Source organism: Aquirufa sp. A-Brett2-W8 (assembly GCF_054558755.1).
This window is the reverse complement of sequence record NZ_JBPXKS010000008.1, coordinates 115,344-208,171: the sequence shown is the minus strand read 5'-3', so window position 1 is coordinate 208,171 and position 92,828 is coordinate 115,344. Positions and strand designations below refer to the sequence as shown.

The window sequence follows — 92,828 nt, the reverse complement described above, 5'->3', positions numbered from 1 at the left end:
CAAAGAAGATTGAACTATGAGAAAATAAAAACAGCCAAAGATTGCACAGAAAAAAAAGAAATTATACATTCACAAAAACACGAAACACTTCTTTAGGAAAAGTCCACTTTAGTTTGACGACGTACAACGCCAGCAAACAATCTAACGAATACTTCGTCCTAGAAGAACTCCTAAAAGGGAAAGAATTCGATTTACCAGAAGGCCAAGAATTCACTGACAAAGACGGCGCCATCAGAAGCAGCGCGCGAATCAAGTGGTTCAACCCCATCCATAATAGAAACTTCCACCGCGATGTATTCCTGGGGATAGGAGAAGAATTCGGTGACCTACCCGTATCAGAAGAGCTAAAAGTTGAACTACATTCCTACGACTCTGAGATCTCCGTTTTCTTCGGCCACTACTGGCTAAAAGGCTAGCCGGATGACCCTCATTCTAAATCCATCTGCCTAGACTATAGCGTTGCTAAAGACGGGCATTTAGTGGGGTATAAAGTGGATGAGAAAGAGTTTGTGGTGGTTTAAAACTCTTCAAGAACCTCCATTGAATCTTGGCAAGCTAATGCTGATTCCTTTTCCAGCTGCGTCTTCAACAATCGCCTTTTATGCACCCGATTGTAAATACTGACAGCTTCATTGATATACCTATTTCTAGCCACCTTTAGCGCACCTGTGATTTCTTCGGCCTCGTTGAAGATTTCGTCGTCTAGTTTTAATGATAATGTTTTCATGAAGCTAAGGTATATTATATATATGCTTTGCAAGAAAATAGTTTGACAAATAGGTTCAATCTTTTTTCATTGACCTCAGTTGGCGAGCTGAATCACCACCTTTAGGCTCAACCAAAATAAACACAATGAAAAAATCACTTTTCACCATCGCATTAATGACTGTTTCTATCTTAGGATTCTCACAGTCACCCATCCCCTCACCCTGTAGCGATTCGCTTTACGTAGTATTGAAATCAAAAACCATCAGTCAAATGACTGACCGCGAATTCTCCTACTTCAACCAAAAAGAGAAAGACTGCTCCGAGTTCAGAAAAGCCCAAATGCAAGAGGAAGTAAAGGTCGAAACCTTGAAAATCACCAAGAAAACCATGAACAACTACTGGACCATCGCAGCGATAGGCGTGGCTTTATCATTGATTCCACTATTATTACTTTAAGGGATAAATTCCCTTTTCTCAACTTCCTGCGATGCTTATTGCGATTATAATAACTCCGGGAGTTGATTCGATTCTTAAATGCCCTTTTAGAAGAGCTCACTCCCATTCTGGCGTGGGCTTTTCTTCTTTGGCCTGTTTGAGTGGTACTTGATCTCGCATAGGAGGATTTTCTCGTTTTCTTCGAGTAATCGATGGGTTTAAGATCGCAGGCAAAGAGAAAAGTGGCGATCAGCAAGAGTGGTAGAATATTTTTAAAATAAGCGATGGTTAGCTCCGATTTTGGCCCTATTATTTCTCCCGATTGCGTCTTTTTATGCGTGTAATTATATGATTCAAACGTGTCTAATAAATGCCACCTACCCTTCCGAAACTCTAGTGTAAATTCCGGATAATACTCATCATCGTAGGCCTCGCCATCTTCATCGTAGTCTATCGTTGGATTCAAAAACAGTTCTAAGTAATCCCCCTCCACCGGCTTATAGTAAAAATCAAACACATTCACCGAATTCAACCTACGCTGAAGACTTCGTTCCGAAATCGTGGTGTATGGATCTGGAATGCTGAACTCCCCCATTATTTCGTTCTTCTCCCTGCTCTGTAGCTGGCGATGCAATACCCAATGCGGTTTCGATCGATCCACAGCGGATTCGCAGGTACATAAATGGAAGGGGCCATTAATGTCGCACATGGGTTAAAGCATTTTTCGAAATGTAGCAAAATGAAAACAAGGAAGCAATCTCCTGACCTTATTTGGCAAGTATATTGAATTTACCTCCCGAATGTAAAATAATCAATATGAACAGATATGTAAATTATTACTAAAACCATACACTTAAGGCAAATGATTAACCTTAAAGCGACTTCACTTAACTTTTAAATAATATAGTTTAGTGGATGGCTGTATAATTTTGTAATTCTTTAAAACTTAAAATAATTTCAAAATGTTAAAAAACCTATGTAGTAAAACACGAAACTTAGTAAGTCTCCTCGTATTAGGAGTATTATTCATGTTAGCGTCTAATCAATCATTTGGCCAAGGTACAGACGCCACCATTTATGGTAAAATTAGTGACGAAAAAGGGGACGCTATTCCCGGAGTCACAGTAAGAATTAAAAATGAGTCCACTGGATTTCAGTCGGGTACAGTTTCCAATGTGAAAGGAGAATATCAATTACAACAATTACCATTAGGCAAACCCTATTCGGTTACCATCTCTTTTGTAGGCTATCAGACCTTGAAGTTTTCAGATTATTCTGTAAACCAAGGAGACAAAGTACGAATCGATGGAAAATTGGTACCCAGCAACACTCAATTATCTGAGGTAGTAGTAAGTGCAAATTCATTTGTAAACAAGGAAACAGCCCGTGCTGGTGCGGCGATTGCCGTAACATCATTGCAGATGAAGCAATTACCTATGGAGGGAAGAAACTTTACTGCACTAACAGCGCTTTCCCCACTTCAGGGCAAAAACGGAAGTTTTGGAGGACAGCGTATTTCATCCACAAACGTAACCATGGATGGAGTAAATGCTAGAAACATGTACACGAACGGAGCCGTAGGAAATGGTCCATACACCATCTCGCAAGAGGCTATTCGCGAGTATCAAGTGTCTACTAATAACTATGATGTAACGCAAGGCAGAATGGGTGGAGGATCACTAAATGCTGTGACAAAAAATGGTACTAATACCATGGAAGGAAGTGCCTTCTTTTTCCAACGGGCTAGTAGCGCATTTTTGTTAGGTAACAAACTTTTTCCAATGAATAGTGAATACAATTCAAATGGAACTCCAAGAACAACCAACATTGACCAAAAGCAACTAGGATTTTCATTAGGAGGAGCAATTATTAAAGACAAGCTACATTATTTCATCGCTTATGATCGTCAAACCGAAACCATTCCACTTCAGATTGCACCCGTATTTGATGCTACTCAAGAACAAAGATTTGGAATTACGAAGGCAAATTTAGATCAATTAATTTCCATTGCCCGTGAAAAATATGGGATGAAAAATACATCTCAATATGGTGATTTTTCTCGTGAAACAGAGGCTAATGCACTTTTCATGCGTTTAGATTGGCAAATAAATGAAAAAAATAAATTGACTTTTAGAAACAATTTAACAACCTGGTTTGCCCCAAATTCACAGAGTGATAATTCTAACATCAACTTATTAGAAAGTAATATTGGATTCAAGACCCTTGAAAATTCGGCCTTATTGTCTTTGAGATCTGATTTAGCACCTAATTTAACGAACGAATTGAAGTTTCAATTTCAAACCGTTAATCGTAATTACATTGTCAATTCAGATTTACCTGAAGGAAATATACCAAGAGCTATCATTACCGTCAGTTCAGTTATTCCTACGCTCACAAATCCAAATGCCACACAGACTAAAACAGTTCAGTTTGGTGGCCAGCGTTATGGAACAGAATATGCGAATGACGTAACGATGCATTTAGCTAATACCTCTTACCTACGAAAAGGTAATTTAAATTTTAAATTTGGAACAGATAATATGCTGACTTTTCTAGATTCTAAAATTGTAAATGAAATGAACGGTCGCTTTTTCTTTTCATCTTTAAGTGACTTTGCTAACTTAAAAGCAAGTAGATACGCAAGAGAGGTTCCTCTAACTAATCCAGCCGTTCAGCAATCACTTTTAGATTTCTCGGCATTTGCACAAGTTGATTTTGAACCATTCAAAAACGTGACTGCTATGGCGGGTTTACGTTATGATGCGACTATCTTCTTTAAGCAAGGTGATGCTAATGCGACAACAGAATCCAAATTAGGTATTGCAACTAATAATAAAATGGCAGATTTTAACAACTTCCAACCGCGTTTGCAGTTGATATGGGATGTGAAGGGCCGTCAAAAAGATATCATTAAGTTTGGAGGAGGAGTCTTTTCTGCTCAGCCTGTATCCTACCTTCAGTTGAATAACATTCAAAACAGTGGTAGCATCGTAGGGTCGATTGATGTTTCAGGTGCTTTAGTTCCTACACCTAATTTTGTTTCTTATCGAAATGACCCCACAACCACACCAGGCATTCCTAAAGGAACTCCTTATGTGTCTACCATTAACGCTGTTAACAAAAACTTCGAAGTACCTTCGGTGTATAAGTTAAACTTCTCTTATAATCGATTCTTTAATGAGCGTTTTCGTGCAGGAGTAAATTTATTGTATTCAAAAACGGTAAACAACTACGCCTACTATGACCGAAACATTGTAGATCAGCCATATTTTACGTTAAGCAATGAGGCTAATCGTGGTGTGTATGTACCTGCTAATACCATACCAACTAACGGAGCTACCGATTGGACTAAAGGAAAAAAATCGACTGATTTAGGCCGTGTACTTGAATTGCAATCTACAGGTGTTTTAGATCAAGTAGCTGTCGTATTAGACGCTAGCATGAAAATAGGAACGGATGGATATTTTACAATAAGCTATACAAAAAATGATACAAAAGATAACAGTTCATTTAACTGTTGTGTCGCTAATACTTCTACTTTCAGACCAGTAGTAGATGATCCCCGCGATCAAACTGTAGCTTATTCAGACGATCAGTTCTCTGATAAATTAGTTATTTCATCCGCTTCTCCTACCTTCAAAGGCTTCCAATTAGGCGCTATTTTGAATGGAGTTGGTGGCACTAGATACTCCTTTTTAGTAGGTGGTAATAAAAGTATCAATGGTGACTTCAACCTAACGAATGATTTGGCTTATGTATTTGATCCTAATGGGGCTAATGTGCCTGCTGCAGTTAAAACAGCTATGCAAGGTTTATTAGATAATCCAGACGTGACCGAAAGCGTAAAAACATATATCAAAGATAATATCGGAAAAGTTGCTGCCCGTAATGGAGGTGTAAATCCGTTTTATTATACGGTAGACGTTCGTTTGACTAAGGATATCCGCTTCTTTAAAAAGCATAATATGAGCTTATCCGCTGACGTTTTTAACTTCATGAATATGTTAGACAAAAACGAAGGTGTCAGCTATAACCATGGAAATATAAACCTGGTTTCTATGACTGGTTTTGACCAAAAGACGATGAATTATAATTATAATGTAGAGGCAGCGGCTGGTCGGAAATTGAACTCTGCGGGAGGAACACCATGGAGAATTCAGTTTGGACTTCGCTATTCATTTTAATTAAATTAGCTCTTTAAGTTAATTAAAAAACCACCTCGTATGAGGTGGTTTTTTAATTTTAGGCTAGTAGTAGCAAAATGGGATGGACGAGAGAACTTTCTGATTAAAATGAAAACAGGGAAACAATCCCCCGACCTTATATGACACACTAATCCGTCATAATTAGAATTTTTTATCCTCTATAAAAGGGTCGTCCGGACAAAGTTTTTCGGATTGGTATTTCAATGCAGTTTCTTCGCATTGCTTTCTCAATTGTGCAAGTATTTTTGCATACTTAGGCACGGCTGCAAGATTATATTTCTCGAGTGGATCTTTCTTTATATCATATAATTCTTCAGGCGCTTTAATCAGTCTGTAACGAAAGTATTTCCAGCGTTCTGTTCTAATCCCTTCACTAGAAGGAATATCTGGAATTTTCCAAAGATGTTCCACTAAAATAGCCTTCCTATTTGATTGTATGTTTCCCTTTTTTAGAAATGGCACTAAACTTATTCCTTGATAATTTTTAGGAGCTTCTACACCTGCTAAATCAACTATTGTTTTAGTGATATCGATATTTAAAACCATCTTATCAATTGCTGCATGTTTGCTTAATCTTGGGTCGTAAATAATTAATGGAATTCGAATTGACATATCATACATCAGCCATTTATCGGCTAATTGCCTATCACCTAAAAAATAGCCATTATCGCCCATCACAATTATTATTGTGTTGTCCTCTACCCCTTTTTCCTTCAATTGTTTACGGATAAACCCGATTTCATCATCAATTTCAGTAATCATGCGATAGTATCCCTTTACCATCTCTTGGTATTTTTCTGGTGTGTCAAATCTCCATTTCCACCTTACCCTATTAAAGCCATTTTGTACCTCTGATGGTAAGTTGTTAAAATATTTTTTATCCCCTAAAACAGGAGTCGGAATCGTACTATTTTTGTACAGAGAATCAGATTTTTCTTGCCAATAATATTGTTCCTTAGATGGGTCATGACCATGTGGTGCGCTAAAATAAATCGAAAGACAGAAAGGCTTATTTGATGGAGCATTCTTTATAAATTCTTGTGCCTGTTGGCCAGAAAAACGAGTTAAATGAACGGTATCATCTCCCAGCTTCTTGTAAAAATATCCCCGCCTATCTGCACTTGCGCCACGATCATAAAAATCACTTTGATCAAAATACTGATTGGGATTATCTAGAATCACTCCCAACTTTCCATAAAAACCCACATGATAGCCATTATCCTTTAATAGTTTAGGATACATGATTTCTGCATAGGCTTGTTTTAATTTAGGTTTTTGGAAAGTATACCCATGAGTGCGTTCATATAAACCTGTTAATATGGAAGCACGACTTGCCGCACAAATAGGTGTTGTTGAGAATGCATTTTTAAAATAACTACCTGAATTAGCTAATGCATTCATCTGAGGCGTTTGAATAATAGCATTACCAGCAACGCCAAGCGCATCCCAACGCTGATCATCAGTTAGTATGAAAATAATATTGGGCTTTTTGTTTTGGCCAAATAGCAAAACAGGAAATAAAAATAAATATACCATAACGGCATACCGACTTTTAAATCTATTTAAAGAAAATTTCATACTATTAAGTTTAATCTTTCAATTTAATCATTTTGAAACTATATTTGAAAATACATATGAAAACTAACCTGCACTTGTATTTTCGAGGACTGATAGGATTATTCCTCCTCCTGCTTGCTCAGTTGCAATCAGAAGCCCGTTTCTTAGTCTATCAGACGACGGATTCGAGTTCGTTCAAGCAATTCAAAGGATCGATTTTGGACAGTAAAACAAGGAATGAACTAGTCTATGCGAGTATCACCGTTTCCGGAACCTCCATCTCCACCATTAGCAATAGCGAGGGAAAATTCTCCATTAAAATCCCAAACGAAAAGGAGAATTCAAGCCTTATTATTTCATTTTTGGGATATAATAATAAAGTTGTTTCCATCAGTGAATTAAAGCCCGAAAAAAATGTGTTGTATTTAGAACCTAGCAACACGATACTTAAAGAAGTGGTGGTCAATGAGACGGATGCAAAAAATATCTTTTCCGGGGTACTGGCTAATCGATTAGAAAATTATGGAGATGACCCCATTCAAATGACTGGTTTTTATCGTGAAACCATTCGAAAACGGCGCACCTATGTCTCCCTTTCTGAATCCCTCCTTAGTATTCAAAAGCAGCCCTTTATAGGAGGTTCGCCAGACCAAATTAGTCTTTTTAAGGGTAGAAAAAATACGGATTACACGAAATTAGATACCGTAAATTTCAAACTACAAGGAGGTCCTTTTTCCGCCTTATTCATTGATTTAGTTAAATATCCCAGTTATATATTTTCAGATGATGCATCCGAATTATATGATTTTAATTTAGAGGATAATACCCAAATAAATGATAACCAAGTCTTAGTTTTAGCTTTCAAACAAAAACCCACAATAGACAGCCCTCTTTACTACGGGAAACTGTATATCGATGCGAAAAGTCTTGCTGTCATCAGCGCATCTTTCTCCCTAAATATAGAAGATAAAGTCAAGGCAGGACTTAAATTTACGCGGAAAAAACCTTTTGGACTTGATGTATATCCTACAGAAGTCCGCTATCAAATCAACTACCGACAACAGAATGGTAAATGGATATATGCCTATTCTCGTGCGGATTTGACGTTTAAATTGAATTGGGCTAAAAAAATATTCAACACCAGCTACACCACCTCGATTGAACTAGCCGTCACTGATTGGAAAACACAGGACATCCCAGAGGTTCAAAATACGCAGAAATTAACCTCCAATGTAATTATGTCAGATAAAGTGGCTAGTTTAGCTGACCCGGATTTTTGGGGAAAATACAATATCATAGAACCAGAGAAATCCATAGAGGCTGCTATCCGAAAAATTCAAAGAAAAGCTATAAATGAATAAATGCAATTCTGGGTTCCTATGCTGCATTATGCTTATAACAGGGTCACTTAACCAAAAGGCTCAAGAAAAGGTGACTAATCCTTCCTCACCCATAGAGGTTAAATCCCTAACAGGAAAAATTTGGATGGATCGTAATTTAGGCGCAACTCAAGTAGCCCAATCAAGTAGTGATAAGGCTTCCTATGGTTATTTATTCCAATGGGGACGATCATCAGACGGCCACCAGAAAAGGTCATCCTTTACTACTAAAAAACTCGCTAAATCGGCTATTGCAGAAAACGATAAGTTTATTGAATCAACTAAATTTCCCACCGACTGGTTGAAAAGCCAAAATGCTGATCTTTGGCAGGGAGCGACAGGGATCAACAATCCATGTCCGACTGGCTTTAGATTACCTACGGCTTCAGAATTTGAGGAGGAAATTGCTACTTGGAAAACCAAAAATGCCAGCGGCGCTTTTTTATCACCACTCAAATTACCGTCAACAGGTTACCGATCGAATAGTGATGGAAAAGTAACGGATAGTGGCTATAATGGTGATTACTGGACGAGCACAACTACTAATTCCTATTCAAATGGCCTCTATTTTGATGAGAATAGTGCGGCCACTGATGCAGGTGGACGCGGCGTAGGGGTTGCGGTTCGGTGTATAAAAAATTAATCGGTCCTTCCGCTTACAGGCGTATCAATTTATTGATAATAGGATTTCTGACTTGCAGATTAATAGGAGAAGACGGATCGTGTAATAAATTTAATTTATTTCAAAACTAATTCATAATTAAATAGTTATGTGATAATACTAAAACAAAAAAGAAATGAAATTAAAATCAATCGCATTAACATTAGTCGCTTTAGTCGGCTTGAGCTTTGCATCAAACGCTCAAAAAACAGTTGTAGATATTGCTGTAGGATCAGCAGATCATACTACGTTAGTTGCAGCCGTAAAAGCAGCAGGTTTAGTAGAGACGTTACAGAGTGCAGGTCCATTTACGGTTTTTGCTCCTGTAAATGCAGCATTTGCTAAATTACCAGCAGGTACTGTTGATTATTTATTAAAGTCAGAGAACAAGGCGACATTAGCTAAAGTTCTTACTTACCACGTCATTGCTGGTACATTCGATGCTGCAACGGTAGTGAAAGCTATTACTGCTGCAAACGGTTCTTTATCATTGAAAACAGTTAGTGGAGGTTCAATAACAGCTTCGTTAAAAAACGGAAAAGTTATATTAACTGACGAAAAAGGTGGTACAGCTACGGTTGTTGCTACTGATTTAAAGGCAGGTAACGGAATTATTCACGTGATTGATACAGTTGTGCTTCCTAAATAAGATTAAGGTTAATTTATTTTTAAAGCCACAGAATTTCTGTGGCTTTAATTTTATTATATCAGTTTAAAACTAAAAAACTCGTCATGTTTAAAAACTTTAAAGCCTCAGAAATTCTTATCATCGTTTTAGTCATAATTGTCATTTTTGTTAGTGAATACCTTTTTCTGGTAGTCGGAGACAAGGACAAAGCCATTTTCATTGGTTTATGGCCGCCCACAATTCTCGGTTTATTAAATTTTATCAACTCTAAATTGAAGAAATAATGGATATGGATATCATTTTACTTACCGCAGTTATATCGACTTTATTTATCGTATTTATTATAGCGGTATACAGAGAATTCTCTGTCATGGAGAGTGAGACCTATGTTTTCCAAAAAGAATCGGGTCCTAGAGCCGGTTTAGTCAATTTCGTAGGAAATTTTGCAGCAAACAAATCCCTGACTAAGGATGAGAAAAAAGTAATCTATAAAGCCATGCACCGCAACATTGCAGACATGGAATCTGATGGCGTTTATTTTGATAATTCGCTGAAGGAAATTGTACAAGATCAGATGGAAGTTTTGGGGAAAGAGGAGCAAAAACCTGTGGCAAAAGCCAAGAAAACAGCCTCAAATTAAAATATAAGACCGTTTATAACATACTAGATTTCAAAAAACCACTATTTTATGTTATCATTTTTAGCTACATATGACCAACTATTCGATCGCCTAGTAAGCCCTAAGCGAATTCGAATTGTGGAGCTTGTTATATTAAGGCTCGCATTACTGGCGTTTGTTCTCCATTTAGGTATCATATTTTTAGCAAACAACTTCCACTATTTCAAAGACTTCCAGCATAGTTACCTGAAGGCAATCTACACGCCTTTCAGTTTTATACTTTTTTATGAGGTTTTGTTATTAGTCATCATAATTCCAAAATCGATTTCAGAATTTATTGGCAAGCAATTCGAGGTAATCACGCTAATTACCTTGCGAAGCTTTTTTCATGACATAGCAGATTTAGATTTTGGCAAAGCGCTATCCATCCAAGATGTGCATTTGCTAAGTCTCGTATATGATTTAATTGCCTCCTTAGTGATGCTGGCGGCTACAATGTTATACTATAAACTTTACAAAAATTCGCAACGTTCTGATGCGATTAATGACATTCAACAGTTTGTGGCCATCAAGAAAATTATGTCCTTTTTGATGATGATTATTTTATTTGTCTTAAGCTTTTCAAGTTTATCCATTTGGATACAGGAAGTAGTGGCAGCTATGCAATCAAATCACAAATACCCTAATCCCAATACCATCTTCTACAGCGAGTTTTTCACCGTCATGATTTTCATTGATGTGTTTTTACTTATCGTTTCCTTTATGTATCATTTTTCATTTAATTTGATATTCAGAAACGCAAGTTTTATTATCACGACCATCTTGCTTCGGATGTCACTGACAGCCGAAAAACCGGTAAATTATTTTTTGATTTTTGTTGGTTTTGCCTTCTCTATTTTGGCTTACTACTTAATCAACAATCGAAAAAATTCGCCGACTTAGATTTCTGAATTCAGGCGAAAAATCTACTTAACAGTCAGCGTCGTTCCGACAATTTCAACGACTAATTTAGTAAGGCCCCTCGTGGCTGGCCCAGAAATCAAAGCACCATCAGAGCTAAAGGTAGACCCGTGTGCTAAACACAAGAATGATAAATTAGTACTAAGGTACTCTACCGTCGCACCAGCATGAGGACAAACGGAGGACACGGCTAAAAAGCTTAAGGCCGTATTTCCTGTTGCTATTCGAATCAAAATGATCCCATTTTTAGCAATAAACTCATTAACACCCCGCAATTCCGAGTCTAAATTAACCTTAAACGCATTACTCACAGGATTTGAATTATTTCCTCCTGATGGCGTATTAGGTGTGGGTGCCTCGTTACTCGAACAAGCTGCGGCTAAACACGAAACACATACAGCGGCTAAACCACCCGAGACGGTATTTAAAAATTGCTTTCTTTTCATTTCATCTGTTTTTTTAAGTAAACAAAACGAATGAAAATTTGTTTGAAAAATGCCATTAAATCGTAAAATTAAAATAAAATGAGACTGTTCCATTTCGATCCAATAAAACTGAATTAATTTAAAAATCGAGTTCGCTTAAAAAAGAGGCCCCTATTGCTAGGGGCAAGTGCAGGAATATAAGGTTCTAAAGCTGAAGATAATTTTACTTTTATAGCTTCTCCTCCAGAAAAAAACAGATAGATATTATTACAAAATTTCTTATTTTTAGTTTTTCCAAAATATCATAATTTGAGTGCCTCTAAAACCCCTATTAAATACACTTATGAAAAATAATCGTAGAAAATTCATCCAACAAGTTGCCCTAGGTGCCGCGGGAATCAGCTTAGGAAATATCCACAACGCTTTTAGTGCGAAAAGTTATTCCCGAATTGTGGGGGCAAACGACCGCTTGAATATTGCTTTAATGGGCTGTGGCCGTCGGGTAAGCGCCTATTATGCCGCATTAAAGGATAAAAATAATAATGTAGATGTGGCTTATATCTGCGATGTAATGAAAAAGCAACGCGAAAAAGTGGGCCGTGATTTGCAAGGGAAAGTGACTGGAAAGGCTACTTTGGTAAATGATATCCATGATGTTTGGAATGACCAAAGTGTCGATGCCATCTTCAATGCAACTCCGGATCATTGGCATGCGCCAGGTACTTGGATGGCCATGCAAGCAGGCAAGCACGTATACATCGAAAAACCATGTAGCCAAAATCCACGCGAAGGGGAATTACTCGTGGCCTTCCAAAAAAAATACGGCAAAGTAGTACAAATGGGAAACCAACAACGCTCTGCTAAAGAATCCCAAGAAATCATTGCTGAAATTCATAATGGAGCCATCGGCGAAGTGTATAAAGCACTCGCTTTCTATTCGAATGAACGTGGCGAGGTGCCCATCGAAAAAAAGGCACCTATCCCAGAGGGATTAGATTGGAACTTATGGCAAGGTCCAGCACCGCATCGCGAATACACCTCAGAAACATGGGATTATAATTGGCACTGGTATGGTTGGCATTGGGGAGCAGCTGAAACGGGTAATAATGCAACGCATGAATTAGACGTAGCTCGTTGGGCATTACAAGTAAAATACCCAGAAAAGGTAGAAGTAGAAGCGGCGAAACGTCATTTCAAAAATGACGGCTGGACCATGTACGACACCATGGACGCAACTTTCCGTTTCCCTGACAATAAAATTATCCAATGGGACGGTAAAAGCCGTACTGGCTACAAAACCTACGGAAGCGATCGCGGAACCATTATTTATGGAAGCGAAGGTACCGTTTTTGTAAATAGAGACGGATACACGCTTTTTGACCGCAAAGGAAAGAAAATAAAAGATAGCAAATCATCTGGTTCAGAAGCAGGGAATACCCTAGGGGGTGGTGGAGACATGACGGATACGCATGTGGCTAATTTCTTCAACGTCATTCGAGGCAAAGAAGCGAAATTAAATTCACCCATCGAAGAAGGCGCCATCAGCCAAATGATGTGCCACTATGCCAATATTTCGTATCGCATCGGGAAATCATTCCAAGTGAACCCGACCGACGGCCATATTTTGGATAAGGATGGCATGAAGCTTTGGGGTAGAGAATACGAAAAAGGCTGGGAGCCGAAATTGTAAATAAATAAAGGCCCCTGTTTCTAGGGGCCTTTCTATCCTTTTTTCTTAATTTATTTAATAACTGGAGCCGGTAAAGCATCCATCTTGCGCAAAAATTCCCGCAGGATTCGGTTGTATTCTTTGGGATTATCCTGCATCGTGCTGTGAGCAGCTTGAGGAATGAGTTGGAATTTTGCACCCGGAATTAGACTCGTAAAGTAGCGCACGCTAGATGGCCTTGCTTCATCGAATTCGCCTGCAGTAAGGAGCGTGGGCAACTTAATCTGAGTCAATTCCTTTAAGCGATCGTAATTCAATAAATTTCCAGTGGCTGTAAATTCACTTGGCCCCCACATAAACGTGTATACGTTTTCCCCGAAGTACTTTGCCGCAGTATCCTTCTGAGATTTGCTTTTCTCACTACGTCTGACATAGGCTTTATAATATACTTTCATAGCCTCCTGATAGGCTTCATTCGTGAAATTATGCTGTTTTTCACTCTCCTTTATGGAGGTTTGAATCGCTTTAGGTAGGGTAGCAATTAAGGTATCGGCATCATCTGTCCAAATTTTGGTACTAAATAAAGGACTAGAAAAAATCAATGCCTGAATGCCTTTAGGATATTTTAAATAATAATCTAGTCCCAGCATCGTTCCCCAGGAGTGCCCATACAAATAAAATTGGTCTAGTTTAAGAGCTTTTCTTACTTGTTCGAGTTGCTCCACATTCTTCTCAATAGTCATGAGAGTCGTGTCCGTAATGCGAGTCGAGCGACCACAGCCTAATTGATCAATGAAAATGACGGGACGCTCATCACTTAATTCCTTTAATGGATCTAAATAAAAACTAGATGATCCCGGTCCACCATGCAATAAAAGAACAGGAGTTCTATCGCCTTCTCCATGAATTCTATACCAAATCTTCCCTCCTTCTACCTCAATAAAACCCTCCTTTGGCTGGGAAGATGTGCTGCAAGCATGCAAGAAAAAAAACAGGATTGATCCAATGAAAAGCGATAGGGCAACAACTTTATTATTCTCCATAGCCAGGTTTAGTTTTCGAACCAAAAGTTAAGCTATTATTAATTGAAATAAAAAAAGCCCCTATTTCTAGAGGCTTTTTTTATACTGAATAACTAATTTATTCTTTACGCGGTTTAACAAACCCATCGCAATAAACAACTTTTCCATTTTCAAATCTGAAGGCATCAAACCATAAAAGTTTTTGAATGCTACCATCTGGCAATTCCGCATCTGCTTGATCCCAAATATTTACCCATTGGTGACCGTTTTCACCAACGGTTGGGATAATCCCAATTATTTTAAAATTCTTGATATTAATGGCTGAAAAATTCTTTTTCATAAAATCAATTATAGCCGCTTTTCCTTTTAAAACGGATCCGTCTTCATTATTAAAAACAGCGGTATCAGAAATAGCTTCTTCCAGCTTTTTAAAGTCCTTTGCAAATATGGCTTGATGGAGTTGCTCCGCTAGTAATACATTTTTTTGATCCTCTATCTTAAAGTTATCCGTATAAGTGGGTTTGTAAATGTGTTCAACAGCAGTGGCTGTTTCTTCTTTTTTTGCTTCTGAGCAAGCGAATAACGCCGCTGAAGCTAGAATTGATAATAATAACTTTTTCATGATAGTATAATTTAGTTTAGAATATATTTATAACAAATATAAATATCTTTTTGAAACTAAAAATAAATATCAATAGTAATTTACTTTACTCCTTCCATTCAATCGGAATGACTACTTCGTTTTTTCTGCTCCAAAATTGATAGGGAGCATTATAGCCTAAAAAGGTGTATTCTCCAGCCACTTTTATTCCTTTTTCTTGAATTAACTGCAGTAATTGATCACGCTTTTCCTTTATTTTTTCATCATCCGCATATCCTCCAAAACTAATAGCTGCCACATATTGCGGGCTAGATTTCACGATATGAACTCCGGAATCATTGGGCTTAGGCAAATCAGATTCTTGGTATTTTTCAGGCATTACAAAACTCATGGTAGATCCTTTATCAGTCATTTCCATTCGAACAGGCGCCGTCATGGCAATGCTCTGCTTCTGTTCATTACCTCCAAAAATATAGCCGGCTAATTTCCTGAACCCACTACTGGCCACTGACTTGTAATCTGTTCCTTGACTATAAATTTTGGCAAATGTCGCAGACGGATAAAAACGAATTTCAAATTGAGATTCCGAGAGAACTAGTCTGTATTTTTGGTTTTCCGTTTCGAGACTACTACTCACCACTTTATAGGAAAGTATCAGTAGAAATAAAAAGCCAATGCCCGCAACGATGTAAAATGATTTCATGAAAATATAAGTTTAGCATATATAAAATCTAAACTAGTGAAACTTTGCAATAGTTCAGAAACATGAAAACTTATTTCATTTTTAACCGTATTTCACTTACTTTAATTGTTGATAATAAGCTATACCTCTCCTATGAAAACATTAGTAATTGCCGCGCTTTGTAGTTTAGCATTCCTATCAGATGCCAAGCCAAAAAAAGAAAAATGGATTCCATTATTTAATGGCAAAAATCTGAAAAACTGGACAGTCAAAATTCACCACCATGAAGTAGGCGATAATTTTGGAAAAACCTTTCGAGCAGAAGACGGGATGATCAAAGTGCGCTATGATCAATATGATCATTTCAATGAGCGCTACGGACATTTGTATTTCGACAAACCTTTTTCTAATTATATCCTTCGATTGCAATATCGCTTTACGGGACTTTGGCGAAATGATGCACCCATTTATACAGAGAGAAACTCCGGTGTGATGTTTCATTCTCAAGACCCGCATACCCTACTTAAAGAACAAGATTGGCCCATCTCAGTTGAAATGCAATTCTTAGGTGTTTTAGCCGATGGTAAACCAAGACCCACCGGAAACATGTGCTCACCAGGAACGGACGTCGTATATCAAGGCAGAATCGATCCCCGTCATTGCATCAATTCAAGCTCGAAAACGTATGAAAATGAACAATGGATTACGGTGGAATTAATCGTTCGTGGGGATTCCTTAGTAACGCATAAAATCAATGGAGAAACGGTTTTGGAATATACCCAACCCCAAATAGGAGGTGGCGTAGCCAATCGCTATAACCCCTCCCTGAAAATCGATGGCAAATTATTAAAAAGTGGATTCATTGCGCTTCAAAGCGAAGGTCAAGAAATCGATTTTAGGACTATTGAGCTGCTGGATTTATCGAAAGAATGATAAAATATTCTACTTTAAAAAATAATTAAGAGTTTGGTTTACCTCTTTTGAGGAAGTGCACTCAATAGAATTTTGACAAAACCATCCATCGATTTATCCTCTATCCACCTGACCACTGCCACTAAATCGTTTTCTTGATCCACATAAATAGCATTAGTTCCATTTCCCAAATGCGCAAAAGCGGTGGCTGGAGCTGATGGATACAGCTTATTGTCTGTATTAAGGTAGTAATTCATGAAACCATAGCCCGTGTTAGCCGGTGTAGGTGTCATAGACTTACGAATCCAGTCTTCTGATAAAATTTGCTTGCCATTCCAGTTCCCTTTTCGCAAAGTCAACAAGCCAAACCTTCCCATATCATAGGTATTGATAAACATACCTCCCCCAAAATGTCCTCCCCCACTTACCGATTGAATCATCTTACCATCTACTATAATCCACGCATTTTTATAGCCCGCCCAAACCCAGGTATTGGACGCTCCTATGGGATTCATGATGTTTTCTCTCAATACTTCAGGTAAGGGTTTACGCCAAACTAAAGTCGCCGCTAAGGTTAATGCATTCACCCGCGTATCATTGTATTTAAAAACAGAACCCGGTTCGAATCTTTTCCGAGTCGTCCATTCCGCGGATTTATCCGATGGGCGATCAGCCCAGTCCGGCTTACCCCATAACACCCCTTCCCAATCACTGGTTTGTCTCAAAAGATGATCCCAACTAATCTTACGGTTGTGCTCGGTTTCGAACGGATAAATAAAGGACGTTTTAGTTAGCGGATTTTCGTTTGCAAGCACCTCTGCGGTGGCTACCTCAACAGGCGGCAAATAAGTGTAAACTTTATCATCCAACGAACTAATTAATCCTTTTTCGTAGGCGAGACCAACTACTGAAGAAACAAAACTCTTAGTCACACTATGCGTCATCTCAACAGATGAAGGATTCCCCCACTCCGCAATGATATAGCCTTTATAAATAATAATTCCGGCTGCAGGACCTCGATCTGCCATAGGCCCGATGGGATCAGAGAATGGCTCCTTCCCAAATTGCATCGCCTGCGAAAGCCACAAGTTTTTAGGTTGTGTTGTTTCATGGGCTTTGGCAAAATCCACTGCCTCCTTCACTTTATTCGTATCTATGTTGAAAAAAGCGGGGGACTTATGTTCCCAGTTTTTTGCTGAAGGATAATAGATTGCTTTCTGAGATACGGCACTAAAAGCGACTAGTAATAATAAAAGCGATAGGTATTTATTCATAGGACTTACTGGTGCATGTTATACAGAAGCGTCTGAATTTTAAATTCATTGCCCGATTTAACGAATAAAAATACGTCCACCCCTTTGTGTGAGAATTTTCCATTGAGATAAAATTCGTAGGGAACCCAAGCGGTCGCAATTTCGTGATCAATTAGAATTGGTCCCCAGGAAAGTACGCGTTCATCCATATCGCCTTGTTTTCTGGACAAAACACTTTGGACAAATTTCGAAATGGGTACTTCTCGTACGATAGTACCTTCCGGTCTAAGCTGACTCACATTCAAAAGCGCATTAGTTGTAAAACAGGACTTTAGGGCCACTGTGTCCACTGCCTTCATCGCAGAAAAAGTTTTTAAAATGACTGCTTTGATTTGATCTTCGTCCTTGGTTGGATTTTGGCCAAATAAAAAGAGGGGACTCAATAATAGAATTATTACACCTTTCATATTTTAAATAGTTTGTCTAAATAGGTAGCTAACGCGTGATCTTTCTCCGTCACCTGATTTCCCGAATCGTGAGTACAAAGCGTTACCGTTATTCGATTATAAGTATTCGTCCAAGTAGGGTGGTGATCCGATTGAGAAATAAAGGGAGCGGCACTTTGCATGAAAAACATGGCCTCTTCGAATGTCTTAAATTCGAAGGTTTTGATAAGGGTATTATTTTCTTCTTTCCAGTTATTCATTTTATTCAAATTTTAAACAGACAAGTTCTTGCCTTTACGATTGAAAACATAGTCAATTTTTAGAACGCTATTTTTTTAGTTGGATCAATTCTCAGCCAAAGCAAACCGCCACAAATAACAACAACGCCAATGATACGAACCGGGATATCCCAGCTGCCCGTTGCCGTTAAAATATAACCAAAAGCAATCGACATAATGGTTGACCCTAATTGGCCAGCCATCCCCATGGCCCCAGCCACAGCACCTGAATTTTGTCCACCGATATCTGCTGATGTTGCCCAAGAAACCGGCAAGGTAAAGTCCTTAAATGCTAGACCAAAAGCTAAAATTACGATGGACACCATCGGGTCTGTGATATAAGTAGAAGTCAGCATGCAGCATCCTGACATCACTAATCCAAACATTCCCACCGAACGTCGACCCCATTTCAAGCCCTTTTTACGTGCAATGAAATCGGATAAAAAGCCGCCACTGAAACAACCGATAGTACCTAAAATAAAGGGCAAGGATGCCAGGAATGCGATATGTGCATCATCCACCCCTTTGCCATTTTTTAAATATTTAGGCATCCAGGAAAGATAAAAATAGGCCCCATAAAGTAGGCAATGGTACATGCTCATTAATGCCCAAACATTAGGCGTTTTAATGATCTTCAAAAATACCTGAAGATTGTTTTGGGGACTTTTTACTTCGCGACCTAATTCAATATGCGCTAATTCTGATTCTTTAATACCAGGCATGTCCTTAGGTTCATTTTGGAACCATAAAACCCAAAAAATAGCCCAAATAATTCCCACTACTCCAAAAATATAAAACACATAACGCCATCCCCAAATAGACATGATATAAATCGAAAAGAATGGCGCTAAGGCAGCACCGATGCGGCTAGCTATCCAAATAAAAGACTGGGCTCGACCCGCTTCCTGCTTCGGAAACCACCTCGCAACAACGATCGTTGCGTTAGGATACGCTCCAGCTTCCCCTAATCCGAATAAAAATCGGATGATAAATAACATGGTAAATGAATAGGAGAATCCCGTCAGAATAGTGAAAACTGACCAAGAAAGTACGATTCTAAATAGCACAGATTTAGGCCCTTTAAAATCCCCCCAAAGACCCACGGGTATCTCAAAAATTCCGTAGGCAAAGGCGAAGGAACCCATGATCCAGCCAAATTCTTTTTCACTTAAATGAAGGTCCTGAGTTATTTGACTTCCCGTAATCGAAATGGAAGTTCTATCTAAATAGGTAATGATGGAAAACAAAGCTAATACGAACAATACCCAAAATCTTTTTTGCATTATTCATTACTATTTTTGCAATAATACAATAAATAATTTTAAAAATACAACGTTCGACTAATCCTCCTTCTTCACTATCGGATAGACAAATGCTGCCCGTGTAGGTCCAGGAAATGGCACATGACTTCCTTTCAATCCATGCCATAAGACTAAATTAAAGGCCACATCATTATTCGTATCTTCTTTGTCAAAATTAAATAACTCTGATCTGCGTTGCCACTCGTTGCGCGCCACATTTCTACCTCCTAAATCTATCTTAGGAATGATGGCTTTGAAATCAATCGGTCTTGCAACTGAATCAAAACTGCGCCACATCGGCATAGCAGCGGCATCATATTGCGACATTGGATTTAATCCCAAAATCAATTCCATCGTCCGCAACATCGAACTGGTTGTGTATGCGGTGTGATCTACGTAATTACGTTTCACAAATCCACCAGCCACATAAGCGGTGCTGCGATGGGCATCCACGTGATCCGCCCCGTTTTGGGCATCGTCCTCAATCATAAACACCACCGATTCATTCCATATCGGACTATTTGCCAACGTTTCAATTAATTGTCCCACGGCTAAATCATTATCAGCTACGTGTGCATAGGGTGTAGGTCTACCTAAACGCAAGCCTTCCGTATGGTCATTTCCTAGGCGTATGGAATTAAATTGCGGAACCCGATTTTCCTTCACCATCTCCTGAAATTCCGTTTTCCAAATACGTAAACGCGTCGTATCCATAATCGCTAAACTATAACTCGGAAATGTCGGGTGAAAATGTTTATCTAATACCGAAATTGCTGGTTTATTTCCGGTCATAAATTCGCCATAAGTCCGGTAGCTCACCCCATAACGATTACATAAATCCCAAATATATCCGCTCTTATTCATCACGGCATTCTTTTCAGGCTCCCCATAAATTCCGCCGCCTTTTCCACCATAGCTCGTAGGCCAGTTTTTCTCCATAAAATCCGTAGCATAGGCTCCCATAGACCAATGATGACCATCTGCACTCACCTCAGCATCCACATAAAAATTATCTAGCAACACAAATTTCTCCGAAATAGCGTGTTGATTTGGTGTATATTTTCTGCCAAATAATAACAAAGTAGTATCTCCATTTCCGGTTTTTATATCTGATAAAACCTGGTCGTATGTTCTATTTTCCTTAATCACATAAAACACATATTTGATGGGGGATTTTTGGCCTACCTTCATCGGAATAGGAAAACCCGGTGCGTCTTTATCTGCTAATTCCGCCTTCGCTGGATTGTAGGACGCATTGCTATAAACAGCTTTAGAATACCCAGCCATATCCACTGCACTAGGCGAAGGAATAATACTCATCGTCCCTTTGAACAAAGAACCGATGTATTGCACTTCTTTAGGCGCATTCATATCGCCCTGGTGCAAATTCACTTCCTCCCCATTTTTTATAGGACGAGGGCCAAAGGGGTTCGCATAGGACGTATTTCCCTTCCCATTCGTCACCCAAATCTTATCCGCAATAAATTTCACATTGGTAGGAAACCAACCCACTGGTATAAAACCCATCGGCCTGCTTGATCCCGTTACCGAAATATCATAAACAGCTAAGCAATTGTTATCCGCATTCGCCACATACAATCTTTTCTTCAAAGGGTCAATCGCTAATCCATTAGTAGTCGATCCAGAAGGTGAATTCGGATACAAGGCCACATCTAATGTTTCGATCACTTTTTTCGTAATTAGATTGACCACTGACACCGAATTGTCATTCGCATTACATACATATAAGAGTTTGCCGTTTGTTGAAAGCAACATCTCATTCGGGTTATCCCCTACTTTTACGGGCGATTTCCAAGTAGCATTTTCTACATCAAACACCAATACCTGATCGCAACCCCAGCATGAAATATATAATTCTTTTGCATCTGGACTCAAAACACTCATATATGCTTCTGCATCTAAACCTAATTGCTTATCGATTTTCTGGGTTTTAGCATCGATAATATATAGCGACCGATTGTCGCGAGTTACTACGTATATTTTTTGGCGTTTCTGGTCAAAGGTAATTCCAGCCGGGCCCACCCGATTAGGCCAAACTGCACCCAACACAATTTCATCTTTTTTAACTAATTTATTTGCCTTGATTTCATAGCGCACCACCTTATTATCATGGCCACCCGCTGCATATAAAAATTGATCGTCTGGACTGAAAGCAAGTCCGTACCAGGCTTTGGGAATAATTACGGTATCAATCAATTTTTCAGTTTTCACATCAACTAACATGATGCTGTGCGCACTTACCCCATTATTCGTTACCGCCACATACTTTTTATTATGGCTTACCGCCATATTTAAGGGCAAATCTCCTAAAGAAAAAGACTTCCCCGCTGGGCTTAATTTCCAGCCATTAGGCAGAGAAACCACAGGGGACATTTTCTGAGCTGAAACGTAGAAAAACGTTCCCAGAACCAAGCCGAGCACATAAATAAATCGCATAATTATAGGTTTTTTAAATGACCAAATTACGCATTTTCGTCATTCCGCAGATAAACTAATGATTAAATTTAGGTAAATCGGAGTTTTATTTATGCCTAAACCAGCAGTCGATGCGGTCATTTTCATAGGCTTTAAAAAGCGTATTAACGGGGGCTCCGTGGCGTAAATTTGCATTGAATCGTGTTCTGGCCAGGTAGTTGAATGCACCCATATCTCCTGTATACGCCGTTTTATTACTGTGATTATAGGTTTCATGCAAGGCGCATAATTGCTGCAAAAAGTCCATAAAAAGCGGAAATGCGCCGCCAAAAACACCGCAGTTTAAAAGTGCTTCAGAAGCAAACCGTTCCTCATAAGCAGCATAATCAGGAATTTGTGCTCTTAAATGCTCTGCATGAGCTAGCATCCACTCATTGTTAAGCGTTTTAGGCTCATCCCCGCAGAAAAGTGAGCCAGGATTCGAGGTAAAAAGAGGATGAATGAAGGGATTTTGCGCCAACGTCACATCTGACACATCCGTCACAAAAACGCCCTGAACCTGCATCATCTCAGCTAGATAATCACGGTACACGAAATAGCGGAAAACATTCGGATTAAAAGCTTGATTATAGTCAATTCGAACGAAGGAAATGTGCTCATTTTCATAGAGCGCACAAGTTTCATCCGAAAAATTATTATGAAAAATGACACCTTTCAAGTTCGAAGCAGTCACTGATTCCGCCCATTCCCGAACGAATTCGTAGGAATCATCCGCCAAAGTCATGTTCCGATTCACATCATACACACCCGTAATGTGGCAAGCTAAAACAAGATGTTGCATGATTAATTAGCGTTCAACAGAAGTTCTTGCTTCAATAAGGCGCAGGTGCTGTTCGGATTATTGCGGTAGTAAATGTAGGATCTTTGGAATACCTTCTTCGTTTTAAACAAAGTTTCAGCACGTTCATAAAAGGCAGAATCAGCAGAGAATCCCCCCTTGAAGTCGATGCTTTTGAACACTTTTTGATGGCCAAATAAGGTCCCAAAAAGCACCGCATCATCCAAATGAATCGGCTTACTTAAATCATTTTTATCAGGAACATAATAATCTTCCACCGTATCCACCACCGTTTCCGCAGTGGAACAAATCAGATCCACATGTTCAATCTCCTGTAAACAAGTGCTCAAATGATAGGGTTTGTACTCGTCATCACTATCTAAAATGGTGATAAATTCCCCCACACTAATTAATACTCCCCGATTAATGGATTCCGCTTGGCCGCGGTTACTATGGCGAATGTAGATGATTTTTTCTTCGTGCGCCTCCACATATTCTAGCAAGGCTTTGCGGTCATTTCCCTTACTTCCATCGTCGATGATGATCAGTTCGAAATCCTGAAAATCTTGCTGTAAAACAGAATCAATGGCTCTTTTGGTTAATTGAAAGTCCGTATTATAGACGGCCATCAACACCGATATTTTTACTTTTTTAGGCATGATCTGCTAATAAGTTCCACCAAAATAGGCTTTAACGGAGGCAAATGTAGTCAAATATTACTATGTTTAAGAAAAAAAACGATGAACAAACTATTACTAATTGCCCTATCGATTTTTACCCTTTCTTCCTGCATGAAAAGCGGAGAAACGGTGTCTAACTACTTCTCCTATCCTGACAGCCTAGAAGCTGGTGGGGTGAAAATGATTCCTATTCAAACGTCTGCTGGCACTTTTAAGGTATGGACGAAGCGTTTTGGGAATAACCCTAAGATCAAAATCCTTTTATTACATGGTGGTCCAGCGATGACTCACGAATATATGGAATGTTTTGAGACGTTTTTCCAAAGAGAGGGCTTCGAATTCTATGAATACGACCAGCTGGGCTCCTATTACAGTGATCAACCGACGGATTCTACCTTATGGAGAACGGAACGATTTGTGGAAGAGGTGGAGCAAGTGCGCAAGGCAATCGGTGCAGATTCGTCTAATTTTTACATTGTAGGAAATTCATGGGGCGGCATTTTAGGCATGGAATATGCGCTGAAATATCAAAAGAATATGAAGGGTCTTTTAGTTTCTAATATGGTGGCAAGTGCACCAGAATATGGAAAATATGCGGAGGAAGTATTAGCACAGCAAATGGATCCGACGATTTTAGCTGAGGTTAGAGCGATTGAGACAAAAAAGGACTTCGGAAATCCACGTTACATGGAATTGCTTATTCCTAATTTCTACCACGAACATATTTGCCGTCTAAAAGAGTGGCCAGATGCCATAAATCGCTCCTTTAAACATGGAAACAGCTCCATTTATGTCCGAATGCAAGGACCGAGTGAATTTGGAATTAGTGGACTTTTGGAAAAATGGGATATCAAAAATCGCTTAAAAGAAATCACGGTTCCTACCCTGATGATCGGGGCGAAATTCGACACAATGGATCCGAAAGCGATGGAAGAACAGAGCAAATTAATTCAAAAGGGTTCCTACTTATACTGCCCGAATGGCATGTGGGATGACCAGAAAGTTTACATGAACGGCGTAATTTCCTTCATTAAGAAGGTGAATGGAGAGTAAAATAACTTCCTATGAAACTACTTGTCCTGTTACTCGGCCTTACGACTATTGTTAATGCCCAAAATTCAACCTCGCTGAAAGATGCGGTAACCTTCCCATTAGGCGCCTCTGTCAATCCTCGATTGCTTTCTGAAAATGAAGCTTACAGCAACATTGCGAAAAATGAATTAACCGGACTCACAGCCGAAAATCACATGAAAATGATGTTGATTCATCCGGCAGCGGATCGTTTTGATTTCGGGAAAGGAGATGAAATTGTTGCTTTTGCAGCGGCGACAGGCAAACGAATGCATGGGCACACTTTGGTTTGGCATAATCAGGTTCCACAATGGATGAAGGATTTTCAAGGGGATCAAAAAGCCTGGGAAGACCTATTAAAAAATCACATTCAAACGGTTATCACCCATTACAAGGGTAAAATAGCCGGATGGGATGTCGTGAACGAGTCCTTTTTAGATGATGGTAGTTTACGTCCTTCTCTTTGGGCAGATCATATTCCAGATTACATCGCTAAAAGCTTTCAATGGGCCCATGAAGCTGATCCTACTGCGGTTCTTTTCTACAATGATTACGGCCAGGATGGCCATCCTAAAAAGATGCAGGCCATTCTTAACCTTGTGGCTGATCTAAAAAGTCGTCAAATTCCCATTCACGGATTAGGATTACAGATGCACATCAATGTGGATTCAAAGCGCACAGAAATCGAGAACGTAATCGCACAATCAGTTCAAACAGGACTAGCCGTCCATTTTTCAGAGCTAGACGTTGCGGTTAATCCGAAGAATAATCCTGAATTCGTATATGATGAGAAAGCCTCAGCCGCTCAAATGGAACTATTCAAATTGCTTTTCAAAACCTACCAATCCATTCCGGCTAAGCAGCAGTATGGCATTACGTTTTGGAACATCTCCGATAAAGATTCCTGGTTGCGCGGTTATTTCAAGAGACCTAAAGAATTCCCCCTTTTATTTGACGATAATTATAATAAAAAACCAGCCTATTCCGAGATTATAAAACTTTTAAATAAGCTAAACTAAGCGGCACCTGAGCTTTTGAATTCAAATTTTCGTCCTCTAAGTAATAATACTTGATGGAGCCTTTTCTCGCCTGCTTCAGGATAGCTTTAACGGCAATTTGACCCGTTCCTAAAGGCACATCATTTTCTGGCGAAGTCTTCACATCGAGGCCAACCGGTATGCCCTTTTTTAAATCCTTTACATGCATCAGTTTAAATCTCGAAGGATATTTCTTTAGATAGGCTAGTGGATCTTGCCCAAATTGATGCACCCAAAGGATGTCTAATTCAAAGGAAACATAATCCGGGTTTGTGTTTTGGATCAAATAATCATATAATGTTCCTTTCTCATAGGGAGTGAAATCATAGCCATGGTTATGGTAACTAAATTCAATGCCATTTTCCTTTAGTTTTTGGCCTACTCGATTAAAATCTTTCACTGCGACATCTGCCTGCTGAACAGTAAATTCTCCTTTATGCGGAATCATTCCCACTCGCACAAACTCAGCTCCTAGGATTTTTGCATCCTGAATAACCGCATCTGTTTTATTCGTCAAAGCATCGTAATAAACGCCATAACTCGTACAAACCATCCCACGAGCATCTAATAAAGCTCTCATTTCGGTTGCCGTTTTACCGAACAGATTTGAAAACTCGATATTGCGAATGCCCATCTCTTTAATGTAATCCAACGTCCCCGGCACATCCTTACTGAAATCATTTCTGAACGTAAATGAAACCACACCTGGGGTATCTTTGAGGGCTTTGCTGAATCGCTGCTGTGCGAAAATGGCTTGCGAAAGCAGAAGGAAGAATAGTAAACTACATTTTTTCATATTTTGCATAGGTTTATATCATTAAATCTACTAAAATACATTGGATTAAAAATAGGTAACAAAATGAAAAATAAATTACGATGGCTTTTACAAGCCGCTGGAGGCTTGATTCTAACGGGTAGTGGACTTTCCCTAGCCATCGACGCAGGCATAACAAAATTCCAAGGTGGGGACTGGTTTTACTACGGAACCGGAGCTTTGATCGTATTTCAAGCGGGCTTGTGTCTCTTGATAGACTCAACAAGACATAAATAAAATTTGAAAATAATAACAATAACAAAAATCATTGGTTTATTTAGTAGAATTATTTATTTCCATAATTCTATTGATGCTTACTACAAAGATTTACGACATAGCGATTATAGGTGCAGGAGCATCAGGATTACAGCTTCTATATGAAATTGTTCAAGCTGACCCCACTAATGAGAAGCAGATTTTACTCCTAGATTCTGGAGATCGTTCGACAAAAAGTTGGTGCTTTTGGGAAGGTGGAAAAAATCAATGTTTCCCTTTTTTAGTCGAAAAGTCTTGGGAATCCATGACCTATAGAACCAGTTCGGGGGAAACAATAAAATCGAAAATCCATCCACTGCACTATAAATACATTTCTTCAGAGCGATTTTTTACCTATTTTTTTACCGAATTCATTCCAGCAAATCCAAATATTACGTTAGTAAATAACTGGGTTCAAGAAATACAAGAAGGCGACGATTTACACTCTGTTATTTGTAATGATGGCTCCTCTTTTTATACCAATCGGGTAGCCGATTCTAGACCCTTAAAATCCGAGGACTCCTCCTTAATTTACCAACATTTTAGCGGAAAATTTATTGAGTTTGAACAGCCCATTTTAGACGAATCATCCATGACCTTAATGGATTTCAGCTTACCTGTTTCTACAAATGAAATGGCTGTATTCCACTATATTTTGCCATTTAGTCAGACCAAAGCTTTAATTGAAACGACTGTGTTTACAAAATTAGCCTATGACAAGGAGGCCTATGAGCGTATTTGGCAAAATTATATGGAGACTAATTACAGCTCCCAGAAATATAAAGTTCTTGCTGATGAGACTGGGACCATTCCCATGGGCGTTACTACTCAAAAAAGAGACGGGCGTGTTTTCACCATTGGTACAGCGGCTGGAAATATGAAAGCTTCTACAGGATATGCTTTTACCAGAATGCATGAGGATGCTACCTATCGAGCACAAAATCTTACTAAAAAAACGCCGAGCAGATTTCGTTTTTATGACAAAATGCTCTTAAAAATCATGCAAAATGAAATGAATAAAATACCTGCCGTAATGGATAGGCTATTTAGTCAAGTTCAAACGCCCAAGATTCTTCGCTTTTTAGACGATAAAAGTTCGTTGTATGATGATATAAAATTGCTTTCTAAATTAGATATTCCTCTTTTCATTAAGCACTTGTTTATATGAAAAACTATATAGGAGCTATCTTCACTTTCCTTTATTTAGGTGCCTACTTAATGGTAGGGCCTTGGTCGAGTACGATTGATCTGTATATAAGTGGCATTCTACTTCTTCTGACCGGAATACCCCATGGAGCTGGGGATCATCTAATCGCAAAAAAAATTGCTGATCGCCTTCACCTTTCCTTCCATTTAAAGCCTTTTATTATTTATTATGCGGGTATTATGGCTGCTTATGCAGTTCTATGGTATGTTTCTCCTCTGATTGCCTTCATTATTTTCATTGGAATTAGCGTCTTTCACTTCGGGGATATGGAAGATTTGGCGGCGGTGCAACCCAAGGAAACGCTATTAAATTTAGCTAGAACCATTTCCTTAGGCTCAGGCATCTTATCGTTTATACTTTTTAGTCATTGGAATGAAGTAGTTGAAATTATAAACCAAATGAAGGTTCCTATTCCCTCAAATATACCGTCCTACTTTATTTATTTTAGTCTGATTTTATTGATTTTAGGCTTTCAAAAGAAAAATTCTGCCTATTTTTTTAATACTTTTCTCACTTTAGTAGCGGGTTATTTTTTACCCTTAATCCCTGCCTTTATTTGCTATTTTTCTTGCTGCCATGCTATTTATAGTTTTATAGGTTTGAAAAATCACTTAGAAACCTCCTTCTTAAATTTATATAAAAAATTAGCCCCATTTTCAATAGGAGCGGTTTTTATGTGTTTGATTTATCTATTTTTGACAAGCAGCACATTACAGGTATATCCCATTTTTATATTCTTGTCCTTGTTAACGCTGCCACATTTTTTACTCATGCATAAATTAATTAAACGACCTAATTAAAATTTTATAACAATTTTTACTTTTTTTTAAATTTTTTTGTAATATTGAAACATTATTTCACACTTTATGTTTACCTTTTTAAACACTTAACTCTTTAACATTTATGGAAACATTAAACATTTTACTAGACGGCTCACTTGCTGCCGGAGATTACATCGGGTTCACCTTCTTTACAGGGTACATGTCGATGCTTGCTGCTTCTATCTTCTTCATCGTAGAAAGAGGTACAGTTAATGACAAGTGGAAAACATCATTATTGATTTCCGCATTGATTACATTTATTGCTGCAGTGCATTATTTCTACATGCGCGGTGTATGGTTAGAGACACACGAGTCTCCAACACAATTCCGTTACATTGACTGGACATTAACTGTGCCATTAATGTGTATCGAGTACTTCTTAATCTTAAAGCCAGCAGGCGCTAAAACAGGAATGTTAACTCGTTTACTATTCGGTTCTATCGTTATGTTAGTTGCTGGTTACATCGGAGAAGCAGTAGCTCCTGAGCAGAACATCATGTGGGGAATTATCTCTACGTTAGGATGGGGTCTAATCATTTATGAAATCTACATGGGTGAGGCTTCTAAATTAGCTGCGTCTTCTACGAGCGAAGCAGTAAAGTCTGGTTACAACGTTATGCGTTGGTTCACATTAGTAGGTTGGGCAATCTATCCAATCGGCTACATGATGTTACCAGGTAACTTATTATCAGGATTCTCTGGTAATATCGACTTAGCATACAATATTGCAGATGCGATAAACAAAATTGGTTTTGGCCTTGTTGTTTATACAATTGCGAAAAGTGCTACAGCTGCAGAATTAGCAAAATAATTTTTATTTCCAAAAGGAAGGGGATGGTCAACGATCATCCCCTTTTTTTATGCCCAAAATTTAGCTAGTTTAGTGACAAGCTAATCTTTTAACATGAATAAATACCTTTGGATTTGTTTGACTTTCGTAGGGTTGGAGTTGCAGGGCCAACAAATCACTTTCGATACGAAAAAAAAAATCCAAACGATGCACAGTTTTGGCGCCTCGGACTGCTGGTCGATGGCCATGATTGGAAAATACTACCCAGAGAGCAAAAAAAAGCAAATTGCCGAATGGCTATTCAGTCTTGAATCAGACCCACAAGGAAACCCAAAAGGCATCGGGCTATCCATGTGGCGATTTAATATTGGGGCAGGCAGTACTGAACAAGGTAAAGAAAGCAAGATTTCAAATGAATGGAGACATGCTGAAAGTTTTTTGACTAACGATAGTTACGACTGGGAGAAACAAAAAGGCCAACAATATTTTTTAGAAGCTGCTAAGCAATACCAAGTGCCCTACACGCTAGGATTTTTAAATTCCTCACCCGTCCAAATGACTAAAAATGGGCTGGCCATCGGCAGTGGTCGTTTAGGTGAATGGAATTTTGACACAACTAAAATAGATGCTTGGACGAATTTCTTAACCCATGTTTCCAATCATTTTCAATTCACCTATTTAAGCCCATTCAACGAGCCACAATGGGATTGGGGGCCTGGGAAATCTGGCCAGGCATCACAGGAAGGTACACCCATCAATAATTCAGATCTAGCTGTGGCCACTAGGAAACTGGCTCAGGATTTCCTTCGGACGAATACGAAAACGCGGATTGTGATTCCAGAAGCAGGACAACTCAATTATTTATATGATACTAAAAGCAATCGGCCGGGTCAAGATGGACAGATTGACAACTTCTTTAACGCTGAATCAGTTAATTATTTGGGCAATCTTTCGGCCGTAGAGCGGGTTATCAGTGGCCATAGCTACTTTACCACCTCTCCTGCAAGCAAATTAACCTCGACCAGACAAGAATTAAATAAAAAAGCAAAGGCTGCAAATATCGACTTTTGGCAATCTGAATATTGCATTTTAGGTGATAATGCGGGAGAAATAACCGGAAATGGAGTGGACCTAGGCATGAAAACAGCCTTATATGTAGCGAAAGTCATTCATTCGGATATTAATGATGGCAATGCCACATCGTGGAGCTGGTGGCTAGCCGTTAGCGCCAACGATTTCAAAGATGGGCTGATTTATACCTTTAATGGTTTAAATAAAGGTGAAAATGATAACAACAAATACGATGCAGATCTGTATGATTCGAAAACGCTTTGGGCACTAGGAAATTATGCTCGATTTGTTAGACCCGGCATGAAGCGAATCGAAGCGAGTATTCAACAGCCCGATTGCTTAATCACTGGATTTGCAGATAATCAATCGACTGTATTTGTGCTCATTAATTCCGGCAATGCATTTGAACTTCCGATTGGAGGCAAACAAGAAATTAAAACCTACACCACTTCAGACACGCAAAATTTAAGCTACCTTTCCGTTCGAAATGAACGCATCAAAATTCCAGGATCTTCGATAATGACCATCGTATTTGATTCAAAATACGGGATAGCATTTTAGGGTATTTTATGTTTATTTGTTGTAATTAATTAAACCTATCATCCATGAAAAAAATACTCTTATTTCTCTCGCTGATCGCTTTTAGCAGCTATGCAAAACCCACGGGCACCTATAAAATTGTCGTAGAAGGCTTCGACTGGAGTGCGGGGGTGAACAAAGTCATTTTATCACTAAACGACACCACCTCTAAAGTGAATGCGGCAGAATTTACCGTTTATGCCAGCCGTAAATTGAGCACAGGTCCTATCGCAGACCAAGATAACAAGCGAGAAATTGTAACAGCCTACGTTTCGGATGAAAAAGGTGCGCGTGTTCGTACCGGCAAAAACATTACCCTGGTTTTATCGGTAGGACCTCAATTGCCTATTAGCTCCCCTTTTCAATACCTAAGAAGTAAAGGAAATGTTTGGGTGGATTATTCCTTAACCATCGTACATCCTAAAACGGGATATGTATGGGATACGTCAACGGGCAAAATTATGCCTTTAATTGATCAATTTGACTTAACTGGCAAATACACCTATAGTGATAAATTGACGATGTCCTACGCGACGTTTACACCCAAAGTAAAGAAGGACAAAGCACCTTTAATCATCTGGCTACACGGCGGTGGTGAAGGTGGGACGGACCCTACGGTCCCTCTTTTGGGAAATAAAGCCGCAAACTACGCCGCCGAAGGTATCCAATCGATTTTCGAAGGTGCCTATGTCTTAACACCGCAATGCCCAGGCGCCTGGATGCAAAATGCACAAGGAGTGGGAACACAAGGAAAAGATAACGACATCTATAATGAAGGTTTAATGGCCTTAATTAAGGACTATGTCAAAGCAAATCCAGAAATCGACCCGAGCCGAATTTATGTAGGAGGTTGCTCGAATGGAGGCTATATGGCCTTGAAATTAATCTTCTTATATCCAGATTATTTTGCAGCAGGCTACATTAGTGCTTTGGCCTATAAATCAGAATACATCCCCGATAGCGATATTCAAAAGATAAAAAATGTACCTATTTGGTTTGTTCACTCTAAAGATGACCGAACTACCATACCTGACATTACAGTGGTACCCGTATTTGACCGTCTACGTAAAGCGGGTGCTAAAAATGTACACTTCACTTATTACGATCACGTGAATGATATCACGAATTTCTATGGAGGTAAAAGTTTCGAATACAATGGCCACTGGTCGTGGGTTTATCTTCATGAAAACCTACCCAGAACGGACTTAGATGGTTCACTAGTTCGATTGAACGGAAAGCCGGTTACCATCATGGAATGGATGGCAGCTCAGAAAAAAAGCAAATAAACTAATCTACATATGAAATTCACAAAACATTTAGTTATCCTTATTAGCCTCCTATTCGTAGGCGAAATCAGTGCGCAAGCACCTAAAATCGTTGCCGGCATTAATGTCGATCGCGTTAAACGATTAGAAAAATTTGTTCAATCCGAGATGGACAAAGGGAACATTCCTGGAGCTGTGACGATGATCATTCATAATGGCCAGGTGGTGCATCAGGGAGCTTTGGGATACAAAAACGTATCGACAAAAACACCCATGACGACGGACGATTTATTCTATATCCAGTCCATGACGAAACCCATCATCACTACAGCATTTATGATGTTATACGAAGAAGGGTATTTTAAATTAAACGATCCGGTTTCGAAATTTTTACCTGAGTTTAAAAATTTACGCGTCGCGCGAAGCATCAATGATGACGCTAACGCACCCACAGATTCCCTAAAGTCGGAAATCACCATCACCCAATTATTAAGTCATAGTGGGGGATTAACGCATGGTTTAAACCCAAACCCCGTTCAGATTAGATTCAGAAATGGCTATTTCAAACCAGGTATAAAAACAATTCAAGAGCGCGTAGCTAATATGACAAAATTCCCTTTAGTGGCTCAACCAGGAACTGAATGGAACTATAGCGCTGGCCCTGATGTACTTTGTGCCTTAATCGAAAAATTCACCGGAATGAATGCGAATGAATTTTTGAAGGCTAGAATTTTTGATCCTTTGGAAATGAGGCATACGGGTTATAATGTACCTAAAGAGGAGCAATCTAAGATTGTGGCTTTGCACACAAAGGGTAAAAATGGAACGATTTCCGTTGCTGCCTATCAGCCACCATTTGAAAATGTAACGGTTTGGAGTGGGGTGAATGGTTTATTCTCTTCAGTCGCAGATTATGCCACATTTTGCCAAATGATGCTGGCCGGCGGAACTTATAAAGGGAAGCAATATCTAAGCCGCAAAACAGTGGAATTAATGAACTCCAATCACACGGGTAACTTATACCCAGAATTGCCTGGAACGGGATGGGGTCTTGGTTTCGCCGTTGTCACCGATGGTCCAGCAACGAAAACGCCTGCCTCTAAAGGTTTATTCTTTTGGGGAGGAGCGAACAACACACACTTCTTTATTGATCCAAAAGAAAAGCTAATCGCCTTATTTATGACTCAGGAGAGTAATTTCACCTGGGAATACCACAATAGTCTACGCCAAATGGTCTACCAGACTGTGGCAGATTAACATAGGCATTAAAATAGAAAAGCCGGGCATCGCGACCCGGCTTTTTTTATGGTGCATTATTTATGGGGCTTTGTTTATGGGGCTGGAAATCCTGATTTTGCCAAATCCCGAAACAGCTTTTCTACCTGACTAATACCTGCGGCATCATTGATATCGAAATAACGGTAGGTCTCCAAATCCGTTTTGTGAATCGCATTTTCCTGAATGGCTCCTTGTGATTTATAGGCAGAAATCACCCAGTCTGCGACAATTTTATAACTCAATTTATCATTTTCTTTAAATCGAAACGCGCGATTCAACGTGAAGGTAGGTGCTCCCGATTTAATTTTAGTTTCTGGAAAACCGGCTAACTCTGTGAAATCAAGTGGCTTCGAACTTAAGGTCATGGGGCTACCTGCAATGATAATGGGTTTCTTAGGACCTTTAAATCGCTTTACTGCTCTTAATCCCATTAAAACAGCGGTTTTATGATGTCCATGCTGACCCGCATGTGGAAGCATAGTAATGACAAAATCGTATCCCTGATCTTTAAGTAAATTATCCATTCGACTTTCGACATAAGGAATATTCCAGTTTTTGCCCGAAATATAAGGAGTAGGATCCGTCGTATACCAATCATCTGGTTGCTCCATAAAATAGATATTACGCATCCCCATGATTTTAGCGGCGTCTAGGATTTCCTGCTTACGAATTAGAGGCAGGTGGTTTCTAGCCGTAACAGAATCCGTCAGATTTAATTTATAATACATGGCTCCTAACTGAGAATCAGCGAAACCGCCTCCCCCATCTGTCATCACTGCCATATCAACAGTTCCCTTTAATTCCTGTGTGATTTTAAATACGGTCACCGAGAATCCTGTTTCGTCATCCGGGTGTGCAGTCACGACTAATACCTTAGGGCCCTGAGCCTGCATTTGAAAAAATTCGACGCATAAAAAGCTGAAAATGAACGCTTTAATTAAAATATTTTTCATAGTATAGAGGTTTATATTCTGACAATAATAGAAAAAATTATGCATTCGGCAAATTGTCTTATTTTTGTGCATGAGTAAAACGCATTTTATTAAGGACAGTGACATCGAATGGGAAATCATCGATGAATCGTGCAAGCGAAAAGTAATGGCCCATAATGACGGCCTTATGATCGTTAAAGTGCATTTCAAAAAAGGTGGTATTGGAGCGATTCACAGACATATTCATTCCCAAGGTTCGTATGTAGAAAGCGGAGTCTTTGAGGTGATGATAGGCGATGAAAAAAAAATCTTACAACAAGGTGACGTTTTCTTTATTCCTCCTTCTATTGATCACGGCGTTATTGCCTTAGAAGAAGGCATTTTAGTGGATTCGTTCAATCCTATGCGCGCAGATTTTATCATATGAGAATCATCGTAATCGGTGGCGGAGCCGCTGGATTTTTTGCTGCTATATCTGCCAAAGAGCATAATCCCGAGGCCGAAGTTACCATCCTGGAGAAAACCTCCAAGTTTTTAGGGAAGGTGAAAATATCCGGAGGCGGTCGTTGCAATGTGACTAACGCTACGTTTAATTCACGGATTTTGTCAGAGAGCTACCCCCGTGGGGAGAAATTTCTACGTAAGGCTTTTGAAGTCTTTAATGCTTCTTCCATGGTCGAATGGCTAGAGAGTAGAGGCGTAGCCTTAAAAACCTACCATGACAATTGCATCTTTCCGCTCTCGAATGATTCACAAACTATCATCGATTGTTTTCTCTCTGAAGCTAGACGTTTGCATATTATTCTGCATTTAAGTCAATCGGTGGATGAGATTAAGCCCACAGCGAAAGGCTTCCGCATCCATTGTCGCGATACGGAATACGACGCAGACCGAGTGATTGTAACAACAGGTGGTCAACCTAAGATGTCTGGATTGCTTTGGCTAGAAGAGGTAGGACATCAAATCATTCCACCAGTCCCTTCTTTATTCACCTTTAATATGCCAAAGGAACCGATTCGGGACTTAATGGGCATCGTGGTAGAGAAAGCACGTGTACGAATAGAGGGCCAAAAACTCATCGGCCAAGGACCTCTTTTAGTCACACATTGGGGTATGAGCGGACCAGCGATTTTGCAATTATCAGCCTGGGGAGCCCGGATTTTGGCAGAAAAAGAATACCGTTGTGCCATCCTGGTAAATTGGTTAGACGATATGAAAGAAGACGAATTACGCGGGCAAATTAGCCTAACGATAAAGGAGCATGGGGGAAAGATGGTGGTGAATTTGAACCCTTTTGCGATGCCGAATCGGCTTTGGGCTTACTTACTAGAGAAAAACGAAATCAAGACCAGCCTCCGCTGGAATGAATTAGGCGGAAAAGCACTCAATAAACTCATTAACACCTTGATTAACGACCGCTATGTGGTAGAAGGAAAAACAACCTTTAAAGAGGAATTTGTCACGGCTGGAGGGGTTAATCTTCAAGATATCAACGTCCAAACTATGGAAAGCAAAAAATGTCCAGGACTATTTTTCGCTGGGGAGGTAATGGATATCGATGGTATTACAGGAGGTTTTAACTTCCAATCGGCTTGGACAACTGGGTTCATTGCCGGTAAAAGTGCTAGTTCGCCAGCATCTCCCGAATAATCTTCAAGTGATGTTCCGTGTGAATAAACAAAAACGGAATGGCCTCCTTCTTTTTCAAATCCCCAAAAAACGGATGTGTAAAATAATGACCGGCTCCCACTTGTTCTAATTCATCTAATCGTTGACCACAAAGTGCAATATGAGCGTGCAATGTCTCCTGAGTAATTTCTCCTGGTGTAACTAATTTGGGTGCCCCCACTTTTCCCCTAGGAATAACTCCACGCCATAAAACAACATATTTCAAAGGCTTGAATTGCCAGGTATACTTGGCAGGATCTGAGCGTTTAACTCCCTCAATAACAGAGCTTATAACTAACAAATCATGTTCGATTTGCCAGCCCACGGTAGAGGCTGAAATCGCATCATTCCTGACTTCAAGTTGCGGAATGTAGCTTTCTAATTCGTCTAATTGCTTACGTAACTTTTGCATAGGGCAATTTACTAATTTTCTCTGTTTTATAATATCCGGAAATGCCTAGGGATGTTAAGATTTTAGCTTTGGCCAAATCCAAAAAGCCATCCTCCTCCTGGATTTCCGCCGGAATGTACGCTGCTTGCAAAGATCCAATCACCAGAAAGGTTCCATTCAATTCGATGGGCATCACCTGCTCAAATTTCAGCACATACTGTACGGGAGATTCCGCCACGAATGGCGCTTTCCATCCTTCGCGATATTCCTCTGTTAGACCTGTCATCTCGAATTCCGAAACCCCTTCTGGATACTTCGCACTGGTTTGATGCGCTTGATTGCACATCGATTCCGTCACCAAATTTACCGTGTAAAAACCCGTTTCTTGGATATTTTGCAAGGTATGTGGCGCTGCTTCTAATGGCCGATTAATGAAACCAATCAATGCCGGATCAGCTCCTAAATGAATAATATTACTAAATATGGCTAGGTTTGAAATGCCTTTCCCGTTCACCGTTCCGATGAGAGACAAACTCTTAAAACCACTGAGAGTATTGATAAAATTCGCGCGTGTAAAGCGATCCCAAGATTGAATTTCAGCAATTGAATACGTTGATTTCATAAGTTTTAAACCTGATTTTAGTCATTATTGTTTCAAACGTGATGAATGTCACCTTTGTGCCATTGGCGAAGAGGTACATTTAATGAAATTAAAAAGATAGCCATGAAAACACAAACGATTTTTGTTGAAAACATCAAGTGTGCAGGATGTATGACCAGCATTAAGCATGCTTTATTAAAAATTAAGGGTATTGCAAAAGTAGAGATTAATCAAGACGAGGAAAAGATCAGCCTACTGGGTAATAAGTATGAGTTAAGCGAGGTCATTGATTCGTTAAATCGGATGGGATATCCACAAAAAGGAGACAATACCTTATTCAAACAGGCGAAGTCCTATGTTAGCTGTGCGATAGGAAAAATGAGCTGAAAATAAATAGGCCCTTCTCACGAAGGGCCAATTTTATTATCGAGCGATTAAGCTGTAGAGCTCCGCATCTTGCTGCGGTTTCACTTCGCAGGTAGTATTAAAGTGCATCGTAGCTGTATTTGCCGTATCGAACGTAGGCCAAGCTGGGAGTCCTTTGTGACCAGGGTTACCCGTTTTAGCAAAGTTAATCCAGGAGGAGCTCATCCGATCCGCTAAGACATAAGCCTCTTTTCCGCCTCCTGTCATTTCCTCGCAACGCGCGATGTTATTGAAACAGAAAGGTAGTTCCATGCAATGGAAAGCTTTGTATTTACCATCCATCACGGGCGATTGCCATGTCATTAAGTACATGTAAACCGGAGCCGCTTTCAAGGCAGATTTCTCTTTCGCCTGAACCACTGCACCTGGACGGAACATCACATCCACATCCATTAAATCAGATGGCTTCGTATCATTCGGGTAGGCTTTCTTTACCGCCGCTTTGAAGGCCTCCGCCTTCTCGCCATAGGTTCTTTTGATATACGCATCCACTTGTTCCGCCGTCGCATCAGACATTCCTGTCATGATCGAAGGCATGAATTCGTTCTTCCCCGTCCCGATTAACAAAGGAACGTCTTTTGACAATTCGAATGCCTCCTTAGAAAATAATTGGTAAGGCAATAGGTCGCCGTCCACAGACGGACCCCAGCTGAGGCCAAAACCAACGACTGGTTTTCCTGCTGCTTTCATTTGGGCAGCGATGGTTGCTAAGGCTTTCTTTCCCGCGTTTGCTAAAACTGGGTATGGGATCGATTGTAAGCTATCTACTTTAGCAGCTGGGATATTCAATGCTTTCAAGACTTCGACAGTGATGCTTTGAGTCGTTGCTTTGTCTAACATGTTTGCGCGGAAAGAGCCACTTTGGTTGATCGCTTTGCTAAATAAACCTTTCGCTGAAGGCATCGCCATCAAAGTATTTACCTTCGCACCACCACCGGATTGACCGAAGACGGTAACGTTTTTCACATCACCTCCGAAAGAGCCGATGTTTTCCTTTACCCATTCCAAAGCTGCACGCATATCCAATACGCTATTATTTGCCGAGTATTTATACTTATCGCCGTAAGCCGATAAATCTAAATAACCCGTGATGTTCAAGCGGTGTGAGATGGAAACAACAACAACGTCGCCTTTTTTGGCCAAATTCTCCCCATCATACGAGGGCAATTCCACGGATGAGCCTGAAGTAAATCCACCACCGTGAATCCAAAACATAACCGGACGCTTCTTGCCATCATTGATGCCAGGCGTCCACACGTTAATACGCATGCAATCCTCATTCGTAAAACCCCAGTTGTGGTTGAATACGAATTCTGATTCGTCTTGAATCTGCGTTGTTTCGTCAATTAAAGGCGAAACGGGGCCATAAGACATAGAAGAACGAACGCCTGCCCAAGGTTTTGGCTTGTGTGGCGCCTCGAAGCGAGCTGCTTCCGCGTAAGGAATTCCCTTATAGGTATAAATGCCGCTGTGGACATATCCACGTACTTTACCAGCATCCGTCGCGACAATAGCCACGTCTTTACCGGTGGTAATTTGTGCTTTCAAGCCTATGGAGGCAAGAATCAGTGCACAGGCAAATGTCAATTTTTTCATCGGTCTAGTTTTTATACTGTTTATCTAAGAACTCATAACGTGCGTCATCCGTAGCCTTGATTGCTTTAGATTCTACATCAATCACCATCAAACCTGGTTCCTTATCTTGTGGAGCTGCTGATGGCCAGTTTGCCAAAGTTCCTCCGTTCGGATTTCCCGTCTTAATGAAGTTCGCGAAATAAGTGAACATCGTTTTGGAAACCGTATAATCATCTGCTGAGAAAGCGTAATCCTTAATCAAGTGCAAGTTGCCCATGCAATATTCGATCTCACAAGCGTGAGGTGCTCCTACGGCTGGACGAGGCTTAGGGGCATTTGGATTCGCTTTTACGGTTCCTCCGGCTAAACCAGATGTTACTGATTTATCTACTAGAGGAGCTCTGTGGCGAGCATATAAATAACGGTAAACGGGTTGATTCGAATTCTTGCGATGTAAATCAAACCATTTCCAAGTACTGTAGGAGATAAAACGATCTGCCGCTAAAGCCGTAGCCGAACGCTCGATCACATCTTCTGAACCCGATGGATATAATTTCAAGACCGTTTCTTGATCAGCTGGATAGACTTCCTTCACCTTCGCTACATAGTTTTCCTCCGTATACGATTTTCCTTGCATAAAGGCCGATCCTGGCATTTCAGCTGAGTTCCAACCTAATAGAAGCGGAACCATGGATTGTTGTTTCGCATTGAATAATTCAGGTAAGGTTTTTGGCAAGAAATAGCCATCCACCACCGTAGAGAAACTCATCGTACGCGTCTCTTGAGCAATCTCAAATAATTCGCGAGAAGACATGGCACGTAAATCTTTCAAGGATTTAGCTCCTGCCTTTTCTGCAAAAGCTACGCCCGTTTTCTCGGCTTGTGCTAAAGGTACAGGGGACATGGTCGGATTAATTCCAGCACCACTTTCTCCGATCGCTCCGGCGATTAAGCCCTTTGATAGAGGTGAAGCCATTTGGACAGATACCGAAGCAGAACCTGCTGATTCCCCTGCGATGGTCACTTTAGAGGCGTCCCCTCCGAAGGCAGCGATATTCTTTTTCACCCATTGCAAGGCTAAATTTTGGTCTAAATAACCATAATTTCCTGACGCTTTATATGATGCCTCCGCTGATAATTCAGGATGCGAGAAGAAACCGAAAAGGCCTAAACGGTAATTCACCGTTAAGACTACGATGCCTTGCTTAGACATGGCTTCTCCATCATAACGTGGCTCGGACGCATCCCCTGCAAATAATCCGCCGCCATAGAAGTAAACTAAGACCGGCAAGTTTTTCGTATTACGCTTCGCTGGTGACCAAATATTTAGATATAAACAGTCTTCGCTCAATCCCGCAGAACGAGATCCCATATCACCGAAAACAATCGCCTGAATAGGACGCGGTCCAAAGGCTTTCGTTTTCTTCACTCCAGACCAAGGTTCAGCTGGAACGGGTGCCTTCCAACGCAAATCCCCTACCGGTGGCTTAGCGAATGGAACACCAAAATAGGTTTGAATTCCGGTTTGGGTATTATAATCGCCCTCGATGATTCCTGACTCGATTTTCGCCTGAACGGCCATCTTAAAATCAGTTTGAGCAAATGCGCTAGACGCAATAAAGCCTAGCAGGCAAGTAAGTTGCCAGATTCTTTTCATGTTAAAGTTTTTAAATAGGTTTATTGTCAATAATTGATACAATAATAAAACATTCTATTGGGAAGTCCTATTTCAATTCTCCTTAATGAGAAGTCGAGATTTCAGCTCCCCCGTTTTTTCGTTAACGCACTGAAGTATATAGAGGCCAGATTTCAATGATTGTGTTTCCAGTTCTATTTCATTTTCCATTTTCGTGACCTGATTTATTCGTCCCAGCATATCGCTTATTCGAATTGCATGAGAACCAGGTGCTTCAATTCTCAATTTTTCCCTAAATGGGTTAGGATAAACCTTTAAAGCACTATACTCCTCCACCCCTAACGGAATGTCCTCTACGAGTTCAGCCACTTTAATAGAATTGATTTGAATAGAACCAGTGGTTAACCCGAGATCAAAAGTCAAGCGAGCATTCGCATCGAAGGGCTCATTCATGGTGAAGACAAAGGTGAATTCCTTTTCTACACTTTCTAAAGTCAACGAATTATAGGAACTATAGGCATTATATGGCGCAGAGGCGCGACCCATATAGGCTGTAATGTTATTGGGTTTATCGGCCAAAATCTTCATCGTCACCAGGTATCGTTTTCGATAGGTAAGCGGAAACCCCGATCGCGCTAATTGGATATGCCAGCCCGTTCCTGTGACGCTATTCCTATTCACTTTAATACCCGCACCTTCCGCATTCATTACGGCAGTTGCACCTGAATTCAGGTTCAAATTCCAGCCAGCGATTCCTGATAAATCGTACAGGCTTTTCGTAGGAAGTACTTTAGCGGCAGGCATCGGATTTTTAAGCAGCGCATCTACTAAAGCCGTTTTATAGGTATTTGTCATAGGATTATAAATGCCAAAACCCGCCGAAAACTCCCAATACGCCCAACTCAAACCTTGCGATTCAAACCAACGCGCTAAAAAATTCGTCCATTGAGCCCTACTCTCCATATCTGCCTTTTCATACGCCCCAAACTCCCCCACGTGCAAAGGCATATTTTTATCTTTCGCCCATTTAATCGCATAAGCAAAATCCGCGATGATTTGTTCCCGCTCCCAAGTCAAATTCTCCCATTTCGTACCCAAGTACTTATCTTTATTTCCTGCCCAATCTGCTCCTTGGTGGGTAAAATTAAAGGGGTCATAATAATGAACGCTTAAGATTAAATTAGGGTCATTCGGAAGCACTAAATCCTTCACGCCAGCCAGACCACCGTACGAAGCAGTTCCCACTAGCACCTTTCTAGTCGGATTTGTCTTTCTAATTTCTGCCAAAGCCTCCGCAAAATACCCATTCCAAAGAGCTGGAGTCAGTGCATCATGCGGCTCATTTAATACTTCAAACAATAAGTGATCATCATAGCCCTTAAAGTAGGTGGCTATCTGCGTCCATTGGCTCAGAAAACGAGGCTTCACCGCCCCCGGATTCACAAAGATCTCGTCATGGTGATGCATGTTAATGATCACATACATGTTCTTAGAAATAGCCAAATCGACCACTGATTTAACCCGAGCTAAAAAGGCTGGATTCACCGTGTAGGGCGCAGTAAGCTGGGTTCGCTCTGCCACATCCCAGCGAATAGGCATTCGAATGTGCTTAAAACCTTGCTCAGCGATTTTGGAAATATACTCTTCCTTAAACGGATTCCCCCAGGCTGTTTCACTGGGTGCCTCGAACATATTACCTAAGTTAATTCCTCTGCCTAGATCCTGTGCTGGCAAATAGAAACTACATAAAAGTACTACTAGGAGTTTCTTCATTTACTGTACAAATCCCAAAATAGACGAGGCTACCTTTCCAGGCACCTCCTCCATAGGCACGTGGCCCACGTTTTTATAAACCTCGGCTTTACTACCTTGGATATCCTTCAAGAAATTCTCCACGTTATTTACCCCAATAACGTTATCGTGGTCACCCCACAAAATTAAGGTAGGTGTTTTGATTTCTTTAATTCTTTCAAGTTTGCCACCTTTAAAGGACCCTTTGAAAATTTGAAGAGCTACTTCTCTATTCCCCTCCCGAATAGCAACGTCGTGAAAACGTTCCACTTGCGCATCCGTCACACGAGCTTGATCAAAATAAATTGTTTCAAGGCTCTTGCGCACTAAAGCTTTTGGTGTGGCATACAATAGTAAATTATTAATCACTGGAGTCGAGGCAAGCATAAATCCAAGTGAACCACTCTCCCCTTTCTTCGGATAAGCAGCGGCATCAATCAAGATCATTTTAGCTAGGCGAGATGGATTATGTAGCGCATAATTCCAAGAGATCGCACCGCCCATTGAATTCCCCGCTAAAATGAATCGCTTAATTTTTAGCCGAGTAGCAAAGGAATCAATGAACTTCGAATAATAGGGGAAGTTATACTGGTTCTCTGGAGACGGTCCAGTTAAGGCAAAACCTGGTAAATCAAGACTAATCACACGTCTATGGGGCTTCAATGCGATAACCACACTATCCCACGTATTCAAAGACGACGACATCCCGTGCAATAAAATCAAGGGCAAGGTATCTGTTGCGACACCCTCATCCCGGTAATGCACCTTCATGCCTAGAATGGGCATGAATTTCGAATCTTGGTTAGCATACAAGGGAATTAACTCTCCTACCGGTCTGTCTTTTTCACAAACTAAAACTAAAAGGATAACAATAAGGGCGATAAAGCCCCCTAAAATCTTAGCGATTGTTTTCATATAATTGATTAAATACTACTTTAAATGTACTGTGTGTTTGGCCTCTAAAGGTAACTTCTGGGCCGTAAACGAATAAATTCCCCTTGCCTACTTTTGCTTGGAAAGCAGCTACGCCATCTTGCAAATAAGCCTGGCCAAAAGCCCAACCACTGCGCAAAGTCTTCTCTGTGGCAAACCAAGCAAGTGGCGTCAGCACACCGTGCGAAATAGACTCAGGTGATAATTTAAATACCGGGCTAGCTGCAAAGATGACATCTGCTTTAGGCGCCATTCCCCAGTTCGCTGGCATACTTTGATCCACCGTCACTTGCATTACACTACCTGGAATGTAGAATTTCTCCCCCGGCAAGTTACGTTCTTTTCCTGCCACCATCTCTACTAAAGCATTCTTTACTGGTAAATTTAGGTGATAAGCCAAATTCGCACTCGAACCAATCGTGATAACATCTCCACCCTCTTCTAAGAAAGCACGTAACGCAGGAACCGATTTTGCGACCGTAATTTTACCCATCGTTTCGTGGAATTCCGCTGGAATATCTGCCTCTACCGGCTCTTTCTCATCCCACTCATTAGCCGGCTCAGGTCGTAAGCCAGGAATGGCTCCTTTGACAAAAATCAAGACATCAAATTTTGAACGCAAGCCCCCTTTATCGATCTCTTTCGCATATACTAACTTAAAGTCAAAGTGATGCTGTTCTAAAATCCAACGCAACCAACCTGAAGGCATCGATCCACCATACGTGTCCCAAAGACCCACTCTTTTCGTTCCCACTTTAGCCGATACCGTTACAGGTAAACTAGCTAGTGCCTGCGTTTTCACCGATGCTTTCGCTAGAATTTCCGCTGCAACCACACTGTGCTTCACATAAAAAGCCGACGCATTTTTCGACACTTCTACCCCCGCCTTTAATAGGTCATTCAATAAAGTAAATGACGCATTATCTGAAGTGGAGAAAGAATAATAAGCTCCTGTTGCAAACACCGGTTTAGGCTTTTGTAATTCGCCGTAAGGAACTGTTTCGAAAGGTCCATTTACGTCTTCCAAAATCCGATCGAACTGGATGCCCATCGTATAAGCAGGCGTCCAGCCAGCGGCATCATAAGGACGAACCGGAGGTCCTCCTGGGTATTGAAAGTCATTCGGGTGATCTTGTGGTTCGAACATATCGATTACGTGCGGACGGAAAGCTTGATTTGTTTTGACGATATAAGATCCAGCTGGATAGCCTTTCCCATTCACCTCGAACGCTTTCGATGCATTCTCCACGCGAATTCCACTCTTAATCAAGATGTTGATAAAGGCGATAGCAGAAGTTGTTTGATCAGCCGTAATAATGTAGGCACGAGCATCCCGAGTTTTCGGATTTTTATAGACCAAAGCGAACAAGCTATCCGATTTGTTCCGGTAATTTCCTCCAGAAACCTCCGCTAGTTTCTCCACTTTATTAGGCGACATTGTCCAGTAATCTTGCGAACCTAAGTCAATCGATTTCTTACCCATTTTGTAGATGTTCATTAACACCTCTTCCCGGTAGCGCGTCGCGTAATTTAAGACCGCATAATTCAAGGAAAGCGAGTAATCGATCGAGTTCTTGAAGAACCATTTCCGAGGTGTGATCGGGAATGGCGTGGCTGAATTAGGAATCAAACGGCTCGGAACTAAAGGTATATTATCCGGTGTCGGATCTCCGATGATTTCTGTCAATAAACCAATGATATTGTGGTAATAGGCCGTGGTACGTAAGCCACCATTCCACCAAGTCGAATAGACCGAACCTGATTTCATCGTATAACCCGGCTTACCTTCTGCGTTCAAGCGAGAGCTCATCGCCGCACCTAAGGCATCGATTCCAGTGATTAATAAAGGATCATAGACGTAATTAAAAGGGTCACGGTACGGAGGGCCGGCCACGACCGTTCCTGCTGGACCTGTTTGGTGGTGATTGTAGAGGATTTGAGGCATCCACTCGGTGTATTGCTGGCGAGCCATATTCGTAGACTCGCTCATATTCATCATGTAGAAATCGCGATTATTGTCGTGACCAATGTATTTTTCGTATAAACGTGGCAAATTATCTGTGGAGCGTTTCAGCGTATCTGCCTTGCGCATATACCAGTTCGAAACAAGTTCTTGCCCATCCGGATTCGCGTGCACGAAAAGGATGATGGTGTTTTGGAGAATACGTTTTGTTTCTTCGTCGGTTCTCGTTGTGAATTGGTAAATCGATTCGATCCATTGATGTATTCCCACCGTTTCTGTGGCGTGCAAACCGCCGTCGATCCAGACGATGGCTTTTCCTTCTTTAGCCAAAGTCTTAGCCTCCAGCTCACTCAAGCCTTCCGCCCGCGCCAAACGCTGCGAAATAGCCTTGTATTTTGCCAAATTCTTAATATTCGCCGGATCCGACACGATGACCATGTACTGGTTTCGGCCTTCTTCCGTCAGTCCGATCGACTGCAATTTCACGCGATTAGAAGACGCTGCCACCTTCTTTAGGTAGGCTTCCGTCTGAGTGAACGTCGCTAAATGGTAATTATCGCCTATGTTAAACCCAAAATGCGATTTAGGACTAGGCACCTGCGCGCTTAAGTTAAACGACGCGAATAATAAAATGAGTAAGATTTTTTTCATAGTTGAATCAGGTAAGCTTTAAAGATAGAAATATAGAAATTAATTTTTAGCTTCGTAGCTGAAAATTTACTGAACTATGTATAAAAAAATATCCTTTATTGGCCTGATTGCGATGGCCGCACTAAGCACGATGTCTTTAACAAAGGCGCCTGCAGTAACAGAAGAGCCCGCTGAGGTGAATTATACTAAATATTGTGCGTCTTGCCACGGGGAAAAAGTGGAAGCCTTCGTGGACCGCAAATGGAAACACGGAGATAAAAAATCTGACATTTTAGCCAGCATCACGAACGGTTATCCAGAACTAGGGATGCCTACCTGGAAAGAAGTTTTGACTCCGAAAGAAATCGAAAAACTAGCGGATTTAATCGTTGAAAATTTAGCTGGTGTGGAGCAATACAAGTTCGCGAACAAACCTACTTCGAATATATTCAAGTCAGACGGCATGACGATTGCCTTGGATACGATCGTGACGGGATTGGATAGCCCTTGGGGATTTGTTCAGTTGCCTTCGAACGATTATTTAATTTCAGATCGCGCAGGTGTATTGTATCACGTAGATCAAAAACGTAACAAAACTGCCATCACTGGAACGCCTTCGGTGTATGCGCAAGGTCAAGGTGGTTTATTAGATATCGCCCTTCATCCTCAGTTTGAAAAGAATGGCTGGGTTTATTTATCTTATTCCAAATTTAAAGTGGAGGACGGTTCTAAAATGAACACGACCGCCATCGTTCGCGGAAAAATCAAGGATAATAAGTGGGTAGAATCGCAAGAAATATTCGAAGCGAAGCCATACACAAAAACATCTTTACACTTTGGGTCGCGTATCACCTTTGATAAACAAGGTCACATTTTCTTCTCTGTGGGAGAACGCGGAATGGAGAAAGTATTCCCACAAAAATTAGATAGCGATAATGGAAAGATTCACCGCTTAAATGACGACGGAACAGTTCCAGCGGATAATCCATTCAAGAATTCTGATCATCCAAGCATCTATTCCTATGGACAGCGTAACCCACAAGGTTTGACGACGAATCCGTGGACGGGGGATATTTGGGAGACGGAACACGGTCCTCGTGGTGGTGATGAAATTAACATTATTCAGGCAGGTAAAAACTATGGCTGGCCGGTAATCACGTATGGTATTAATTACGATGGGAAACCGATTTCGGCTATTTCCAAAAAAGAAGGCATGGAACAACCTGTCTCCTATTTCATCCCTTCCATCGCGCCATCTGGTTTGACTTTTGTGACGGGGGATAAATACCCAGCTTGGAAAGGTAACTTGATGATCGGCTCTTTACGTTTCAATTATTTGAACCGCGTCGAAGTGAAGAATAACAAAGTCGTGAAGCAAGAAAAGGTCTTATTAAACGTGGGCCGTATGCGCAACGTGGAGCAAGGCCGCGATGGGTATTTGTATATAGGGGTGGAGAATCCGGGGATGGTATTTAGACTAAAACCTACGGTTTTAAAATAATAGAGCATAAAGCATAAAGAATAAAGTAGATTAGAAATTAGAGAGTATAGAGAGGAGATGCTTTTTTAAAAATCACTATCCCATCAAAAAAAGGGCTTCGGCCCTTTTTTTGATTCCAACTTTATGCTTTGTGCTTTATTCTTTGTGCTTTTAAATAAGCACCGTTCATCATTTTCTGCTTTCTACAGCAACTTTTTTATGGGAACTTTGCCCCATGAAATTAATTGCCTTACTACTAATTTGTTCTATTACGGTTTTTGGCCAAAATTCCTTACACCTTCGTCTGCAGGATTCCAATCAAGAGGCGCTGCCATTTGCAACGGTTCTTTTAAAGAAAACAGCTGATTCTAGCCTCGTGAAGGGGATGAATACGGATGAAAATGGGGAATTAACTGTTTCTAAATTACCGCTCGGAAAATTTACCTTAACTATTCAATCGACAGGTTTTAAGCCTTCGAAAATATCCTTGGATGATATTTTGTCGGATTCCAAAATCGAATTGGGGACCATCACCTTGTTCCCTTTAAGCACCGAATTAGCGGAAGTGAAAGTGACGGCAACTAAACCGTTTATCGAAAAGAAGCTCGATAAAACGATCGTCAACGTGGAAAACTCAGCGATGGCAGCGGGAAACACGACGATGGAATTATTAGAGCGTTCGCCAGGTGTGATTGTGGACAAAGATGGCAACATATCCCTTCGAGGAAAATCTGGGGCCATGATCATGATTGATGGAAAAATCTCCTATTTGACAGGGGCAGATTTAGCGAACTATTTGAAGAATTTACCGGCTGACCAGGTCTCTCGATTAGAGATAATGGCAAATCCGTCTTCCAGATATGATGCGGCTGGTACGGGAGGCCTCATTAACATCAAACTGAAAAAGAATTCAAACATCGGTTTAAATGGTTCAGCCAATGCGACTTTAGCGCAAGGAACCTACCTTCGTGAAAGTGTGGGGGTTAATTTGAATTACCGAAAGAATGGCTGGAATTGGTTTGGAAATGGGTCATTAGTGGACAGAACTACCTTAGAGCGTAATAATTTAACGCGTTATTTCCGAGCCCAAAATGAAGTTTGGGAGAATGGTTATGCGTTTAAAAACGAGAACCAAACGACACAATTAAAAGGGGGTGTGGATTGGTATTATTCGAAAAAGACGACGCTTGGAATTTTGGCCTCTGGAAATATTAATCAGTATACTCTTAATAATGGCCTAAATCAAACCATTCAATATACGAGTGCTGGAGCGGCTTTGACACGGCTAAATACCTATAATAATGTGGGAAATCCGAGTCACAATTATGCCGCTAATTTCAATTTTAAGCATGCCTATGATAGCACTGGGCGGGAATTAACGATTGACCTAGATTATGCGCGTTTCGAGGATAATAGCGGATCTAACTTACGCTCACAGTTTCAGCGCGGTGATTTTACCGCCTTGCGCTCAGATTCTCTTCTTTTAAATAATGCCAAATCCTTCGTGGATCAATATTCCTTCAAACTCGATTATGTCCTACCCTCCTTCTTGAAATCTAAATGGGGAACAGGTTTGAAATCATCTTATGTGAAAACAGATAACGATTTACGCTTCCAGGGCAAGAATGAGGGGGCACCTGCTTATACTTTTTTAACAGGCCAAAGCAATCACTTCGTCTATACCGAGCAAATTCACGCCGCTTACCTAAACACGGAACGCGCCATCGGCAAATTTAGTTACCAAATCGGTTTGCGTGGCGAGTGGACTTTGGCAGATGGATTATCGCAGGCTTATACCGCGAACTCGAAAGATTCCACTTTCCACCGCGATTATGCACAGCTTTTTCCGAGTGCCTTTTTTCAGTATGATCTTTCCAAAAACCATAGCCTCGGCTTTAATTATTCGCGTCGCATCGACCGCCCAAGCTATGGGGATTTAAATCCATTCGTTTTCTTTTTGGACAATTATACCTTCAAAGTGGGTAATCCGTTGTTAACTCCCCAGTTAACAAACTCCATTGAATTCAGCCACACCTATATGGGCGCTTTTAGCACAACTTTGGGCTATAGTCATACCACTAATGTGATTACAGAGATCTTAAAACAAGACACACAGGCTAGGAAATCGTACCAGACGACAGCAAACATGGCGGAGCGAACGAACTATAGCCTTGGATTCTCCTTACCAATTCCGATTGCCAAATGGTGGTCCAGCAACACCGATATTTATTTCAACCGCAACGAACTAGTAGGAAAAGTCGAAAATGCAAACCTGAGTCCAGCTAATAATCAGTTCTATTTTAACACGAACCACATCTTTACCTTGCCTAAAGAATATCGCTTCGAAATCGGGGGAAATTATTTCTCTGGAGGATTAGAAAGTGCTTTTATTTTTGGGTCAGGTGGATCTCTTAATTTAGGTATTCAAAAAACGGTGCTTAACAAACGAGGCGTCATCCGCCTAAATGCACAAGACGTTCTTTATACGTCTAATCCAGATGTATTCATCAAATACGGCGACCTGGATATCGTAGTCAAACCGCGCCCTGATTCCCGTGTAGTCCGTATAAACTTCACCTACCGCTTTGGCAATATGGCGATCAAAGGGGCGAGGGTGAGATCGACGGGGTTGGATGCGGAGAAGAGTAGGGTTAAATCGAAATAATAACGCACTGAGAATATGGCTACTAAAATTGATCTGCGCTATAATTTTGTGATTTACATTTAATCAAACTCTCTAGGATTACTCCGACATCTCCTCTCTCTACTCTATAATCTCTACTCTATTCTTTGTGCTCTATGCTCTACGAAGACGAGATAGAATTGGATGATTAAAAATCATCCAATTCTATCTCGTCTTCGTTCACCTTCCTTCTCTCCCTCGCATCCTTCATCTTCTTGCTCTCAAATTTGTAGCTGAAACCGATGTAATAAATGCGGGTTTCCTTCTTGCGTTCGAGGTCGTTGACTAGGCCAAAAGGTCGAGAATCGTAGATGGTTTTTTGGGTATTAAAAATGTCGTTCACACGTGCATTGATGGAAAGCCGACCAAGATCCTTTTTCAATCCTAAATCTACTGTATAATAGGGATTGATTATTCCTAAAGGATTGATTTGAGTGGATTGATAGATACCGGAGATTTGGGCAGACCAATTATCTTTCCATTTAAATTGCTGATTTAATCGCGAGTTCCAATTCCAGCGATTTAGGGATACCTCGGTATTATTAATCAAGCCTTGTAAATCGGTTTGAAATAGGGAGGAGCTTAGCGTGATTTTATAGGCTTTCGTAATGGATAGAGTAGTTAGATTCTCTAATCCCCAGGCACGGGATTTGGAGATATTCTCATAGCGAGTCAAGGTGGTATCGCCTCCAAGAAAGGTTCTCACCCGGCCTACTAGCCCCGTAATTTCGCGGTAAAATAAAGAATTAGAAACCGATATAGTTTTAAAGTCTTTTACATGTGAAAGTTCAAAAAGGATTGCCTTTTCAGGCTTCAAAGATGGATTCCCTGAATTCAAATTAAGCGGATCGGCATACGAAATAAATGGATTCAATGACTTATAACTAGGGCGTGAAATACGCGATGAAAGGGCTAATGAGATCGATTCCGAGGTTGAGAAAGGATGCGAAAGAGAAAACGAGGGAAACCAATTCACATAGTTTTGCTGCACATCACCAGAAATTTCGGTGGCCTCAGCCCTCAAACCTGCATCTAAATTAAACAAGGCACTTTTATGGGAATATGAAACATAGGCTGCCTGAATGTGCTCTTCGTAGGTTAAGCCATTAGACCGCTTATTGTCGCGCTCATAAATTCCCTCCTTTTGCTTTTCATACAAAAACGAATTTTCGAAAAAACGGGAATTAAAACGGAAACCATACTCGAAGGAAGTCAATTTAGAAATCGATTTAGTCCAATCACCTTGTAAAAGAAAGGTAGCGTTCGAGCTGGACGCAGAGGATCGTTCGAATCGTTCTGGGATATTGGGATTAGGCGTGTCAAAATCCCCGTAATAATAGTGTTGAAAGAAATCATTTGCATCTGAACCCTGGTTTTGGATCCATAAAAAATCAATCTTCCCGTTTGCGCTGGGACTATAGGAGAGATTCAAATCGAAGCCCCTATCTTTTCCCTTTTTATCTGCATCTCTAGCATAAAAACGATCCGCGGCATAGGCAAATTCACTCTGATTGTAGCGAACCTCGGAATTATGATCCGATGAAAGTCGACCAATTAAGGAAATCCCAATACTGCGGTCTTTACTAATCGTGTAAACCGAGTTCAATCGGATGGATTGATTGTAATCACGATTGATTTCGTTAGTGGTTTGGGTGATTTGAGAAAAGCCAAAAGCACTCGGATTCTCGCGGTAAAGTAACTGGTAATTGTTGCGGGTGTTTTGGCGTAAATTCAAATCTACTAAATGGGTCCAGCGTTTAAATCCTTTAGCATAGGTGGCAGAAAAGGCATATTTATCGTTCGTCCCTACATTTGAATTAATGCGTAGCGATTCCGTTTTAGACCCTTTTTTCAAGATAATATTTAGGATTCCGGAACTACCTTCTGAGGGATATTTTGCCCCTGGATTCGAGATAATTTCAATTCGATCAATCTGATCAGCGGGATATAAATTTAGGGCATTCGCACGCGAGGAACTCAAAATTCCGGCTGGTTTTCCATCAAAATAAATAGTCAAATTTTGATTCCCCCGATACGTCACGTTTCCATCACTGGTCACATAAATGGAAGGAATATTACCCAAAACGTCAAATAGATTCCCGCCTAAATTCGTCAAATTCGCTCCTACCTGGTATACCTTTTTAGAGGGATCACTTGTGATCTCTGAGCGAATTCCTTGCACGCGCACTTCCTGCAATGCTTTATTTCGCAACGTGTCTTTTTGTGCAAAAACGTAGAACGGGAATAAAAGAAAGAGAAACTTATGCATCTAAGTCAAGGGATCCGGACTCATTTTCTTTGGAAAAATAAAAGACCCTTAATTGTGCAATTCCTCGCTGATAATCGACTTTCACGACCTGCACCTTATGGATGGGATAGCCTGTACGCTCTGATAAATCTTTTAACAAATCCACGCGCTCAGCAGGTTTAATCAAGCCGAGATTATCGTAGTTCAAGGTTTGGAAATTCTCATGTGTTAATTGCAAGGTTCGACCTAATAAAAAAGTCATCGCGACTAAGACCGAATTCGCAATCAAAAGCATCTCTAAATTCACTAAGGAGGCTAAAGAATTAATGATTCCGAGCGTCACCACTAAGAAAAAATACCCCATTTCGCCGATCGGAACGGTGACCGTACGGTAGCGAAACATCGAAAACAAAGCAAATAATCCAAAGGCAAAACCAAATTTCAAATCCGCCTCCGCTAACAAATAGCAAAGCACAAAAAGAATGGTATTAAATAAGAAAAAAGTGAAAACGAAGTCGTTATTTCGGTATTTCGGATAATAGATGAAACGCACCACGATGAAAGTAAAAATCAAATTTAGGGCGTACCGAAGTAGGAAGTTTTCTAGCATTTATTCTTATTTATCTTCAAATATAACCATTTCAGCTTATCTGCCCTACATACCGTTTCATCATTTTAATAGCTATTTTCATCTATTACTGATAATAATCATTTATTTTACAAGTTAAAATTGCCAAATTGCACACTGTAACCCTAAATAGAATGGAAAACAAAATTAAAAGACACGAATTCTTAAAGTCTCTAGGTCTAAAAGGCGCCTCCCTTTTAGCCGTTTATTGTGGAGCTTCCGCTCTTTCCTCTTGTTCCAATGAGTCTGTAACTCCTGCCAACAGCGCTGATTTTACTTTAGATCTGAACAACGCGACCTACAGTAAATTAAACACGGTCGGAAATTATGTGATTGCTAATGGAATTGTCATCGCTCGTGTTTCGAGTACGGCATTTGCGGCGGTAACTCAAGTTTGTTCGCATGAAAATAAGGCGAATGTCATTTACAGCGGTGGCGGTTTTTATTGCACGCAACACGGAGCTACTTTCACCACGGCAGGAGTGGGAACAAACGCTAATGGAAGCAAAGGAATTAAAGCCTATCAAACAGCTTTGTCAGGTACTACACTTCGAATTTATTCCTAATGAAAAAATTACTCTTTCTGCTTTTTTTTAGCACGCCGTTATTTGCCCAGAATGATCTATTAGACATGCTCGAAAAAGAGGATGCGAAAAAGACGACTTTCACTCAGGCTACTTTCAAGGGTACCCGATTGATTAACGGCCAAACCGTGGAAACTCTCGCTAAGCAGCACTTGAATTTTTGGATTTCACATCGTTTCGGCTCTGTGAATTCAGGTTTTATTGATAACTTTTTTGGTTTAGATGAGGCCAAAATTCGTTTAGGTGTCGAATATTCCCTGACAGATCGAATCCTAATCGGTGCGGGTCGTTCGACCATCGAAAAAACCTACGACCTGTATGCTAAATACAAAGTGCTGGCGCAATCTAATAAGATGCCCGTGACCGCAACCTTGTATGGAGGCATGGCCACGAACACGATGCCGAGCGGCTACACGACTTCGAGCGGAAATGTGATGCGTTACCAAAATAATTTGCAACGTCAATCCTATTTTGGTCAACTTCTTATCGCCCGTAAAATTAGTGATAAACTTTCTTTGCAATTGATGCCCACCGTTTTGCACAACAATAAATCAGAATCCATTTATCTAGACAATAACCTGCTTTCCATGGGTTTCGGAGGTCGTTATAAATTGACTAATCGCTTCAGTGTCTCTGCAGAATACTATAAAAATATCGTCGATAAAGAAGATTACGAGGAGGGTGCTGGCGTGCCTTATCCTTACCAAGATTCCTTTTCGGTAGGTGTAGATATCGAAACGGGTGGACACGTTTTTCAATTACACATGACGAATTCGAGAGGCATGACAGAAAAACATTTTATAGGCCAAACCCTAGGTACCTGGGGCGCCGGCGACATATTTTATGGCTTTAACGTGGCCAGAACCTTCAGCTTAGAACCCAAGAAAAAGAAATGAAAAATACCCTACTTTTAGCGCTATTATTTGTTGGATTTCAATCCAAAGCACAATTATTCATGACTACCACAGGAGAGGTTTCTTTCTTTTCCAAAACTCCGATCGAAGACATCGATGCCGTCAATAAAACCGTTTCCAGTATCATCAATACGGCGACGAATGAAGTAGCGGTCCAAATGCGCATCACTAATTTTGTGTTCCCTAATAAATTAATGCAGGAACACTTTAATGAGAATTATTTAGAAAGCGAAAAATTCCCTTCGGCCACTTTCAAAGGAAAAATCAAAGAAGCCATCGATTTAACCGTAGCAGGCACCTACCCCATCACCGCATCCGGAACTGCGACGATTCATGGAGTCACACGTCCCATCGATTTGAAAGGAACGATCATATCAACTGGTACCAGTCTAGCGTTAACATGTGCGTTTGAAGTAAAATTAGTGGATTATAAAGTGGACATCCCGAAAATTGTTTTTGCGAAAATCGCTGAGGTGATCAAGGTTTCTAGCAAAATCAATTATACCAAAAAATGAAATACATCGGGCTAGTTTGCAGTATGGTACTATTCTTATCGTGCTTAAATGACAAGAATACTCCTTTGGCTGATCTACCCATCGCCGTAGACTCCACGACCGTTATTATTCCTAGTGTACCAGCTGTTAATTGCAGCCCAGACACCGTTTACTTTCAGCAATCAGTATTGCCACTGATCACGTCAAATTGTGCGATGAGCGGTTGCCACGATGCGATATCCCATAAAGAAGGGGTCAATTTAACCGATTATACAAATATCAGAAAAGAGGTTAGTACTTCTAATCCTACTTCAAGTGAATTATATAAATGCCTGAATGAAACAGGGGACGAACGGATGCCACCTGCACCTTCTGCCGAGTTCAGTCTCACACAAAAATCACTCCTGCTCAAATGGATTCAACAAGGAGCAAAAAACAATACCTGCTCTAATACAGCAACTTGTGATACGGTAAATGTAACCTTTAGCGCATCCGTTTTGCCTGTTCTAAAAACCTATTGTGTAGGTTGCCACAGCGCAGCAAGTCCATCCGCAGGCATAGATTTATCCACTTATGCCGCCGTCAAAGTCTACGCAGCGAATGGCCGACTTATGGGTTCGATTACCCATGCCATCGGTTATAAACCCATGCCTTCCAGCACGTCTAAACTAGGTGCCTGCGAAATCAATCAGATCAAAGCCTGGGTTACCAAGGGAACATTGAACAATTAATTTTTCGTAAATTGACAGCAAAAACCTGAAATGAAAGGCTTATTATTCACCTTCAGCATCATTGCCGCTGTTATATTGACTCTTATATTTCCTGAACCCTTTATTGGTTTCGGCGATTTGAAATTCAAAATTTTCATTATCCCCTTGTTGCAAGTTATCATGTTTGGGATGGGCACAACCATGAAAATGACTGACTTCGCGGAAGTATTGCGATCTCCCAAAGCAGTGGTTTTAGGCGTTTTTTTTCAGTTTACCATTATGCCATTCGTGGGTTGGGGTTTAACTTAGGTATTTCAATTCCCATCCGAAATTGCAGCGGGTATCATTTTAGTGGGTTGCATGCCTTGCGGCTTAGCCTCTAATGTGATGTCTTATTTAGCAAAAGCCAATGTTGCCTTATCTCTTACGCTTACCTCAATAGCCACCATTCTAGCCCCATTACTGACCCCTTTTCTAATGAAAAATTTGGCGGGGCAATTAATTGAGATCGATTTATGGGCGATGGTATGGGAAATTAGCAAACTGATTATTATTCCAATTACTGTGGGGGTTATTTACAATCGACTAATGGGCGCGCGTTTTCAATGGTTTGAAAAAGCACTACCGGCCATTTCGATGTGGAGTGTAGGAGCCATTGTGGTGATTATAACGGCAAATGGCAGAGACGCGCTTTTAGCAGTAGGCCCTTTACTCGTGATCGCCTGCCTTTTGCATAATATCATTGGATTTATTTTAGGTTATTGGGGAGGTCGCGTGAGCGGATTACCAGAACAAGATTGTCGAACAATTGCCATTGAAGTAGGGCTCCAAAACGCGGGACTCGCATCGGGCCTCGCCATGGCGATGGGCAAGGTGGGAACGCTAGGATTGCCTGCGGCGATTTTTGGCCCGGTCATGAACATCAATGGTTCCGCTTTAGCGAATTATTGGAAGGGGAAATAAATCGTAAATCATTTATTTTAAGTAATTTTAAAGATTATCTGTTCTTCATAATACATGAGAAAATTTTTTCTCTTACTTTTTCTGTTCGTCGAATTCACGGGGTTGGCTCAAACTGCTTGTCCTGCTCCGATTATTTCGGGTAATACAGCGAATTCCCAATGGAAAACAATTGGTAGTGAAATAAAAACATTCAATGGAACAGCTTGGATTCAATCACCAGCCACACCTACAACTAATACGAGGCAGTATAAATTAAAGGTAAAAGGAACCTATGGAGTTGAGAATAGCGTGAATCATTTAGATCCCGCCTACCAAAGTCCATCTTCCACCCAAGTAATTGGAAGTTCAGGAACGCCGACCTTTATTACTTCAAGCACAAATAAATGGCAATTAAACAACGCTACGCCACCCGCGCCTAATAATAGCTCAGAATACAAAAGTGATCATACCTACGAATACTACTTAGGCCTTGGAGACAATACAAGTAAATACTTTTATAGCTATGCAGATGCAAATCCAGGTGATAATAGCGGGTCATTAGAATTCACCCTTTCCTATAACTCAGGTTTAGCCCAAATTTGTTCAGGTGGCTCTGCGACTTTAACCACAGCAGTTACTCCAGGAGCCACTACAGGTACAATTTCATGGTTTAAAGACGGTGTGAATATTAACCAATCCACTCAAAGTATTACCGTATCCACTCCGGGAGTTTACACTTCTAAAACCACCTTAGGGGGTTGTACAAGCCCAGATAGTAATCCCATTGAAGTAAGATTTCTACTAGACCCTTCCGTAACCTTAAGCCCTGTTGCAGATATTTCGTCTAATGCCGAAAGTTTTTCGCTGGCTTATACGAACAAAGTAACAGGAACAGATATCTATTCCATTTACGCTGGCGCTAACGCGTTAACAGGTTTTGACGAAGTATTAAATGCTCCTATTACCGGCTCTCCCATGGCTATTCCGATTCCATATGGTCAAGTGGGAACCTTTGATTTTACCTTAGTGGTAAAAAACTCGCAAGCCAATTGCGTATCCGCTCAAATTCCCTTTACCGTTACTATTTACTTAGCACCGCCCACTGGATTAAATTATACAACACCCAATAATTTTGTTGTTAATCAACCAGTTAATTTAACTCCCACATTTATTGGCCGTATTGACAATTTTACCATTAACCCGACTACACTCCCTGGTGGCTTAACATTCAATCCGCTCACTGGCCAAATAACAGGAACACCCACACAAACATCTGGCGCAGTATCTTATACGGTTTCCGGAAGTAATAGTACAGGAACTCCTACAACAGCCACTTTTACGATTGCAGTTGTAGTTCCTCCTCCTACTATTACGATTACAACTGGCTCTGAATATGTATTCACGCAATACACTCCGATTAGTCCAATTTCACCGACAGTTACTGGGTCAGGAGTCACTTATGATTTACAAGGGGTGTTACCTAGTGGCTTAAGTTTTAATTATAGTAATGGAACTATCAGCGGCAACCCCCAAGTTCCTATGCCTCGAACAAGGTATGTTATCGTAGCAACTAACTCAACTGGGCCAGCACAATCTGAGATTTTCATCACAGTTCGCATTGCAGCTCCTACGAATTTAACCTATGTTGTTCCATCTCGATTTTATACTGGAACAGCCATAGCTCCCATTACGCCAACTAATTCGGGTGGAATTATCTCTATCTATACCATAGATAGACCACTTCCTGCTGGATTAACCCTAGACCCAACTACTGGTGTCATATCGGGAACCCCTACCGCTATTACGGCTGCTACGGCCTATGTAATTACAGGAACCAATTCAAACACATCAACAAGCACCACCATCAATTTTGATGTAGTTATTCCGGCTCCTTCAAATTTAAGCTATCCTGGCCCCTTTCAGTTTTATCAATTTGTACCCATTACACCTATAGTACCTACTGTTACAGGTCAAGTGGATTCCTACACCATAGTACCCGTTAATTTGCCAGCTGGATTAACCTTTAATACAGCTACAGGGGTTATTTCTGGAACGCCCACCGCTTTAAGTGATCCAACTTTATATACGATCACTGCTATTAATACGACAGGTCAGGTGGTTGCAACTACAAGCTTCTCCGTAGTCATTCCTCCTCCTACAAATCTAAGCTATCAAACTCCATGGGTTTTCACTGAAGGCACAGCCATTCCTACCTTATCTCCTACGGTAACAGGAGCTGTTTCACGTTACACGGTGACAACACTTCCGCCTGGCTTATCTATCAATGCAACAACGGGATTAATCAATGGCACACCTACAGCGGCTAGACCTCAAGCTATTTATACCGTAACGGCAGAAAATAGTACAGGTTTCACCACATTTGATATAGACATTACTGTTCGTATTGCGGCACCTTCAGGATTAACGTATTTTAGTCCAAATATTTTCGAGGAGCGCGTTCCCATTCCGTCCTTATTTCCTACGGTGTCAGGTGTCGTTTCAAACTATACCGTTAATCCAACTTTACCTGCTGGCTTAGGAATAGATCCCGTTTCAGGAGTGATTTCCGGAACTCCTACTTTGGCAAATCCGGCAACAAACTATACGATCACTGCCTCTAATTCTACAGGAAGCACGGGAGCCACCACGAACATAACCGTACTAATCGCCCGGCCACAAATTTCCTACACGACGCCTAATGTGTATTACGAGACGGTTGCCATTACACCCTTAGTTCCAAACAAATTTGGAACCGTTGTTAATTCATTTAGCATTAGTCCAGGATTACCTACTGGCCTTAACCTAGACACAAACACCGGAATTATTTCAGGGGCGTCAACAGTTCAGTCACCTAGAACAACTTATACTATTACGGGAACGAACTCGACGAATACGGGGTCCACCACGGTAGACATTACGGTCACCATTCCGCCGCCTACTAATTTGACCTACGTGAATCCGCCATCCTATTTTACGGGAACAGCGATTAGCACCTTAACTCCTACGGTGACGGGTTTTGTGGCGTCTTATTCGATCGACAAAGCTTTGCCAGCTGGTTTAGTCTTTAATACAAGTACGGGAGCTATTACGGGAACTCCCACAGAGGCAATACCTAGGACTATTTTTACCATCACCGCCACTAACGTAGCGGGAGCGAGTTCGTATGCCCTTCCGATTACTGTCTTGATTCCTGCGCCGTCCGGATTGTCTTATACCACGCCGAATGTATACGAGGAAGGAGTGGATATTACGCCATTGGATCCGAGGGTGACTGGTGCGGTTGCTTCCTATGCCGTAAGCCCTAGCTTGCCAGCCGGCTTGATTTTAGATACGGCGACAGGGAGGATTTTTGGGATACCTACTTTGGCAAAACCAACCACCACCTATGTTGTAACTGCTACGAATACGACGGGTGCTACATCGACGAATGTGGTGATAACGGTGTTGATTGCGAGGCCTAGAAATCTGATTTATGCAACGCCCAAAGTCTTATACCAAAACTTTGTCATACCCAATATCGCTCCGTCTGTTTCTGGAATTGTAACATCGTATTCGATTGACCGAACCTTACCGGCGGGACTTTCCTTCAGTTCAAGTACGGGAATAATCAGTGGGACTCCGACGGCATTAAGTTCGATGCAAACCTATGTCATTACCGCTAGAAATAGTACAGGCTCGGCCATTGCCAATATTGATATATCGGTGGTTATTGCTCCGCCTTCGAATTTGGCTTATTTTAGTCCTACTCGCTTAATTCAAGACAGCTTAATGGCCCCAGTCAGACCGACTTATTCGGGTTTGGCGACGGCATTTACGATAGATAAGCCATTGCCTTTAGGACTTACGTTTAATACGGCGACCGGAGAGATTACGGGTAAACCAAGTGTGATATCTAGTTTGACTCGCTATGTCGTGACGGCCTCTAACTCGACGGGATCGACATCTGCGCCTTTGGACTTAGAAGTACTCATCGCCCCGCCTAAAAATTTAAAATATGCGACCCCTATTGTTTATGAGGAAGAAATAATAATTGTCCCTTTAAATCCTACAGTAAAAGGGAAAGTAGATACCTATTCTATCGATAAAGCTTTGCCGGATGGTTTAACGTTAGATCCTATCACAGGAATCATTTCGGGTACACCCACTAAAGCCATTCCACTAACCATCTATTGGGTTACGGCTTCGAATACCACAGGATCTGCTAGGGCTCGACTAATCATCACCGTCCTCATTGCTAGACCTCGTATTTCGTATCCTGAGCCTATACTAGGCGCGCAGATTAACCCGGTTTATACGGGTGTAGATTTATTTATTTCTGGCCAAACAAATCCGCCATTAATCCCCGTAATCAAAGGAGTCATCGGAAGCATCGTGATCAACAAACCGCTTCCTGCTGGATTAGTATTCGATCCATTAACGGGTATCATTTCTGGGACACCCACTGTTTTAAGGCCTATAGCCACCTATGTGGTCACCATTACGAATAGTACGGCTTCAACTACAGATACGATTCGCATCGCTACGGTTATTCCTAGACCGAGTAGTTTGAGCTACGTTACGCCGCAGACCTTTATTGAAAAGATTAAAATCACTCCTTTGAATCCAAGCGTGCAAGGTATTCCAACACTTTACACGGTGGACAAACCATTGCCGGCAGGATTAACACTAAATCCTTTAACGGGGTCGATTTCAGGTACGCCTACGAAGGCTCAGGATTTTACGGATTACGTTATCACGGCTAGTAATTCGACAGGATATGATGTGTTTACGATTTCGATTAAAGTGCTAATCGCCTTTCCAGAAATAAAATATCCACTACCTGGTGTCTTCCGCCAAGGGGTGCCTGTAAGTTTCAAACCGATTCTTGTGGGGATTGCCGATGTATTTAAAATTGATTCACTTTTACCGGCTGGATTAACTTTTGATGCTAAAACAGGTTTAATATCTGGAACACCTACTTGGCCTGCGAAGCCGCGGAAATATGTCGTAACAGCTACCAATTCTACGGGGCCTGGTGTAGATAGCACTTCCATTACGGTTCTAGAAGATGTGAATTACGATACGGATAAAGACGGTTATACTGACATCGTAGAAATCGGTGGCGATCGAAATAATCCAGTGGACACAGATAAAGATGGACTTCCTGATTATAATGATTTAGATTCGGATGGGGATGAAATCAAAGACGAGTGGGAAAATGATTTGAATTATGGTGGATTGCCGGATTGTGATCACGATGGAATCGATAACCGAATCGATCCAGATCCATGCGATCCGGTGGCCTTCCAAGGAATATCGCCGAATGGGGATGGGAGAAATGATTATTTGGTCATTCCTGGCGTGATGCGCACGACTCCCAATAATTTAACAGTATATGATCGAATAGGAATTATCGTGTATGAGGCGAAGGATTATGACAATAATTGGGGTGGCGAATCGAATCTTGGGAACCCTCTTTTATCAGGGGATGGACTACTTCCTGACGGGGTATATTTCTATATTTTAGACTATTATGGCGTTAGACCTCGGGTTTCTACTTATATTTACATCAATCGATTGAAGAAATAAATGAAATTACGGATTGTGATTTTAGGGTGTATGTTAATTTTTGCTGGCCAAATAAAGGCCCAGACTGACCCTGTATTCTCTTTATTTCGATTATATCCGCAGGTGATCAACCCTACCTTTGTAGGTGCTAGTGATAAAAATGAAATCATCTTCGTAAACAGGAATCAGTGGACTTCCATGCCGGGCACTCCGGTGACAACCGCCTTGATGGGAAATTTCAATTGGGGTGAAAAGATGGGCGTTGGATTCACTGCCTTTTTAGATCAATTAGGCCCCGTAAAAGCAACTTCCATCAATAGCGATTTTGCTTACCATTCCCTGATTAATGACAAATGGGCACTCTCTGGCGGTATTCGCGTGGGGGTAACTAATTTAGCTTTGGATTTTTCTGGCCTAAGCCTATTAGACCAAACCGATGATTTGTTCTCCCAAAATTATTCCACCGGATTACAGATCAATTCTGGCTGGGGTATTCGCTTAGCAAAAGAAGATAAGTTCTATGTGAGTATTTCTCAACCGAGGATGCTATGGAATGATTTTGGCCTCCAAAACGGAAAATACAAAGACGCCTCCTTCTATTATGGAATGATCGGTAAAAAGCAGGTAGTAAGTAAAGATATCCGCATTCACACGAATGCGATTGTACGCGTGGCCGCCGATTTACCTTTGAGCTATGATGTCAATCTAACGGGTTCGTTCTACGAATTATTCGATGTGGGTTTTGGCTACCGAAATGAAAATGCCATCGGCGTGAATCTAGGCGTTCAATTTAGTCCTACGGTCTACCTGGGTTATCAATACGAGATGCCTACCAATACGATTTCTAGAATTACGAATCAGACGCACGAATTAGTATTAAAATTCCAGTTTGAAAGGAGGTAATTAATTACGCTCTAATTCCGAAAACAAGTTCAATCCAGCGCCAGCAATTAAATACAAGAACTCCGCCAAGACTGCTTGGGTATAAATTCCATCCGCGTCCGAACCCCCAAAAAATTGAAACTCAGCAAACGCTAATGCAACACATGCGCTGAAATTCAAAATTACAAAAAGAACGATAGCCCATTTTGAACCGGCCACTTTAAAGGCCTTCACGTAACCTTCGGTTGCGTAGAAAAAGAAAGGAATAACAAGTAAGGATTTTAGATTTTTCATATTTTTTTTCGTTTTTCAATACCCAAAATTGCACTAGTAGTCTGCCAAAAGTTGGCGACATACAGAAAATTTGCTAGATTGTGCGTTATGAATACAACGGATCGCCTTAAAGAGCTTAATAATCTATTTCTGCGAAAGACTTTTCCCCTGCGAGCTGCATCGGTGAGCGACTATTTCATGGAGCACTTTGACCAACTAAGCTATAGCGAACGAAGTTTCAGCCGCGACATCAAGGCTTTGAAAGAGAAACTGGCTGAACGCTACCCTAGCCTGGAGGAAACAGACGGCGATTTAATTCGTTACACCAAATCAGAAAACCGTTTCTATTATATCCGGGATGACATTAGCGCATTCCCTTCTTTTTCAGAGAAGGAATTAGATCAAATTGCCTCTATCATCAATTTCAATAAACACCTTTTTACGGGGGGGGGGAATGGGAATGGGATTGTGAATAAGCTGCGGGCGATCTCTTTGGAAAATAACCTCATCAGACACGAAGAAATCGCCAACTGGCCTGCCATAGAATTGATTAATGAGGGAGATCGATCAGGATCCGAGCACGTCAAATTCCTAGTGGACGCGATCGCGGGGAAGCAAATCATTGGAATCTCTCATAAGGGTTTAGCTGCCTCATCTAAGTCGAAAATGGTCACTGGGCTCCCACTACTCATTAAAGAATACAATAACGGCTGGTATACGGGCTGGTATTTATTGTTTCAAGAAATAGTAGAAGGAGAAACGAGGATTTCACTAGATCAACTTCGGCTATTCGCATTAGACCGAATGGATGCCGTGCGTTTAGGCAGTTCTCAAAAAAAACCACGCATTCATCCTGATTTTAGGCCATCCGATTATTTCAAACACAGCCTCGGTTTGTTTCGCGGTCCACAAAAAGCAGAAAAAATCATACTTCTAGTACATGCGGATTCTTGGATTAAAGAATACTTACCCAAATACCCGATTCACCCCTCTCAAAAACAAATTGATTCGCAATTATTCGAACTTACACTCGAAATAAATCAAGATGCAGAAAATTTTCTTTTACGTTATGCCACTGAATTACAGGTGATTGAGCCTTTGAGTTTAAGAAATCAACTCCGAGAAAATCTGCAAAAAGCCCTCCTATATTATCAATAAACTGATAATCTGAAAGGTCAGGGTTTGGAATTGATTTTTTACACTTACCTTCGCTTATTACAAAATCTATTAGTGGTTTGGTGTGCATCAAGATGAAAGAACTTTTCTTTCATCTTTTTTTTTAACTTAGGTTTTCTAAACCTAAATAAACATGCAAAGACGCGATTTTATTCAGAGCTCCCTGTTAGCGGGCGGACTCAGCGGAATTCCTTCTTCACAAGTCATTCCAGCTAAACCTTCTTTACAACCTTCCATTAAATTAAGTGTCTCTAGTTATTCCTATTGGCACTTTAAGGGAGATAAATTCCCCATCGAAAAAGTGATTGATGATGCTGCTGCCCTCGGATTAGAGGGAATCGACGTACTTCATCGCCAAATGGAAAGCGAAGACAACGCTTACCTCCAAAAACTCAAAAAGCATGCCTTCGTCAACGGCATTGCCATGACTTGCCTCTCGATTCACCAAGGTTTTGTTACTCCAGATAAGGACGAACTAAAAAAACAGGTGGAGCATACAAATCACTGTATTGAACTAGCTTATAAAATGGGAATACCCTGCCTCCGATTAAATACCGGTAGATGGAATACCATCAAATCCTTCGATGATTTGATGAAAAACAGGGGAATCGAACCGATTTTACCGGGTTATACAGAGGACGACGGCTATAAATGGTGTGTGGACGGAATTCAACAATGCCTAAAAAAGGCGGAGGAATGCGGCGTTTTATTAGCCTTAGAAAATCACTGGGGCTTAGGTTCTACTCCAGAAGGAATGATCCGCCTTCAAGATACGGTGAATTCCCCTTGGTTAGGCTTATTGATGGATACCGGTAATTTCTTAGAGGATCCCTATGATAAATTAAAGATGATCGCACCGCGCGCAAGCTTCGTTCAGGCTAAAACCTATTATGGTGGCGGAGAATGGTATTCCTTAGAACTTGATTACGACAGAATTGTTAAAATATTGAAAGACGTGAACTACCATGGCTATATTTCCATCGAATTTGAAGGGAAAGAAGATGCTAAATCTGGAGTTCGAAAAAGTGTCGAATTATTGCGGAAGGCATTAGCTAAGTAGATTGACTGAGTCTTTGGCTTTATGAAACAAACCTATTTAACAATCATGAATAAACACCAAAATTCGCGCCGCGACTTCCTGAAGAATGCCGGCCTTTTAGGAGCAGCTGCTGCTTTTCCCAATATACTTTCCAAATTACCGGGCGAAAAAGTTAATCTAGCTTGCATTGGTATCGGTAACCAAGGGGGTTCAGATGTGATGTCCTTGTACAATACGGGACTTGCGAATATCGTGGCACTTTGTGATGTCGATATGGGCGCTCCGCAAACGTTAAAGGTACTAGAGAAGTTTCCAGATGTGCCGCGTTTCCAAGATTTCCGTCAGATGTTTGACAAAATGGGATCACAAATCGAGGCTGTCTCTGTGGGTGTTCCTGACCATTCTCACTTCCCTATCACCATGATGGCTTTGGGTTTAGGCAAACATGTTTTTGTGGAAAAACCGATGGCTCGTACGTTTAATGAGGTAGAGTTGATGATGGCGGCGGCACGTAAGTATCCTAACCTTGTCACTCAAATGGGTAACCAAGGCCACTCAGAAGGCAATTATTTTCAATTCAAAGCCTGGAAAGAAGCGGGAATTATTAAAGATGTGACGTCGATGACAGCACACATGAACTCGGCTCGCCGCTGGCATAGTTGGGACCCTAAAATCACGAAATTCCCGGCTGGAGAATCGATTCCTTCTTCTTTAGACTGGGATATTTGGCAAGGAGTGGTTCAGCCACATGAATACCAAAAAGATTTTGTCAATGGACAATGGCGCTCCTGGTTTGATTATGGTTTAGGTGCCCTAGGAGACTGGGGAGCACATATCATGGATACGGCTCATGAGTTTTTAGAACTAGGATTACCTACTGAAGTCAATATGGTAAAGGCGGAAGGACATAACAATTTCTTCTACCCTATGTCTTCTACCATTCTATTTAAATTTCCAGAGCGGAAGAATATGCCAGCGATGGATATCACTTGGTATGATGGGGTGAATAATATTCCGCCGGTTCCTGCGAACTATGGAACAAATGCATTAGACCCGAACATTCCACCGGCTAGCAATGGAAAAATTCAACCAGCTAAATTAAATCCGGGAAAAATCATTTATGGTAATGATTTAATCTTCAAAGGTGGATCTCACGGAAGTACGCTTTCTATCTTAGGTGATGCAGCGAAGGACCTTAAGTTACCTGAGGTACCTAAGAGCCCTTCAAACCACTACGCGAATTTCTTAAAGGCATGTATGGGGCAAGAGAAGACACGTTCACCGTTCGAAATTGCTGGTCCATTAAGCCAAGTATTTACTTTGGGAGTTATGGCACAAAAATTAAATACGAAATTATTGTTCGATCGCAAGACGAAAAAAATCACCAATAATTCGTTAGCTAATTCTCTATTAGTAGGTGCGCAACCAAGAAAAGGTTGGGAGCAATACTATAAAATCTAGCATTCCGGCAAGCAACGCGGAGCGATTAATCGTCCCGCTTTGCTTGCTTTTGCGAAAATCCTCTTTGCATAATACCTAGATTTTTGCCTATCTTGTGACTGATTAAAATCATATTTTGGCAATACTAGCACCGCTATTCGGCATATTTACCTCTTTTATTCTCTTGTACTACCTTAGTTCATTGAATAGATCCAATACGTTTTTAGCCTTGTTTTTCCTGTGCTGCAATTCCGTTTTGATGGTTTATTTCGGCTTACACTACTCTAAAATAGAGTTTTGGGAGGGTATTTGTTTCGTGCATTTCTTACCCCTATCGTTTATGCTGGGGCCAGCCTTGTTTTTTTATGTCAAAAACACCGTTTCTGAGGATAAAAAACTCTACCTAAGCGATTTGCTGCATTTGTTGCCTGCCGTATTTACCTTTTTCGCCACATTACCCTTCACCACTTTGCCGCTAGCGACGAAAACGGCGATGGCACACGAGATTGTAAATATTACGGAAGATTATAATTTGAACTTTCAATGGGTGACTTTTGAGCAGATATTAGAGGGTCGCTCCGTGCATTTGATGCTGTATTGCCTAGCCTCTATCATTTATTTCCTTTGGAATAAACGACAATTGATGAAGAAATACGGCGAATTACCCTCTAATCATCGATTAATACAGAAATGGATTTTCTCGTTGATCTTCTTACAATTAGTGATTGCCGGGAATAGTTTAGGGCATATGCTAACGATTTACGCACATAATTATGCGATTTTAGGTATCCCTTCGAACGTGATTTTTAGTGAAACTCGGTTTTTTGCAATATGTGGTGGTGGTTTTTTTGTCCAAAACTTCATCTTATTTCTCTTTCCCAAAATCCTCTACGGTAATGTTTCCTATAAAGTAGAATTCGCTCAATCAACGATTTTTCAGGAAATCAAATCGAACTTAGCTAAGAAGACCTCCACTTATCGGAATTTTGATCAGGATTTACAAAACTACCTAACTCGAAATCCTTTCGTTCAAAAGGACTTTTCTTTATCTCAAATGTCTTTTGACCTAAAGATTCCAGAACGATTCTTATCGAATTATTTTAATAAGGAATTAGCGAAAACTTTTGGGGAATGGAAAAATGACATGCGTATTGAATTTGCATGTCAATTAATCGAAGAGGGAAATGCAAAACGCATTACGATAGAAGCCATTTCTTCGGATGCTGGATTCGTATCCCGTTCTAAATTCAACGATGCATTTAAAGCTAGAAAAGGAGTAACACCTTCCGCCTACATAAAAGAAAAGGCAGAGGCCTAAGCCTCCACCTTTTAGTTTTACTTGCTTGCTGGTAAAAGACCTAATTGAGTCATTAATACCATGTTGTCCATGAAATCTTGCTCTTCAGCAATCTTTCCGTCTTTCATTTTAGCAATCGTACAACCAATCATGTCCACTGTTTTACCCGTTGCAGGAATACCAAAAAAATCTCCAGTATGCTTTCCTTTGAACTGCCAGTGCTTCACTAATTTATCGCCATCAGCAAACATCTCTTTCACGATAAATTGACGATCAGAGAAACCTGTTACAAAATTCGAATAATAAGCTTTGCAAGCCGCTTTACCTTTCACTTCAGGAACCGTGTGCAATACTGCATCATCCGTATAGGCCGAATCTAAGATGTTCGTGCGACCTTCATTAACTGCCACTTCCCACACACGAGAGTAATAGGCAACATTAGCAGTGCCCTTAATAGCATTTTGATCCGCTTCTGACGTGCAGGATACTAATCCAGCAGCCACGCATAGAGTTAAAATAATTTTCTTCATTTTGTTTGTTTAAATAGTTTTCCAAGCATAATAAAGCCTCAGATATGCGCCCAAAAAAACTAAAAATCATTTGTTCCCTTTTGCGCATTTGGGAACAAATCTAACTACTAATTTCTTTAAAAGTCCATTGATTCACGCTTACTTGCTGACCTAATCAAAACATAATACCATGAAAAAAATTGTTCTATTGGGTGCGTTAATCGCATCTGTATTCAGTGTCTCTGCACAAACTACAGTTGGAAAAATCTTTTCTGGCCCAGATGCAGGAAAAGGATTCCAATTAGGTTCAGAGAAAAGCAGCCAAGTTATTTTAGACATGGTGAAAGCCTATAACTCGAATGATGCAGAAAAAGACCTTGCTCTTTACTCACCAGAGATGCAAAAAAAAACTGGCGATTTCAACAAAAAATGGCATGCCTATGCTAAGAAATTAAACAACGTACCCTATGCGATCTTACCCCTCAAAATAGCTGGTTCAACAGATGAAATTGTGATGTTACAATCGACAGAAGAGCGTGAAGCGGTCGATGGTTCGAAGCAAAAAATGAATTTGTTCGAATTATTTAAAGTAGACCAATCAGGTAAAATTTCTGACTTCAACCAATATTCTTCTATCCCAAAATCGAATGAATTCGGAAAAACAGAGGGTGGCAAATTTTATTCTAAAGGTGAAACTAATGGCAGAGCTTTTCAATTCTCTAACAGAGGAGAAGTAGAAGCAATCGAGAAATTCAATAAGGCTTATAATGCCTTTGATATCCCAGCTACAATGGAATTTTTTGCGGATAAAATCAACATCACAGATTTCGAAGGCAATAAGATTGTTTTGGAGAAATAAGACATCCCTGCGATTTTTGCAGATTTCAAATCACTAGAGTGGAAAATTTCGGGAATTCTACCTTTCAAGATCGCCTATACAGATCCAGTTTCTGGCGTTTTAGTTACTTCTACTGAGAAGCGTGTTTCTAAAGATGGAACCGTTTGGGAAAAATCATTAGTAGAATTCTTCCAATTCGACTTGAATGGAAAAATCTCAGGGATTGATCAATATTATCGCCCGAAAAAATAAGGAGCGCAAGTACCTATTACGAGGCCGGAGGACATTGTTCTTCGGCCTTTTTTTTACCTTTGATAGTATCATATGATACTATCATGAAGCAGCCCTATACCATTTCGCCTTCCATTTTGAATTTAGTGGCTTCCATCTCCTTGAAGATAGGGAAAGCATCCGCTCATTATTTGGACAAAAAATCCCCTCAACTAAGGAAGGAGAATCGAATTAAAACGATTCAGGCAACCCTGGGCATCGAAGGAAATTCACTCAGTGAATCGCAGATAAAAGCCATCGAAGAGGGAAAGGTGCTGCTAGGTTTTGAAAGAGATCAAAAAGAAGTCCACAATGCGCTGGCCTTATATGAGCGCTGGAACGAGTTTAAACCCTCCAAAAGCAAATCGTTTTTAAGTGCCCATCGTGTATTAATGCACGAACTAATTATAAATCCAGGGGAATACCGAAATAGATCCGTAGGAATAACTAAAGGAAAAACCTTAACGCATATTGCACCGCCGGCAAATCGAGTTCCTTATTTAATGGACGACTTATTCGACTATGTGGCTCAGGATCCTGATCCACTCCTCATTAAAAGTTGTGTATTTCATTATGAATTAGAATTCATACATCCTTTTCTAGATGGAAATGGTCGGATGGGGAGATTTTGGCAATCTTTACTTTTATCAAAATCACATCCCATTTTCGAATTCTTACCCTTTGAAACGATTATTGCAGCCTCACAATCAGACTATTATCAAGCACTCGCCACAAGCGACGCTTGCGGACAATCCACACCTTTCATCGAATATATGCTTGGGGTTTTGGATAAATCCCTTGCTAATTTATTGAACACCACTAACGTGGTTTTATCTGAAACAGAACGAATTAAATACTTTATTTTCATCGGTATGAAAGATTTTTCCAGAAAAGACTACCAGCGTGTTTTTAAAAACTTGTCTACTGCGACGGCCAGTAGAGACCTAAAAAAGGGAGTGTTTTTGGAATTATTTTCGACCTATGGGGAACGCAACGCAACTAGATATCGTGTTTTAGTGTAAATTGAATTCCAATTCTAATCCCTATGAAAACAGACATCCCTAACAACGGCCACTACGATATTCCCGGTAATCCATCCACGGCTAAAAGCAGTACGGTAAAATTAAACGACCGTTCGAACGGCGAACCACTTCGCGTATTAAGTGAAGAGGATTGGGCCTTTTGGAAGCATAATGGCTATGTGGTTATTAAGCAAGCCGTTTCGAGAGAGCAAGCTTTGAAGACGGCGGCATTCTTGTATGAATTTGAAGAAAAAGATCCGAATGATTCATCGACTTGGTATACCGCACCTCGTACTGAAATGAAGATGAAGGAGCTGGCGAACACGGGGATGGTGGAATGTTATAATAGCCAATTGCAATGGGATAATCGCTCGACGCAGCGGGTGTGTGATGCTTTTGCGGATATATGGGGAACGGAGAAATTATGGGTCACGATTGATCGTGCGAACTTGAACTTTCCCATTCGTCCGGGTCATGAGTATAAAGCCTTTATCCATTGGGATTACGATCCGGAGACGAAGCCGGTGAATGTGCAAGGGGTTTTAGCCTTAGCAGATCAATTAGACGAGAATATAGGAGGATTTCAATGCATTCCCGAACTATTCCGCAATTATGATACTTGGAAGTTTACTCAGCCTGAAGATCGAAATCGCTTCTTGCCTGATACATCCGATTTTACACCTACCAAAGTGACGCTAGAAGCCGGCGATCTGTTAATTTTCAATAGCTTACAGCCACATGGAATCCGGGCGAATAATAGTGACCAAGTGCGTTGTGCACAATATGTCTCCATGATGCCAGCGGAAGAAGACAATGCCTCGTTGCGAGAATGGAGGGTTAATTCTTGGCGCAATCGCATCGCTCCTGAAGGCTACGCTTTTCCAGGTGATCCGCGCAAATGGGAACAAACGAAATACGAAACAGCTAGCCTGAATGCATTAGGCAAAAAGATTCTAGGACTAGATCGCTGGTAAAAGAAAAAGCTCGAATTTATTCGGGCTTTTTCTTTTTCGTGTAATTGTCTAAATTGGGATATGAAAAAACTGCTACTCCTATTCGTCCTATTTAGCCCCCTTTTAAGCAAAAATGCCACCGCCCAAATCGCGGAGAAAGTCAAAGCCATGAAAGCCCACACGGGTTATTTCAACTTCTACTACGATGAGTCGAATGATAAAATCTATTTAGAGGTCAAAAAGCTAAATGAGGAATTCATGTATGTTTATTCCTTAGCTCAAGGAGTAGGAAACAACGATTTAGGCTTAGATCGTGGTCAATTAGGGAATGAGCAAGTAGTCTATTTCGAAAAACAAGGAAACAAAATCTTTTTAGTTCAGCCGAATACCCAATACCGGGCGAATACGACTAATCCTTTAGAGAAATTATCTGTGCAGCAGGCATTCGCAAAGTCCGTATTGTATGGATTTAAGATCGAAAGCGCTTCTGACGGAGCCTATTTAATCGACATCACCGATTTCCTGATGCAAGATGCACATGGGGTTTTAAAACGCTTAACCCAGGCAAAACAAGGATCGTATAGTTTAGATAAGTCCAAAAGTTCTTTGGCTTTAGAGCGCACAAAATCCTTCCCTAAAAATACGGAATTCGAGGCGCGCTTGACTTTTGCGGGCAATGGCACAGGAGCAGAAATTCGTTCTGTAGCACCTAATGCGGATTACATAACGGTGGTAGAGCACCATATCTTTATTGAACTACCAGACAATAAGTACACTCCGCGTTTATTTGATCCCCGTTCAGGAGCGAATGCAATCTCTTTCCAAGACTACTCTTCTCCTGTGAATGAGGTGGTATTGAAGCAATGGATTACGCGTCACCGTTTGGAGAAAAAAGATCCGAAAGCGGCGGTGAGCGAGGCCGTAAAACCCATCATTTATTATTTAGATAATGGCACCCCAGAACCAGTTCGCTCTGCTTTGATGGAGGGTGGTCGCTGGTGGAACCAGGCATTCGAATCCATCGGATATAAGGATGCTTTCCAGGTCAAATTATTGCCAGAAGACGCAGATCCGATGGATGTTCGCTACCACGTCATCCAATGGGTGCACCGTTCTACGCGTGGCTGGAGTTATGGTTCTAGCATAACAGACCCTCGCACGGGTGAAATCATGAAGGGCCACGTAAGTTTAGGAAGCCTTCGCATTCGACAAGACTTCTTGATTGCGCAGGCCTTAATGAACGCCCCTTTTGGCATCGCGGACACAAAGGATGGCTCAGCGAACGGGCCGATAATGGCGATGGCTTTGGCCCGAATTAGACAACTCGCAGCGCATGAAATAGGCCATACAATAGGTTTTGCACACAATTATGCGGCAAGTGCTCGAGAAAATACGAGTGTAATGGATTACCCTCATCCTCAAATTGATTTCAAAGGAGACCAAATAGATTTTAGCCACGCCTATGACACTAAAATCGGCGATTGGGACAAGGTATCGGTTGATTACGCTTACGGAGACCATAAAACCACAGCGGAATTAAATCAAGTCATTGATAATGCATATACGAAAGGGCTTCGCTTCATCACCGACTCCGATGCCCGCAACCCGGGTGGGGCACATATCTACGCTCACCTTTGGGACAATGGAAAAACCATCGTAGACGAGCTTGAGCATATTTTAACTGTTCGCCAAAAAGCAATTGCTAACTTTTCTATCAAAAACATTCGCCCGAACGAAACTTATTCTCATCTGGAAGACGTCTTTGTTCCTTTGTATTTCTTGCACCGCTACCAAACAGAAGCGACCACCAAAATCATCGGTGGATCCGAGTATAATTACGCGGTGAGAGGTGGCAAGGAATTAGTCCTAGAACCCGCTTCGGTTGCGTTACAAGTGCAAGCTTTAAAAGCGGTGACTCAGACGTTGGATGCGCGCACACTGGCCATCCCTAAAGAGAAATTAGCACTATTTCCTCCTCGCGCATTCAATAATGACCGTACCCGTGAATCTTTCAAGGGGAAGACAGGGATCACCTTTGATCCTTTCGGGGCGGTAGAATCCGCTGCAGATTTTACTTTGGACTTCTTATTACACCCAGATCGCCTTTCGCGATTAGCCGGAAATAAAGCGGTGAATTCGAAGCAATTAGGCGTTTCAGAGACATTAAGTACATTATTAAATGCGACTCTTTACACGGCACATTCGGATCCCTATTTACAAGCGACGCAAGAGACCATCAATTTCAAAGTAGTTTCATCATTATTGAACGTGTTAAATGCTCCGTCGATATCATCACTGGCGGCGGCAGAGGTCAATGCCTCAGTGACTGGAATTAGATACCTGTACAGCAAGAAGTCAGGTGCATTTGCAGCCTACCTCGTGCAAACTATTGATCAATTCAAAGCGAATCCAGCCGATTGGAAACCAATGCAAACGCCAGTGATTCCAGATGGAGCGCCAATAGGGATGGATTGCTTCGAATAGGCTGTACTCATTTGAACACATTTGGCCCCATTTGGCCAAAGGATGTATCCCGCGGTTAGCGTAGCTTTATTCCATAGAAATTAAAACGCTATGGAAACAAAACACTATCTCTGCAAAAGTCCTTTTTACGTTTTATTAATGGGAAAAGAAGGGCGTGAAGTCATCATTCGGGATGGCAAAATCGAGGTGTATTCGCTTCGTTTATTCCGATGGAAAAAGTTAGTGAACACCTTCCCAGTAAATGACGTGATTCAGGTGCGGACAATCGAAAATCTGGTACTAGCTGACACCTTCATCGCCCTGACAAAAAACCGTTTTTGTTCGCTTCGGCATTTACGACCTAAGGAGGCTTTTGGGTTTAAAAGTTACCTAGCGATGATGCTTTACATGACCAAATAAATCGACAAAATCAACAAAGCAATCCCCAATAATTTTAGGGGCCTTACTTTTTCGCGGTAGAGGATTTGGCCAAAAATCAAGGTTAAAATAAGCTGGGATTTACTCACAAAGATGATTTGTGTTACAGAAGCATTCTGGTAGCCAATATTCAAAAATACCGAACCTAAAATGATGCATAGTGCTAAAATGCGGATAGGTGCCTGTGGGATTTGCTGCCATTTTTGCTTTTGGAAAAGGAGGAAAACTCCTACACAGAGGGTCACACACAATTCTAATAAAAAGGAAAACGGGATTACGCCGAGCCAAGCCACAGGATACTTAAACAAAGCATAGGATACCCCCCAGAAAAAAGAAGCTAAAATACTGCCTCCTAAAGCCTTGATAAAAGAGCTCATCGAGCTAAAGTGCCAATCACTTTGGAAGAGTAAAAAAACACCACCCACCACGCAAAGACTTGCCATTGAGTAAGCGAATCCCCACGTATCCCCTAAAAATAAGACAGCGGTTAACATGCCGAATAAGTTAATCGATGAAATGGGAGATACCAGAGAGACCGCCTCTGTTTTCAAGGAACGGACAAAAAAATACAAACCAAAAAAACTAAAAACGCACAAACCGATATTCATTGCCAGTTCCGCAGCCGTAAATACTGGGCGCTCACCTAACCAAGGCGTAAAAATACTCCACTGAAAATCAGCCAAATAACAAAGACCAAAAAACGAAGTAGTATACAGGCCGCGAACAAAAATGACTTGTAAAAAAGGCGCGTCCTGAATCACTTTTTTCCAATAGGCATTGCTAAAGCCATAAAAAGCAGAACTGAATAGATTATACAGAAAACCTAACATGCCGCTTCTATAATGGCTACTTGCTGGTTTACCCAACCCTTATCGCAACTGTAAATGTACAGCAAGTTGATCTGACTCATCGCTGAGCGAGCCTCCACTTTGTTGCCTTTTTGGATAAAATAACGGGCTTTCAACAAATACATTTTATTGAGATTATGCTTTTCTGGAAACGAAAAATTAATCAGTAAATCGTCCACCACAAATCCTCCAATAAAATCAAAAACACTTAAATCCTGCTGATACACTTCCAATAATCGATAGAAAAAGACCAAAAAAGAAAGTTTAGACGAGAAGTCCTTCAATCCATTAACAAATTGGTGAGCCGTTTCGGATCTTGATTCCAAGATATAATCCCAAGCAGCAATTCGACCTTTTAAATTAGGGTGTATTCCCTCCTGAAAAGCATTTTTACTCAACGCTAAATGCCGTTTAGCATCAGGTATATCGTGTAGCTCGAAAGCTAACTGACACAGCAACAAATTCTTAAAGACCGGCATATCCTCTACTAAATCCTCTGAAGTAGCTAAGAGCCATTTGCCATAGTAGCCTTGTAAGCAATCCTCCTCTACAAATAGTTGCAATAGAATTCGCTGTGCCAGTTCATTCGTCTTCAATAAGCCAGCGACATAGTTGATAACTGCTTCATTGTTTTGGCAACTTTGTACGTAAATGGATTGAAAGGAAACATAGAGTCGCCAAGTCACATCCTCGCTATTCGTATCAAACGGGAGTTCGAATATTTGAGTTAACAGATCAAAGTTTTTGACTTCTAAACAAAGGTCAATGATCGATTTAAACTGGTACACCTCATCCCAAGTCTTCATCTGAAATTGCTGAACAATTCCCAAGATAATCTGATCATCTTTTCGATTTCCCAATCGATTCAAAATAAGCATTTCGTTGAAAAAATCTTTTTCGAATTGATTTACGGCCTGTTGAAAGGCGGTAAAATCAGTGTAGCCCATTCCTTTACAAAGGCTATCTAACGTAAATCGGGAGGCATTCGTGGGTCCCTTAATAATGCCAAAAAGCCTTCTTAAGGTATTGTATGAAATGGAGATTTTAGCTTTTCGCTCTAGTTCTTCACTTAGTTTTTGGCAAGAATAGGCATCTATAACCCGTATTCCATAAACGTCTTGGATAATTTTAACGACCCACTTTTTTTCGTGAAAACTGATGGGTATAGATGCTGGCATATTTTAGAACAATTACCACGAAATATACGATTAATATCATTCAAGCCAAATCTGCAATTTCGACGAACGATAAAAACAGACTATTTAGACTCATTTGGACAAAAGAATTAGGGCTCACCATCATCCGGTGAGCCTTTTTTTATTTAATTGTGTTCTCAATCGCCAGTACTTTTTTCGCCTGCTCATAGTATTTACTTTCGACCAGAATGTAATCTGTATCGAACGTACTTACACAGAATAAGGGGATTTTATTATCTGCCAAAGTCTTCGACAAAGCCGCTAATATACCGGTTATCGAAAAGTCCAATGGACCCTCGATCTTAAATCCTTTACAATTCTCTGCTTTCTTAATTCCTGAAGGAGCAAAGCGCTGATCCACCACAATGGATAATTCATCACTCGTTTTCGATATGGAATAGAATGACCCTTGGTATGCCCAATCTGGTACTTTCGAGTCTGATGATAAGCGACAAACCGCGTAGGAGTCCGGCATAAGGGATAGCGTAAGGTTGCGTTTTTGAGCATTCGCAAAAAAGCAAACAAACAGAAAGAGAAGTATTTTTTTCATTTAGTAAAATTTAGCTTGCTTCTCAATTTTTCGATACGGGTTTTTCAAGAATTCAAGAATAGTTGAATTGAATAAGTCTTTATATGCAATGGGAGTTGAATGCCCAGAATTTGGCAAAATCCATAAATAAGAACGCGGTATGGCCTCCGCAATTTCTAAGGTATGACGCGGCATAATCACATCATGATCGCCACCAATCACGAGCGTAGGACAATGAATTTTATTCAATTCCGCGCGTGAAATATGAGGCTCATTGACTAGCAATCGATGTAATTTTAATTGACGCTTACTCTCCGCATTGACAGGCAGTCTTGATAAACTATCAATCACATGGTATTCATTTTCCACCACCCAAGCATCCGTACTTTTCACTGGTTCGGGAGTCAAATTTGCTCCAGTAACCGCCAGTTTACGTACTTTTATAGGGTGTCTACTAGCCAGTAAAAGCCCATTAATTCCGCCATCACTCCAACCCACTACATTCACTGAATCCAATTTTAGGTAATCCAATAAAGATGCAAAGTCATCTGCCATCTGTTCATAACTCAAGGAATCTTGAATCGATCCATTATTACCATGGATAAATAAAAGCAGCTCCCCTTTTCCATAAATCTCATAATATATTTGAATACCACGAATAGAGGCATAATGACCAGCTTTAGGATTAGAACCGTAGGGGATTTGTTTTTGGCCAAAAGTCGAAAGACTGATTAGCAAGCAGAAGAATAGTTTTTTCATAGGTTAAAGAACAACAATTAGATAGAGAATTTGGTTTTATTACAATTGAACTTGTTCCCTTTGCGGAAATGGGAACAAGTTCTCTTTTTATTATATTTGATAAAAGACTCTCTAAACAATGAAAAAAGTGTGCGTAATCGGTGCCGGTCCATCTGGAATCACCGCATTGAAAAATTTATTAGATCAAGGCCTAGAGGCTGTTTGTTATGAATTCAATACCCAAGTAGGTGGCAATTGGGTCTATAATGAGAAAACAGGACACTCTAGCGTCTTTGAGACGACGCACATTATTAGTTCTAAAACCTTATCACAATACGAAGACTTTACGTTCGATGATTTTGAAAAAGGGATGCCTGATTATCCATCGCATGATCAATTAAGACGCTATTTTCAGGGCTATGCTGCGCATTTTAATCTCCACGAAAACATCGAATTCAATACCTTAGTGAAGTCTTGTGAATTAGATGAAGCTAAAAATTGGGTCATTATAACGGAGAAGGATGGCGTGGAAAAAATCGAAATTTTCACCCACCTAGTCGTTTGCAACGGCCACCATTGGTTGCCTAGAATGCCCCAGTATCCAGGAGAATTCACTGGAAAGTTTATGCACTCGCATGACTTCAAAAAAGCAGAACCATTTCGCGATCAATGCATTTTAGTGATAGGTGGCGGAAATTCAGCTTGTGATGTGGCGGTAGAGACGAGCCGCGTGAGTAAAAAAACGAGCATTAGTTGGAGAAGAGGGTACCGGATTGTGCCTAAGTTTTTGTTTGGAAAACCGAGCGATGTGGTTGCTTCGCGTTTAACGTGGCTACCTACCCGATTGAAATTTTTCTTCTCGGAATTATCCGTCAAAATATTTTCTGGATCTAATGAAATCTACGGTCTTCAAGAACCCAAACATGCTATTACGGCAACTCATCCGACTATCAATGAAGAGTTATTGTATAAAGTTAGGCATGGAAAAGTATTCCCGAAAGGCGATATCGATCACATTGAAGGAAAAAATGTCCACTTTAAAGATGGCTCAGTGGAGGAATTTGATACCATCATCGCTTGCACCGGCTATATTTTAGAACATCCATTTTTCCGCAAAGACTTCCTAAATTACAGTGAGGGGGATGTTCCTTTGTATTTGAAAATGCTACATGAGAAATACGAGAATCTGTATTTCGTAGGTATGTTCCAGCCGCTGGGATGTATTTGGCCGGGTGCAGAATTACAGAGTAAAATTGCGGCGAGGGCGATTAAAGGACTTTGGCAAAGACCAGAAAACATCGCTGAATTATGCCAAAGAGAAGTCACCCATCCCCATTTGAATCAAATCAAAACCCCGCGACATACCATCACGGTGGATTTCCATTTATTTGTTAAACAACTTAAGAAACACCTACCTAAAAACTACGTCAGTAAATCAGCTATCTGATGAAAGAAACGATCGTTTTTGTTCATGGTATGTGTCACGGCGCTTGGTGCTGGGAGGAATATTTCATCCCTTATTTTAAAAAACTTGGCCATGATTGCATCGCAGTCAATCTACCAGGACACGAAACACCAGGTAGTACGAGGCGCATATCGTATTCTTTAAACGAGTATGTTCAGGCGCTGCATCAGGCCGTGGCAAAATTAGATCAGCCACCCATCATCATCGGGCATTCCATGGGTGGCATGATTCTACAACGCTTTCTACAAAAAGGCTCTTGCAAAAAAGCGATATTAATGTCGTCAGTACCTCCAGCTGGAGTTTTGCGCGCGAGCTTGCGAGCGCTCTTTCGTTACCCAGGTTTGATTCCCTATTTACTACAATTGAATTTACTGGGCGGATTCAAAAAATATCCACAATTAATGTTCAATGAACCGTCTCGTTTTGCATCATTTATGTGCGCGGAATCTTTTATAGCTTATTTGGCCTTATTTCTCCCTATATTTCACCCTATTTCAAAGCCATTATTAGTTTTAGGCGGTTCGAAAGACGGATTTATCAGTGTAAATGAATTTCAGCAAACTGCGAAACACTATCAAGCGGAACTTGAAATCATCGAAGGCGGTTCACACGATTTGATGCTCGATGAAGACTACACGAAAACTGCCGATGTGATACACCAATGGATAAACAAACAATGAAAAAAAGCCCCAAAATCGTTCTTTTGATTTTATTGACATTCTTTGTCATCTCGTTCATATCGAATATAATCGGGCCTATTATTCCGGATTTGATTACCAGTTTTCACCTAAATCTGACGCTCGTTTCCTTGCTCCCTTTTGCCTTCTTCATTGCCTATGGCATCATGTCGATCCCAGCTGGCATTTTATTGGAGGTTTATAAAGAGAAAAAAGTGATGATGTTCGCTTTTGGTTTAGCGAGTTTGGGTTCCCTACTGATTGTTATTTCCCCGCATTATTTAACCGCAATCCTTTCCTTGTTTTTTATTGGGAGCGGAATGTCCATGCTTCAGGTGGTTATTAACCCCTTGCTTCGCACCTCGGGGGGAGAAGAGAATTATGCGAATTATTCGGTATTGGCGCAGTTGATTTTTGGTTTCGCCTCTTTCCTGAGTCCCTTAGTTTATCAGGTTTTTATTGCCAAAAAATCCTTCTTCGACGGACTCGTTCCAAGTGAATATCCCTGGATTTCACTCTATCTTTTATTTATCCTGATTAGTTTATTGATGGTGGCAATCAGCTTTTTCTCCACTTTCCCAGATGTTGAATTAGATGAAAATGAAAAACCGGGTCCGCTAGCGGTTCATTGGATTTTGTTCAAAAACAAATACGTGATTTTATACTTTACAGCTATGTTCTGCTATGTAGGTACTGAGCAAGGAATTGCGACGTGGCTATCCCAATTTTTATCGACCTACCACCAGGTGGATCCACAGACAGATGGGGCTGATTCCATTGCCTATTTTTGGGGTTTAATGACGGCTGGGGGAATTGTAGGATTAGGACTTTTGAAGTTTCTCGATAGTCGACTTGTGCTATCCGCCTTTACTTTTCTAGCCATGATTTGCTTAGGATTGGGGCTATGGGGGGATGTAGGTATGGCTTTAGTGGCCTTTCCTTTAGTCGGATTTTTTGCCTCGGTCATCTACCCTATCATCTTTTCTTTGGCCTTAAATTCGGTCAAAGAACACCACGGATCCTTCTCGGGAATACTTGTGACGGGAATAGTCGGTGGAGCCATTTTCCCGTTCATCATCGGTGGAATCGGCGATTTAGTAGGACTTAAAATAGGAATGAGCGTCTTATTTATCAGCCTAGCGTTTATTTTCAGTATGGGTTTTTGGGCCAAACCAATCGTAAACAATAAACGGGTAAAACTATTCCAAGCCTAGAGCACTAAATCACCCCATCCACTACGATATGTTCTCTTGACGAATTGATTCGCCGGCTCATAATTAGTCACGCGCATCGATGCCCCATCCCACTGCAAAGCCTTATATCGACCACTGTACGTATAGCCTGTCATCTTTCCGTAAACAGGATCCATTTTCTCCACTTTCTCGCGGATATTAAAGCTACGAAGCAATAAATTACCTAATAAAACGGTTTCGGTCAATGGCCCGCCATATCCTTCGAATGGTGAACTCACCTCCCTATTTCCATAGCCAGCGATACTTGCATCAATCCATTGCCACCAATGCCCATCCATTCCACCTTTTACGCGCGGGTATTTTTGGGGAATATGACTCGCCGCTTCTTGCAATTCTTTAGAGAAAAGTCGCGGATGACTACCGCCCCAGCCGCAGGCAATTACTCCTTTGCTCCCCACAAATAAGGTAGAACCTTCGAAGTCATTTTCTCCAGGATAATCGCCTAAGGCATCGTTCATATTTACTTCCGGCGCTAAAGCTTGTAAACGCTCCGGCGTGATACCACCATCCATCCAATACAAATCCAAATCCTTACCATTTGCCTGTTGGAAACGGTACTTCAGCGAACTAGAAATAGGACCACTTTCAGGGAAAGCTGATTCCTTAAATACACCGCTATAGGTAGTAGATGCACTTCCGGAAACCTCCGTCGGATAGCCTAAATGCAATAATTTAAAAGGAGGACCCATGATATGGCAACCCATATCGCCCAAAGCTCCCGTCCCAAAATCCCACCAGCCACGCCAGTTAAAGGGCACTAAATTCTCAATGTAATTTGTATTCTGTGCTGTCCCCAACCACAAATCCCAGTTTAATTCCTTGGGGATTTTAGCCGGCGTTTTAGGCCACGAAATACCTTGCGGCCAAACCGGGCGATCCGTCCAACAATACACTTTATTGATTTCTCCTATTAAATCTGCCTCGATCCATTCGCGCATCGTTTGCATCCCTTCGCAAGAAGCTCCTTGATCTCCCATTTGGGTGACCACTTTATATTTACTGGCTGCCTGCGTGATAATTCTCGCTTCGTGAATGTCGTGAGTTAAGGGTTTTTGGAGGTATAAATGCTTCTTCATTTGCATCGCTCGCAAACCGACTACGGCATGGTTATGATCCGGGATGGCCACGGTAACCGCATCGAAGTTTTTGTTTTCCTTGTCGAATAATTCGCGCCAGTCTTGGTAAAATTTCGCCTTCGGAAATTGCTTTCGTTTAGTCGCTCCTTGACGGTCATCCACATCACATAAAAATCCGATGGTAGAATTGTTATTAGGGGTTTTGGCCAAATGCTGAATATCATTATCCCCCTCGCCTCCGCAACCGATGGCCGCGATAATAAGTTTATCACTCGGCGCGACAAAACCTTTCCCGCCCAAAACGTGACGAGGCACGATGAAAAAACCCGCCGAAGCTAAGGTACTCTTCTTGATAAATTCGGAACGTTTCATTTTTTTAGGGGTCTAATGGATACTTCTTTAAAATAAACAACATCCTCGTCCCCATGATTTTGCAAACCAAAATAACCGGAATTGGGTCGAATACCTGGATACGGTTCAAAGTCAAATTTACGCGGAGGAACAGGCTCCCCCTCTCGATAGTCGGTCACTAATTGATCATTCAAATGAACAATCGTTCGTGGGCCGTCTAAGGTTATCAACATCGTATTCCATTCTGGACCTGGCTTCCCTGGCTTGCTTTTCGGTTTGGTAAAGGCGTATAGCGTTCCACTGATGTGGTATTCGTCTTCGTTAGAGGTCTCCGGGTGATTATCGATTTGCACTTCATAACCATAAAAAACCGGCATCCATTCTTCTTTAGGCTCCGCTGGAACGCGAATAAATATACCCGAATTGCTGTTGAAGTTTTGCATTTTATAGACTACGCGGATTTGGCAATTACCTAATTTTCCGCCGGCCCAATACAAAAGTCCCATGCCCCCTTTACTCGCTAATAATCCGTTTTCGACGAAGCGACTTCCAGCACCTGCATGCTTCCAACCCGTTAAATCTTTTCCGTTAAATAGTGGTTTCCAAGCTTGAGCGAAAACGTCAGCGCTAAGGAATAAGAATGCCAAAAGGCAGACGGCTTTTAATTTATTCATGATTAACGTGTTAATCCATTTTTAACATAGGAAACAATCTTCGAATATCGGCTTCCGTAGGTTGCGTGCCATATTCGCATATTTCAAAGGCTTCCGCATAAAGCGCCTTCGCAGCACGAGCGGAACCATACCATTTTTCAAGGCTCTTTTGAGTGCCTGCATTAGGTTTAGCCACTCTCTTTTCTAACAGATAGGCTTTGTATTTAGCTGGGTCTTTGGGAACATCCTCCTCATAATTTCCTATCCAAGGAAGCCACTCATAAAATTGCGATTGATGCGCATCTAGGCCAGCTATTTTCTTTTCGATTACTGGTGTAATATCTACAGCAATATCCGCCTGGAATGGATTCGGCTTTTTAAAACTATCCTGAAAATATAAGAATACTGGATTTTTGCGCAAAGGCTCGGTGTCTGGAGCGATATTAGGAACACCCACCATAAAGGCCGCATCCTGCACTAAAACACCTGTATAACGATGATCTGGATGATAATCATTTGACCTAGGGGCAATTACCACATCGGCCTTCCACTCCCTAATTTTACGAATGATTTGTAATCTTATTTCCAAAGTAGGCAACAATTCCCCGTCGTGATTATCTAACACATCGTAAGAAACTCCCAAACGCTTAGCCACCTCCTTGGTTTCCGCAATACGTCGTTTAGCTAACATGCCTCCGCCCTGCGACTGATGACCTGCATCCCCATTTGTAACAGACAAAAATTTAACCTGATGTCCCATCTCCACAAATAGAGCCGCCGTTCCTCCCCCTTTAATATCGCAATCATCCGGATGAGCCCCAATAAATATGATACGTAAAGGTTTAGTTTGTGCCTGCAATCCTATGCTAACGATTAAGCATATAGCTACTAGTAAGTTTTTCATTTTCAATAGGTTTAGTACTCAATGTTAGGCAATTAAGTCTAAAATTCAAAAATGAAAAATTTACAATTCTAGGTTTTTCAACAATTTTCCCGAACTTGCCTTCCTAAACCCCTATTCACATGGCAAAAGGCATGAATTCCAAGAAGGCGGACAAGAAAGAACCCGCTAAAACTCCGAAGGAGAAAAAAGAAGAAAAAAGAGAAAAAAAGAAAACAGGCTATCAATAGATGGCCTGTTTTCTTTTTACCGCTTTTCAAGTACTTTTGATGTAGATGAACTCAAGAGATCCGAAGGTATTTTTTATCACCCCTCCATTTACCCAATTAAATACGTCCTACCCCGCGACGGCCTATTTAAAGGGTTTTATGAATACCAAAGGTTTGGCATCTTATCAGGCCGACTTAGGCCTAGAAGTCATCCTCCAACTTTTTTCTGCCAGCGGCCTTGAACAGCTATTTGCGCACATAGAAGCAGCTGGTAAAAAACTGAATGAAAACGGGCAGCGAATGCTAAGACTAAAACAGTCCTACATTCGCACCATCGACCCGGTCATTTCCTTTTTACACGATAAAAACCCCACACTCGCGCATGTCATTGGCGAACAAAATTACCTACCGGAAGCATCTCGTTTTCAGCAAGTAACGGATTTAGAATGGGCGTTTGGCAGCATGGGTGTGCGCGATAAAGCCAGGCATTTAGCCACGCTCTATTTAGAAGATATTTCTGATTTAATCATTGATGCGGTGGACCCTCATTTTGGGTTTAGTCGCTACGCGGAGCGGCTCGGTCGATCTGCCTCCAGTTTTCAGGAGTTAAACCAGGCATTAAATGCCCCGCTTACCTACATCGATGAGTTGCTAGTAAATATTCTGAAGTCCAAAATCGAGGCAGAAAAACCCGATTTAGTGGCTATAACCGCGCCATTCCCAGGTAATTTATACAGTGCGTTGCGCTGTGGGCAGTGGTTGAAGAAACACCATCCTGAAATCAAAGTAGCCTTTGGCGGAGGGTATGCCAACACGGAATTACGCTCTTTACAAGAACCCCGCGTATTTGAATTTGTCGACTTTATTACCCTAGATGATGGGGAAACGCCTTTAATAAACCTGTTAGAACATTTGAGAGGTTCTAGGGAATTGAAAGATTTGAAACGCACTTTTTGTTGCATCGATGGAACAGTCACTTACCTGAATGGCTCAAAGGATTCCGATGTGAAGCAGAAAGAGGTAGGTGTTCCAGATTATACGGATTTGCATTTGGATCACTATTTATCGGTCATTGAGATCGCGAATCCGATGCACCGCTTGTGGAGTGATGGGCGCTGGAATAAATTAACGCTGGCGCATGGCTGTTATTGGGGCAAGTGCACGTTTTGCGATATCTCTTTATCTTACATTAAAGACTACGAATTCACAACGGCTCCGATGCTGGTCGATCGTATCGAAGCGATGATCCAGCAAACGGGGAATAATGGTTTTCATTTTGTGGATGAAGCCGCACCTCCGGCTTTGATGCGCGATGTGGCGTTAGAAATCATCCGCAGGGATTTGACGGTCGTTTGGTGGACGAATATTCGATTTGAGAAAAAATTTACCAAAGATTTATGCCAATTATTGGTTCGCTCGGGCTGCATCGCCGTTTCGGGTGGTTTAGAAGTGGCGGCGGATCGATTGTTAGACTTAATTGAAAAAGGCGTAACCGTTGCTCAGGTGGCCCAAGTGGCAGATCATTTTACGCAAGCAGGCATTTTAGTACATGCTTATTTAATGTATGGATTTCCTACGCAGACGGAGCAAGAGACAGTGGATTCCGTAGAAGTTGTCCGCCAGCTCGTAGAGAGTGGGGTGATGCAATCAGGTTTTTGGCATCAATTTGCTCTGACTGCTCATAGTCCAGTGGGTCTAAATCCGGATGCTTATAAAATAAAAATATTAAACCCTGAACCCGGACGCTTTGCGAACAATGATTTAGAACATGCCGATCCAACTGGTACGGATCATGCCCGCTTTAGCGAAGGCCTAAAGAAATCCTTGTTTAATTACATGCATGGCATTGGCTTAGACATGCCGCTTCAGGAATGGTTTGATTTCAAAATTCCGCGCACACAAATTCCGAAAAATTACATTGCGCGCATATTGACTGCGAAGGAAGAAAAAACACCCAAAGCAAACACTAAAATTTGTTGGCTAGGCCCTATTCCTTCCCTGAATAAAAATTCGAGAGGAAAAAATAGCTTGCTCTTCAGTTTAGGACGTGAAGATATCGAACTGCAAGTTCCGGAGAAGCTGGGCATTTGGCTCGTGGATATACTAGAGCGTATTTCCGTGGGACAAATTTCGGTGGGACTAAATAAAACCTGGACGTTTGAGGAATTCCAAAAAGAATTCACTCAGGCGAAATTAGGGGAGTTTAGCCAATTTTGGCAGGGAGAAATCGTAGAGGAATTGCGGGAGATGGGATTGCTTGTGGTTTAATATCACAAACCAGCTGAAAATAAAAAAGCCTCAAATTTCTTTGAAGCTTTTTTCAAGTTGGCGGTCCGGACGGGACTCGAACCCGCGACCCCATGCGTGACAGGCATGTATTCTAACCAACTGAACTACCGGACCGTCTTGTAATTGGTGGCACAAAATTAGGGATTTTCTGCTTTGAAACAATACCTTTGGGTAAAAATATTAGAAATTATGCATTTACCAGCTAGCTATGAATACCCTAACGCGCCTTATTTCGCTGAATATCTGAAGTTTGAGGCGGATGAAAATTTATTCGAGGTGTTGAGAAATCAGTCCATTGAAATCTGTGACATTTTCGAAAACTTAGCTAAAGGTCAGGCCGAATTCGCCTATGCAGAAGGCAAATGGAGTCTGAAAGGTTTACTGGGCCATATCGTGGATTCGGAGCGGATATTTTCTTACCGGGTTTTGGCGATATCTAGAGGAGAAAAAACATCACTACCGGGTTTTGATGAAAATGAATACCAAGCCGCTTCGGAATATGAAACACAAGACGCAACAGCTATTTTAGCTCAATACAAAGCGATACGAGAGGCTACGACTTTGCTTTTGCATTCCTTTTCAACCAAACAATGGAATCAAATGGGGCAGGCTAATGGGAAGTCGATTAGTGCGCGTGCTTTGGCCTGGATGATTGCAGGACATGAAAAACATCACCTTAGGATAATTAACGAGCGTTATTTGGCCTAAAATCCTTAAATTGCACCATGCAATTCTATAAATACCAAGGTACTGGAAATGATTTTATCGTGGTCGATGACCGCGCAAAGACCTTTGACCTAAATCAGGAGGCGATAGCTTTGCTTTGCCACCGCCGTTTTGGGATAGGTGCTGATGGATTGATGCTATTGCAAGAGGCAGAAGGTTATGATTTCCGGATGGTCTATTTAAATTCCGATGGAACGCCGGGGACGATGTGTGGAAATGGGGGGCGTTGTTTAGTTCGCTTTGCATCTGACCTAGGTCTTGTGAGCGATAAAGCTCATTTCATCGCGGTGGATGGCCCGCATTTGGCCTATATTAATCCAGAAACGATTTCCTTACAAATGATGGATGTTCCTGGTATCGAGCAGCATAACGACGATTATTTTACGAATACGGGTTCGCCACATTTCGTGCGATTTACGAAGCAGGTACAGTTTTACGATGTCAAAAATATAGGTGCATCCATTCGTTATTCCGAAGCATATCAGCCCATTAACGGTACGAATGCAAATTTTGTAGAAAAATTAGATGACCAAACACTCTTCGTTCGTACCTATGAGCGCGGCGTAGAAGATGAAACCTATTCGTGTGGTACAGGTGTAACGGCAGCGGCTTTAGTAGCTAAAACCTTCCAAAACATACAAACACCCGTAAAAATCAAAACACTTGGAGGTGAATTAGCCGTGAATTTCGACGGCGATGCCATCACCGGTTTTACTAATATTTTCTTAATAGGTCCAGCGAAACAAGTTTTCACAGGCACCATATCCGTGTAATATGACACTAGATTCAACCACTCAACAGAACATGGACCAATGGCTTTCGGGCCCCTACGACTCAGCCACCAAGGCGACGATTGAGGATTTAATAGCCAAAGGAGATCAAACGACTTTGACGGATTCATTCTACAAATCGCTTGAATTTGGCACAGGTGGTATGCGTGGTGAGATGGGAGTAGGTTCGAATCGCATGAATAAATACACAGTAGGCGCTGCGACACAGGGCTTTGCGAACTATTTAAATGCGTCTTTACCAGGCCCAAAAATCAAAGTAGCCATCGCGCACGATTCTCGCAATAATTCACCTGAATTCACGCGCATTGCGGCGGATATTTTCACGGCTAATGGCATCGAAGTCTACTTATTCCCGGCTTTGCGCCCTACGCCACAGCTTTCCTTCACGGTTCGCCATTTAGGCTGCCAAGCAGGTATCGTGATCACCGCATCGCATAATCCGAAGGAATACAACGGCTACAAGGCCTATTGGTCAGACGGATCTCAAGTAGTGGCGCCTCACGATAAGAATATCGTGAATGAGGTGAACGCTATTTCTAGTATTTCTGAGATTAAATTTACAGGAAATGATGCCTTATTGCACCTATTAGATGATTCTATTGACGAGGCATACTTACAAACAATTTTAGTCAACTGCCGCCAGCCGGAGGTGATTAAACGCCAAAAAGACCTCAAAATCGTCTTCTCCCCTATTCACGGAACGGGGATTACCTTAGTGCCGCCGGCATTGAAATTATTAGGTTTTGAAGCGGTTACGATCGTTGAAGAGCAAGCCATTCCTAACGGTAATTTCCCTACGGTTATCTACCCGAATCCGGAGGAGAAGGAAGCCTTGACTTTGGCATTAAATAAGGCTAAAGAAATCGATGCCGACTTAGTCATCGCCACAGACCCCGACGCAGACCGCGTAGGTGCAGCTGTCAAAAGCCCAGACGGCGAATGGGCCCTCTTAAACGGCAACCAAATGGCCAGCCTAATCCTGTATTACTTATTAAAAGTATCGGATTTAAAAGGCAACGAGTTCGCCGCGAAGACCATCGTAACGACTGATTTAATCGACAAAATGTGCGCCTCGAAAGGCGTGCCTTGCTATAATACCTTAACGGGTTTCAAATACATCGCACAAGTTATCCGCGAATTAGAAGGAAAAGAAAAGTTTCTGGGCGGCGGAGAAGAGTCCTATGGCTATTTAATCGGCGATGCGGTACGTGATAAAGACGCGGTGGCCTCCTGTGCCATGATCGCAGAATTAACGGCTTACGCGAAAGATCAGGGCAAATCGCTCTTCGACTTCTTAGCCGAGATGTATGTGGAAAACAATTTCTACTACGAGGGTCTTATTTCATTAACCAAAAAAGGAAAAGCCGGCGCCGAGGAGATCAAACAAATGATGATCAACTTACGCTCAAACGTCCCAGCCACGGTGGCAGGTTCGAAACCAGTTCGAGTTTTAGACTACGAGGGCTTAGTTTCTACGGACTTATTAACGGGCGAAACAACGCCTATCAAAGTAGGTTTAGGCATCGAAGCTTCTAACGTAATTCAATTAATTCTAGCCGACGGATCAAAAGTATCCGCTCGTCCATCTGGAACAGAACCTAAAATCAAATTCTATGTTTCTGTGAATGCTCCATTAGCTTCTGCGGCTGACTTCTTTAAGGTTTACGCGGAATTGCAAGAGAAGGTGGGGGTGATTCAGGGGGATTTAGGGTTGGTGTAGAGTGGTGATTATAGAGTAGAGATTAAAGCATAAAGTATAAAGCACAAAGTATAGAGGTGGAATCTCCTGCGGAGATGACTTCATGAAATAAATAAGCAACCATAAAAAAAGGCCTCTGATCGGAGGCCTTTTTTTTATACGTTCTTTATGCTTTAAAAAAGGCGAAGCCTTAGTAAATTATAAGTAAACTGATAATGATTACGTTCATGTCCAAATTATAAGTTTACTGATTTTTATAGTGGTTGAATTGACTCACCTTTGAGATAAATAAACCACTATAATGAAAAATCAAACTCGCATATTAAGCTTGCTAATTTTAGCCTGCTTAGTTTTCCTCATCTCTTGTACAAAAGAAACAATAATTGAACCAGACAATGTCATTTCCACCTGGTATGAGTTGCATAAAAATCCCAATACCTTAGAAACTGTCCAATGGGACAAAATGACTACTTTACAATTATCCGATAGCTCTATCGCCTATTCTGTTCCAGCCAAAGACTCGGTGAATTTTAAAGAACTCGTATTTTTTAAAGAGGTGGGAAAGCAAGAGGCCGTTTATAAAGTATATTCTCCACTCAAAAACGGGCTAGAATTAAAAGTCTATTCACTTAGTGGAATCTTGCTTGAAAATAGATCCTGAAAATGCTAAACTATTAACCCAATCAGGAACATTAGGAAGTCCGTATTACTACAATACTATATTTTTCAATCCTCAACTTCGAGAAAAATTTCAACAGTTGTCAATAACTATAACAGCACAAATAATACTAAATATGGCACATACTGCAATAACTAAATTTATAAAAATAATCCTCCTCTTGGGATATTGATGCCATCATTTGGACAGACTAATCCTAAGCACGGCTTTACCTTTAAAAACCCTGATTATAGGCAAAATTTATCTACGTATCTAGGGACTGATGTGCTTGATCAAGAAGTACTTACAGCCTCTTTATTTATTTTTAAAATTAATGGGAATGGTAAAATATCTGACCTTTATTTTGATGGAAATTTAGATACATTAAATGTTCAAATAGTAAAATCGAACATCACAAAATCAGCAACGTTCTGGAAAACTACAGGAAATCCAAATGATTTCAGATGGATTGTGTACCCATTCTTTACGGGTAATTCAGATGGCATAAATCAACAGACTGGATTTGATTTTTACAGAAGAACAGAGTACTTATTTTTCGAAATAGAAAAAAGATTTAATACAGGTTTAGAAAAAGTAATTTTTATTCATCCAAGAACTAGCCGATTTGGCAAAAGACAAATATTATAACTTATGAACAAGATATTAGCTACCATTCTTTTCCTATCATTTAATAATTTGGCACATAGCCAGATTAAAAACCTAAATGAAATAGAATTCAACCATCCAGAATTTGAAAATAACTTTAATAATTATATTGAAAAAGGATACCCTGACTCAACCATTTATTCAATAAATATATTTGTATTCAATGTTGATGAAAAGGGAATTGTAAATCATATCACTCATGCAGGAAATTTAGATTCCACTGGACTAAAATTTGTTATTGATCGTATAAAACGTAGCGAACCATATTGGATAAAATCGAGTCCTTCGGCTACGAATAAATGGTTTATATTACCATTCATTGCGGGTGATCCTAGGATTGACGGAAAACAACCGAGTTTAGAAGAAATAAATCGACTTGTAACTATTATTTTATTTGAAATCAACAATAGAATGATTCCTAGCGTTGATAATGTTAGATTGCTACATACGAGGCAATCCTTGTATGGAAATCAGGTGATAATGTAAGTTTAAAAGCAGCCAATAAATATTTCACAAAGCCATCTCCGCAGGAGATTCCAACTTTATTATTTGTGCTTTATGCTTTAATCTATACTCTCTACTCTATAATCTATAATCTCGAAGGGATACAACCTATCAAAATTATCCATAAATTCAGCCAACAAAACCGATAACTATGTTGACTGAATCTCAGATCCATGCGTATAAGCAGGATGGATTTATCCACGTTTCCCACTTTTTTTCACCTGAAGAAATTGACTTATTGTTTCAGGTGGCGACGGATGAATCCGTGGTTAATCATGCTTTTGACCTGAACGATCAAAACGGTAAAAAAACAAAATTGACGCTTTGGTTTACGGCTGGA

Annotated in this window: 83 protein-coding genes, 1 tRNA gene and 1 pseudogene (1 of these 85 only partly in view); 50 read left to right on the top strand and 35 right to left on the bottom strand. The window is 40.9% G+C overall.

Annotation, left to right across the window (positions count from 1 at the left end):
• Nucleotides 1-113 precede the first annotated feature (113 nt).
• The gene (locus tag ACST13_RS09670) at nucleotides 114-416 is read left to right on the top strand and encodes a hypothetical protein (RefSeq protein WP_459522991.1); all 303 of its coding nucleotides are present in this window, start codon (nucleotides 114-116) and stop codon (nucleotides 414-416) included.
• A 101-nt stretch (nucleotides 417-517) separates the two neighbouring features.
• Here the strand turns inward: ACST13_RS09670 and ACST13_RS09665 are convergent, their stop codons facing one another.
• Nucleotides 518-727 carry a hypothetical protein gene (locus ACST13_RS09665; protein ID WP_459522990.1) on the bottom strand — a complete coding sequence of 70 codons (210 nt, stop codon included), beginning with the start codon at nucleotides 725-727 and terminating at the stop codon, nucleotides 518-520.
• Between the two features lie 125 nt (nucleotides 728-852).
• Here ACST13_RS09665 and ACST13_RS09660 point away from each other — a divergent pair, with 125 nt between their 5' ends.
• Nucleotides 853-1,164, top strand: a complete 312-nt coding sequence (locus ACST13_RS09660; protein ID WP_459522989.1) for a hypothetical protein — start codon at nucleotides 853-855, stop codon at nucleotides 1,162-1,164.
• Here the strand turns inward: ACST13_RS09660 and ACST13_RS09655 are convergent.
• On the bottom strand, nucleotides 1,082-1,852 hold the full coding sequence (locus tag ACST13_RS09655) for a hypothetical protein (RefSeq protein WP_459522988.1): 771 nt from the start codon (nucleotides 1,850-1,852) through the stop codon (nucleotides 1,082-1,084). The genes ACST13_RS09660 and ACST13_RS09655 overlap by 83 nt on opposite strands.
• Nucleotides 1,853-2,105: 253 nt before the next feature.
• On the opposite strand from ACST13_RS09655, the gene ACST13_RS09650 reads away from it, so the two are divergent.
• Nucleotides 2,106-5,327 carry a TonB-dependent receptor gene (locus ACST13_RS09650; RefSeq protein WP_459522987.1) on the top strand — a complete coding sequence of 1,074 codons (3,222 nt, stop codon included), beginning with the start codon at nucleotides 2,106-2,108 and terminating at the stop codon, nucleotides 5,325-5,327.
• Nucleotides 5,328-5,489: 162 nt separating this feature from the next.
• Here ACST13_RS09650 and ACST13_RS09645 read toward each other — a convergent pair whose 3' ends face one another.
• The gene (locus ACST13_RS09645) at nucleotides 5,490-6,926 is read right to left on the bottom strand and encodes a sulfatase family protein (protein WP_459522986.1); all 1,437 of its coding nucleotides are present in this window, start codon (nucleotides 6,924-6,926) and stop codon (nucleotides 5,490-5,492) included.
• Nucleotides 6,927-6,982: 56 nt separating this feature from the next.
• On the opposite strand from ACST13_RS09645, the gene ACST13_RS09640 reads away from it, so the two are divergent.
• The 5 genes from ACST13_RS09640 (at nucleotide 6,983) to ACST13_RS09620 (ending at nucleotide 11,134) form a co-directional block, all read left to right on the top strand.
• Nucleotides 6,983-8,266, top strand: a complete 1,284-nt coding sequence (locus tag ACST13_RS09640) for a carboxypeptidase-like regulatory domain-containing protein (RefSeq protein WP_459522985.1) — start codon at nucleotides 6,983-6,985, stop codon at nucleotides 8,264-8,266.
• Nucleotides 8,267-8,294: 28 nt separating this feature from the next.
• Nucleotides 8,295-8,927: a fibrobacter succinogenes major paralogous domain-containing protein gene (locus ACST13_RS09635; protein WP_459522984.1), complete on the top strand. Its 633-nt coding sequence runs from the start codon at nucleotides 8,295-8,297 to the stop codon at nucleotides 8,925-8,927.
• 154 nt (nucleotides 8,928-9,081) lie between these two features.
• Nucleotides 9,082-9,594, top strand: a complete 513-nt coding sequence (locus ACST13_RS09630) for a fasciclin domain-containing protein (RefSeq protein WP_459522983.1) — start codon at nucleotides 9,082-9,084, stop codon at nucleotides 9,592-9,594.
• A 268-nt stretch (nucleotides 9,595-9,862) separates the two neighbouring features.
• Nucleotides 9,863-10,213 (top strand): hypothetical protein, encoded by a 351-nt coding sequence (locus tag ACST13_RS09625; protein WP_459522982.1) that lies wholly within the window; start codon nucleotides 9,863-9,865, stop codon nucleotides 10,211-10,213.
• 48 nt (nucleotides 10,214-10,261) lie between these two features.
• Nucleotides 10,262-11,134, top strand: coding sequence for a hypothetical protein (locus ACST13_RS09620; RefSeq protein WP_459522981.1), 873 nt, complete (start codon nucleotides 10,262-10,264; stop codon nucleotides 11,132-11,134).
• 23 nt (nucleotides 11,135-11,157) lie between these two features.
• Here the strand turns inward: ACST13_RS09620 and ACST13_RS09615 are convergent, their stop codons facing one another.
• A complete protein-coding gene (locus ACST13_RS09615; RefSeq protein WP_459522980.1) occupies nucleotides 11,158-11,598 on the bottom strand; it encodes a Rieske 2Fe-2S domain-containing protein in 441 nt (146 codons plus the stop codon).
• Nucleotides 11,599-11,920: 322 nt separating this feature from the next.
• Between ACST13_RS09615 and ACST13_RS09610 the strand changes: the two genes are divergently transcribed.
• Entirely contained in the window at nucleotides 11,921-13,267 is a 1,347-nt protein-coding gene (locus ACST13_RS09610; protein WP_459522979.1) for a Gfo/Idh/MocA family protein, read from the top strand.
• A gap of 50 nt (nucleotides 13,268-13,317) precedes the next feature.
• Here the strand turns inward: ACST13_RS09610 and ACST13_RS09605 are convergent, their stop codons facing one another.
• The 3 genes from ACST13_RS09605 to ACST13_RS09595 form a co-directional block, all read right to left on the bottom strand.
• Nucleotides 13,318-14,289: a proline iminopeptidase-family hydrolase gene (locus ACST13_RS09605; protein ID WP_459522978.1), complete on the bottom strand. Its 972-nt coding sequence runs from the start codon at nucleotides 14,287-14,289 to the stop codon at nucleotides 13,318-13,320.
• Nucleotides 14,290-14,386: 97 nt separating this feature from the next.
• Nucleotides 14,387-14,890 (bottom strand): nuclear transport factor 2 family protein, encoded by a 504-nt coding sequence (locus ACST13_RS09600; RefSeq protein WP_459522977.1) that lies wholly within the window; start codon nucleotides 14,888-14,890, stop codon nucleotides 14,387-14,389.
• 85 nt (nucleotides 14,891-14,975) lie between these two features.
• Complete coding sequence (locus tag ACST13_RS09595; protein ID WP_459522976.1) at nucleotides 14,976-15,572, bottom strand: SOUL family heme-binding protein; 597 nt, start codon at nucleotides 15,570-15,572, stop codon at nucleotides 14,976-14,978.
• A 132-nt stretch (nucleotides 15,573-15,704) separates the two neighbouring features.
• Here ACST13_RS09595 and ACST13_RS09590 point away from each other — a divergent pair, with 132 nt between their 5' ends.
• Complete coding sequence (locus ACST13_RS09590; protein WP_459522975.1) at nucleotides 15,705-16,484, top strand: 3-keto-disaccharide hydrolase; 780 nt, start codon at nucleotides 15,705-15,707, stop codon at nucleotides 16,482-16,484.
• A gap of 38 nt (nucleotides 16,485-16,522) precedes the next feature.
• Here the strand turns inward: ACST13_RS09590 and ACST13_RS09585 are convergent, their stop codons facing one another.
• The 7 genes from ACST13_RS09585 to ACST13_RS09555 all read right to left on the bottom strand — a co-directional run bounded on the left by ACST13_RS09585 (nucleotide 16,523) and on the right by ACST13_RS09555 (nucleotide 23,674).
• The gene (locus ACST13_RS09585) at nucleotides 16,523-17,737 is read right to left on the bottom strand and encodes a serine hydrolase domain-containing protein (protein ID WP_459522974.1); all 1,215 of its coding nucleotides are present in this window, start codon (nucleotides 17,735-17,737) and stop codon (nucleotides 16,523-16,525) included.
• 5 nt (nucleotides 17,738-17,742) lie between these two features.
• Nucleotides 17,743-18,183, bottom strand: a complete 441-nt coding sequence (locus tag ACST13_RS09580) for a hypothetical protein (RefSeq protein WP_459522973.1) — start codon at nucleotides 18,181-18,183, stop codon at nucleotides 17,743-17,745.
• Nucleotides 18,180-18,422 carry a 4a-hydroxytetrahydrobiopterin dehydratase gene (locus tag ACST13_RS09575; RefSeq protein ID WP_459522972.1) on the bottom strand — a complete coding sequence of 81 codons (243 nt, stop codon included), beginning with the start codon at nucleotides 18,420-18,422 and terminating at the stop codon, nucleotides 18,180-18,182. Before ACST13_RS09575 ends, ACST13_RS09580 begins: the two co-directional genes overlap by 4 nt.
• 59 nt (nucleotides 18,423-18,481) lie before the next feature.
• Complete coding sequence (locus ACST13_RS09570; RefSeq protein ID WP_459522971.1) at nucleotides 18,482-19,723, bottom strand: MFS transporter; 1,242 nt, start codon at nucleotides 19,721-19,723, stop codon at nucleotides 18,482-18,484.
• 57 nt (nucleotides 19,724-19,780) lie between these two features.
• On the bottom strand, nucleotides 19,781-22,198 hold the full coding sequence (locus ACST13_RS09565) for a bifunctional YncE family protein/alkaline phosphatase family protein (RefSeq protein ID WP_459522970.1): 2,418 nt from the start codon (nucleotides 22,196-22,198) through the stop codon (nucleotides 19,781-19,783).
• 85 nt (nucleotides 22,199-22,283) lie between these two features.
• Complete coding sequence (locus ACST13_RS09560) at nucleotides 22,284-23,018, bottom strand: hypothetical protein (RefSeq protein WP_459522969.1); 735 nt, start codon at nucleotides 23,016-23,018, stop codon at nucleotides 22,284-22,286.
• A 2-nt stretch (nucleotides 23,019-23,020) separates the two neighbouring features.
• Complete coding sequence (locus ACST13_RS09555) at nucleotides 23,021-23,674, bottom strand: glycosyltransferase family 2 protein (protein WP_459522968.1); 654 nt, start codon at nucleotides 23,672-23,674, stop codon at nucleotides 23,021-23,023.
• Between the two features lie 81 nt (nucleotides 23,675-23,755).
• Here ACST13_RS09555 and ACST13_RS09550 point away from each other — a divergent pair, with 81 nt between their 5' ends.
• Both ACST13_RS09550 and ACST13_RS09545 read left to right on the top strand, forming a co-directional pair.
• Complete coding sequence (locus ACST13_RS09550; RefSeq protein WP_459522967.1) at nucleotides 23,756-24,748, top strand: proline iminopeptidase-family hydrolase; 993 nt, start codon at nucleotides 23,756-23,758, stop codon at nucleotides 24,746-24,748.
• Nucleotides 24,749-24,759: 11 nt separating this feature from the next.
• Nucleotides 24,760-25,785 carry an endo-1,4-beta-xylanase gene (locus ACST13_RS09545; protein ID WP_459522966.1) on the top strand — a complete coding sequence of 342 codons (1,026 nt, stop codon included), beginning with the start codon at nucleotides 24,760-24,762 and terminating at the stop codon, nucleotides 25,783-25,785.
• Here the strand turns inward: ACST13_RS09545 and ACST13_RS09540 are convergent.
• Nucleotides 25,757-26,599 (bottom strand): sugar phosphate isomerase/epimerase family protein, encoded by an 843-nt coding sequence (locus tag ACST13_RS09540; RefSeq protein WP_459522965.1) that lies wholly within the window; start codon nucleotides 26,597-26,599, stop codon nucleotides 25,757-25,759. The genes ACST13_RS09545 and ACST13_RS09540 overlap by 29 nt on opposite strands.
• A 328-nt stretch (nucleotides 26,600-26,927) precedes the next feature.
• Here ACST13_RS09540 and ACST13_RS09535 point away from each other — a divergent pair, with 328 nt between their 5' ends.
• The 6 genes from ACST13_RS09535 (at nucleotide 26,928) to ACST13_RS09510 (ending at nucleotide 33,862) form a co-directional block, all read left to right on the top strand.
• Nucleotides 26,928-28,040, top strand: coding sequence for a lycopene cyclase family protein (locus tag ACST13_RS09535; protein ID WP_459522964.1), 1,113 nt, complete (start codon nucleotides 26,928-26,930; stop codon nucleotides 28,038-28,040).
• On the top strand, nucleotides 28,037-28,879 hold the full coding sequence (locus ACST13_RS09530; protein ID WP_459522963.1) for a Brp/Blh family beta-carotene 15,15'-dioxygenase: 843 nt from the start codon (nucleotides 28,037-28,039) through the stop codon (nucleotides 28,877-28,879). Before ACST13_RS09535 ends, ACST13_RS09530 begins: the two co-directional genes overlap by 4 nt.
• A gap of 103 nt (nucleotides 28,880-28,982) precedes the next feature.
• Nucleotides 28,983-29,711, top strand: a complete 729-nt coding sequence (locus ACST13_RS09525) for a bacteriorhodopsin-like (RefSeq protein WP_459522962.1) — start codon at nucleotides 28,983-28,985, stop codon at nucleotides 29,709-29,711.
• Between the two features lie 93 nt (nucleotides 29,712-29,804).
• Nucleotides 29,805-31,322, top strand: a complete 1,518-nt coding sequence (locus ACST13_RS09520; RefSeq protein ID WP_459522961.1) for a glycoside hydrolase — start codon at nucleotides 29,805-29,807, stop codon at nucleotides 31,320-31,322.
• 44 nt (nucleotides 31,323-31,366) lie between these two features.
• The gene (locus tag ACST13_RS09515) at nucleotides 31,367-32,626 is read left to right on the top strand and encodes a prolyl oligopeptidase family serine peptidase (protein WP_459522960.1); all 1,260 of its coding nucleotides are present in this window, start codon (nucleotides 31,367-31,369) and stop codon (nucleotides 32,624-32,626) included.
• A 12-nt stretch (nucleotides 32,627-32,638) separates the two neighbouring features.
• Nucleotides 32,639-33,862, top strand: a complete 1,224-nt coding sequence (locus tag ACST13_RS09510) for a serine hydrolase domain-containing protein (protein ID WP_459522959.1) — start codon at nucleotides 32,639-32,641, stop codon at nucleotides 33,860-33,862.
• A 74-nt stretch (nucleotides 33,863-33,936) separates the two neighbouring features.
• Here ACST13_RS09510 and ACST13_RS09505 read toward each other — a convergent pair whose 3' ends face one another.
• Nucleotides 33,937-34,836, bottom strand: a complete 900-nt coding sequence (locus ACST13_RS09505) for a PIG-L family deacetylase (RefSeq protein WP_459522958.1) — start codon at nucleotides 34,834-34,836, stop codon at nucleotides 33,937-33,939.
• Between the two features lie 70 nt (nucleotides 34,837-34,906).
• On the opposite strand from ACST13_RS09505, the gene ACST13_RS09500 reads away from it, so the two are divergent.
• Nucleotides 34,907-35,242 (top strand): cupin domain-containing protein, encoded by a 336-nt coding sequence (locus ACST13_RS09500; RefSeq protein ID WP_459522957.1) that lies wholly within the window; start codon nucleotides 34,907-34,909, stop codon nucleotides 35,240-35,242.
• The gene (locus ACST13_RS09495; protein ID WP_459522956.1) at nucleotides 35,239-36,465 is read left to right on the top strand and encodes a BaiN/RdsA family NAD(P)/FAD-dependent oxidoreductase; all 1,227 of its coding nucleotides are present in this window, start codon (nucleotides 35,239-35,241) and stop codon (nucleotides 36,463-36,465) included. The genes ACST13_RS09500 and ACST13_RS09495 overlap by 4 nt, the downstream gene beginning before the upstream one ends.
• Here ACST13_RS09495 and ACST13_RS09490 read toward each other — a convergent pair.
• Nucleotides 36,440-36,895 carry a DinB family protein gene (locus ACST13_RS09490; RefSeq protein WP_459522955.1) on the bottom strand — a complete coding sequence of 152 codons (456 nt, stop codon included), beginning with the start codon at nucleotides 36,893-36,895 and terminating at the stop codon, nucleotides 36,440-36,442. The genes ACST13_RS09495 and ACST13_RS09490 overlap by 26 nt on opposite strands.
• Nucleotides 36,879-37,496: a flavin reductase family protein gene (locus ACST13_RS09485; RefSeq protein ID WP_459522954.1), complete on the bottom strand. Its 618-nt coding sequence runs from the start codon at nucleotides 37,494-37,496 to the stop codon at nucleotides 36,879-36,881. Before ACST13_RS09485 ends, ACST13_RS09490 begins: the two co-directional genes overlap by 17 nt.
• Nucleotides 37,497-37,598: 102 nt before the next feature.
• On the opposite strand from ACST13_RS09485, the gene ACST13_RS09480 reads away from it, so the two are divergent.
• Nucleotides 37,599-37,862, top strand: a complete 264-nt coding sequence (locus ACST13_RS09480) for a heavy-metal-associated domain-containing protein (RefSeq protein ID WP_459522953.1) — start codon at nucleotides 37,599-37,601, stop codon at nucleotides 37,860-37,862.
• 36 nt (nucleotides 37,863-37,898) lie between these two features.
• Here ACST13_RS09480 and ACST13_RS09475 read toward each other — a convergent pair whose 3' ends face one another.
• The 5 genes from ACST13_RS09475 to ACST13_RS09455 form a co-directional block, all read right to left on the bottom strand.
• On the bottom strand, nucleotides 37,899-39,497 hold the full coding sequence (locus tag ACST13_RS09475; RefSeq protein ID WP_459522952.1) for a carboxylesterase/lipase family protein: 1,599 nt from the start codon (nucleotides 39,495-39,497) through the stop codon (nucleotides 37,899-37,901).
• A 4-nt stretch (nucleotides 39,498-39,501) separates the two neighbouring features.
• Nucleotides 39,502-41,133, bottom strand: coding sequence for a carboxylesterase/lipase family protein (locus tag ACST13_RS09470; protein ID WP_459522951.1), 1,632 nt, complete (start codon nucleotides 41,131-41,133; stop codon nucleotides 39,502-39,504).
• 72 nt (nucleotides 41,134-41,205) lie between these two features.
• Nucleotides 41,206-42,885 (bottom strand): cellulase family glycosylhydrolase, encoded by a 1,680-nt coding sequence (locus ACST13_RS09465; RefSeq protein WP_459522950.1) that lies wholly within the window; start codon nucleotides 42,883-42,885, stop codon nucleotides 41,206-41,208.
• Nucleotides 42,886-43,818, bottom strand: coding sequence for an alpha/beta fold hydrolase (locus ACST13_RS09460; protein ID WP_459522949.1), 933 nt, complete (start codon nucleotides 43,816-43,818; stop codon nucleotides 42,886-42,888). It lies immediately after the preceding gene.
• A complete protein-coding gene (locus tag ACST13_RS09455; RefSeq protein ID WP_459522948.1) occupies nucleotides 43,802-46,450 on the bottom strand; it encodes a M14 family metallopeptidase in 2,649 nt (882 codons plus the stop codon). The genes ACST13_RS09460 and ACST13_RS09455 overlap by 17 nt, the downstream gene beginning before the upstream one ends.
• Nucleotides 46,451-46,526: 76 nt before the next feature.
• On the opposite strand from ACST13_RS09455, the gene ACST13_RS09450 reads away from it, so the two are divergent.
• The gene (locus ACST13_RS09450) at nucleotides 46,527-47,930 is read left to right on the top strand and encodes a PQQ-dependent sugar dehydrogenase (protein ID WP_459522947.1); all 1,404 of its coding nucleotides are present in this window, start codon (nucleotides 46,527-46,529) and stop codon (nucleotides 47,928-47,930) included.
• Between the two features lie 214 nt (nucleotides 47,931-48,144).
• On the top strand, nucleotides 48,145-50,574 hold the full coding sequence (locus ACST13_RS09445; RefSeq protein ID WP_459522946.1) for a TonB-dependent receptor domain-containing protein: 2,430 nt from the start codon (nucleotides 48,145-48,147) through the stop codon (nucleotides 50,572-50,574).
• A 166-nt stretch (nucleotides 50,575-50,740) separates the two neighbouring features.
• Here the strand turns inward: ACST13_RS09445 and ACST13_RS09440 are convergent, their stop codons facing one another.
• Both ACST13_RS09440 and ACST13_RS09435 read right to left on the bottom strand, forming a co-directional pair.
• Nucleotides 50,741-52,861, bottom strand: a complete 2,121-nt coding sequence (locus ACST13_RS09440) for a TonB-dependent receptor domain-containing protein (RefSeq protein WP_459522945.1) — start codon at nucleotides 52,859-52,861, stop codon at nucleotides 50,741-50,743.
• Entirely contained in the window at nucleotides 52,854-53,450 is a 597-nt protein-coding gene (locus ACST13_RS09435; protein ID WP_459522944.1) for a DUF4956 domain-containing protein, read from the bottom strand. Before ACST13_RS09435 ends, ACST13_RS09440 begins: the two co-directional genes overlap by 8 nt.
• Nucleotides 53,451-53,602: 152 nt before the next feature.
• Here ACST13_RS09435 and ACST13_RS09430 point away from each other — a divergent pair, with 152 nt between their 5' ends.
• From ACST13_RS09430 to ACST13_RS09400, 7 genes and pseudogenes are all read left to right on the top strand, one after another.
• Entirely contained in the window at nucleotides 53,603-54,034 is a 432-nt protein-coding gene (locus ACST13_RS09430; RefSeq protein ID WP_459522943.1) for a Rieske 2Fe-2S domain-containing protein, read from the top strand.
• On the top strand, nucleotides 54,034-54,948 hold the full coding sequence (locus ACST13_RS09425; RefSeq protein WP_459522942.1) for a DUF5777 family beta-barrel protein: 915 nt from the start codon (nucleotides 54,034-54,036) through the stop codon (nucleotides 54,946-54,948). Before ACST13_RS09430 ends, ACST13_RS09425 begins: the two co-directional genes overlap by 1 nt.
• Nucleotides 54,945-55,481, top strand: a complete 537-nt coding sequence (locus tag ACST13_RS09420; protein ID WP_459522941.1) for a YceI family protein — start codon at nucleotides 54,945-54,947, stop codon at nucleotides 55,479-55,481. Before ACST13_RS09425 ends, ACST13_RS09420 begins: the two co-directional genes overlap by 4 nt.
• Complete coding sequence (locus ACST13_RS09415; protein ID WP_459522940.1) at nucleotides 55,478-56,191, top strand: c-type cytochrome domain-containing protein; 714 nt, start codon at nucleotides 55,478-55,480, stop codon at nucleotides 56,189-56,191. Before ACST13_RS09420 ends, ACST13_RS09415 begins: the two co-directional genes overlap by 4 nt.
• 30 nt (nucleotides 56,192-56,221) lie before the next feature.
• A pseudogene (locus ACST13_RS09410) lies at nucleotides 56,222-57,133 on the top strand (bile acid:sodium symporter family protein).
• A 54-nt stretch (nucleotides 57,134-57,187) separates the two neighbouring features.
• Entirely contained in the window at nucleotides 57,188-62,680 is a 5,493-nt protein-coding gene (locus tag ACST13_RS09405; RefSeq protein WP_459522939.1) for a putative Ig domain-containing protein, read from the top strand.
• On the top strand, nucleotides 62,681-63,562 hold the full coding sequence (locus ACST13_RS09400; RefSeq protein WP_459522938.1) for a PorP/SprF family type IX secretion system membrane protein: 882 nt from the start codon (nucleotides 62,681-62,683) through the stop codon (nucleotides 63,560-63,562).
• On the opposite strand, the gene ACST13_RS09395 is transcribed toward ACST13_RS09400, so the two are convergent.
• The gene (locus tag ACST13_RS09395) at nucleotides 63,563-63,835 is read right to left on the bottom strand and encodes a hypothetical protein (protein WP_459522937.1); all 273 of its coding nucleotides are present in this window, start codon (nucleotides 63,833-63,835) and stop codon (nucleotides 63,563-63,565) included.
• Nucleotides 63,836-63,922: 87 nt separating this feature from the next.
• Between ACST13_RS09395 and ACST13_RS09390 the strand changes: the two genes are divergently transcribed.
• The 4 genes from ACST13_RS09390 (at nucleotide 63,923) to ACST13_RS09375 (ending at nucleotide 68,787) form a co-directional block, all read left to right on the top strand.
• The gene (locus ACST13_RS09390) at nucleotides 63,923-64,972 is read left to right on the top strand and encodes a helix-turn-helix transcriptional regulator (RefSeq protein WP_459522936.1); all 1,050 of its coding nucleotides are present in this window, start codon (nucleotides 63,923-63,925) and stop codon (nucleotides 64,970-64,972) included.
• 151 nt (nucleotides 64,973-65,123) lie between these two features.
• Nucleotides 65,124-66,050: a sugar phosphate isomerase/epimerase family protein gene (locus ACST13_RS09385; protein ID WP_459522935.1), complete on the top strand. Its 927-nt coding sequence runs from the start codon at nucleotides 65,124-65,126 to the stop codon at nucleotides 66,048-66,050.
• Between the two features lie 45 nt (nucleotides 66,051-66,095).
• Nucleotides 66,096-67,490, top strand: coding sequence for a Gfo/Idh/MocA family protein (locus ACST13_RS09380; protein WP_459522934.1), 1,395 nt, complete (start codon nucleotides 66,096-66,098; stop codon nucleotides 67,488-67,490).
• 115 nt (nucleotides 67,491-67,605) lie between these two features.
• Nucleotides 67,606-68,787, top strand: a complete 1,182-nt coding sequence (locus ACST13_RS09375) for a helix-turn-helix domain-containing protein (RefSeq protein ID WP_459522933.1) — start codon at nucleotides 67,606-67,608, stop codon at nucleotides 68,785-68,787.
• A gap of 17 nt (nucleotides 68,788-68,804) precedes the next feature.
• On the opposite strand, the gene ACST13_RS09370 is transcribed toward ACST13_RS09375, so the two are convergent.
• Nucleotides 68,805-69,296, bottom strand: coding sequence for an ester cyclase (locus tag ACST13_RS09370; protein WP_459522932.1), 492 nt, complete (start codon nucleotides 69,294-69,296; stop codon nucleotides 68,805-68,807).
• Between the two features lie 169 nt (nucleotides 69,297-69,465).
• Between ACST13_RS09370 and ACST13_RS09365 the strand changes: the two genes are divergently transcribed.
• The 5 genes from ACST13_RS09365 (at nucleotide 69,466) to ACST13_RS09345 (ending at nucleotide 75,241) form a co-directional block, all read left to right on the top strand.
• The gene (locus ACST13_RS09365) at nucleotides 69,466-70,134 is read left to right on the top strand and encodes a hypothetical protein (protein WP_459522931.1); all 669 of its coding nucleotides are present in this window, start codon (nucleotides 69,466-69,468) and stop codon (nucleotides 70,132-70,134) included.
• Between the two features lie 314 nt (nucleotides 70,135-70,448).
• Nucleotides 70,449-71,405 carry a Fic family protein gene (locus ACST13_RS09360; protein WP_459522930.1) on the top strand — a complete coding sequence of 319 codons (957 nt, stop codon included), beginning with the start codon at nucleotides 70,449-70,451 and terminating at the stop codon, nucleotides 71,403-71,405.
• Between the two features lie 23 nt (nucleotides 71,406-71,428).
• Nucleotides 71,429-72,379 carry a phytanoyl-CoA dioxygenase family protein gene (locus ACST13_RS09355; RefSeq protein WP_459522929.1) on the top strand — a complete coding sequence of 317 codons (951 nt, stop codon included), beginning with the start codon at nucleotides 71,429-71,431 and terminating at the stop codon, nucleotides 72,377-72,379.
• 60 nt (nucleotides 72,380-72,439) lie between these two features.
• The gene (locus ACST13_RS09350; protein ID WP_459522928.1) at nucleotides 72,440-74,842 is read left to right on the top strand and encodes a zinc-dependent metalloprotease; all 2,403 of its coding nucleotides are present in this window, start codon (nucleotides 72,440-72,442) and stop codon (nucleotides 74,840-74,842) included.
• Nucleotides 74,843-74,932: 90 nt separating this feature from the next.
• On the top strand, nucleotides 74,933-75,241 hold the full coding sequence (locus tag ACST13_RS09345; protein WP_459522927.1) for a hypothetical protein: 309 nt from the start codon (nucleotides 74,933-74,935) through the stop codon (nucleotides 75,239-75,241).
• On the opposite strand, the gene ACST13_RS09340 is transcribed toward ACST13_RS09345, so the two are convergent.
• From ACST13_RS09340 to ACST13_RS09325, 4 genes are all read right to left on the bottom strand, one after another.
• On the bottom strand, nucleotides 75,226-76,089 hold the full coding sequence (locus ACST13_RS09340; protein ID WP_459522926.1) for an EamA family transporter: 864 nt from the start codon (nucleotides 76,087-76,089) through the stop codon (nucleotides 75,226-75,228). The two genes, ACST13_RS09345 and ACST13_RS09340, sit on opposite strands and share 16 nt — an antisense overlap.
• On the bottom strand, nucleotides 76,083-77,285 hold the full coding sequence (locus ACST13_RS09335) for a hypothetical protein (protein WP_459522925.1): 1,203 nt from the start codon (nucleotides 77,283-77,285) through the stop codon (nucleotides 76,083-76,085). The genes ACST13_RS09340 and ACST13_RS09335 overlap by 7 nt, the downstream gene beginning before the upstream one ends.
• 139 nt (nucleotides 77,286-77,424) lie before the next feature.
• Entirely contained in the window at nucleotides 77,425-77,853 is a 429-nt protein-coding gene (locus tag ACST13_RS09330; RefSeq protein WP_459522924.1) for an ACT domain-containing protein, read from the bottom strand.
• Nucleotides 77,854-78,591 (bottom strand): alpha/beta fold hydrolase, encoded by a 738-nt coding sequence (locus ACST13_RS09325; protein WP_459522923.1) that lies wholly within the window; start codon nucleotides 78,589-78,591, stop codon nucleotides 77,854-77,856. It lies immediately after the preceding gene.
• 118 nt (nucleotides 78,592-78,709) lie between these two features.
• Between ACST13_RS09325 and ACST13_RS09320 the strand changes: the two genes are divergently transcribed.
• Genes ACST13_RS09320 through ACST13_RS09310 form a run of 3 tightly spaced genes read left to right on the top strand, consistent with a single transcriptional unit; the run spans nucleotide 78,710 to nucleotide 81,926 of the window.
• Entirely contained in the window at nucleotides 78,710-80,017 is a 1,308-nt protein-coding gene (locus tag ACST13_RS09320; protein ID WP_459522922.1) for a flavin-containing monooxygenase, read from the top strand.
• On the top strand, nucleotides 80,017-80,715 hold the full coding sequence (locus ACST13_RS09315; protein WP_459522921.1) for an alpha/beta hydrolase: 699 nt from the start codon (nucleotides 80,017-80,019) through the stop codon (nucleotides 80,713-80,715). The genes ACST13_RS09320 and ACST13_RS09315 overlap by 1 nt, the downstream gene beginning before the upstream one ends.
• The gene (locus ACST13_RS09310) at nucleotides 80,712-81,926 is read left to right on the top strand and encodes an MFS transporter (RefSeq protein WP_459522920.1); all 1,215 of its coding nucleotides are present in this window, start codon (nucleotides 80,712-80,714) and stop codon (nucleotides 81,924-81,926) included. The genes ACST13_RS09315 and ACST13_RS09310 overlap by 4 nt, the downstream gene beginning before the upstream one ends.
• Here the strand turns inward: ACST13_RS09310 and ACST13_RS09305 are convergent.
• Genes ACST13_RS09305 through ACST13_RS09295 form a run of 3 tightly spaced genes read right to left on the bottom strand, consistent with a single transcriptional unit; the run spans nucleotide 81,923 to nucleotide 84,949 of the window.
• On the bottom strand, nucleotides 81,923-83,413 hold the full coding sequence (locus ACST13_RS09305) for a Gfo/Idh/MocA family protein (RefSeq protein WP_459522919.1): 1,491 nt from the start codon (nucleotides 83,411-83,413) through the stop codon (nucleotides 81,923-81,925). The genes ACST13_RS09310 and ACST13_RS09305 overlap by 4 nt on opposite strands.
• The gene (locus ACST13_RS09300; RefSeq protein WP_459522918.1) at nucleotides 83,410-84,066 is read right to left on the bottom strand and encodes a 3-keto-disaccharide hydrolase; all 657 of its coding nucleotides are present in this window, start codon (nucleotides 84,064-84,066) and stop codon (nucleotides 83,410-83,412) included. Before ACST13_RS09300 ends, ACST13_RS09305 begins: the two co-directional genes overlap by 4 nt.
• A 10-nt stretch (nucleotides 84,067-84,076) precedes the next feature.
• Entirely contained in the window at nucleotides 84,077-84,949 is an 873-nt protein-coding gene (locus ACST13_RS09295; RefSeq protein ID WP_459522917.1) for a PIG-L deacetylase family protein, read from the bottom strand.
• A gap of 272 nt (nucleotides 84,950-85,221) precedes the next feature.
• Between ACST13_RS09295 and ACST13_RS09290 the strand changes: the two genes are divergently transcribed.
• A complete protein-coding gene (locus tag ACST13_RS09290) occupies nucleotides 85,222-87,423 on the top strand; it encodes a B12-binding domain-containing radical SAM protein (RefSeq protein ID WP_459522916.1) in 2,202 nt (733 codons plus the stop codon).
• Nucleotides 87,424-87,481: 58 nt separating this feature from the next.
• Here ACST13_RS09290 and ACST13_RS09285 read toward each other — a convergent pair.
• Nucleotides 87,482-87,558: transfer RNA gene (locus ACST13_RS09285), tRNA-Asp, on the bottom strand.
• A 39-nt stretch (nucleotides 87,559-87,597) separates the two neighbouring features.
• Here ACST13_RS09285 and ACST13_RS09280 point away from each other — a divergent pair.
• The 7 genes from ACST13_RS09280 to ACST13_RS09250 form a co-directional block, all read left to right on the top strand.
• Entirely contained in the window at nucleotides 87,598-88,152 is a 555-nt protein-coding gene (locus tag ACST13_RS09280) for a DinB family protein (protein ID WP_459522915.1), read from the top strand.
• A 17-nt stretch (nucleotides 88,153-88,169) separates the two neighbouring features.
• A complete protein-coding gene (gene dapF, locus ACST13_RS09275) occupies nucleotides 88,170-88,943 on the top strand; it encodes a diaminopimelate epimerase (protein ID WP_459522914.1) in 774 nt (257 codons plus the stop codon).
• A 1-nt stretch (nucleotide 88,944) separates the two neighbouring features.
• Nucleotides 88,945-90,681, top strand: a complete 1,737-nt coding sequence (locus ACST13_RS09270; protein ID WP_459522913.1) for a phospho-sugar mutase — start codon at nucleotides 88,945-88,947, stop codon at nucleotides 90,679-90,681.
• A 280-nt stretch (nucleotides 90,682-90,961) separates the two neighbouring features.
• The gene (locus ACST13_RS09265; protein WP_459522912.1) at nucleotides 90,962-91,321 is read left to right on the top strand and encodes a hypothetical protein; all 360 of its coding nucleotides are present in this window, start codon (nucleotides 90,962-90,964) and stop codon (nucleotides 91,319-91,321) included.
• 189 nt (nucleotides 91,322-91,510) lie between these two features.
• A complete protein-coding gene (locus tag ACST13_RS09260) occupies nucleotides 91,511-91,966 on the top strand; it encodes a hypothetical protein (RefSeq protein ID WP_459522911.1) in 456 nt (151 codons plus the stop codon).
• Between the two features lie 3 nt (nucleotides 91,967-91,969).
• Nucleotides 91,970-92,470, top strand: coding sequence for a hypothetical protein (locus ACST13_RS09255; RefSeq protein WP_459522910.1), 501 nt, complete (start codon nucleotides 91,970-91,972; stop codon nucleotides 92,468-92,470).
• A 169-nt stretch (nucleotides 92,471-92,639) separates the two neighbouring features.
• Nucleotides 92,640-92,828, top strand: the 5' portion of a protein-coding gene (locus tag ACST13_RS09250; RefSeq protein ID WP_459522909.1) for a phytanoyl-CoA dioxygenase family protein. 627 nt of this gene lie beyond the right edge of the window; only the first 189 of its 816 coding nucleotides appear in the window; the start codon lies at nucleotides 92,640-92,642; the stop codon falls past the right edge of the window.

Bases quoted from the DNA above. Each gene is read 5' to 3' on its own strand.
- ACST13_RS09425 (WP_459522942.1), top strand. From the start codon at position 54,034: ATGAAAAAATTACTCTTTCTGCTTTTTTTTAGCACGCCGTTATTTGCC.
- ACST13_RS09650 (WP_459522987.1), top strand. From the start codon at position 2,106: ATGTTAAAAAACCTATGTAGTAAAACACGAAACTTAGTAAGTCTCCTC.
- ACST13_RS09485 (WP_459522954.1), bottom strand. From the start codon at position 37,496: ATGAAATCAACGTATTCAATTGCTGAAATTCAATCTTGGGATCGCTTT.
- ACST13_RS09590 (WP_459522975.1), top strand. From the start codon at position 15,705: ATGAAAACATTAGTAATTGCCGCGCTTTGTAGTTTAGCATTCCTATCA.
- ACST13_RS09535 (WP_459522964.1), top strand. From the start codon at position 26,928: ATGCTTACTACAAAGATTTACGACATAGCGATTATAGGTGCAGGAGCA.
- ACST13_RS09420 (WP_459522941.1), top strand. From the start codon at position 54,945: ATGAAAAATACCCTACTTTTAGCGCTATTATTTGTTGGATTTCAATCC.
- ACST13_RS09630 (WP_459522983.1), top strand. From the start codon at position 9,082: ATGAAATTAAAATCAATCGCATTAACATTAGTCGCTTTAGTCGGCTTG.
- ACST13_RS09645 (WP_459522986.1), bottom strand. From the start codon at position 6,926: ATGAAATTTTCTTTAAATAGATTTAAAAGTCGGTATGCCGTTATGGTA.
- ACST13_RS09635 (WP_459522984.1), top strand. From the start codon at position 8,295: ATGCTTATAACAGGGTCACTTAACCAAAAGGCTCAAGAAAAGGTGACT.
- ACST13_RS09315 (WP_459522921.1), top strand. From the start codon at position 80,017: ATGAAAGAAACGATCGTTTTTGTTCATGGTATGTGTCACGGCGCTTGG.
- dapF (WP_459522914.1), top strand. From the start codon at position 88,170: ATGCAATTCTATAAATACCAAGGTACTGGAAATGATTTTATCGTGGTC.
- ACST13_RS09290 (WP_459522916.1), top strand. From the start codon at position 85,222: ATGAACTCAAGAGATCCGAAGGTATTTTTTATCACCCCTCCATTTACC.
- ACST13_RS09565 (WP_459522970.1), bottom strand. From the start codon at position 22,198: ATGCGATTTATTTATGTGCTCGGCTTGGTTCTGGGAACGTTTTTCTAC.
- ACST13_RS09615 (WP_459522980.1), bottom strand. From the start codon at position 11,598: ATGAAAAGAAAGCAATTTTTAAATACCGTCTCGGGTGGTTTAGCCGCT.
- ACST13_RS09455 (WP_459522948.1), bottom strand. From the start codon at position 46,450: ATGAAAAAAATCTTACTCATTTTATTATTCGCGTCGTTTAACTTAAGC.
- ACST13_RS09365 (WP_459522931.1), top strand. From the start codon at position 69,466: ATGAAAAAAATTGTTCTATTGGGTGCGTTAATCGCATCTGTATTCAGT.
- ACST13_RS09450 (WP_459522947.1), top strand. From the start codon at position 46,527: ATGTATAAAAAAATATCCTTTATTGGCCTGATTGCGATGGCCGCACTA.
- ACST13_RS09540 (WP_459522965.1), bottom strand. From the start codon at position 26,599: ATGAAAAAATGTAGTTTACTATTCTTCCTTCTGCTTTCGCAAGCCATT.
- ACST13_RS09555 (WP_459522968.1), bottom strand. From the start codon at position 23,674: ATGCCTAAAAAAGTAAAAATATCGGTGTTGATGGCCGTCTATAATACG.
- ACST13_RS09325 (WP_459522923.1), bottom strand. From the start codon at position 78,591: ATGAAAAAACTATTCTTCTGCTTGCTAATCAGTCTTTCGACTTTTGGC.
- ACST13_RS09560 (WP_459522969.1), bottom strand. From the start codon at position 23,018: ATGCAACATCTTGTTTTAGCTTGCCACATTACGGGTGTGTATGATGTG.
- ACST13_RS09640 (WP_459522985.1), top strand. From the start codon at position 6,983: ATGAAAACTAACCTGCACTTGTATTTTCGAGGACTGATAGGATTATTC.
- ACST13_RS09260 (WP_459522911.1), top strand. From the start codon at position 91,511: ATGCCATCATTTGGACAGACTAATCCTAAGCACGGCTTTACCTTTAAA.
- ACST13_RS09480 (WP_459522953.1), top strand. From the start codon at position 37,599: ATGAAAACACAAACGATTTTTGTTGAAAACATCAAGTGTGCAGGATGT.
- ACST13_RS09305 (WP_459522919.1), bottom strand. From the start codon at position 83,413: ATGAAACGTTCCGAATTTATCAAGAAGAGTACCTTAGCTTCGGCGGGT.
- ACST13_RS09345 (WP_459522927.1), top strand. From the start codon at position 74,933: ATGGAAACAAAACACTATCTCTGCAAAAGTCCTTTTTACGTTTTATTA.
- ACST13_RS09390 (WP_459522936.1), top strand. From the start codon at position 63,923: ATGAATACAACGGATCGCCTTAAAGAGCTTAATAATCTATTTCTGCGA.
- ACST13_RS09530 (WP_459522963.1), top strand. From the start codon at position 28,037: ATGAAAAACTATATAGGAGCTATCTTCACTTTCCTTTATTTAGGTGCC.
- ACST13_RS09350 (WP_459522928.1), top strand. From the start codon at position 72,440: ATGAAAAAACTGCTACTCCTATTCGTCCTATTTAGCCCCCTTTTAAGC.
- ACST13_RS09440 (WP_459522945.1), bottom strand. From the start codon at position 52,861: ATGCATAAGTTTCTCTTTCTTTTATTCCCGTTCTACGTTTTTGCACAA.
- ACST13_RS09395 (WP_459522937.1), bottom strand. From the start codon at position 63,835: ATGAAAAATCTAAAATCCTTACTTGTTATTCCTTTCTTTTTCTACGCA.
- ACST13_RS09510 (WP_459522959.1), top strand. From the start codon at position 32,639: ATGAAATTCACAAAACATTTAGTTATCCTTATTAGCCTCCTATTCGTA.
- ACST13_RS09575 (WP_459522972.1), bottom strand. From the start codon at position 18,422: ATGAATAACTGGAAAGAAGAAAATAATACCCTTATCAAAACCTTCGAA.
- ACST13_RS09665 (WP_459522990.1), bottom strand. From the start codon at position 727: ATGAAAACATTATCATTAAAACTAGACGACGAAATCTTCAACGAGGCC.
- ACST13_RS09405 (WP_459522939.1), top strand. From the start codon at position 57,188: ATGAGAAAATTTTTTCTCTTACTTTTTCTGTTCGTCGAATTCACGGGG.
- ACST13_RS09400 (WP_459522938.1), top strand. From the start codon at position 62,681: ATGAAATTACGGATTGTGATTTTAGGGTGTATGTTAATTTTTGCTGGC.
- ACST13_RS09465 (WP_459522950.1), bottom strand. From the start codon at position 42,885: ATGAAGAAACTCCTAGTAGTACTTTTATGTAGTTTCTATTTGCCAGCA.
- ACST13_RS09605 (WP_459522978.1), bottom strand. From the start codon at position 14,289: ATGGAGAATAATAAAGTTGTTGCCCTATCGCTTTTCATTGGATCAATC.
- ACST13_RS09610 (WP_459522979.1), top strand. From the start codon at position 11,921: ATGAAAAATAATCGTAGAAAATTCATCCAACAAGTTGCCCTAGGTGCC.
- ACST13_RS09550 (WP_459522967.1), top strand. From the start codon at position 23,756: ATGAACAAACTATTACTAATTGCCCTATCGATTTTTACCCTTTCTTCC.
- ACST13_RS09385 (WP_459522935.1), top strand. From the start codon at position 65,124: ATGCAAAGACGCGATTTTATTCAGAGCTCCCTGTTAGCGGGCGGACTC.
- ACST13_RS09255 (WP_459522910.1), top strand. From the start codon at position 91,970: ATGAACAAGATATTAGCTACCATTCTTTTCCTATCATTTAATAATTTG.
- ACST13_RS09340 (WP_459522926.1), bottom strand. From the start codon at position 76,089: ATGTTAGGTTTTCTGTATAATCTATTCAGTTCTGCTTTTTATGGCTTT.
- ACST13_RS09515 (WP_459522960.1), top strand. From the start codon at position 31,367: ATGAAAAAAATACTCTTATTTCTCTCGCTGATCGCTTTTAGCAGCTAT.
- ACST13_RS09520 (WP_459522961.1), top strand. From the start codon at position 29,805: ATGAATAAATACCTTTGGATTTGTTTGACTTTCGTAGGGTTGGAGTTG.
- ACST13_RS09300 (WP_459522918.1), bottom strand. From the start codon at position 84,066: ATGAATAAATTAAAAGCCGTCTGCCTTTTGGCATTCTTATTCCTTAGC.
- ACST13_RS09545 (WP_459522966.1), top strand. From the start codon at position 24,760: ATGAAACTACTTGTCCTGTTACTCGGCCTTACGACTATTGTTAATGCC.
- ACST13_RS09625 (WP_459522982.1), top strand. From the start codon at position 9,863: ATGGATATCATTTTACTTACCGCAGTTATATCGACTTTATTTATCGTA.
- ACST13_RS09310 (WP_459522920.1), top strand. From the start codon at position 80,712: ATGAAAAAAAGCCCCAAAATCGTTCTTTTGATTTTATTGACATTCTTT.
- ACST13_RS09265 (WP_459522912.1), top strand. From the start codon at position 90,962: ATGAAAAATCAAACTCGCATATTAAGCTTGCTAATTTTAGCCTGCTTA.
- ACST13_RS09655 (WP_459522988.1), bottom strand. From the start codon at position 1,852: ATGTGCGACATTAATGGCCCCTTCCATTTATGTACCTGCGAATCCGCT.
- ACST13_RS09500 (WP_459522957.1), top strand. From the start codon at position 34,907: ATGAGTAAAACGCATTTTATTAAGGACAGTGACATCGAATGGGAAATC.
- ACST13_RS09525 (WP_459522962.1), top strand. From the start codon at position 28,983: ATGGAAACATTAAACATTTTACTAGACGGCTCACTTGCTGCCGGAGAT.
- ACST13_RS09580 (WP_459522973.1), bottom strand. From the start codon at position 18,183: ATGAAAGGTGTAATAATTCTATTATTGAGTCCCCTCTTTTTATTTGGC.
- ACST13_RS09660 (WP_459522989.1), top strand. From the start codon at position 853: ATGAAAAAATCACTTTTCACCATCGCATTAATGACTGTTTCTATCTTA.
- ACST13_RS09445 (WP_459522946.1), top strand. From the start codon at position 48,145: ATGAAATTAATTGCCTTACTACTAATTTGTTCTATTACGGTTTTTGGC.
- ACST13_RS09570 (WP_459522971.1), bottom strand. From the start codon at position 19,723: ATGCAAAAAAGATTTTGGGTATTGTTCGTATTAGCTTTGTTTTCCATC.
- ACST13_RS09490 (WP_459522955.1), bottom strand. From the start codon at position 36,895: ATGCAAAAGTTACGTAAGCAATTAGACGAATTAGAAAGCTACATTCCG.
- ACST13_RS09585 (WP_459522974.1), bottom strand. From the start codon at position 17,737: ATGAATAAATACCTATCGCTTTTATTATTACTAGTCGCTTTTAGTGCC.
- ACST13_RS09475 (WP_459522952.1), bottom strand. From the start codon at position 39,497: ATGAAAAAATTGACATTTGCCTGTGCACTGATTCTTGCCTCCATAGGC.
- ACST13_RS09435 (WP_459522944.1), bottom strand. From the start codon at position 53,450: ATGCTAGAAAACTTCCTACTTCGGTACGCCCTAAATTTGATTTTTACT.
- ACST13_RS09380 (WP_459522934.1), top strand. From the start codon at position 66,096: ATGAATAAACACCAAAATTCGCGCCGCGACTTCCTGAAGAATGCCGGC.
- ACST13_RS09330 (WP_459522924.1), bottom strand. From the start codon at position 77,853: ATGAAAAAAATACTTCTCTTTCTGTTTGTTTGCTTTTTTGCGAATGCT.
- ACST13_RS09360 (WP_459522930.1), top strand. From the start codon at position 70,449: ATGAAGCAGCCCTATACCATTTCGCCTTCCATTTTGAATTTAGTGGCT.
- ACST13_RS09415 (WP_459522940.1), top strand. From the start codon at position 55,478: ATGAAATACATCGGGCTAGTTTGCAGTATGGTACTATTCTTATCGTGC.
- ACST13_RS09270 (WP_459522913.1), top strand. From the start codon at position 88,945: ATGACACTAGATTCAACCACTCAACAGAACATGGACCAATGGCTTTCG.
- ACST13_RS09460 (WP_459522949.1), bottom strand. From the start codon at position 43,818: ATGAAAACAATCGCTAAGATTTTAGGGGGCTTTATCGCCCTTATTGTT.
- ACST13_RS09595 (WP_459522976.1), bottom strand. From the start codon at position 15,572: ATGAAATCATTTTACATCGTTGCGGGCATTGGCTTTTTATTTCTACTG.
- ACST13_RS09335 (WP_459522925.1), bottom strand. From the start codon at position 77,285: ATGCCAGCATCTATACCCATCAGTTTTCACGAAAAAAAGTGGGTCGTT.
- ACST13_RS09320 (WP_459522922.1), top strand. From the start codon at position 78,710: ATGAAAAAAGTGTGCGTAATCGGTGCCGGTCCATCTGGAATCACCGCA.
- ACST13_RS09600 (WP_459522977.1), bottom strand. From the start codon at position 14,890: ATGAAAAAGTTATTATTATCAATTCTAGCTTCAGCGGCGTTATTCGCT.
- ACST13_RS09495 (WP_459522956.1), top strand. From the start codon at position 35,239: ATGAGAATCATCGTAATCGGTGGCGGAGCCGCTGGATTTTTTGCTGCT.
- ACST13_RS09295 (WP_459522917.1), bottom strand. From the start codon at position 84,949: ATGAAAAACTTACTAGTAGCTATATGCTTAATCGTTAGCATAGGATTG.
- ACST13_RS09470 (WP_459522951.1), bottom strand. From the start codon at position 41,133: ATGAAAAGAATCTGGCAACTTACTTGCCTGCTAGGCTTTATTGCGTCT.
- ACST13_RS09355 (WP_459522929.1), top strand. From the start codon at position 71,429: ATGAAAACAGACATCCCTAACAACGGCCACTACGATATTCCCGGTAAT.
- ACST13_RS09620 (WP_459522981.1), top strand. From the start codon at position 10,262: ATGTTATCATTTTTAGCTACATATGACCAACTATTCGATCGCCTAGTA.
- ACST13_RS09430 (WP_459522943.1), top strand. From the start codon at position 53,603: ATGGAAAACAAAATTAAAAGACACGAATTCTTAAAGTCTCTAGGTCTA.
- ACST13_RS09505 (WP_459522958.1), bottom strand. From the start codon at position 34,836: ATGAAAAATATTTTAATTAAAGCGTTCATTTTCAGCTTTTTATGCGTC.
- ACST13_RS09370 (WP_459522932.1), bottom strand. From the start codon at position 69,296: ATGAAGAAAATTATTTTAACTCTATGCGTGGCTGCTGGATTAGTATCC.